This window comes from Chryseobacterium sp. C2(2020) (assembly GCF_014218915.1).
In the GTDB taxonomy this organism is placed as follows: domain Bacteria; phylum Bacteroidota; class Bacteroidia; order Flavobacteriales; family Weeksellaceae; genus Chryseobacterium; species Chryseobacterium mucoviscidosis.
The window spans coordinates 1-115,343 of sequence record NZ_JACLCT010000003.1; the positions used below are offsets into that span (position 1 = coordinate 1).

The 115,343-nt window shown below is 35.6% G+C and carries 100 protein-coding genes and 1 tRNA gene (1 of these 101 running past the window's edge); 43 read left to right on the forward strand and 58 right to left on the reverse strand.

The features are described from left to right. Positions 1–87 precede the first annotated feature (87 nt). The 4 genes from H6W52_RS21425 to H6W52_RS02435 all read right to left on the reverse strand — a co-directional run bounded on the left by H6W52_RS21425 (position 88) and on the right by H6W52_RS02435 (position 2,517). Complete coding sequence (locus tag H6W52_RS21425; RefSeq protein WP_116097031.1) at positions 88–216, reverse strand: winged helix-turn-helix transcriptional regulator; 129 nt, start codon at positions 214–216, stop codon at positions 88–90. Continuing rightward, the gene (locus tag H6W52_RS02425) at positions 189–683 is read right to left on the reverse strand and encodes a hypothetical protein (protein WP_185216446.1); all 495 of its coding nucleotides are present in this window, start codon (positions 681–683) and stop codon (positions 189–191) included. Before H6W52_RS02425 ends, H6W52_RS21425 begins: the two co-directional genes overlap by 28 nt. 235 nt (positions 684–918) lie before the next feature. Continuing rightward, entirely contained in the window at positions 919–1,977 is a 1,059-nt protein-coding gene (locus tag H6W52_RS02430; protein WP_116097035.1) for a hypothetical protein, read from the reverse strand. A gap of 360 nt (positions 1,978–2,337) precedes the next feature. Then, entirely contained in the window at positions 2,338–2,517 is a 180-nt protein-coding gene (locus H6W52_RS02435; protein WP_087707501.1) for a SymE family type I addiction module toxin, read from the reverse strand. A gap of 309 nt (positions 2,518–2,826) precedes the next feature. Here H6W52_RS02435 and H6W52_RS02440 point away from each other — a divergent pair, with 309 nt between their 5' ends. Then, a complete protein-coding gene (locus tag H6W52_RS02440) occupies positions 2,827–3,084 on the forward strand; it encodes a hypothetical protein (protein WP_116097037.1) in 258 nt (85 codons plus the stop codon). A gap of 28 nt (positions 3,085–3,112) precedes the next feature. After that, positions 3,113–3,346, forward strand: coding sequence for a helix-turn-helix domain-containing protein (locus H6W52_RS02445; RefSeq protein WP_228457514.1), 234 nt, complete (start codon positions 3,113–3,115; stop codon positions 3,344–3,346). A gap of 330 nt (positions 3,347–3,676) precedes the next feature. Here H6W52_RS02445 and H6W52_RS02450 read toward each other — a convergent pair whose 3' ends face one another. The 16 genes from H6W52_RS02450 to H6W52_RS02525 form a co-directional block, all read right to left on the reverse strand. After that, entirely contained in the window at positions 3,677–4,939 is a 1,263-nt protein-coding gene (locus H6W52_RS02450; protein WP_116097039.1) for a glycosyltransferase, read from the reverse strand. Continuing rightward, positions 4,936–5,739, reverse strand: coding sequence for an alpha/beta fold hydrolase (locus H6W52_RS02455; protein ID WP_116097041.1), 804 nt, complete (start codon positions 5,737–5,739; stop codon positions 4,936–4,938). The genes H6W52_RS02450 and H6W52_RS02455 overlap by 4 nt, the downstream gene beginning before the upstream one ends. A gap of 185 nt (positions 5,740–5,924) precedes the next feature. After that, positions 5,925–7,004 (reverse strand): serine hydrolase domain-containing protein, encoded by a 1,080-nt coding sequence (locus H6W52_RS02460; RefSeq protein ID WP_116097043.1) that lies wholly within the window; start codon positions 7,002–7,004, stop codon positions 5,925–5,927. A gap of 11 nt (positions 7,005–7,015) precedes the next feature. Further along, positions 7,016–7,798 (reverse strand): hypothetical protein, encoded by a 783-nt coding sequence (locus H6W52_RS02465; RefSeq protein WP_116097045.1) that lies wholly within the window; start codon positions 7,796–7,798, stop codon positions 7,016–7,018. A gap of 174 nt (positions 7,799–7,972) precedes the next feature. After that, positions 7,973–9,094 (reverse strand): ankyrin repeat domain-containing protein, encoded by a 1,122-nt coding sequence (locus H6W52_RS02470; RefSeq protein ID WP_157967236.1) that lies wholly within the window; start codon positions 9,092–9,094, stop codon positions 7,973–7,975. 96 nt (positions 9,095–9,190) lie between these two features. Then, positions 9,191–9,751 (reverse strand): hypothetical protein, encoded by a 561-nt coding sequence (locus H6W52_RS02475; protein WP_116097049.1) that lies wholly within the window; start codon positions 9,749–9,751, stop codon positions 9,191–9,193. Positions 9,752–9,972: 221 nt separating this feature from the next. Next, a complete protein-coding gene (locus H6W52_RS02480) occupies positions 9,973–10,575 on the reverse strand; it encodes a hypothetical protein (protein WP_123891945.1) in 603 nt (200 codons plus the stop codon). Between the two features lie 887 nt (positions 10,576–11,462). Then, positions 11,463–12,065 (reverse strand): hypothetical protein, encoded by a 603-nt coding sequence (locus tag H6W52_RS02485; RefSeq protein ID WP_116097055.1) that lies wholly within the window; start codon positions 12,063–12,065, stop codon positions 11,463–11,465. Positions 12,066–12,267: 202 nt separating this feature from the next. Further along, a complete protein-coding gene (locus tag H6W52_RS02490) occupies positions 12,268–13,401 on the reverse strand; it encodes a leucine-rich repeat domain-containing protein (RefSeq protein WP_116097057.1) in 1,134 nt (377 codons plus the stop codon). A 239-nt stretch (positions 13,402–13,640) separates the two neighbouring features. After that, the gene (groL, locus tag H6W52_RS02495) at positions 13,641–15,266 is read right to left on the reverse strand and encodes a chaperonin GroEL (protein ID WP_116097059.1); all 1,626 of its coding nucleotides are present in this window, start codon (positions 15,264–15,266) and stop codon (positions 13,641–13,643) included. A 74-nt stretch (positions 15,267–15,340) separates the two neighbouring features. Continuing rightward, the gene (locus tag H6W52_RS02500) at positions 15,341–15,697 is read right to left on the reverse strand and encodes a four helix bundle protein (protein WP_116097061.1); all 357 of its coding nucleotides are present in this window, start codon (positions 15,695–15,697) and stop codon (positions 15,341–15,343) included. Positions 15,698–15,744: 47 nt separating this feature from the next. Beyond that, positions 15,745–16,023, reverse strand: coding sequence for a co-chaperone GroES (gene groES, locus H6W52_RS02505; protein WP_029295711.1), 279 nt, complete (start codon positions 16,021–16,023; stop codon positions 15,745–15,747). 147 nt (positions 16,024–16,170) lie between these two features. After that, positions 16,171–17,061: a hypothetical protein gene (locus H6W52_RS02510; RefSeq protein ID WP_116097063.1), complete on the reverse strand. Its 891-nt coding sequence runs from the start codon at positions 17,059–17,061 to the stop codon at positions 16,171–16,173. A 78-nt stretch (positions 17,062–17,139) separates the two neighbouring features. After that, positions 17,140–17,862 carry a hypothetical protein gene (locus H6W52_RS02515; protein WP_116097065.1) on the reverse strand — a complete coding sequence of 241 codons (723 nt, stop codon included), beginning with the start codon at positions 17,860–17,862 and terminating at the stop codon, positions 17,140–17,142. 54 nt (positions 17,863–17,916) lie between these two features. Further along, entirely contained in the window at positions 17,917–20,301 is a 2,385-nt protein-coding gene (locus H6W52_RS02520) for a M1 family metallopeptidase (RefSeq protein ID WP_116097067.1), read from the reverse strand. A gap of 68 nt (positions 20,302–20,369) precedes the next feature. Then, positions 20,370–20,948 carry a HupE/UreJ family protein gene (locus H6W52_RS02525; protein ID WP_116097069.1) on the reverse strand — a complete coding sequence of 193 codons (579 nt, stop codon included), beginning with the start codon at positions 20,946–20,948 and terminating at the stop codon, positions 20,370–20,372. Between the two features lie 69 nt (positions 20,949–21,017). On the opposite strand from H6W52_RS02525, the gene H6W52_RS02530 reads away from it, so the two are divergent. The 4 genes from H6W52_RS02530 to H6W52_RS02545 all read left to right on the forward strand — a co-directional run bounded on the left by H6W52_RS02530 (position 21,018) and on the right by H6W52_RS02545 (position 22,371). Beyond that, positions 21,018–21,269, forward strand: coding sequence for a hypothetical protein (locus H6W52_RS02530; RefSeq protein WP_116097071.1), 252 nt, complete (start codon positions 21,018–21,020; stop codon positions 21,267–21,269). Between the two features lie 84 nt (positions 21,270–21,353). Beyond that, the gene (locus tag H6W52_RS02535) at positions 21,354–21,596 is read left to right on the forward strand and encodes a hypothetical protein (protein ID WP_116097073.1); all 243 of its coding nucleotides are present in this window, start codon (positions 21,354–21,356) and stop codon (positions 21,594–21,596) included. Beyond that, positions 21,572–21,874, forward strand: a complete 303-nt coding sequence (locus H6W52_RS02540) for a hypothetical protein (RefSeq protein ID WP_108409193.1) — start codon at positions 21,572–21,574, stop codon at positions 21,872–21,874. The genes H6W52_RS02535 and H6W52_RS02540 overlap by 25 nt, the downstream gene beginning before the upstream one ends. Beyond that, a complete protein-coding gene (locus tag H6W52_RS02545) occupies positions 21,871–22,371 on the forward strand; it encodes a DUF6702 family protein (RefSeq protein WP_116097075.1) in 501 nt (166 codons plus the stop codon). Before H6W52_RS02540 ends, H6W52_RS02545 begins: the two co-directional genes overlap by 4 nt. Before the next feature lie 3 nt (positions 22,372–22,374). Here H6W52_RS02545 and H6W52_RS02550 read toward each other — a convergent pair whose 3' ends face one another. The 4 genes from H6W52_RS02550 to radA are packed head-to-tail and all read right to left on the reverse strand — an operon-like array spanning position 22,375 to position 25,713. Then, positions 22,375–22,968: an ACP phosphodiesterase gene (locus H6W52_RS02550; RefSeq protein ID WP_116097077.1), complete on the reverse strand. Its 594-nt coding sequence runs from the start codon at positions 22,966–22,968 to the stop codon at positions 22,375–22,377. Further along, complete coding sequence (locus H6W52_RS02555) at positions 22,965–23,672, reverse strand: VanW family protein (RefSeq protein WP_116097079.1); 708 nt, start codon at positions 23,670–23,672, stop codon at positions 22,965–22,967. Before H6W52_RS02555 ends, H6W52_RS02550 begins: the two co-directional genes overlap by 4 nt. After that, positions 23,669–24,337: a class I SAM-dependent methyltransferase gene (locus H6W52_RS02560; protein WP_228457512.1), complete on the reverse strand. Its 669-nt coding sequence runs from the start codon at positions 24,335–24,337 to the stop codon at positions 23,669–23,671. Before H6W52_RS02560 ends, H6W52_RS02555 begins: the two co-directional genes overlap by 4 nt. Before the next feature lie 23 nt (positions 24,338–24,360). Further along, positions 24,361–25,713, reverse strand: coding sequence for a DNA repair protein RadA (radA, locus tag H6W52_RS02565; RefSeq protein ID WP_076390791.1), 1,353 nt, complete (start codon positions 25,711–25,713; stop codon positions 24,361–24,363). A 59-nt stretch (positions 25,714–25,772) separates the two neighbouring features. On the opposite strand from radA, the gene H6W52_RS02570 reads away from it, so the two are divergent. The 4 genes from H6W52_RS02570 (at position 25,773) to yidC (ending at position 30,739) form a co-directional block, all read left to right on the forward strand. Then, positions 25,773–26,192 carry a hypothetical protein gene (locus H6W52_RS02570; RefSeq protein WP_116097083.1) on the forward strand — a complete coding sequence of 140 codons (420 nt, stop codon included), beginning with the start codon at positions 25,773–25,775 and terminating at the stop codon, positions 26,190–26,192. A gap of 55 nt (positions 26,193–26,247) precedes the next feature. After that, positions 26,248–26,817, forward strand: coding sequence for a YceI family protein (locus H6W52_RS02575; protein WP_116097085.1), 570 nt, complete (start codon positions 26,248–26,250; stop codon positions 26,815–26,817). 312 nt (positions 26,818–27,129) lie between these two features. Further along, complete coding sequence (locus H6W52_RS02580; protein ID WP_116097087.1) at positions 27,130–28,737, forward strand: CTP synthase; 1,608 nt, start codon at positions 27,130–27,132, stop codon at positions 28,735–28,737. A 181-nt stretch (positions 28,738–28,918) separates the two neighbouring features. Then, positions 28,919–30,739, forward strand: coding sequence for a membrane protein insertase YidC (gene yidC, locus H6W52_RS02585; RefSeq protein WP_116097089.1), 1,821 nt, complete (start codon positions 28,919–28,921; stop codon positions 30,737–30,739). A gap of 72 nt (positions 30,740–30,811) precedes the next feature. Here the strand turns inward: yidC and H6W52_RS02590 are convergent, their stop codons facing one another. Beyond that, entirely contained in the window at positions 30,812–31,396 is a 585-nt protein-coding gene (locus H6W52_RS02590; RefSeq protein ID WP_116097091.1) for a ribonuclease HII, read from the reverse strand. A 118-nt stretch (positions 31,397–31,514) separates the two neighbouring features. On the opposite strand from H6W52_RS02590, the gene H6W52_RS02595 reads away from it, so the two are divergent. The 5 genes from H6W52_RS02595 to argS all read left to right on the forward strand — a co-directional run bounded on the left by H6W52_RS02595 (position 31,515) and on the right by argS (position 43,140). Beyond that, a complete protein-coding gene (locus H6W52_RS02595; protein WP_116097093.1) occupies positions 31,515–34,496 on the forward strand; it encodes a SusC/RagA family TonB-linked outer membrane protein in 2,982 nt (993 codons plus the stop codon). Positions 34,497–34,508: 12 nt separating this feature from the next. After that, positions 34,509–36,125 carry a SusD/RagB family nutrient-binding outer membrane lipoprotein gene (locus tag H6W52_RS02600; RefSeq protein ID WP_116097095.1) on the forward strand — a complete coding sequence of 539 codons (1,617 nt, stop codon included), beginning with the start codon at positions 34,509–34,511 and terminating at the stop codon, positions 36,123–36,125. Positions 36,126–36,534: 409 nt separating this feature from the next. Next, positions 36,535–39,483 (forward strand): SusC/RagA family TonB-linked outer membrane protein, encoded by a 2,949-nt coding sequence (locus tag H6W52_RS02605; RefSeq protein ID WP_116097097.1) that lies wholly within the window; start codon positions 36,535–36,537, stop codon positions 39,481–39,483. A gap of 9 nt (positions 39,484–39,492) precedes the next feature. Then, a complete protein-coding gene (locus tag H6W52_RS02610) occupies positions 39,493–40,917 on the forward strand; it encodes a SusD/RagB family nutrient-binding outer membrane lipoprotein (protein WP_116097099.1) in 1,425 nt (474 codons plus the stop codon). 108 nt (positions 40,918–41,025) lie between these two features. Next, a complete protein-coding gene (gene argS / locus H6W52_RS02615; protein WP_116097101.1) occupies positions 41,026–43,140 on the forward strand; it encodes an arginine--tRNA ligase in 2,115 nt (704 codons plus the stop codon). A 40-nt stretch (positions 43,141–43,180) separates the two neighbouring features. On the opposite strand, the gene H6W52_RS02620 is transcribed toward argS, so the two are convergent. The 5 genes from H6W52_RS02620 to ccoN form a co-directional block, all read right to left on the reverse strand. Further along, a complete protein-coding gene (locus H6W52_RS02620; RefSeq protein ID WP_087707242.1) occupies positions 43,181–44,116 on the reverse strand; it encodes a YihY/virulence factor BrkB family protein in 936 nt (311 codons plus the stop codon). A gap of 12 nt (positions 44,117–44,128) precedes the next feature. Beyond that, positions 44,129–46,456 (reverse strand): BamA/TamA family outer membrane protein, encoded by a 2,328-nt coding sequence (locus tag H6W52_RS02625; protein WP_116097103.1) that lies wholly within the window; start codon positions 46,454–46,456, stop codon positions 44,129–44,131. Next, the gene (locus H6W52_RS02630) at positions 46,457–51,487 is read right to left on the reverse strand and encodes a translocation/assembly module TamB (protein WP_116097105.1); all 5,031 of its coding nucleotides are present in this window, start codon (positions 51,485–51,487) and stop codon (positions 46,457–46,459) included. 295 nt (positions 51,488–51,782) lie between these two features. Next, positions 51,783–52,670, reverse strand: coding sequence for a cbb3-type cytochrome c oxidase N-terminal domain-containing protein (locus H6W52_RS02635; RefSeq protein ID WP_076390805.1), 888 nt, complete (start codon positions 52,668–52,670; stop codon positions 51,783–51,785). A 16-nt stretch (positions 52,671–52,686) separates the two neighbouring features. Next, entirely contained in the window at positions 52,687–54,966 is a 2,280-nt protein-coding gene (gene ccoN / locus H6W52_RS02640) for a cytochrome-c oxidase, cbb3-type subunit I (RefSeq protein ID WP_116097107.1), read from the reverse strand. 184 nt (positions 54,967–55,150) lie between these two features. Here ccoN and H6W52_RS02645 point away from each other — a divergent pair, with 184 nt between their 5' ends. Next, entirely contained in the window at positions 55,151–55,441 is a 291-nt protein-coding gene (locus tag H6W52_RS02645) for a helix-turn-helix domain-containing protein (RefSeq protein WP_116097109.1), read from the forward strand. Positions 55,442–55,600: 159 nt separating this feature from the next. Here H6W52_RS02645 and H6W52_RS02650 read toward each other — a convergent pair. Beyond that, positions 55,601–55,671: transfer RNA gene (locus H6W52_RS02650), tRNA-Gln, on the reverse strand. A gap of 100 nt (positions 55,672–55,771) precedes the next feature. Here H6W52_RS02650 and H6W52_RS02655 point away from each other — a divergent pair. Beyond that, on the forward strand, positions 55,772–56,806 hold the full coding sequence (locus H6W52_RS02655; RefSeq protein ID WP_116097111.1) for an AMP-binding protein: 1,035 nt from the start codon (positions 55,772–55,774) through the stop codon (positions 56,804–56,806). Positions 56,807–56,809: 3 nt separating this feature from the next. After that, complete coding sequence (arfB, locus tag H6W52_RS02660; RefSeq protein WP_116097113.1) at positions 56,810–57,202, forward strand: alternative ribosome rescue aminoacyl-tRNA hydrolase ArfB; 393 nt, start codon at positions 56,810–56,812, stop codon at positions 57,200–57,202. Between the two features lie 7 nt (positions 57,203–57,209). Here the strand turns inward: arfB and H6W52_RS02665 are convergent, their stop codons facing one another. The 3 genes from H6W52_RS02665 to H6W52_RS02675 are packed head-to-tail and all read right to left on the reverse strand — an operon-like array spanning position 57,210 to position 59,505. Next, the gene (locus H6W52_RS02665; protein ID WP_116097115.1) at positions 57,210–58,013 is read right to left on the reverse strand and encodes a hypothetical protein; all 804 of its coding nucleotides are present in this window, start codon (positions 58,011–58,013) and stop codon (positions 57,210–57,212) included. Between the two features lie 8 nt (positions 58,014–58,021). Continuing rightward, a complete protein-coding gene (locus H6W52_RS02670; protein ID WP_116097117.1) occupies positions 58,022–58,777 on the reverse strand; it encodes a hypothetical protein in 756 nt (251 codons plus the stop codon). A 5-nt stretch (positions 58,778–58,782) separates the two neighbouring features. Then, a complete protein-coding gene (locus H6W52_RS02675; protein ID WP_116097119.1) occupies positions 58,783–59,505 on the reverse strand; it encodes a hypothetical protein in 723 nt (240 codons plus the stop codon). Between the two features lie 391 nt (positions 59,506–59,896). Here H6W52_RS02675 and H6W52_RS02680 point away from each other — a divergent pair, with 391 nt between their 5' ends. From H6W52_RS02680 to H6W52_RS02690, 3 genes are all read left to right on the forward strand, one after another. Continuing rightward, positions 59,897–60,541 carry a hypothetical protein gene (locus H6W52_RS02680; RefSeq protein ID WP_116097121.1) on the forward strand — a complete coding sequence of 215 codons (645 nt, stop codon included), beginning with the start codon at positions 59,897–59,899 and terminating at the stop codon, positions 60,539–60,541. A gap of 27 nt (positions 60,542–60,568) precedes the next feature. Continuing rightward, on the forward strand, positions 60,569–61,543 hold the full coding sequence (locus H6W52_RS02685) for a deoxyhypusine synthase family protein (protein WP_116097123.1): 975 nt from the start codon (positions 60,569–60,571) through the stop codon (positions 61,541–61,543). Between the two features lie 264 nt (positions 61,544–61,807). Next, the gene (locus H6W52_RS02690; RefSeq protein WP_228457511.1) at positions 61,808–62,899 is read left to right on the forward strand and encodes an acyltransferase family protein; all 1,092 of its coding nucleotides are present in this window, start codon (positions 61,808–61,810) and stop codon (positions 62,897–62,899) included. Between the two features lie 12 nt (positions 62,900–62,911). Here H6W52_RS02690 and H6W52_RS02695 read toward each other — a convergent pair whose 3' ends face one another. Further along, positions 62,912–63,058, reverse strand: a complete 147-nt coding sequence (locus tag H6W52_RS02695) for a hypothetical protein (protein WP_185216449.1) — start codon at positions 63,056–63,058, stop codon at positions 62,912–62,914. A 59-nt stretch (positions 63,059–63,117) separates the two neighbouring features. On the opposite strand from H6W52_RS02695, the gene H6W52_RS02700 reads away from it, so the two are divergent. Further along, on the forward strand, positions 63,118–63,414 hold the full coding sequence (locus tag H6W52_RS02700) for an MGMT family protein (protein WP_116097127.1): 297 nt from the start codon (positions 63,118–63,120) through the stop codon (positions 63,412–63,414). 102 nt (positions 63,415–63,516) lie between these two features. Then, entirely contained in the window at positions 63,517–64,320 is an 804-nt protein-coding gene (locus H6W52_RS02705) for an alpha/beta hydrolase (protein ID WP_116097129.1), read from the forward strand. A 93-nt stretch (positions 64,321–64,413) separates the two neighbouring features. Here the strand turns inward: H6W52_RS02705 and htpG are convergent, their stop codons facing one another. Further along, the gene (gene htpG / locus H6W52_RS02710; RefSeq protein ID WP_116097131.1) at positions 64,414–66,306 is read right to left on the reverse strand and encodes a molecular chaperone HtpG; all 1,893 of its coding nucleotides are present in this window, start codon (positions 66,304–66,306) and stop codon (positions 64,414–64,416) included. A gap of 283 nt (positions 66,307–66,589) precedes the next feature. Between htpG and H6W52_RS02715 the strand changes: the two genes are divergently transcribed. After that, positions 66,590–69,487 (forward strand): prolyl oligopeptidase family serine peptidase, encoded by a 2,898-nt coding sequence (locus H6W52_RS02715; RefSeq protein ID WP_116097133.1) that lies wholly within the window; start codon positions 66,590–66,592, stop codon positions 69,485–69,487. A 67-nt stretch (positions 69,488–69,554) separates the two neighbouring features. On the opposite strand, the gene recA is transcribed toward H6W52_RS02715, so the two are convergent. From recA to H6W52_RS02765, 10 genes are all read right to left on the reverse strand, one after another. Then, a complete protein-coding gene (recA, locus tag H6W52_RS02720; protein WP_087712199.1) occupies positions 69,555–70,556 on the reverse strand; it encodes a recombinase RecA in 1,002 nt (333 codons plus the stop codon). A 271-nt stretch (positions 70,557–70,827) separates the two neighbouring features. After that, positions 70,828–72,024 carry an oxygenase MpaB family protein gene (locus H6W52_RS02725; protein ID WP_116097135.1) on the reverse strand — a complete coding sequence of 399 codons (1,197 nt, stop codon included), beginning with the start codon at positions 72,022–72,024 and terminating at the stop codon, positions 70,828–70,830. A gap of 104 nt (positions 72,025–72,128) precedes the next feature. Continuing rightward, complete coding sequence (locus tag H6W52_RS02730; protein ID WP_116097137.1) at positions 72,129–72,905, reverse strand: response regulator transcription factor; 777 nt, start codon at positions 72,903–72,905, stop codon at positions 72,129–72,131. A 315-nt stretch (positions 72,906–73,220) separates the two neighbouring features. Continuing rightward, positions 73,221–73,844, reverse strand: coding sequence for a hypothetical protein (locus H6W52_RS02735; protein WP_116097139.1), 624 nt, complete (start codon positions 73,842–73,844; stop codon positions 73,221–73,223). Between the two features lie 80 nt (positions 73,845–73,924). Next, positions 73,925–74,935: a type I glyceraldehyde-3-phosphate dehydrogenase gene (gene gap, locus H6W52_RS02740; protein ID WP_108411166.1), complete on the reverse strand. Its 1,011-nt coding sequence runs from the start codon at positions 74,933–74,935 to the stop codon at positions 73,925–73,927. Positions 74,936–74,964: 29 nt separating this feature from the next. Beyond that, entirely contained in the window at positions 74,965–75,951 is a 987-nt protein-coding gene (gene pfkA, locus H6W52_RS02745; RefSeq protein ID WP_076390826.1) for a 6-phosphofructokinase, read from the reverse strand. 161 nt (positions 75,952–76,112) lie between these two features. After that, positions 76,113–76,871, reverse strand: a complete 759-nt coding sequence (locus H6W52_RS02750; protein ID WP_116097141.1) for a TIGR03915 family putative DNA repair protein — start codon at positions 76,869–76,871, stop codon at positions 76,113–76,115. Positions 76,872–76,950: 79 nt separating this feature from the next. Continuing rightward, a complete protein-coding gene (locus H6W52_RS02755; protein ID WP_116097143.1) occupies positions 76,951–77,250 on the reverse strand; it encodes a type II toxin-antitoxin system RelE/ParE family toxin in 300 nt (99 codons plus the stop codon). Continuing rightward, entirely contained in the window at positions 77,243–77,479 is a 237-nt protein-coding gene (locus H6W52_RS02760) for a type II toxin-antitoxin system ParD family antitoxin (RefSeq protein ID WP_116097145.1), read from the reverse strand. Before H6W52_RS02760 ends, H6W52_RS02755 begins: the two co-directional genes overlap by 8 nt. A gap of 101 nt (positions 77,480–77,580) precedes the next feature. Then, positions 77,581–78,840, reverse strand: a complete 1,260-nt coding sequence (locus H6W52_RS02765) for a putative DNA modification/repair radical SAM protein (RefSeq protein WP_108408965.1) — start codon at positions 78,838–78,840, stop codon at positions 77,581–77,583. A 311-nt stretch (positions 78,841–79,151) separates the two neighbouring features. Here H6W52_RS02765 and H6W52_RS02770 point away from each other — a divergent pair, with 311 nt between their 5' ends. Continuing rightward, positions 79,152–80,480 (forward strand): hydroxymethylglutaryl-CoA reductase, degradative, encoded by a 1,329-nt coding sequence (locus H6W52_RS02770; RefSeq protein WP_116097147.1) that lies wholly within the window; start codon positions 79,152–79,154, stop codon positions 80,478–80,480. Positions 80,481–80,631: 151 nt separating this feature from the next. Then, positions 80,632–81,018 carry a DUF423 domain-containing protein gene (locus H6W52_RS02775; protein WP_116097149.1) on the forward strand — a complete coding sequence of 129 codons (387 nt, stop codon included), beginning with the start codon at positions 80,632–80,634 and terminating at the stop codon, positions 81,016–81,018. 41 nt (positions 81,019–81,059) lie between these two features. Here H6W52_RS02775 and H6W52_RS02780 read toward each other — a convergent pair whose 3' ends face one another. From H6W52_RS02780 to H6W52_RS02795, 4 genes are all read right to left on the reverse strand, one after another. After that, positions 81,060–82,613 carry a TolC family protein gene (locus tag H6W52_RS02780; protein ID WP_116097151.1) on the reverse strand — a complete coding sequence of 518 codons (1,554 nt, stop codon included), beginning with the start codon at positions 82,611–82,613 and terminating at the stop codon, positions 81,060–81,062. A 383-nt stretch (positions 82,614–82,996) separates the two neighbouring features. Beyond that, on the reverse strand, positions 82,997–84,313 hold the full coding sequence (locus H6W52_RS02785) for an HlyD family secretion protein (RefSeq protein WP_116097153.1): 1,317 nt from the start codon (positions 84,311–84,313) through the stop codon (positions 82,997–82,999). A gap of 5 nt (positions 84,314–84,318) precedes the next feature. Continuing rightward, complete coding sequence (locus tag H6W52_RS02790) at positions 84,319–85,992, reverse strand: peptidase domain-containing ABC transporter (RefSeq protein WP_116097155.1); 1,674 nt, start codon at positions 85,990–85,992, stop codon at positions 84,319–84,321. 10 nt (positions 85,993–86,002) lie between these two features. Then, the gene (locus H6W52_RS02795) at positions 86,003–86,680 is read right to left on the reverse strand and encodes a TetR/AcrR family transcriptional regulator (RefSeq protein WP_087712222.1); all 678 of its coding nucleotides are present in this window, start codon (positions 86,678–86,680) and stop codon (positions 86,003–86,005) included. Between the two features lie 189 nt (positions 86,681–86,869). Here H6W52_RS02795 and H6W52_RS02800 point away from each other — a divergent pair, with 189 nt between their 5' ends. From H6W52_RS02800 to H6W52_RS02835, 8 genes are all read left to right on the forward strand, one after another. Further along, positions 86,870–87,643, forward strand: a complete 774-nt coding sequence (locus H6W52_RS02800; protein WP_087712224.1) for a carbonic anhydrase — start codon at positions 86,870–86,872, stop codon at positions 87,641–87,643. Between the two features lie 110 nt (positions 87,644–87,753). After that, positions 87,754–88,380 (forward strand): leucine-rich repeat domain-containing protein, encoded by a 627-nt coding sequence (locus H6W52_RS02805; RefSeq protein WP_116097159.1) that lies wholly within the window; start codon positions 87,754–87,756, stop codon positions 88,378–88,380. Between the two features lie 81 nt (positions 88,381–88,461). Next, positions 88,462–89,385: an alpha/beta hydrolase gene (locus H6W52_RS02810; RefSeq protein WP_116097161.1), complete on the forward strand. Its 924-nt coding sequence runs from the start codon at positions 88,462–88,464 to the stop codon at positions 89,383–89,385. 90 nt (positions 89,386–89,475) lie between these two features. Then, a complete protein-coding gene (locus H6W52_RS02815) occupies positions 89,476–90,426 on the forward strand; it encodes a hypothetical protein (protein WP_116097163.1) in 951 nt (316 codons plus the stop codon). A 193-nt stretch (positions 90,427–90,619) separates the two neighbouring features. After that, on the forward strand, positions 90,620–91,810 hold the full coding sequence (sucC, locus tag H6W52_RS02820) for an ADP-forming succinate--CoA ligase subunit beta (RefSeq protein ID WP_076390839.1): 1,191 nt from the start codon (positions 90,620–90,622) through the stop codon (positions 91,808–91,810). A gap of 115 nt (positions 91,811–91,925) precedes the next feature. Then, positions 91,926–92,417 carry a hypothetical protein gene (locus tag H6W52_RS02825; RefSeq protein ID WP_116097165.1) on the forward strand — a complete coding sequence of 164 codons (492 nt, stop codon included), beginning with the start codon at positions 91,926–91,928 and terminating at the stop codon, positions 92,415–92,417. Positions 92,418–92,568: 151 nt separating this feature from the next. Continuing rightward, positions 92,569–92,946: a hypothetical protein gene (locus H6W52_RS02830; protein WP_116097167.1), complete on the forward strand. Its 378-nt coding sequence runs from the start codon at positions 92,569–92,571 to the stop codon at positions 92,944–92,946. Positions 92,947–92,963: 17 nt separating this feature from the next. Next, positions 92,964–95,171 (forward strand): reprolysin-like metallopeptidase, encoded by a 2,208-nt coding sequence (locus H6W52_RS02835; protein ID WP_116097169.1) that lies wholly within the window; start codon positions 92,964–92,966, stop codon positions 95,169–95,171. Positions 95,172–95,222: 51 nt separating this feature from the next. Here H6W52_RS02835 and H6W52_RS02840 read toward each other — a convergent pair whose 3' ends face one another. Further along, positions 95,223–96,104 carry a mechanosensitive ion channel family protein gene (locus tag H6W52_RS02840; RefSeq protein ID WP_116097171.1) on the reverse strand — a complete coding sequence of 294 codons (882 nt, stop codon included), beginning with the start codon at positions 96,102–96,104 and terminating at the stop codon, positions 95,223–95,225. A gap of 100 nt (positions 96,105–96,204) precedes the next feature. On the opposite strand from H6W52_RS02840, the gene H6W52_RS02845 reads away from it, so the two are divergent. Then, complete coding sequence (locus tag H6W52_RS02845; RefSeq protein WP_076390844.1) at positions 96,205–96,840, forward strand: peroxiredoxin; 636 nt, start codon at positions 96,205–96,207, stop codon at positions 96,838–96,840. A gap of 112 nt (positions 96,841–96,952) precedes the next feature. Here the strand turns inward: H6W52_RS02845 and H6W52_RS02850 are convergent, their stop codons facing one another. The 3 genes from H6W52_RS02850 to H6W52_RS02860 all read right to left on the reverse strand — a co-directional run bounded on the left by H6W52_RS02850 (position 96,953) and on the right by H6W52_RS02860 (position 100,595). Next, positions 96,953–97,543 carry a hypothetical protein gene (locus H6W52_RS02850; RefSeq protein WP_087712244.1) on the reverse strand — a complete coding sequence of 197 codons (591 nt, stop codon included), beginning with the start codon at positions 97,541–97,543 and terminating at the stop codon, positions 96,953–96,955. Between the two features lie 158 nt (positions 97,544–97,701). Beyond that, positions 97,702–98,217, reverse strand: coding sequence for a hypothetical protein (locus H6W52_RS02855; RefSeq protein ID WP_116097173.1), 516 nt, complete (start codon positions 98,215–98,217; stop codon positions 97,702–97,704). A gap of 89 nt (positions 98,218–98,306) precedes the next feature. After that, entirely contained in the window at positions 98,307–100,595 is a 2,289-nt protein-coding gene (locus H6W52_RS02860; protein ID WP_116097175.1) for a TonB-dependent siderophore receptor, read from the reverse strand. Between the two features lie 180 nt (positions 100,596–100,775). Between H6W52_RS02860 and H6W52_RS02865 the strand changes: the two genes are divergently transcribed. Further along, positions 100,776–101,831 carry a Gfo/Idh/MocA family oxidoreductase gene (locus H6W52_RS02865; RefSeq protein ID WP_116097177.1) on the forward strand — a complete coding sequence of 352 codons (1,056 nt, stop codon included), beginning with the start codon at positions 100,776–100,778 and terminating at the stop codon, positions 101,829–101,831. Between the two features lie 222 nt (positions 101,832–102,053). Here H6W52_RS02865 and H6W52_RS02870 read toward each other — a convergent pair whose 3' ends face one another. Next, complete coding sequence (locus tag H6W52_RS02870) at positions 102,054–103,949, reverse strand: ABC-F family ATP-binding cassette domain-containing protein (RefSeq protein ID WP_116097179.1); 1,896 nt, start codon at positions 103,947–103,949, stop codon at positions 102,054–102,056. A 271-nt stretch (positions 103,950–104,220) separates the two neighbouring features. Here H6W52_RS02870 and H6W52_RS02875 point away from each other — a divergent pair, with 271 nt between their 5' ends. Next, positions 104,221–104,736 carry a DUF1761 domain-containing protein gene (locus tag H6W52_RS02875; RefSeq protein ID WP_308196689.1) on the forward strand — a complete coding sequence of 172 codons (516 nt, stop codon included), beginning with the start codon at positions 104,221–104,223 and terminating at the stop codon, positions 104,734–104,736. A gap of 46 nt (positions 104,737–104,782) precedes the next feature. Then, positions 104,783–105,913 (forward strand): peptidogalycan biosysnthesis protein, encoded by a 1,131-nt coding sequence (locus tag H6W52_RS02880; protein ID WP_116097181.1) that lies wholly within the window; start codon positions 104,783–104,785, stop codon positions 105,911–105,913. Positions 105,914–106,040: 127 nt separating this feature from the next. On the opposite strand, the gene H6W52_RS02885 is transcribed toward H6W52_RS02880, so the two are convergent. Continuing rightward, positions 106,041–106,892 carry a glycoside hydrolase family 25 protein gene (locus H6W52_RS02885; RefSeq protein ID WP_116097183.1) on the reverse strand — a complete coding sequence of 284 codons (852 nt, stop codon included), beginning with the start codon at positions 106,890–106,892 and terminating at the stop codon, positions 106,041–106,043. Between the two features lie 76 nt (positions 106,893–106,968). Between H6W52_RS02885 and H6W52_RS02890 the strand changes: the two genes are divergently transcribed. The 5 genes from H6W52_RS02890 (at position 106,969) to deoC (ending at position 111,458) form a co-directional block, all read left to right on the forward strand. Next, on the forward strand, positions 106,969–108,231 hold the full coding sequence (locus H6W52_RS02890; RefSeq protein WP_116097185.1) for an NAD(P)/FAD-dependent oxidoreductase: 1,263 nt from the start codon (positions 106,969–106,971) through the stop codon (positions 108,229–108,231). Next, positions 108,228–108,899, forward strand: coding sequence for a tRNA (guanosine(37)-N1)-methyltransferase TrmD (trmD, locus tag H6W52_RS02895; RefSeq protein ID WP_116097187.1), 672 nt, complete (start codon positions 108,228–108,230; stop codon positions 108,897–108,899). Before H6W52_RS02890 ends, trmD begins: the two co-directional genes overlap by 4 nt. A gap of 370 nt (positions 108,900–109,269) precedes the next feature. Beyond that, a complete protein-coding gene (locus H6W52_RS02900) occupies positions 109,270–110,205 on the forward strand; it encodes an endonuclease (RefSeq protein WP_116097189.1) in 936 nt (311 codons plus the stop codon). Between the two features lie 32 nt (positions 110,206–110,237). Further along, entirely contained in the window at positions 110,238–110,708 is a 471-nt protein-coding gene (locus H6W52_RS02905; RefSeq protein ID WP_076390855.1) for an Lrp/AsnC ligand binding domain-containing protein, read from the forward strand. A gap of 3 nt (positions 110,709–110,711) precedes the next feature. Next, positions 110,712–111,458: a deoxyribose-phosphate aldolase gene (gene deoC / locus H6W52_RS02910; protein WP_116097191.1), complete on the forward strand. Its 747-nt coding sequence runs from the start codon at positions 110,712–110,714 to the stop codon at positions 111,456–111,458. A gap of 57 nt (positions 111,459–111,515) precedes the next feature. Here deoC and dusB read toward each other — a convergent pair whose 3' ends face one another. Together dusB and H6W52_RS02920 are read right to left on the reverse strand one after the other, a co-directional pair. Continuing rightward, positions 111,516–112,514: a tRNA dihydrouridine synthase DusB gene (dusB, locus tag H6W52_RS02915; RefSeq protein ID WP_076390857.1), complete on the reverse strand. Its 999-nt coding sequence runs from the start codon at positions 112,512–112,514 to the stop codon at positions 111,516–111,518. A 178-nt stretch (positions 112,515–112,692) separates the two neighbouring features. After that, positions 112,693–115,343, reverse strand: the 3' portion of a protein-coding gene (locus tag H6W52_RS02920; RefSeq protein ID WP_241277867.1) for a hypothetical protein. The gene runs 562 nt beyond the window's last position; only the last 2,651 of its 3,213 coding nucleotides appear in the window; its start codon lies off the right edge, out of view — the gene reads right to left on this strand; it ends in the stop codon at positions 112,693–112,695.

Genomic DNA, 115,343 nt, shown 5'->3' on the forward strand with positions numbered 1-115,343 from the left:
AACCAAAAGCTGCCGAAGGTTCCGTTCAACAGGGTTTTCATTGTTCGTGCTGCGCACGCAACGAAAACTTAGCTATTGTAGGTAGTTTTATTTTTCATCGCAATATCCTTTGTTGTCTGTTTTCATATGTTGTTGTCCCCATTGATACATACTGTCAATAATAGGCAACAAGGTTTTTCCATAGTCAGTTATATTATATTCAACTCTTGGTGGGATTTCAGGTAAGGTTTGTCGTCAGTTATAAAACTATCCACGTAATCCAAATAAGGAATCAAATTAATATTGTATTTGCTCACGATGTATTTTATTGTTTTCTCTGTCCAAAAATGAGTTTGGTTATATGCGGGGCATATGGTCTTGTAAGCACAAAAATGAATGGAAAATATGTCATCATCGATATAATGATCACAATAGCCACTATAATAGAAAATTATATTTTTACTTTTTAAATTTTTAAACCCTATATCTTTAATGATTTTCTTATTGAGTTTTGAATAGTCTAAATTTTTAAAATTTGTAATTAACTCATTACTCAATTTCATTTTATTATCATATACAGCTGTTGCTAAAGAATCTCTAATTTTAACTCTATTAATGTCTTGACATTTAAAATTAGATAAAAAAAGCAATAAAAATATTAAATATATTTTTTTCATTCTTTCATTTAAAATATTTTCTCCCAATGTCGAGGATTTGTAATATTTGACTTTAATTTCCATATTGTAAAATCAGGGATTGCAAATCCGTGCTATCGGATTAAACTTTCTAGGGACATAATTTTATATTATTACAGCTAACGGTTTGGGTATTGCCAAAGGCGGGGATTTTTAGCACCAAGGTTCAATAGAATAACGAAAGTTGAAACTTTCACAAATGCCCAATCAAAGCCACTCAGCCTAATACTTTTTAATGACAGTTTTATTCCATTCCTAAATACTCTAATTCTTTATCAATTAATAATTCTATATTGAAATAATATTCTTCATTTATTTGCTTTGAAACTGCTATTTGAAGCTCATATTCATTAGAATTATTCAATTCTAGATAAATTCTATTGTCTAAATAATTAGGCTCGCTATTTTTCCAGTCAAAATTATCTAAAGAAATATGTCCTCCGTTAATTGATGTTAATTCTAAATAATCAGCTGTAAAATTTAAATTCCTGTTTAAATCAATATAGGCATAAATATTAAAATCTAAAAAATCCATCTTACTCAAAATGTTATACATTTCCGTATCATATACAAAGCTGACGCTTCCCTTTATTTTATATTTACTTTTATCAAAAACATTATTTAGTCCCTCATAAAGTTGCTTTGAAGCATTAGCAACACCTCCATTTAATCTTATATAATCTTCATCAAATTTTAAATTAATTCCAGAAGGTCTTATTTGGTTACTACCTTTAGGAACAAAATCAGCACTTGCTGAAAATGTTACTCCATTACTTTTATATGAAAATGTTGCGTTTGGAATAAGGTTCGTATCTATTAAATTATCTACAAGAGTTACCAACTCGTCATTTCTCAGATTAATTAGTCGTTGTGTTTTGATCGTTTCAAAAATCTCAATTAGTTCTTTCTTCATTTGCAAGAAGTCCTCCGTTATTGAAGGTACAACTGTCGCACTTAGTTTGGACTGTTCTATTTTTAACGAGTAGTACAAATAATTTACTCTTTCACTCTTCTCTAATTTATTTGAAAATGAAAACCTTTGTGCACTTGGAGCTATCTCAAACAAATTTAGTAACTTATCATAGTCCGAAAGATAAAAAGTTGAATTGAAGTGGTGAAAGTTAATTTCGAACATTGAATTAAGTTTATCTATAAGCTCAGGCGTTTTCAAAATAAATCTGTAATAAAAAGACTTCTTATCACCCATACATAAAGAATCATTGATTAATTTAATATCTTTAAATAATTGAGAAAGAGGAATGTTTTTTTCTTTGAGTCCATATACCCTGTGTGTAGTTCCCATTTTTTTCTAATTACTGCTAACGTTCCGGTGCTTGCCAAAGTTACTGGCTTCGGAAACGATTATTTTCTGTTAAAGATAAAGTTTCTTGTGTAATGTATACAAGATTTACTACAAAATTCGCAATCTTTCCAAAAGCCTGTTTATATATTACCGAAGGCGGAGATTTTTAGGACAAAAGTCCAATCGAAGTCGTTCGTTCACCCAATGTCTCGGATTTGTAATTTCCATATTATAAAATCACGGTTACAAATCCGCGCTATCGTCATCTCAGTTAGTTATAAACAGGGTTGTTTTACATTCCCTGCAAACGCAGGAAGTCTCGCGCAGTCTGCGGGAAACGAAATGCATTTTCAGATTATACTAGTTCGCAACAGTAATGGTGAGCTTCTTTTTCTTTTGCTGGATGTGTACAGTTTTTCCTTTTCCGAAACCCAGTTCATCAAGCCATTTTCCTCTGAGCCTTATTTCCGGAACGATGATGAGTTGATTGCTGCTTTTCTGAAATCTTGAATGGATTTTTAGTTTTCTTGAATTCATCATGGTGTTTTTGTTATCTGATAAATTTGTTTTTGGTTATTTGTTTTACATTTTCTGGCTGTACAGGAGGAAGTTATAAAAATACCTGAACTTCCTGCCTATACAAACCAAGGTTATATGATAAATTGTGTTTTTTAATCTCTAAATAGGCAATTTATTACGATATTTAATGATTTCATATTTCATCAACCGTGATAAACTTATTCTAATCAATTAATTGTTCGGCAAATGTAGTAAAAATATTTTAATATTACCGAATTCGGTAATGGTAATTTATGCTAATAATTTCAATTTGCATAAAAGAGTGCAATTATGAACGAGTTTAAAACCGATGAAATCAAAAAACTGGTTTCAGAAAAAATAAAAGAAATAAAAGGAGAGGTTCCTTATTCTAAGATTTCTGAAAAATGCAATGTTACAGCGGCAAGAATTAGTGATGTTGCCAATAACAAAATCGATTGTCAGCTCAGTACTTTCATTGAAATTGCTACAGGATTAAGAATACATCCAAAAGAATTATTTGATATTATTTTTGATTTTGAAGAGTATTATTCTGAATTGGATAAATAACTAAATGTAAGGTTCTTTACTATAAAACATGATGTCGCGGATTATGACCAGAGAACAGCTAAAGACAGAATTGGGTAAAAGAATTATTATGCTTCGAGAACAGAAAGGGTGGAGCCAGTCGGATTTTGCCCGTGCCTGTAATAAAGACCGACAGGCAATTGAAAAATTGGAAAACGGAAAAGTTAATCCTACACTTTATACTTTACTGGAATTGGCTGCTGCTTTGGAAGTTTCTTTGTCAGAACTGGTGGATTTAAAATGATGTATTATTTCACACGAATTGTGACATTAGGATCTAAACGTGATGTCGCGGATTTGTAACCGTGATTTTAATTTTTATATTCTGAAAGTATAGATTGCAAATCCGCGACATCTGGAAAATTTAGTAATAAAAATGGTATAAATTTTATGATTTTCATTTTTGCGTTTCGTTGTTTTAAGATTACAGCTAACGATCAGCTCGGCTTTGCGATGTGGCGGAATTTTAGCACAAAAGTTCAATAGAATTACTGCTATTGAACCTTGCACAAATGTTTAATAGAAGCACTTCAGCCGTCATATTGCCAATCCGATGTTATGTGCCGTATTAATTTCATTCGTTAAAGTATTTTTCAATTTCAGTTATAGCATTGTCAAGACCATTTTCGTCTCTGATTTGTTGCCCAACTATTGAAACATTATTTTCTATTTCCTTTATTTGAACTTTTTGAATAGCCGAAATTAGTTTGTCAGCCGATAAAGTTTTTACAGGAATATGTACACCTAATTTTTTTCGTTCAACAATTTTCCCCCAAGTTGGTTGGTCTGTATAAAATGAAACAATGATTACTGGTAAATTGTGCCTTAACATAGTTGCCAAAGTTCCTGCACCACCGTGAAAAACTCCTATTTTGCATTGTGGTAAAATTGTTTCGTGATTTACATACTTCGTTACAAATAAATTTTTGTGTGTTGGCAAATTGTCAAACTGTGACCAGCCTGTACAAAACAAAATTCGTTCATTGGTTTGCTCTAAAACTTGTGTCAAGATTTTAGAAAACTTTGCTGTGTTACCAACTCCATTACTGCCGAAACCAATATAAATGGGTTTGTCGCCATTAGATAACCATTCAGAAAGTTCGCTTGTTGTTTGGTCCAAAAAGTGATTTTCTCGTTTGTGTTTTGGAATATTTATAAAACCAGTTATTTTATGATGGCTTTCCCAGTCTTTTGGTTGTGGAATTAAAGACTGACTTAAACAGTACAAGTCCAATATTTTTTGTTTGTCAAGATATGTAACTAAATTCTCTTTTAGTTCAGGCAAACCAAGTTCTTTTCTATACTCGTTGGTGTCTTGTTTTATGAATTTCCAAAAGAAACCTTGTGCGATTTTATAAGTGAGTTTATTGTACCTAGGAAAATTAAAAAAATCAAAATCACCTAATGGAAATTCAGCCGTTGGAACAACGGGTGGCATAAAATAACTTAATGCAACTTTTTTATTTTGTTTTTCAGCAATAGCACTTACAATTGGAAGTGTCATTGAGTTAGCAATGATAAAATCAACTTTTGAAATTGCTTCATAATAGCTTTTTCTCAAAGGGTCTCTGTTGTCGTGAAGTACTTTGAAATAATACTTCATTAATTTTATTGAGTTCTCTGTCTGCAAAATGCTTTGTCCTTCTTTTGAGTTCATCATTGTTTCGGCATTTCCCCAAAGTGGCTGAAATGCAACACCAAAACCTTCAACAAAGTCTTTAAAGTCTTCCGTTGCAGAAAGGGTTACTTGATGCTCTTTGTCCATAAGTCCAAGAGCCAATGCAACATATGGTTGTAAATCTCCTCTTGTTCCGTAGGTAAATATTCCTATGTTCATTTAGTTTTTTTGTACAGTTTTACTATTTCTTCAATAACAATTGTTGGGTTTCTCTCCCAAACCTTATGGTCAGTATTTTTAGCAATTACAAAATTATGATTTGGCATTGTTCCCAATTCCTTACAACAATTTATCCATTTTTCCTTTTCATCTTCTTTTATCATTGGTTGGATGTTTTCCGCCATAATCATTGTTACAGGTGTTTTTGAACTTAAAAACTTGTCTTGCATAAATTCGGCTGTATTTGAAAAGCTATTTAAAGCATAAAACAAACCGGGTTTATATTGTTTAATCATTTGCCAATCTTCCTCTTTTATTGTTTGGATAAATTCATCCGACCATTTTTTTGTAAAAAAGCAAGGTGTAGCAATTTCTATACAAACAACTCCTTTTACCTTTTTTATATTCCGATGAGTAAATAATGAAGCATAATAACCACCAAAAGAATGGCAAACAATGAATATTTTATTAGAATAACCTAATTTTTTTAAAGCAATTTCTAAGTCTTTTACTTCGTTTTGGAAGCTGATTTTTGTCGTATCAATTTCACTTTTTCCTAACCCAGCTCTGTCATAAGTTATTATTGTAGCTTTTGTTTGCTTATGAATTTCGTTTGTTATTGATTGCCAAACACTACCATCATCGCCATTTCCTGCTTCAAAAAGGATTGGTGTTCCTTTTCCTTTAATAATGTTAAAGTGCAATTTGTGATTTCCAACATTTATAAGTGTGTCAATTGTTTGAGCTTGTCCAAAATTGTAAGTTGTCAAGCAAATAAGTAATAAAATAATTCTGTTCATTTTCTCAAAGTATTATTGTCCCGATGTCGCGGATTTGTAATCCGTGATTTTAATTTTTATATTCTGAAAGTATAGGTTGCAAATTTTTTGCGAAATATGTTCTTGGTAGGTAAATGTAACGGATTAAAAATCCGCGACATCTGAGCTTCAATTGTTGCAAGGCTCTCATCTTCAACAAAAAAATCTTAACTTCCATAATTTTCCTTCAGCTTTCTCATCAAAAGTCTCACGCCTTGTTGAGTATCCGGATTAAAAGAGTTGGTGAAAATGATATATGCTTTGTTCTTTATTCTGTCGATGTGAACAAGGCTGTAATACGTTCCCGCTGTACCGGAATGGGTAGAAAGTTCCTTTCCGTTCTCGTAAATATTAAACCATCCCATCGAATAATTCGGAATTCCTTTGTGGATAAAAGTATACGTTTTGGCTTTCAGGTAATTGTTTTTTCCTTCAAGCCCCTGAATATTGAGCTGAATGAATTTGATGTAATCTTTCAGTTTTATATTGATATCTCCCGAAGGTTCTGTGTAATCCAGATGATAATCAAAAGTGGAAGGAACCGGTTGTAGTTTACCATCTTCCGTAAAATGCCCCCAAGTGTCTTTCTTATCCTGATTTTCCGGCCACGATAATTGTACGTTTAATTTTAAATCTTTGTTAAAGACCTGATCAACCAGTTCTTCCCAGCTTTTACCAGTTACTTTTTCTACCATTAAAGTCGCTAAAGTATATCCTGCATTGGGGTAGAGAAAGGGATGCTGTTCGTCTGTTTTCAGAGGTTCTAACGTCAATACAAACTCTCCGAACTGTTTTCTTCTTTCCTGATGAGTTCCTTTAAAATCCGGAATTTTAGGATCATCTTCTCCCTGAAACGGCTGAATTCCTGCTTTGTGAGAAAGGAGATCCTGCAAGGTAATATTGGCGTATTCGGGTTTGCTTTTCGACTTCCATTTGGGGAAAAGATCGAAAAATTTGGTCGTCCATTTTAATTTTCCGTTTTCCACATATTTGGCAATGATAAATGCAGTCATTGCTTTGGTGTTGGAACCAATGTGGAATCTGTCGTTTAGAGTTGCCGTGTCCTGAAGATCAACTGAATGTTTTCCTAATGCCGCCATTTCCAGTGTAGATTTGCTGTTGATTACGGAGTAGCTGATTTCGGGGATATGAAACGCTTTGCGAATAGAATCAGCAAAATGAACGGTTTTCTGCCCGAAACAGATAATTGACAGTATTATGAAAAGGAGGGAGGTTATTTTTTTCATCGGTTTTTAAACTAGTCATAATTGATTACATATTCCATTCCCAGCTCTTTTACATCTATTTTTAAATTCAATGGTGATGGGATCAGTTTTAAAGTGCTTTCATTCATATTGGTTCCGGAAATTACACCTAGATTATTCTCCAGAGCAATTTCTATAAATGTACAAAAGTCTGAGAAATAATTATCCGTCTTTGCATCCGCAGAATAGATGTTCTCTTTATCCATCCACAAAAGCTGTAAATCTTCATTCGTTACCCAATTGATCAGTCCATTACAATTGGAATAGGAGGAATAAAATATACTTCCCAATTCGTTATTCGTAAAGTTGTCCATAATTTCTTCTGCAGTGGAATTGGGTGTTGCCATTACACAACCCGTAAATATGGTTCTCCCCAATATCAGATGAGGATTAAATGCAGCATATTCAGAAAAAATGATGAGGGTAAGAAGGGAATTGATGATTTCGATAATCTCTCCATTAGCATTCTCAAAATCTCTTTCATCCTGAAAACGTTTTTCAATAAAATCTGTATACGATTCGTTGATGTTTTTTTCTCGGGTCATAATCTCGTACAAGGTTTCATGAAGTTTAAAATCTTTATCTAAAAACCTGCTGAATTTTATTATTTCTGCAATTTCCTTTTCAATTGTATCCTCGCGTCTGTAAAGTATTCTTTTTGCAAATTTGGAATTAAAATATTTATGGAGTAATTGTCCGTCGTTTTTAAGATCGGGCACAATTTCCGAGTAGAATTTTCTGTCGTCGAAATGATGTAAAGTATTCCATGATCCCATATTTTTTTTGATAATTAGATTAATCTTTAAAGTAAGTGGTAAATTCTGCCAAGATCATTTTTTAAGAGAAATTGATCTTTTAATCCAGTTTAATGAACAGATGTTTTCAAAATTCACAGTTAAATTATGACTGCGGAATTGCGGAAAATTAAAATCTGTTGAGGTGAGTGTTTTTCAGCTCAAAAGTTCCGTTATTTCTTTATGTTCGCGGTTTTGCGCCAACAGGAGAGCGGTATAACCTTCTGCAACAATACTTTTATCTGCACCATTTTCCAGAAGTAATGTTACAATTTCCTTATGTCCCATTTCAGATGCTCGGTGTAAAGCGGTAAAACCACGGTCGTCTTTCGTGTTCACATCCGCTCCGAAGTGTAAAAGTATTTTTAAATGTTTTATTTTGTTGGATTGACTGGCATTCATGATGGGAGTTACCCCCTGAATTGTTCTTGCGTTCGGATCTGCACGAAGTTCCAATAACTTCTGTAAAGATTCTGTATTTTCCGGTGCAGTTGCCCAATGCAAAGGCGAAAGTCCGTCGCCGGCTAAAGAATTGATATTTGTCCCATTATTGATCTGAATTTCAATTTCCTGTATGTTGGATTGTGCAACAGCAATATGCAGTAAAGAGTGGGTGCGGAGAATACCTTTTGGAGCGGTAATAAAGTTCTCGTCAAAAGTTCCTACGTATGCTTTGTTTCCATAACTCGAAAATGCCCAAAGTCCTGCCTTGTATGTATTGGATAAGAAGGTTTCAGGCAGAGGAGCCGGAGCAATTTCTTCCAGAACATGGCTTATAAGAAGAAAGTTTAAAAAAGCATTTGTAAAAGCTTCAGTTTCTCCTTCCGTAAATTCCCCGATAATCTGTTCGATGATTAGCTGATTATTCTTTTGCGAAGTTTTAGCAATAACAAAAACCTCTCTGAGCCAGCTTCTAACAAATATCAGATATTCTCCGTCGAAATAAATTGCCCATTTGTGCTCCATTGTTTCTGGTTTAAACAATACTCCCGGAGCCAAAGAACCATCAATTATAAATTTTAAACCTGATTCTACGGTTCTGCTGTTCTTAGGATTTATATTCCAAAAAGTTCTGCCATCCTCCGTACCGTAAGAAATAGCATTAGCAGCCATCTGCTGATTTTGAGAGGTTGAAATCATGGTCTGGCTTAAAGATCTTAAGTCCAGAAGTTTTATATTCCAAGGATTATCGGCAGGTTCTATCCATGGCAGGCTTTCTTCAGAAGGTTGTGGTTCCGGCTGTTGTTTTTTGCCAAGAAGCTTTTTAAAGAATGACATGATCTTATGTTTTAATGAGAATAGTTTGAATTTCCTGTCAACCATTGGTTCATCAAGAGAATTTGAATAAATTTATACAATCTTGAAACAGGAAAGTTATGATTTGTTGAACGAATAATACGTCACATATGTCCAGTAAACAGAAAGGGTCGTGATATCGTTTTTTATCTCCTGAAGCCAGTATATATCTTTAAAATCAAATACATTTTCAGGTTTTTTCTCCAGAATTTCGTCGATGTCTTTAGAGATATTGATGATTTCGTTGTAGAGTGCGTCGTTTTGCTCTTCCAGAGGATACTTATCTCCAATTAGATCATAAACTTCTCCGCCTTCCATAAAAAACAGATCCAGTTCTCTTTCCGGATATTTTTCAAAGAAATCTTTTGTTTCCTGTTTGTATGATTGTATTGCTTCGGCATCAAGGTGAGGCTGTGTCTGAAGGTAATCCAGAAAATCGTACAATTTATTCAGCCCTTTTTGAAAATTTGCTGTAATAACGATAGGTAGCTCAAAGTTCCATATTTTTGAAGTCGAAATTCCGGTTTCGGAACCCAAAATGATTTTATAGAACAGGGGAATTTCATTTGCCCATTCTGAAACATCACGAAATTTGTTTAATTCTTTGTTTGCACTGTATAAGTACGCTCTATTTGCCATTGATTATTAGTTTTTTTTTGATATCCGTATTTTTTCAAAAGTATGTATTACGGAAATATCCTGCAAATAAAGTTTCAGCTATTACTCAATATCGTCTAATTTTAAAGGGGTTAATTCAATCGGTCTTTCCAGAATTTCGGAAAATCCGGACAGGTTTTTTTTAATTAACATTAAGGTTCATGTCGTCAGTAGTACTGTAAATTATTTGATATAATCCATAATTATCTTTTTTGAAAAAAGTTGATGAATTCCTCTGTTAAAGGATTTTTTATCATATATCCAACAGGGTGGTTTTTATTTGAATTATCAAACCATTCTTTTATCTTTTTGTATTTATTTGTTAAATTTTTCTCTCTGGAAATTAAATTTATTTTGTTTACATTATTTTCAAAAAAAGGTAAGTCTTCTACTAGAATATTATTCCATAAATGAGCAATGATAAAATATTTCTTACCTTTTCTTTTGATAAAAAATATATTATAGTACTTTTTATCTTTTTCTATAATATTACTGATTCCGGAGCATTCTTCACCGTTAATATTTTCATAAAAATCATTATTATTGGTTTCAATTTTAACTTTTAGCTTTTTAAAATCCTGATTGTATTTATTTTTTAAAACCGTGAATGTATTTCCAAATTTTATATTATTTTCTACATAAAATTCATTTTGTTGATTATTGCTATACGAAAATTCTGTTGTTTGGGCTATTAGTATAACATCACTGTTCATAACCATTTTGTATAAAGGAAGTTGAGACTGAGCATACATTATATTCCATCCTAAGATTAGAAATGTAACAATGAAAAATTTATATTGTTCCATATTTAATATTTTTTTATATCGCTTTGTGTTATTTTTATTTGATGGCTTAAAAAACATATTCTTGTCTTATTCTAATCCATTAAGTCCCGATTTCTCGGACTACAAATTCTCGACAACAGAAAGTTGCTTTTCACAAACTGATCTTCTGTACCGTTTTATCCAGTCAGGCTTTATTGTAAATGATTTTATAACTTATACATTATCGAAATTATAATACTCATTGTTAAACAACCCAGTGCGGTCATAATGATATCGTCATAGTCAATTGGGCAGCACATAAAATATTGAATTATTTCCCATACGGTAAGTCCTGTAAAAGTAAATAAGGAAGTAAATACTATTTTCTTAGATAATGATGCATTTTTACCATTCTTTAAAAATGAATTATAGTAAATAAATGTAATGGAACAAATTCCTGTTGAAGCAAAAAAATTGGGTAATGTTCCCTGTAAAAAAGTTTCAAAACCTGTAAGATGCCAATGTCTTGGTCTTATGACTCTTTGAATTATAATGATACATAGAAATGAGCATAATGCTGAAGCAGCAATTATTTTTAATTTTCTATCGTTCGGTAAAGATAGATTGATATTACTAATTCTGTCAATCAGTTTCATTATTGGTCTTAGTAAGCTATGTCAAGTTAATTTTAAAATCGGTTTTAAAACGCATTGTTTTTATGTTTATTAGTTTACTCAAATATAATTAAAAAATTAATATGAAGTAAAACCACTCTGATTATCAGAGCGGTTTTGTATATAAACCTGATGTAGCGAATTTGCAATCCGTGACTTTAATTTTCATATTCTAAAAGCATAGATTGAAAATTTTCACGAACGAGGTTCTTTGGTAGTGAATGTCACGGATTATAAATCCGCGACATCTGGAAATTATTTCCATTTAAATATTTTGTTGCTTGATTTTAAGCATTCTTCCACACTTATATCTCTTGGGCAATGATAACATATTTTTTCTTTTTTAGGTAATCCAAAAAAATCAAAAAAAGAAAACTCTTTATTAATTTCTAAGTTATAATTATTTTTACAAACCAAAGTTGAGGATATATAATTAAAGTCTCCTTTGGCTAATTCTATTTTTTTAACACTATTTGAATAAGACAAAGATTTAACGATATATATCTTGTTTTTAATTAAAGAAATATAAAGCCAATTACTGTTTCCATCTGAATCGTTATTAAATTTAATGACATAATTATTTTTGTTTATTTTTTTAATTTCTTTATAATATTGGCTGAAGAAAAAATCCTTAAATCCCATATTAGGAACGTTTTTACTTTCTACAAGAACCGGTTCTTTAATTACAATTTTTTTATTGAAGATATAAACAGTGTCGCTGTAATAACAATTTTCACAATTATAATTTGTTTGTTCTTTTAAGAATCCAACAGCCTTATTACCATCAAAAACAGGAATTTGAGAAAAAGTATGCAGTGAAAATAAATTCAACAAAATAAAAATTACTTGTTTATACATTTTGAATCATATTTAAGATGTTTTTTAGTCCGATTAATGAAGTTAATTCTCTCATGTAACTCGATATCGCGGATTTGCAATCCGTCGTTTAAATTTTTTATATTGCATAAGTGTAGATTGGAAATTTTTACGAACGAGGTTCTTTGTTAGGGAATGTCACGGATTATAAATCCGCGACATCTGGGACTTTGCGGAGCGGGGATTATAGAGAATTTTCTTTATTAAAAATATCATGAATTTGTTTTGTTAGCTTTACAAAATATTCCTCAATTTCATTTTCATTCATTTTTGAAAAAGGATGAGATGGGGTATTTAAAGCTTGGTAATTTTTTAGTTTTGATACTTCAAACATGCAGGGTTTTAATATAATGGATAAGATTAAAGTTCCATTTTTCTCTGCATTTTCTAATATCGGAGGAATTTCTTCTTTATTTATAAACTCTGAAGCTAAGAAATTTGTAGAAACAAGAAAAATTGCAATCCCTGCTTCTTTTAAAGATGTAATAATTTTTTCTTTCCAAACATCTCCAGTCTGAAGTTTATTATCATCCCAAATTTCAAGATCAATTTGGAAATGATTTGTTAATACTTTTAAATGTTGTTGTAATTTTTCAAGCCAAGCTTTATCATTATGTGAGTAGCTAATGAATATTTTATTTCTTTTGATTTTGTTTTCCATATTTGTATTTACTTCATTCTTTGTATTTGTGAGAGATTCGGAAAAATTCAAATATTTTAATGAATTTCCTTTTATTTTTGATAAAATTTTATAATGAGGATGTATATTATCTGAATTATCTGATGTTGAAAAAGTATATAAGCAAATCAATGATTTAGGAAAGTAGCCAACTTTAGGGAATTTGCTTATTGGTAGATTATTTATCCATAATTTCCTTAAGTTTTGAAGAGTCATAATATTGCTGTTTAATTTTTCAATATTATTATTACTTATATCAAGTTCTCTTAATTTCTCAAGATAAAAAACTTCTTTAGGTAGTTCAAAAATTGAGTTATTTGCAAAATGTAAGCTCAACAGATTTGTAAGTTGCTTTATTTGAATGGGAATTGTTTTTATTTTATTATTGTTTAAGTTTAGTATTTTAAGTTTTTTTAAAGTACAAACTTTAGAATAAAAATTATTTATATTATTTCCCGATAAATCTAATGTTTCAAGTTTTTTCAATTTTTCAATCTCCTGAGGAATGACTTTTATTTTATTATTTCTTAAAATTAATTTTTTAAGATTTTTGAATTCAAAAATTTCTTCGGGAATTTTAGTTAGATTTTGATTTGATAAATCAATCTTCGTTGTATTTACATTTAAAATTTGATTCATTAAATTTAATGTTTAAATTTGTAATTCCTTTGGAGGGAAGGATTTAAAAGGGTAATTAAATTAAAAGATTAAATTTAGTTAAACTTTTTGGCTTCGGCAACCTCACTATAATAAACTTAAGTTTATAACCCGAGCCGCTGAATAAGCACTCGGGATTTTTTTATTAATATAACTATAATCAAGCAAAAAACCGCTCAGAAAAATCTGAACGGTTTATATATTTAAAGCATCGGTGATGACTACATCATTCCCGGCATTCCGCCACCCATTGGCATTGCTGGTTCGTCTTTTTTCACTTCTGTGATTACACATTCTGTTGTTAAAAGCATTCCTGAAACAGAAGCTGCATTTTCAAGGGCAACTCTTGTCACTTTTGTAGGGTCGATGATTCCTGCTTCAAGCATATTTACATACTTGTCGGTTTTTGCATTATATCCGAAATCTCCGCTTCCTTCTGCTACTTTAGCAACGATTACAGAACCTTCTCCTCCTGCGTTGGCAACAATTTGTCTCAATGGCTCTTCGATTGCTCTTTTCACGATCTTGATCCCTGTATTTTCGTCTGCATTTGCACCGGAAAGGCTTTCCAGAGAAGCGATTGCTCTTACCAAAGCAACACCACCACCTGCAACAATACCTTCTTCTACAGCAGCTCTTGTTGCGTGAAGCGCATCGTCCACTCTGTCTTTTTTCTCCTTCATTTCCACTTCAGAAGCAGCACCTACGTAAAGTACGGCAACACCTCCTGCTAATTTAGCCAGTCTTTCCTGAAGTTTCTCTCTGTCGTAGTCAGAAGTAGTCGTTTCCATCTGAGCTTTGATCTGTGCAACTCTTCCTTTGATTTTGCTGTCGTCACCACCACCGTTTACAATCGTTGTGTTGTCTTTGTCGATAGAAACTTTTTCAGCAGTTCCCAACATATCTAAAGAAATGTTTTCCATTGTGAAACCTTGTTCTTCAGAAATAACCTGTCCTCCTGTTAAGATTGCGATATCTTCCAACATCGCTTTTCTTCTGTCTCCGAATCCAGGCGCTTTTACCGCGGCAATTTTAAGAGAACCTCTTAATTTGTTTACCACTAAAGTTGCCAAAGCTTCTCCTTCAACTTCTTCAGAGATAATTAATAAAGATTTTCCTCCCTGAGCAATTGGTTCAAGAACAGGAAGTAATTCTTTCATAGAAGAGATTTTTTTCTCTACCAAAAGGATGTATGGATTTTCCAATTCAGCTAACATTTTTTCAGGATTCGTCACGAAATACGGCGACTGATATCCTCTGTCGAACTGCATCCCTTCTACAACGTCTACCGTTGTATCGATTCCTTTAGCTTCTTCTACAGTGATAACTCCTTCTTTACCAACTTTTCCGAACGCTTCAGCGATTAAAGCACCGATAGTTTCGTCGTTGTTAGCAGAAACAGAAGCTACCTGCTTTACTTTATCTGTAGAATCTCCTACTTCCTGAGACTGAGCTTTTAAGTTTTCAACCACTGTTGCAACCGCTTTGTCGATTCCTCTTTTCAAATCCATTGGGTTTGCACCTGCAGCTACGTTTTTAAGACCTTCTCTTACGATAGCCTGTGCCAAAACAGTAGCGGTAGTAGTACCGTCTCCCGCGATATCATTGGTTTTGGAAGCCACTTCTTTTACCATTTGCGCTCCCATGTTTTCTACTCTGTCTTCAAGTTCGATTTCTTTTGCAACTGAAACCCCGTCTTTGGTAACGTGAGGTGCACCGAAAGATTTTTCGATGACCACGTTTCTTCCTTTTGGTCCTAAAGTTACTTTTACTGCATTAGCCAATGCATCAACACCTCTTTTTAAAGCGTCTCTTGATTCGATATCGAATTTTATTTCTTTTGCCATTGTTTTAAGCTTTTGGCGATTTGCTTTTAGCTTTTGGCTTTAGCAATTCGCGGTTTATTTTTTATAATTTGATTTTAATTTCCGTTAAGCCTGTTCCAAAGCGTGACAAGCTTCTTTTTTAGCAGGGTTAATTCTTCTGAAAGATTTTGGTATTCATTTTCATTAATGTATCCTAAATCTCTAGCAAGAATTAATTGGTTTTCTGCTTCGTTGGATGATCCCAGCGCAATATTGATGAAATTAGCAAACTGTTTATCTGAATTTCTTCCGCTTCCTTCCGAAATATTATATCCGATAGAAGCAAATGATCTCCTTATTTGAGAGGTCAACCCAAACATTTCTTCCTTTGGAAAATTTTTGGTTGAGGTATAAATTTTTAAAGTCAATTGATGGCTTAAGTGCCAAACTTCAAATTTTTTGAAATCTCTCATTTACTATTTTCAATGCCGGAAAGCCATCTGCCAGAAGCAAAAAGCTATTAACCGATGATTCCTAGTAAATCTCCTTCTTTTACAATTAAATAATCCTTTCCTTCCAATTTCAATTCAGAACCTGAATATTTCCCGTAAAGAACTTTGTCACCCACTTTTACAGTTGTAGGCTCATCTTTTTTGCCCGGACCAACTGCCACAACAGTACCTTCCTGAGGTTTTTCTTTTGCGGTGTCCGGAATAATAATACCTGAAGCTGTTTTAGTTTCTGCAGCGATCGGCTCGATCAAAACTCTGTCTGCTAATGGTTTAAAGTTTACTGACATAATATATTTAATTTTTTAATTATTTCTGTCTTCAAATTCTCTAATTGTATGCCAACACAGGCAAAAGAAAATTTTGGCAGACTAATTTTTTTTGAACGGAAATTTTGGCAGAAAAAAAGTCACTTCAAAAATGAGGTGACTTGTATTTTATTGATGACAAGAATCTTCGTAATCGTCAATCAGTTTTTTATAGATATCAGTGTATATTGCTGATTTATATTTCATATTTATTTTTGATGCTTCAGCTCCTCTTTTACCTTTAAGTGCTGCTTTTCTTTCGTCATCTGTTGCTCTTTTCTTTTCCTTAAAAGTTTTATTGGAAAAATAATCGTTCTGTCTTGCTTCATCTACTTTTTTCAGAAACTCAGGACAGTCTGCTCCTACCATTTCATAGGCTGTATAGAATTTCTTGTATAATGTTTTAAGATTAAATAAATCTAAGGGACTTAATGAAGGATAATCTACCGGCGCAATGGCAACGGTGTCGTCTGGTTTGCTTAAATAAACCATTACATAAGTTAACTGACAATCGTTTTCGTTTCCATTGGAAGCTGCGGAATAATTATTTCCAAAATCTGCCTTGCACATCATGCTTCTGTAACCATAAAGATTTATCAGTCCTTTTTCCATCAAAGGAAGCATCAGTACTTTTCCTTCGGATTCCAGTTCCTGATCTTTGTTGATTTCTTTTACCAGGCGTTTGTCCAGTTGAAATTGCTCCTGGGTTTCTTCATTTGTATACAATAAACTTTTAATATCAGAAACAGGGATTAATTGTACTTGGGTATCGCTTTTTGAAGATTTAAATTTTACTTCTTTTCTGTCTAAATTGGCATATTTAGGTCCTTTTCCCATGAAACTGAATGTTGCAACATCAGGAAGCATAAAGTCTTGTGCAAATCCTTTTTTCGTACTGCCGTTTTCCATTAGAATTTCTATGGGAAGGAAATCTCTTTTTCCTGTATAAAATTGCAGAGATTGTGCAAAGAAGTTTTGTGCTGAAAGAATAAACACCAATAAAAGGCTGAGTTTTTTCATGGATATTTTAAAGTTTTTTATCAGGTGCAAATCTAAAAAAAGTATCCAGATTCTGAATACTTTTAAAGAATAATCTTTTTATTTTACAGATTCCATAACCATTTTTCTTCCGTCGGAATCTATTTCCTGTTTTAAAACCTTCCTTGTGGAAGAATCAATATAATACGTGACTACAGACTTTCTGTCCTGAATGTCATCCGTTGTTTTTACGATCCAAACTTTCTTACCATTAAGATCTCCTCGGATTACATTTTCCACATAGGCTTTTATAACGCCTTTTTTAGCAGCCGGATTATAATCGAAAATCGGCATTTCTGCGGATATATTTTCTTTTAAAGGCATAAATCTTATGATTGCGGGATAGGCATTACTGTCGAAATATTCAGTAGAAATTTTTTCGTTAATAACATCTTTTTTCTTTGCTTTTTTATCGAAATAATATCCTGTTGCTTTATTTTTTTCAAACTTAATCACCATGTCTCTCATCATATTGTATGAAGAATGATACATCGGCTGAAAATCTGAAATTCTAACCACCGTAGAATCCGTCCATGGTTTGTCCGGAGCCTGATTCATCTTTACCGTAGTTTTAACAAGAAGTCTGTTTTTGTCTAATTTTTTTACTTCAGAGGTTATTTTCCCGATTTCCATTTTCTGGTCGCCTTTTGCGGCGTACCATACTGCATCGGAAATTTCATCTTTAATGTATTGCGATTCCGGTTTTACGTTACTTGGAACAATGGTTTTCTGAGCAAAAAATTGGGCACTGCTCATTATTAAAAGGATCAGAAATAGTCTCATGATTTTTTAATAATAAGTAGTGCCCTTTATGTAAAAGTTACAGTACTTTTCGGCTTATTTTTTCCCTGCAGCCTGCATCGGATTTACTTTTCCGTTAGAAGCACCTCTTGCATTTCCTGCTTCTTTCTGCTTAAAGAGGTCGAATTTGGAAACCTGTGCCGTGCCGCCGTCATTGCTCCAGAAATTGTTGGAAGTATCAATATCGGCAGTTTCTCTCATCGGATCAAGCTGAACAGATTTCAGTTTCTTTTCAAAATAATACGTTTTAGAAACTTTCTGCTCGTTCATTCTCCAGATCTGTGCAGAAGATTTGTCGGTAAGTTTTGTTCCGTCCTCAAAAGTAAATTCTAAAATAATCGGCATTACCAAACCTCCTTTGTTCACGAAATCAATCTGATAAGCGGTAAGATTTTTAAATTTATCTTTTTCTTTCTGTGTTAAAGGTTCGGTTCCCTCGAATTTGAAAGTGTATTCTTTGTTGTTATCCACTTTTTCCTGACCTCTGTCGTATCTGTAATAGAAATCCTGTGCTTCCTTGTCTTTGTCTACGTAGAACGTAATGTTTTTGTCTTCCTTGTTTCTGATTTTTGAAATGTCTTCAAATTCATTCAAGGCAGGTTTATCAACTTTATATTTATTTTCTTTGGCTTCTCTTGGAGCAGTATTCAAATCCGGAGTTGCAATCGTCACTTTATCAATCGCGATATCTACAGGATCTGTTCCGTAGAACCATCCTCTCCAGAACCAGTCCAGATCTTCACCGCTTGCGTCTTCCATCGTTCTGAAAAAATCCGCAGGTTCAGGATGTCTGAAAGCCCATCTTTTCGCATATGTTTTAAAAGCTTTATCAAAAAGTTCTCTTCCCATGATTGTTTCACGAAGAATATTCAATCCGGTTGCCGGTTTGGAATACGCATTCGGACCAAACTGAATAATATTTTCAGAATTGCTCATAATTGGCTCTAGTTGATCTTTCGGAAGTTTCATGTAATCCACGATCGTCCAAGCCGGACCTCTTTTTGACGGGAATTTATTATCCCATTTTTCTTCTGTAAGATATTCCACGAAAGTATTTAAACCTTCGTCCATCCAGCTCCATTGTCTTTCGTCCGAATTAATAATCATCGGGAAGAAGTTATGTCCCACCTCGTGAATCACAACGCCCAACATTCCGTTTTTAATTCCTTCTGAATAGGTTCCGTCTTTTTCCGTTCTTCCGTAATTGAAGCAGATCATCGGATATTCCATTCCGTTTGCCGCTTCTACAGACTGTGCAACAGGATACGGATAAGGAATTGTAAATTCTGAGTAGGTTTTAATGGTATGCGCAACTGCTTTGGTTGAATATTTTCTGTATAATCCATAAGCTTCTTTAGGATAAAAGCTCATCGCCATTACTTTATTGTTGTTTTCAGGAATCGTAACGCCCATTCCGTCCCACACAAATTTTCTTGAAGAAGTCCATGCGAAATCTCTCACGTCATTCGCTTCGAATGTCCATGTTTTTCTCTGCTTTGAATGATTTTTCTCCGCTTTTTTAGCTTCATCCAGAGTCACGATTTCTACAGGTTCCGTAGAAGTTTTAGACTTGTTATATCTTGCCAATTGCTCAGATGTTAAAACCTGATCATAGTTTTTACATTCTCCTGTTCCTCCCACAACATGATCTGCGGGAACATTCATCGAAACTTTAAAATTTCCGAAAACCAAAGCAAATTCGCCTCTTCCTGTAAACTGATGATTCTGCCATCCGTGGAAATCGCTGTATACGCACATTCTCGGATACCATTGCGTCATCGTATAAAGATCGTTTCCTTCTTCAGGGAAGTTTTCGTAACCGCCACGACCGCCCATTTTCATTCGGTTTGGGATGTTGTAGTTCCAGTCTACTTTGAAAACCAGCTTTTCTCCTTTTTTCAGTACTTTAGGAAGATCAATACGCATCATAGTTTTATTGACGGTATATTTCAAAGGATTTCCTGAAGCATCTGTTACTTTTTCAAGATTTACTCCGTAACCATTATCGATTGCCGGAACTTCAGAAGCTTTCAACTGTTGGTCTGTTGTCGCTTTCGGAAGGGTAGAAGAGAAAGGGAAGTCCGCTTTCTTTACTGTCGACTGTTGGTTTTCGTCCAATTGCAGCCAGATATAATCCAGATCGTCCGGAGAATTGTTGTAATATGTAATGGTTTCAGAACCTTTCAGATTCCTTTTGTCTTCGTCCAGATAAGCATTGATCTCGTAATCGGCTCTGTTTTGCCAATAGCCTTGACCGGGAGCTCCGGAAGCGGTTCTGTAGATATTGGGCGTAGGAAGAATGGTTCCTAACTGTTCGAATTTATTTCCGTGGTTGCTTCCAGGGTTGTTCTGGATATTCTGTGCGGTGAAACCTGTATACGCAAATACAGAAAGAGAAAGTATGGCAACTTTTAGTTTCATAACCGAAATTGTTTTAAAGATTTTCAAATATAATAATAAGTAGCTGAAAATTTGAAAATGTTTCAGCGTTAAAAAGGAATTCTTTCTAATGTCATTTTTAAGGATAAAGCAAATACGCCGGAAGAGACAAAAAGAATCCAGTCTTTCTGGTTTACTTTGAATAGTTTAAGCAAAATAAAGAGCAGAATTAAAATCCCGAAAACAATCGCGATCTGTCCCAATTCTAACCCGATATTGAAGCCTAAAAGAGGAACGGCAATACTCTGGCTTTTGGCAATCATCACTCTTGCGGTATTCGCAAAGCCCATTCCGTGGATCAGCCCGAAAATTAAGGCTAAATAATAATTAGCGTTATTCTGAGACTGTTTTTTATTTCGGATGAGAATATTATTCAGCGAAGTTAAAACAATCGTGAGCGGGATAAGAAATTCTACCCAGTTTGAATTGATTCTTATGATATCAAAAGTGCTTAACGCCAAAGTAATCGAATGACCGATGGTGAAAGCGGTGACAAGAATTAAGACTTTCTTTAAGTCGTTAAAAGAATATACCGCAATTAAAGCCAGAACAAAAAGCTGATGATCGAGTGCATCCAAAGAAATAATGTGTTCCCAGCCGAGATTCAGATAGAATAAAAAATCCTGCATTTTTCCAATATTATTTTTGAAACGCGATGATACAAAATTTATTTTAACTTTGTTATAAAATTCAATGGTATGCTTGTTAATATAGAATTAGAAAATGCTGAAGATTTTGTCTTTATCAAACAACTTTTAGAGAAAATAAAAGGTGTAAAATCTGTTTCTGTAAAAGAAGAGGAAGAATTTTATGAAGACGGAACACCGAAATGGTTTATTGATAAACTTGCAGATTACGCAGATCGTCTGGAAGATAAAGACATGGTTTCCGAAGAGGAGTTTTTTTCATATGCAAGAAAAAAAAGGTGCGAATTATATTCTCGAAAGTAGTTCTTCGATATGTAGCAAAATCCACAAAAAATCCTTGAATTGTTACAATAATAATTTATTTTAACTTTGTGTAAAATCAATACAATGAACCTTACCATAGAAATAGATAATAAAGAAGATTATTTTTTCGTTAAGCAGCTTTTAGAAAGACTGAAAGGAGTAAGAATTGTAGAAAATAATTATGAAACGGTTGAAGGTCTGCCTTCTCATATTTTTGAAGAGATTGAAACATATGGGGAATCTCTGAAAGATGAAGACATGATCTCGAAAAAGGATTTCTTTAAGTTTATTGATGAAGAAATATGCAGATTGAATTCTCAGAAATAGCAAAAAAAACTTTAGCCGAAAATATCGAATTTCTTAAGAGAGTCTGGACCAATCGTGAAGTTGTTATTTTCTTAGAAGATGTGAAAAGAATAACAAATGATCTTGAAAATGGAAAATATTCTCAGTTTCAAAGTTCCTTTCACAAGACGAAAAGTGTTTTAATCGGCAAAAAACACGTAAGAATGTTCTTCCGAAAAGAAAGCGAGACTAAAATTAAAGTTCTTCTGTTCTTCGATATGCGACAAGACCCACAAAAAATCCTTGATTTATTACAATGAAAAAACTGTTTTTCTTCTTTTCCGTCTTAATTATATTTTTCTCTTTTACAAAGGCAAAACATCCTTATCATGTAGGTTCTGTAGAAATTAATTACAATCAGAAATCCAAAACGTTTGAAATTACAGGACGTTTTTTTCTGGATGATCTGGAAAACGGACTGAATAATAAATACAGCAAATCACTTCATTTCAACGATGCGAAATTCAAAGCACAGCTCAACGAGTTTCTTAAAAATTATTCCGCGGAATATTTTAAGCTAAAAGGCAATAATAAATTTCTGAACGTTAATTATGTAGGCTACGAAGAAGATCATGAATCGGTAAATATTTACCTTGAATCTGAAAAAATCGACAACCCGAAAAAAGTAGAAGCAGCGGTAAGTTTTTTATACAATCTATTTGACGATCAGATCAATATCGTCCACATCATCGTTAACGGAAACCGGAAAAGCGAAAAATTAACTTATCCGAACCGTTATTTGTTTCAGCAGTTTTAAAAATTAATTTTCGAGCTGTAAAAGTGCATTTATTCCTTTGGCGTGTTCCAATAAATCAGGAAAAAAATCATCATAACATTCCTGAAGAAAATCTTTATTTTTTAAAAAAGCTTCATGAACGGGAATATCAATGTTTAAATATTTTGCTTTGTTCAGAACGTTTCTCATACTGTAACCGATGTTTTTCTCGAAACGGTAATTGTAGAGCCAGTCGCCTTCTTCCATTTTTTCAAGCATGATTCTGAAGTTTTCGGGGAGAAATTTATAATTTTCATTCAAAACACGGTAAACTTTTTGAGAATGATTTTTCCAGCCTTCCAAAGAGTTCAGACTTAAATCATTCGCTACAAAATAATCCATCGCAACATCCACAAAAGCTCCTGCGTATAATCTCACCAATGGGGCAAAGACTTTTTTGGCTTCATGAATGGCGGGATGACCATCTGTAAAAGTATCGATAGCGCGGTGTAAAGTGATCCCGTCCTGAATATCTTTCGGAAAAGAATAGCGGTCTCTGTTTTTAATGAAATCTTCCAAAAACTGACCGACAATCTGTCCGTCTGTAAAAGTAAGAAAGGAATGCGCCAAATAATTCATAAACGAATATAGAAATTTTTAAGCAAAACTTTACCGTTCTGTAAAGTTTCAACCCACACTCCGTTTTCTGTTTCAGAATAATTGAAATTGATTGTATTCAAAACGATTTCTTCCGGTGAAAGAAAACAGACATAAAGTTCTTCATCATTCACAAAACATTGCAACTGAACCGGAAACGAAAGCGTATTCTGAAACTGTAAATCTTTGTAGCCGTAAACCACGGTACAATCTGAACCTAAAGGCGTAAAACGTTCATGATCCTTATAAATGTCTATGGAATGAGGAAATCTTTCAAGGATTTTTAAACCTGACTGTAATGCTAAAAAGTATAAAATTGAAGAAAACTGACAAATTCCGCCTCCAAAATCACTCGAAATATTGTTTTTAATTAAATTTCTTCCTTCTTTAAAATTATTTTTCTCATTCGGTTTTCCGATCAGTTTCCAGAAAGAAAAAACTTCGTTGGGATAAATAATCAGATGGTTGATTTTTTCTCCGACAATTTTCAGATTATGAAGTTTGTTCTCATAAAATTCTCCTTTCCTGATGATTTGCCGGAGCTCAGTTTTATATTCTCCAATATTTTCTGAGCTGTAATATTTCGGATAAGAATATTGGGTTTTGCTTTCGTTAATATACCTTCTCAATAATTTCAATTGTAGTTTAAAACCATGTGGAAGGAGTTTTCGTAATTGCTGTCTCATATCTTTTCTAAAACAACAATGTGATAAGAAGCCCAGTTTTTCAGGAATGTTTTACACAGCAAAATATCCAGCGGAAGAAAATATTTTCTTAGGCTTTTAGGAATTCTATGAATCGGGAACAGTAAAATTCCGGTTGAATTTTTAATTTTCCATCGTTTTCCGGATAATTCAGAAATTTCTTTGGGTGTAAAACTGTTTCCTGCGTGCCAATCTTCCTGTGGAGAAACAACTTTTCGTCTGTTTTTCGTGGGATAATCGAAAATTAAAGTTCCGTTTTTGTTTAATTTCGAAAAGCATTCATCTAAAAAAGCTTCTGTTTCCTTTCTGTTTTGATGCATAATGACGTGGAAACAGAAAATACAGTCAAATTCATCTGCAAAAGGAATTTTTGAGATTTCTCCTTTGGCTAATATTTTTTCAGGATATTTTTTTCGGGCAATATTCAGCATTTCTTCACTGAAATCTGCGCCGTGAGTGGCAAAATTCAGCAATCTTCCTGTTCCGCAACCTAAATCCAGAACTTTTGAATAACTTTTATTTCTAAAAAAGGAATTTAAAAATGCTCTTTCCTGATCATCGATGTATTTTCCGTAGGAATTCCCGAAACGGTTTTCGTCATAGGTTTTTGCAAGATGATTATAGTAATTGAGAATGTTGGTTTTCATCATTTAATATTTTGTGTTTTTAATTAAAATAATCTTTCATGAAAATCCTCAATTTTGCTTACCTCTTCTATTTTAATCCCGAATTTTTTCTTCGGTAATTTGTTCAGATTAGAAATGAAAATCTTTTCGTAGCCCAATTTCTCCGCTTCGGTAATTCTCTGTTCCGCCTGTGCAATCGGACGGATTTCGCCACTTAAACCAATTTCTCCCGCAAAACAATAATGTTCGGAAATGGCAATATCTTCATTGGATGAAAGAATGGAAGCGACAACCGCTAAATCTAAAGCCGGATCATCGGTTTTTATTCCGCCGGTAATATTTAAGAAAACGTCTTTTGCTCCTAACTGAAAACCTGCTCTTTTTTCCAGAACTGCAAGAAGCATATTCAGTCTTTTGGCATCAAAACCGGTGGAACTTCTCTGCGGTGTTCCGTAAACTGCGGTACTTACCAAAGCCTGAATTTCCAACAGCATCGGACGGTTTCCTTCCAGAGTCACGGCTACAGAATTTCCGGAAAGTTCTTCGAATTTTTTGGTGATTAAAATTTCCGATGGATTTTTAATTTCCTTTAAACCCTGAGAAATCATTTCATAAATCCCGATCTCGGAAGTGGATCCGAAACGGTTTTTGTTGGCTCTCAATAATCTGAAAAGATGATTTCTGTCGCCGTCGAAATTCAAAACCACATCCACCATGTGTTCCAGAACTTTCGGTCCTGCAATTTGTCCGTCTTTCGTGATGTGACCGACCAAAAATACAGGAACATTGTTTTCTTTGGCGTATTTAATAATCTCATTGGAGCATTCGCGGATCTGGGAAACCGTTCCCGGCGAACTTTCAATCAGTTGTGACTGCAATGTCTGAATGGAATCGATAATCACAAAGTCGGGCTCCAGTTTTTTAGCTTCATGAAGAATTTTTTCCAGATTAGTTTCTGTGAATAAAAAACAGTTTGGATTTTGGATGTCAGTCAGACGGTCGGCTCTCATTTTAATTTGAGAAGCACTTTCTTCCCCCGAAACATAGAAGACCTTTTTTTTCATTTTCAAAGCCAATTGAAGGAGCAGGGTAGACTTACCGATTCCTGGTTCTCCACCGATCAGCGTAACAGATCCTAAAACAATTCCGCCTCCCAAAACCCGGTTGAGCTCTTCGGAAGGTGTTTTTATTCTCGGTTCTTCATTGGTTTCAACTTCTACGATATTGATGACGTGCTGTTTTGTTTTTGAAAAAGGCGGAGTCTTGTGTGAAGTAGTTTTTTCCACCACTTCTTCCACCAAGGTATTCCATTGTCCGCAGTTTTTGCATTGTCCCATCCATTGGGAATACTGGGTTCCGCAGTTCTGACAGAAATATGCTGTTTTGAGTTTTGCCATACTGCGAAGTTCAAAATTTTTTTTGAATTTTTCTTTCGAATTTTAATTAATTTTCGGCTATGAAAAATATTTTTTTGAGTTTGCTGGTTTTTGTGGTAATGTCACTTTTGCATGCTCAGTTTACAGAATGGACGGTGAGATTTCTAAGTTTGCCCGGTGGAGACTTTGGAATGTATTCTTATTTTATTTTGATCTTTTGTTCTGTAATTACTGCAATCGGTTTGCTGACTGTGATTATTTTTAGAAAAAGTTATCATTCAATTTTTAGGATCGCTATTTTATTTGAAGCTATTTATTTGTTATTTTTAATCATTTCAGGGAATAATCCTTTTGCCTATTTTACCAATTCGAGTAATGAAAATCTTTTGATGATCATGATGTATCTGAATTCTTTTTTTGTTTTACTGATGATGTTTTTAATAGATAGATTATATTCAAAAATAAATTTAGCAAAATCAAAAAATAACATAGATCAATAGTTCGTTGTTATAAGTAACTTACCTTTGTACAACAATTAATTCAAAATATTATACAATGAAAAAATTACTTTTAACCTTTGTATTTACATTACTAAGTGTTTTCAGTTTTGCGCAGACAGACTGGGCGGTAGATCCGATGCATTCTTCTGTTAATTTCAACATCAAACATATGGGAATCAGCTTTGTGCAGGGAAGATTTGATAAGTTTGACGGGAAGGCTTCCACAAAAGGCAATACTTTAGAAAATGCAGACCTGAATTTTACAGTTGAGGTAAACACCATTAATACAGGGGTTGAAATGAGAGATAAGCATTTGAAAAGCGAAGACTTTTTCAGTGCAGAAAAATATCCGACGATGAGTTTTGTAACGACGTCTATGAAAAAGGATAAAAATAATACCTACACTCTAAAAGGGAAATTAACCATAAAAGACGTAACCAGAGATATCTCTGTTCCGGTAACTTTCGGTGGAATAGCGAAAAATCAACAGGGAAAAGAAGTGATGGGTTTCCAGACAAGTTTTACCATAAACCGTTTGGATTACGATATTAAATATGATCCTACTGGAACTGGAGTTGCTAAAGAAGTAGATGTTAATCTGTATTTTGAAATGGTAAAAATATAATTTGTACAATTATAAATATTAATAGAAGGTTTTCAGTTTTGGAAACCTTTTTTATTGGATAATCGCAAAGACGCAAGACTTTATAAACTAAATTGTTTTTATGGCGCAAGAAAATCAAAGATTTTCAATTAAGACTAATGAAAAATATTGACTGTTAAATTTTATCAAAGATAAAATCCTTGCGCCTTGTACATGGTACGCATGTAATAATAAACCTTTGTGGCTTTGCGATTATCCAAAACAAAATTTAAAATTCTAAAATGAAATTGCTTTGTATTTCTTTTTCCCCTAACTTTGCACAAACCTAATCTAATGAGTAAAAAGAATACAAAGTACATCTTTGTGACAGGAGGTGTAACTTCATCTTTGGGAAAGGGAATCGTTTCAGCTTCTCTTGGACTTCTACTAAAATCGCGTGGCTTCAACGTAACTATTCAAAAGCTTGATCCTTATATTAATATTGATCCGGGAACTTTGAATCCTTATGAACACGGAGAATGCTACGTAACCGAAGATGGCGCGGAGACGGATCTGGATTTAGGTCACTATGAGCGTTATCTTGATGCGCCGACTTCCCAAAACAACAACGTTACGACAGGGAAAATTTACCAGACGGTGATCGAAAAGGAAAGAAAAGGAGATTTCCTTGGAAAAACAGTTCAGGTAATTCCTCATATTACGAACGAAATCAAACGCAGAATTAAAATTTTATCCAAACAGAACTACGATATTATCATTACAGAAATCGGCGGAACCGTGGGAGATATAGAATCTTTGCCTTACATTGAAACAGTTCGTCAGTTGAAATGGGAACTGGGTGAGAAAAATTCTATGGTAATTCACCTTACTTTGTTGCCTTATCTGGCTTCCAGCGGAGAATTAAAAACAAAACCTTCTCAACATTCTGTTCGTCAGTTAATGGAGAGCGGAATTATGGCGGATGTTTTGGTTTGCCGTACAGAACATAAGATTCCGAAAGATCAGAGAGCAAAACTGGCTCAGTTCTGTAACGTTCCTTTGGATAACGTGATCGAATGTAAAGATCTTGAAACGATCTATGAAGTTCCGATGTATCTTCAGAAACAAAACTTTGATGATGTGGTTCTTAAAGAATTAGATCTGAAAAGTGATAAAGAAGCGGATCTTAAAGACTGGAAGTCATTCCTTAAAAAATTCCAGAATCCTAAAAAATCTGTTGAAATTGCGTTGGTTGGAAAATACGTTTCTCTTCAGGATTCATATATTTCCATTGCTGAGGCTTTCAAACATGCCGGAGCAGATCTTGAAACGGAAGTGAAGGTGAGATGGGTTTATAGTGGAGATTTAACCTCTGAAAATATTAAAGAAACTTTATCCGGAGTTAGTGGAATTTTGGTTGCACCGGGTTTTGGCGACAGAGGAATTGAAGGAAAAGTTCTTACAGCTCAATATGCAAGAGAAAATAAAATTCCGATGTTGGGAATTTGTTTAGGAATGCAGATTATGACGATTGAATTTGCAAGAAATGTTTTAGGGTACACTAAAGCGAACTCTATGGAATTCGATACTTCTACGGAGCATCCTGTAATTTCTTTAATGGAAGAACAGAAAAATGTAGTAGATAAAGGAGGAACAATGCGTCTTGGAGCATGGAAATGTTCTTTGAAAAACGGTTCTAAATTAAACGAAATCTACGGAGCAAAAAATATTACGGAAAGACACCGTCACAGATATGAATTCAACAGTGATTATATTGGAGAATTTGAGAAAAACGGTTTTTTAGCTACAGGAACAAACCCTGAAACCGGATTGGTGGAAGCGTTGGAAATGCCGGATCATCCTTTTTATGTAGGAGTTCAGTATCACCCGGAATACAAAAGTACGGTTGCAACACCGCATCCTTTATTCAGAGCTTTTATTAAAGCCTGTACTTCAAAATAAAGTAATTTAAAAATTACAAACGTCATAAATAAACTCAGACTGATTATTCTCAGCCTGAGTTTATTATATAGTAATGCATTAAAGAATAGAGTTTTGATAAAAAAACAGTATTTTTGTCGACTCGAAAATGTATAGCGTTTACTATATATTATTTAATAGGTAAAATTTTAATTAAAATAAAATGCAACAGAACAACGGACTCGATAAAAGTCAGATTATTAGTTTTGCGGTTTTATGCTTAGTTCTTTTCGGTTTCATGTTTTATTTCCAAAACAAGCAATCAAAGGAAGATGCAGTAAAAGCTCAGCAGCAGAAAACTGAACAGGCTAAAAATGCCGTAAAACAGACTCAGGCAACCAATATCAATCCAAATGTAACTCCCGGTTCAATTCAGACGGCAACTCTGGCGAATAATGAATTGAAAATTGAATTCAACAGTTTAGGAGGGCAGGTTTCTAAAGTGGAACTTGCAAAATACAAAGCATACGATCATAAAACAGATAATGCAGATCTTCCGCTTTACCTGATCACGAAAAATAACTCCAACTATGGTTTTCAGTTTAAAGATAAAACGGGAAAAATTATCAATACTAAAGATTTAGTTTTTGCTCCTGTTGTCAATGGAAATGTTGCTACGCTAACAGCAAATTATAATGGTGCAACCATTCAGTTTGTATATTCATTAAACAATAATCCAAAAGCAGAACTGAAAGATCAGTATGCTTTAGATTTTAAAGTAAGAACTCAGGGACTTGCTAAAATTACTTCCGACAATAAGGCAGACTTCATTTGGGATTACAGCGTAAGAAACCTTGAAAAGGGTAGAGCGCAGGAACAGTCTCACTCAGAATTCTCATATGCTTTCAATAATTATAAAGATTATGAGTACGATGGAAGAACAACGATGGATGAAGACAAAGAAACGCTTAACTGGATTGGAGTTAAACAGCAGTTCTTCGCTTCTGTAATTGAATCTAAAACAGGTTTTACCCAAAGTAAAGGAAATCAGGAAGCCATTGAAGAAGGAGAGTATCTGAAAAAACTAAACTATGAAGGTTTTGTTCAGATGACCGGAAGCGAACTGAATCAGGATTTCACTTGGTACTTTATGCCTTTGGATTTACCATTATTAAAAACATATGATAAAAACTTTGATGAAATTCTTCCTCTAGGATGGTCTTTCATCGGATGGATGAACCGTTATTTCTTTATGTGGCTTTACAGTATAATTGCTGGTTGGGGATTATCTGCAGGTTGGGTAATTTTCTTAATGACAATTATTGTGAAGTTAATCTTATCGCCAATTATGTACAAACAGCACAAATTAAGCGCGATGATGAGAGTAATCCGTCCGGAAATTGATGAGGTAAATGCTAAATTCAAGGATGCAGATCCGATGAAAAAGCAGCAGGCTACGATGGAGGTTTATCGAAAAGCGGGAGTTAATCAGATGGCCGGATGTTTGCCGGCGTTGGTGCAAATTCCTATTTTCTATGCGTTATTCCGTTTCTTCCCGAACTTTATTGATCTTAGAGGTAAAGGATTCTGGTTTGCAAAAGATTTAACGGCTTATGATGATTTGATAAAATTGCCTTTTAAAGTTCCTTTCCTTGGAGACCATTTAAGTGTTTTCGCTTTGGCTTGTACCGTGGTGATCTTAATTTACACCGTAATGACTTCAGGAAATATGCAGCAGCCACAACAGGAAGGTATGCCAAATATGAAGGTCCTAATGTACATCTTCCCGGTTACCTTCTTATTCTTCCTGAATACTTCAGCATCCGGTCTTTCCTGGTATTATTTCGTATCGAATGCAATTAACATTTTAATAATCCTTGTTATTAAATATGTAATTCTGGATGAGAAAAAGATACATGCGCAGATTCAGGCGAATAAGGAAAAGCCTAAAACGGAAGGGAAGTTCCAGAAGAGAATGAGAGAAATGATGGAGAAAGCTCAGGAGCAGCAAAACGTGCAACAGCAGCAGAGAAAGAAAAAATAAAATTTTCTATAATACGAAAAAAAGAGAGGTAAATTTAATTTTGCCTCTCTTTTTTACTTCAAATATTCAATTTTAGTCATATTTCAACCTGAAAGACTGTCTGTGATATTTAGTCGGTCCGAATTTTATCAGAGCTTCCTGATGTTTTTTAGTGGCATAGCCAAAATTTGTGTTCCAGCCATATTCGGGATGCTCTTCATGAAGTTCGATCATTAATTTGTCTCTGTAATTTTTTGCTAAAATAGAAGCCGCAGCAATAGACAATACTTTAGAATCTCCTTTGATAATACATTCATGAGGAATAAAATTATAAGGATGAAATCTATTCCCATCGACTAAAATCAGTTCCGGTCTCATTGTTAATTTATCTAAAGCCTGATGCATAGCATGGATACTTGCATTCAGTATATTGTGCTGGTCTATAAAAGCAGGAGAAAGTTCTGCAACTGCGTAATCTTTAACATTATCTTTGATGTAGCTGTCAAGATCCATTCTTGTCTTAAAATTTAACTTTTTGGAATCGTTAACCAAATTTTGGTTAAAATTTTCATCCAAAATCACTGCGGCAGCTACTACAGGTCCGGATAAACAGCCACGACCTACTTCATCACACCCTGCTTCAACATAAAAAACCGACCATTTTTTTATTAAATCCATAATTTTCGCTATTTCACCCAAGTAAAATCATGCAATATTAAAGATTTTTAACAAAATATTTGGTTACTTTAAGAAAGTTTTACATATTTGCAAATAATAAAAAATAATCAATTTAAATATGAAGAAATTAACAGCAAGTGTTCTACTTGTAGTTTTATCATCTTCTTTTGCTATGGTAAAAGCGCAAAATGGTGATACTCTAAGAACACAGAAAATTGAAGAAGTAGTTGTTACTGGCGCATTGGGTATTAAAAAGAGAGCAGATGAATTTACTGCTAGTAATAAAGTTGTTGGTTCTGCGGAACTTAATCAAGCAGCTAACCCTAATGCTGCTCAAGCTCTAATTGGTAAAGTTGGTGGTTTACAGATTAATACAACAAATAATTCAGTAGACTCTTCAACTAGAATAGTTTTAAGAGGTCCAAGATCTATAACTGGTAATAATCAAGCTTTAATTGTAATTGATAACGTAATATCAAGTTCAGCAGTATTCCAGCAGTTGCCTCCGGAAATAATTGAAAATGTAAACGTTATAAAAGGTCCAGCAGGATCTGCTTTGTATGGTGAAAAAGGTTCAAATGGGGTGATAATTGTTACCACTAAGCGTGGGGCAAAATCTGAGAAAATTCAGTTTAATATAACATCTTCTGTAGATATTTCTTCTGTATATAAATTACCTATTACACAAAATAGATATGGTAATGGAATTCAAGATGCAACATACGGAAGTCAAGATTATGGAGGAACAAATTATGTTCCGTGGGAAAATACCTCTTGGGGACCTGCATTTTCTTCCTCTTTAGGTGGACAAATGGTTGCTTCCGGACTGCCAAATGCAGATGGTACTTTTGTAATGACTCCTTATCAATATAATAAAGATAACATAGGAAAGTTTTTTAAGAATGGGGTTATTATGCAGAATGGTGTTTCAATGAATGTTGGAGGTCCTGATTCTTATGCGTTCTTATCCATCAACAGAACTGAAAATGATTTCATGGTTGAAGGCGATAAACTTAAAAGAAATTCAATCCTTTTTAAGGGCGGAAAGAAGTTTGGGAAATTACGAATTGATGGGAATTTTAACTTAATTGATCAAAGAACAACACAGACTGATTCTAATTTATACGATGATTTAATTCAAACACCTAATACTGTTAATGTAAGAGATTTTAGGGATAGGGGGCTTGAAGGACATTGGACAGCATATGCACAGAATCCATATTGGACTATAGCGAATGTTAGGGATAACAGACAATCTACTTATTTGAATGCTATCATTGGTGTTGAATATGCATTTACAGATCATATTAGTTTATCATATAATGGTAACCTTAATACTTCAGCTTCTACTGGTACAAGTTATAATAATGGATTTGCTTTTGAAACTATTTATGATAATACTGGCACAGGTATAGACGGTTTAGGATTACATGATTTTGGTCAAACGGATATAAGATCAAATTTTTTCCAAAGTACTAGCAGAACAAGAAATTATTACGGAGACTTAATGTTGAACTTCAATTATGAGTTATCAAGTGATTTTGGTTTAAAGGCTAATTTAGGAAATAATATTCAGGATAACTATAATACATATAATCAGGTTGGAGGATATGATCTTCAGACTCCTGGATTCTATAACATTAATAATGTTTTAACTCCTGAGAAATTTTATAATTTATCGAACGGATTCATTAGAAATAGATCTTTTGCTGTTTTCGCTAACGTGGATTTATCATTCAAAGATTATTTATTTTTAAATGCAACTTACAGATATGAAAAAAGTTCTGTAACTTCAGATTATAAAATTCCAGATAATAACAGAGGATATTCTTATTATTCAGCTGGGCTATCATTCATTGCTACCAAAGCATTCCCATCAATTAAAAATGATATACTTAACTATGCTAAATTGACAGGAGCTTATACAAGAACAGGAAATACATCAAATGTTGCTCCTTACGCAATTGATCAAATAGGAGTTTTCCCTACAGGTTACCCATTTAACTCCTTATCTTCATATATATTTGCAACGTCGAAAACGTCAAGAGATGTAAAACCTGAATATCCTGAAACTTTTGAAGCAGGATTAAATTTAGGTTTATTTAAAGACAGGATCACTATTGAGGCTTCAGCTTATCATACTAAAACAGCTGATCTGATCACATTCGGAAATGTTTCTAATGCGTCTGGTATCGCAAGATTGCAAGATAATGTTGGAGATATGACTAATAGAGGGTTTGATGTTGATTTAGGTTTGATTCCTATTAAAACTTCTGATTTCGAATGGAGATTGGGAGGGTCATTTACCACTTATAAAACAAAAGTTACTGATTTGGGAGAAGGAATTGATGAGGTTAACTTGCTAAGTTATTCATCCCCAGCTGTAGGTATTTTTGCTATAAAAGGACAAGAAAGCCAAATGATTAAAGGTACAAAATATCAAAGAGATCCAAATGGAAATATAATTGTTGGTGCAAATGGAGTACCTTTGACAACTTCTACTTTTGAAGTATTAGGAAAAGTAAATCCTGATTATATTATTGGAATGACTACCTCAATTCGGTATAAAGGCTTTACATTATCTGGTGTAGCTGATTACAGAACTGGTAATAGTTTTGTTTCAATTACAAAAAGATTATTAGGCTTTACTGGTGGATTAGAGAAAACGGCAGAATTTGACAGATCGCAAGGATATATAGTTCCAGGTTCTGTTCAAAACACTGGTACTGCTGCAAACCCTATTTATACACCTAATACTACACCTGTTTTAGGTCTTAATAATTATACTGGAGTTACTAACTATTTTACAGGTGCATATCTTTCAACAGGTGAGGAATTTGTAGTAGATGGAACAGCATTGAAAGTAAGAGAAATTGCACTTAGCTATAAAATTCCTTCTTCAGTGCTAAGTAATACATTTATTAACAGTATGACATTGGGTGTTTACGCAAGAAATCCTTTTGTTATATATGCAAAAGATAATAGAAACTATGCAGATCCAGAAACTTCAAGTACTACAGGAAATGCTGCTGGTGTAGCACTTACAGGACAATATCCGACTGCGAGAAACTTTGGTTTCAACATTAATGTAACTTTTTAAAAAAAATTGAAAATGAAAAAATTTAAGATAATTGTATCCTTATTGTTAATAGGTGCAATGACCACATCTTGTAATGATTACTTAGATGTAAACGAAAACCCTAACCAAATTCACGAAGATGCACTTTCTCCTCAGTTAGTATTTCCAGGAGCTGTTTCACAGATTTACAGAACACAAGCAAACACTATGATGCAATTCGGTAATGTGATGATGAATAGCTGGGCAGGTAATTCTTATGTTTTTGGTAGTCCATTTGCGAAAGAATATACACTGAGTGCTGTTGATAACTCTTTTTACAATGGTATTTGGAATGGAATTTATCTAAATGTTAATAACTTTGTATATATAGAAAACATTGCTAATGCTGATCATAAATATGATAACTATGTAGCTATGGCAAAAATTATGAAAGCTTATTATTTACAAACAATAGTAGATTTATACGGAGATATACCATATTCAGAAGCTTTCAAAGGACAAGATAATCTTACTCCCAAATATGATAATGACGAGACAGTTTATCAAAGTTTATATAAAAATTTAGAAGAAGCTACAACATTAATACAAGCAGGAAACCCTGCAGCTTTGGTGCCTACTTCTGATGATATTGTTTTTCAAGGTAATATGACCAATTGGAATTCATTTGCTAATAGTGTTAAATTAAGAATGTTGCTAAGAATGAGTAAAGTAACAGGCACAATGGCAACATTTAGAGATCAAAAGTTAGCAGCCTTGAGTTCTGCAATTAATTCAGGACAAAGTTTTATATCAGTTGATGTATTGGAGAATCCAGGTTATTCACCTTCTTCAGATGATAATATGAATCCATTTTTCTTAACTTGGAGAATAAATTCAGCGGCAAGTGCTCCTCAAAATTATAGCTTAATTACAGTTTCTGAGCATATGGCTGTATCTTTAAACGGTAATCCAAATTCATTTTCTGAGTCTTATTATCAGAAATTCAATGCTCTTCCAGATCCAAGAAGATCTAGATTATTTACTACCGTTGCTTATACAGGTTTACCAGCGGGATCTTTGAAAGGGGTAAGACAAGGTGCAACACCTGGACAGCCTGGAGCTCCTTCAGATCTTACAACAGTGTCTAGATTAGCGAGTGGTAACTTTTCAGGTGCAGCTGCATTGTCGCTTACTTCTGGTAATAGAGGCGGAGTTATAATGTCTTTAGCTGAGAGTAAATTTTTACAAGCGGAAGCAGCACTTAGATATCCTTCGTTATTTTCTGGTGCTCAAACAGCATTCAATGCAGGAATTAATGCTTCAGCTGTATGGCTAGGTCTTACTGCTACTAATATGACTTCATATATTAATAATGCCAATACAAGACCAGGACTTGGTTGGACTGGTACTGATGCTCAAAAACTTGAAGCCATTATGACACAAAAATGGATAGCTTTAACTAACGTTAATCCTACAGAAATGTTTATTGAGTATAATAGAACAGGTTTCCCAATCACACCATTGGCTACCAGTGCTTCTATGCCGAATAAACCTTACAGATTAATTTATCCTGTTTCTGAATATGTAGGAAATTCAGCAAATGTTCCAAACATTACTAGCGCGGAAGCATTTACTAAAAATTCAAAAACTCCATTCTGGAATCAAAACTAATCTTTTGGTAAGATTATAATACAAAACCGCCTTCGGGCGGTTTTTTTATTTCCAAGTGTTAAAATTTATTTTTTCTGAAAAATAAATATATGTCACGCATTATATTTATTTTTTATTTTAATAGATATTTTTTTTAATTAATATTCTAAATAATTCATTATCAGTTATTAAAGATATTTGTTCATAAAGTTTTTTAGTTTACTTAATATCACTTCTTTTTTTAATAAATAATAAAATTTGATGTAATTATTGTTAATGATATTTGTTAATTTTATTGGTTTTAACTTTTTTTTATTAAATTATTTTGATTTATTAATGAGATTATTTGACTGAATGTTAAATTTAGCTAATTTTATTTTGTACTGAATATAAAATTTCACATATTTGTGATTAGCAAATATAATTTGATATGAAGAAATTAACAGCAGGAATACTAATACTGGTATTATCCTCATCTCTAGCTGTGTCAAATGCTCAGCAAAAGAAGAATGATACCGTAAGAACACAAGAAATTGAAGGTGTGGTCGTAACTGCACTCGGTATTAAAAGAGACAAAAAATCATTAGGTTATTCTACTCAGCAAATCAAAGCTGATGCGATTACCGACGGTGTCAATACAGGTAATATTGCCAATCAGCTAGTTGGTAAAGCAGCAGGTCTGAATGTTTCAACAACAACCAACTTTGGAGGTTCTGCCAATATTGTAATCAGAGGAAATAAATCAATTGTCTCTAATAATCAGGCATTGATCGTTATTGATGGGGTTCCTATTGACAACAGAAATAACTTTAGCGAGAGGTATGACTATGGTAATAACCTTTCCGACATCAATCAGGCAGATATCGAAAGTGTTAACGTTTTGAAAGGTGCTGCAGCTTCGGCACTTTATGGTGAGCGTGCAGGAAATGGAGTTATCTTAATTACAACTAAAAAAGGGCGATCAAGAAACGGAAGAGTAGGAATTACACTTTCTTCTGAAATCCAAGTGGGCGCTATTGATAGAAATACTTTTGCAAAATATCAGGATAAATATGGAGCCGGTTATGGTCAGTATTTTGATGAAGACGCAGCTGGTAATTTATATGCTCCTTTTTATGATGACGCTTCTTTAGGGAACGCATTTAATCCTAATTTGATGGTTTACCAGTGGGATTCCTATGATCCTAATTCTCCTAATTTTGGAAAAGCGTATGCTTGGCAGGCTGCAAAACATACTCCCGCAGATTTTTTTGAAACCGCTACCAATTACGTAAATACAGTAAGTTTAGAATCTGGTAATAATGATTCAAATATCTTGGTGAATTATACAAACTTCCTTTCAAATGGTGTACTTCCGAATTCCGAGCAGAAAAAAAATACTATCTCTGCAAAGTTCAACCATAAATTCAATGATAAATTTGATGTTACTACCTATGCTTCCCTTACATTACAGGATACCAAAGGAAGAAACTCAACAGGATACGGAGATAATATTATCACAGGATTCAGACAATGGTGGCAGAATAACGTAGACATTTACTCTCTAAGAGACGCTTATTCTAACTCAGGAGGACAGAATATTACCTGGAACAGAGTAAGTGCTGATGACGGAAGTCCAAAGTACTGGAATAACCCATATTTTGACAGATACCAGAATTATCAGACAGATAAAAGAAACAGATTCTTTGGATATTTGATGCTGAATTATAAAGTGACTCCTGATTTAACCATTACAGGAAGAATGTCATCAGATACCTATGATCAGAAAAATGAAACAAGAAAGCAATTAGGAAGTATGCCTGAATCCTTCGGATTGTCTGGCAAATCTGTTTCTTCGGGATATGAACTTGAAAATATCCGTTCTTCAGAGATTAACTTTGATGTGTATGGTGCTTATAATAAAAAGTTTGATGATTTAAGTGTAACAGGGTTATTAGGGACTAGTTACAGAAGAAACTACATTGAAGCGGTTAGAAACTCTACAGAAGGAGGATTAATTTTACCAAACGTTTGGGCACTTAACAACACAGCAGAAGCTCCGTTACCTGCACAGGAAGATCTGGCTAAAAATGTAACAATGGGAGCTTATGCACAGGCGTCATTAGGTTATAAAGACACTTATTTTGTAGAAGGTTCTTATCGTGTTGATAAATCTTCCAACCTTGCTCAGAACAGTAATGTGTATGGCTATCCATCGGTATCTGCATCAGTAATACTTTCAAATCTTATTAATCAGGATTGGCTTTCATTCTTAAAGCTTAGAGGAAATTATGCTAAAGTAGGTAAGTCTACAGACAATTACAGATTGTTCGACCAATATACCATCTTAGGCATTTTCGGTAAAATTCCTATGGTAAGTGCAAATACTGTGAAAAATAACCCTAATCTAAAGCCTGAATCCTCAAATGAATATGAATTTGGTTTAGAAGGAAGCTTCCTTAAAAACAGAATAGGTTTTGACGTGGCTTATTACGACACCCGAACAATTAACCAGATTGTTAGAGCAGATGTTTCCAACTCGACAGGGTATGCTTCTCAATGGTTGAATGCAGGAGAAATCCAAAATAAAGGGATCGAAGTATCTTTAAACTTAACACCTTTTAAATCGAAAAATTTCTCTTGGGATATAAATCTGAACTGGTCTAAAAACAAAAGCAGTGTACTTAAGTTAACCGAAGGATTAGATAATTTATTGCTGCAAAGTGTGCAGGGAGAAGTTTCTTATAATGCATTTGTAGGACAGCCTTTCGGAATTATTAAAGGAACAGATTATGTATACCTGAATGGTCAGCCGGTTGTAGAAGACGGAGTATATGCTAGAGCTGAAGATCAGGTTATTGGAAATATTAATCCGGATTGGATTGGTGGTATAAGAAATACAATCAGTTATAAAGGAGTAAGTTTAAGCTTCCTGATCGATGGACAGAAAGGGGGAGATATTTTCTCAACCGACCTTTATTATGGTTTAGGAACGGGAATTTATCCGGAAACCGCTTTTCCGGACAGAAACAATGTTATTTTAGCAGGGGTAAATCCTGACGGAACTCCTAATACAACTCCGATTCCTTTAGCAGATACAGGAGAATTGATGGGAGGAATTTCTGTAATGCCGGCAAAAGCATTCATCTATGATGCTTCTTTCATCAAATTAAGAGAAGCTTCTTTAACCTTCAATTTACCAAAAGACTGGTACAGCGGAACATTTATCAACGATATGAAGTTCTCTATCATCGGAAGAAACCTCTGGATTATTCACAAGAACTTACCTTACGCAGATCCGGAATCAGGATTAAGAGCAGGTTTGCTTTCAAGAGGCTATTCAGTAGGGGCAATGCCTACCGTAAGAACTTTCGGATTTAATTTTACAGCTAAATTTTAAAAAAAATTCATGAAAAAAATATTTTTAATTATAGGAAGCGCTTTGTTGATGTTAACATCTTGTGAAGACATAGAATCCTTAAACGTCGATCCTAAAGCACCCGTCGATAATCCGCCAAGTGGATATCTTTTCTCATCAGGCGTAGTTACTGGACTAAACCAGATGAATACTTTGAATGTTAACAGAAGTATATTCAGACACTTAACGCAACAGCTTGCCGATGTTACCTACAGAGAAGGAACAAGATATTCTTTCAGAAGGAGAGATGTTGCAGATGCGCATTGGAATCAGCTATTTTACGCTTTGAATTCTCTTAATAAATCTAAAGAAATTATTGCCACAGAAACTCTGGATGCTAAAGTGAAAGCAAACAGATTGGCAATGATTGATGCGATGCAGGTTTATTTCTTTCAGATTTTGGTAGACAGCTACGGAAATGTTCCTTATTCTCAGGCTCTACAGATTGAGCAGTTTCTTTCTCCAAAATATGATGACGGAAAAACAATTTATCAGGATCTTATTAAAAGAATCAATGCAGATATCAGCGCATTGGATAACAGTGCCGCAGGATTTGGATCTGATGATGTGGTGTATGGAGGAGATTTGTTTAAATGGAGAAAATTCATGAATTCTCTTAAGCTAAAACTGGGAATGAATTTAGCAGATGTAGATGCATCACTTGCAAAAAGTACGGTAGAATCAGCTTACAGTGCGGGAGTTTTTTCTTCCAATACAGACAGCGCAATCATTCAGTACCAGTCAACAGGATTGTTTACCTCTCCTTTATATGAAGATCTTGTACTTTCCGGAAGGGTAGATTTCTGTGCAACAAACCTTATTGTCAACTATCTGAAAACCAATAATGATCCGAGAATTTCCAAGTATTTTACAACTGCTTTAAGCGGACCAAATGCCGGACAATATGTAGGAGGAACTTTTGGATTAAATCCTTCTGCGGCTCAGACTTTATCTTTAATTAATCCGTCAATATCTGTTGCCAACGGATTGGGGTATCTAGCAGATTATGTAGAAATAGAATTTTTATTGGCTGAAGCAGCAGCAAGAGGATATTCTGTAGGTTCAATAGCAACTCACTTTGATGCCGGAATCGGAGCATCTATGGATCACTGGAAAGTTAGCGCTACAGATAAAGCAGCATATTTAGCCACACACAATTATGCAGTACAGTCAACAACAGGTAATCCTTGGAAAAAAATTATCGGGGATGAAGCTTGGATTGCAATGTACAACAGAGGATTTGAAGCGTGGACGTTCAACAGAAGATTAGACAACAGAACTTATACGCCGACTCCGCCTGTAAGAGTTTTATACCCAATCAAAGAATACTCAATCAACAGTTCAAATGTAGCAGCTGCTTCCACAGCAATTGGTGGAGACGAGCAGACGACCAAAATATTTTGGGATGTAAATTAATACTCAAAATAGTTAATCATTCATATTTATTCCGCCTTCGGGCGGTTTTTTTATTTCCGTATATTTGCAGAGCAGAAAAAGACTCATTCGTTTTTTAAATAACAGACAATGAATATTAAAAATATAATAGAAGAAAAACTTTCGGAGGTTATTTTAAATGTGTTTCAGTTGAAAGACATTACTCTGGAAGTTCAGGAAAATAAAACAGAATTTGAAGGAGATTTTACGATTGTTACTTTCCCTTTGGTAAAGCAATTGAAGAAAAATCCGGAAAGTATCGGCGTAGAATTGGGAGAAGCTTTAACAGAAAAGACCGATTTACTGGAAAGTTTTAATGTGGTAAAAGGCTTCCTTAATATTAAAATCAGAAATCAGTTTTTCGTAGACAATTTTACATCTGTTTATAATGGTTTCGACATTATAGAAAAGAAAAATGCGACGGTTATGGTAGAATATTCTTCTCCAAATACCAATAAGCCCCTTCACTTAGGACACGTAAGAAATAACTTATTAGGTTTTTCCGTTGCTCAGATCTTGAAAGAAGCGGGATATGATGTCATTAAAACGCAGATCATCAACGACAGAGGAATTCATATCTGTAAATCCATGCTGGCTTGGGAGAAATTCGGGAAGAACGAAACTCCGGAATCTACCAATACAAAAGGAGATCATTTCGTCGGAAAATATTATGTGGAGTTTGATAAGGAATTGAAAAATCAGACCAATACGATCTTCAATGATTTCAGAATAAATAAATTTGATCAGTTTGACACTCCTAAAAAAGAGGAAGTTAAAGCATTAAACGAAAAAATAAATACTCTTGAAACTAAGAAAAAAGAATTGCTTCAGACAGTAGATATTTCTGAACTTTCTGCATTGCATGAAAAGTTCGAAGAAAAGTTCAAAGAAGCTTTAAATAATGATTCTTTGATTTCTGCTGTTCCTAAAAAACTTGAGGAAATCATTTCCAAAAAGAATAAGGAAGAAAATATTTCTGACGAAAAAGAACTGGAAACCATTAAATCTCAGACCAAAGTTTTTCAGAGTATTTTTAAAGAAGTATTGGAAGCTGAAGGCAAGCTCGAAGCTGAAAAGTCCAATCTGAAAGAGATCTGTAAACCGGTAACTGAAATCATGAAAGAAGCGCAACAGATGCTTCTGGACTGGGAAAACGGTGACGAAAAAGTAAGAAACCTATGGAACGAGATGAACTCTTGGGTTTACAAAGGATTCAACGAAACATACAACAGATTGGGCGTAGATTTCGATCAGGTTCAGTATGAAAGCAACACGTATATTTTAGGAAAAGATTTGATTCAGGAAGGTCTGGAGAAAGGAGTGCTGTATCAGAAAGAAGACGGCTCTGTATGGTGCGATCTTACCGATGAAGGTCTGGATCAGAAATTACTGCTTCGTTCGGATGGAACTTCCGTGTATATGACACAGGATTTGGGAACTGCGGTAGAACGTTTTAAGCAGAATGATATTCAGAAACTGATTTATACCGTTGGAAACGAGCAGGATTACCATTTCCAGGTTTTGTTTAAAATTTTAGGAAAATTAGGATATTCCTGGGCAGACCAGTTGTATCATTTGTCTTACGGAATGGTTGAACTTCCGAACGGAAAAATGAAATCGCGTGAAGGAACCGTAGTGGATGCAGATGATTTAATGCAGGAAATGTATAAGGAAGCAAAAGCAATTACCACTGAATTAGGAAAACTGGAAGGTCTTACCGACGAAGAAAAAGAAGCCTCTTACGAAATTATCGGGCAGGCTGCATTAAAATATTTCATGCTGAAAGTTGATCCTAAGAAAAAAATGCTGTTCAATCCGGATGAAAGTGTAGAATTTGCAGGAAATACAGGACCTTTCGTTTTATATACTTATGCGCGTATTCAATCGGTATTATCTAAAGCTAATTTTGAATTTAAAGCGACTTCAGATCTGGCTTTGAATGAATATGAAAAAGAACTTATTATGCTTTTGTCCAATTACAAAGGTACGGTAGAGAAAGCAGCAGAATTATTAAGTCCGGCATTCTTAGCCAATTATGTATATGATTTGGTAAAAGCTTACAATTCATTCTATCAGAGCAATCCGATTATCAGTCAGGAAGACGAAAATCTGAAACAGTTCCGATTGAATTTGTCAGATCTTACGGCAAAAACCATAAAAAAATCATTAGGCTTACTCGGAATAAAAACCGTAAACAGAATGTAAAAATAAAACCTTCAGAACGCTGCTCTGAAGGTTTTTTATTTTAAGCTTTTTCAGCATTCATTTTCTCTTTTAAACTGTCTTCATACAATTTCGCATCGCTCCATTTTGCGTGTTTCGATGGTAAAATGGTATATCCTTTTTTATAGGCGTAAACTTTCGTGTATTCCGCGCCAAAGAAAATCAGCATACAGGAATAATTAATCCACATCATGATCAGGATCACGGTTCCTGCAGCTCCGAAAGCGGAAGTAGGTTTCGTGGTCCCGAAATAAAGACTCAGTAAAAATTTACCCAGAGTAAATAATATCGCCGTTAGAAAAGCTCCGTTCCAAACGGGTTTCCAACGCATTCTTACATCAGGAAGAATTTTAAACATCAATGCAAAAAGCAACATGACAATGGCAAAACCGATTCCGAAATTCACAAGCTGAACAATAAGATAAGTTTCCAGTCCAAAATAATTCGTAATCCAGTTATTCAGAATGCTGATCATTGAAGAAAGCACCATTGTAATCATCAGTAAAAAACCAATAATCAGAATCATTCCCAAAGAGTTGGCTCTGTCCATTAAAAATTTCACGAATGCTTTCTTAGGAGTTGCCTGAACATCCCACAAATTATTAAGCGAGTGCTGAAGCTGAAAGAACAGGGTAGTGGAACCAAAAACCAAGGAACCGACTCCCACAGCTTTCATAAAAATATTTTCTTTGTCAATTAAAGCTCCTGCAATCATATCCTGAATGCTTTTTGCAACATCATTTCCCATGATTCCGCTGATCTGATTGGTAATTTCTCCGCGAATAGCTTCCTCTCCAAAGAAATACCCTGCAATCCAGATGATGATAATTAAAAGCCCGGGAATTGAAAAAATAGCGTAATAGGCAAGACTTGCGGCATCACTTGAAGCCGAAGAATTATTCCATTGTCTGAATGATTCTTTTAATGTTTCCCAGAAAAATTTTAATTGTTCGATCATTGATGGTTTGGTTTAGAAAGGATATCCGATGGCGATATTCAGGATAAGATTATCTTTTCTCCAGCTCGAATCTCCGAAATTAATTTTATCAAATGTCCATCTTTCGCCCTTTTCATAATAAGGAACGCGCAATGGCATGGCTAGATCCAGTCTCAGGATCAGGATAGAGAAATCAAGTCTCAGACCAAAACCTGCGCCTACAGCCATTTCGCTTAAAAATTCTTTAGAAAATTTAGCTCCCGGTCTTTGGGAATCTTCATTAATCAGCCATACATTTCCGGCATCGGCAAACAAGGCAACATTTAAAAATTTATAGAGATTGGCTCTGTATTCCGCATTCAGTTCAAGTTTTACATCTCCCGACTGATCAAAATAATAGCCGGGTTTAATGGTTCTCGGATCAAAACTTCCCGGTCCTAAAGTTCTTGCGCGGAAGGCTCTCACACTGTTGCTTCCTCCCGAGAAAAACTGTCTGGAAAAAGGAATATATTCCGAATTTCCGTAAGGATAGGCAACTCCCGCAATAGCTCTTGTCGCCAAAGACGTTTTTTCATTGAATTTATGATAAAACCTGAAATCATTCTCAATTTTGGCAAACTGACTGAACGGAACACCGAAAATTTTTCTTTCTTTATCTTTTTCAACATTCGCTCCTGTAATTAAACCGGTTAAATTTCCTGCAAGATCCAAAGTTCCTTTATAATAAAAAGTATTTGGTTTCTGGAGCATCGTGTTGGTATACGTATAGGAATAAATCGGTCCGAATATCAACTGAGGTTTTACCACTCTTTCTAAAGCATCGTTATTTTGAGAAACCTCTCGATAAGCATCTGTAATATTTGCCGGAGAAACATACGTGATGTCAAAAATCTTCAGATCATGTTCTTTTCGTGCGTTTTCTTTCCAATTGTACCCAAAAGATCCCGTAAAAGTATTGAGGGAATAATCTTCTGTTCTGTTCTGGAATTCGTAGCCTACCGAAATATTGGTTCTCGGAACAAATGCGCTTGAAGAATTAAATCTGAAAGGTGCAACAATCCTCGGAATCGAAAGTTGCGCATTGGCTCCCGTTCTGAAAATATTTTTCGCATTTTCAGGACCTCCGATCTGGAAATCAAAAGCACCGTAAACAGAAGCTTTAAACTGTTCGGCGCCGCGGAAAAAATTACGGTGAGTCCAGTTAAGATTCACTTCACTTCCGGCGTAGTTTGCAGAATTGGTTCTTCCCAAAGCTTCCAGACGAAGCGACTGCAATTCTCTCGGAGTCAGAAGATAATACGTGTCAAATTTATGCTGTAAAGAATCTGAAACAATGAATTCATTTTTCACAAATTTGAAAACACCAAGACTGATGAGCCTATTCAGCGTAAGATTATGATTGGTTCTATTGTACAGATCTCCTTTTTTAAAATATAATGCTCTGTCGAATATTTTCGGTTTAAATTTATTCTGAGGATCGATAACGTAGATATCGCCGTGTTCATATTTCTGAAGCGAATCTGTGTTCATTGGAATCGAATATTTCCCCTGTTTCACATCCTGAATACTGTAATTCGGGAAAACAATTACTTTATCAATGCTGAATTGTTGCGTAGACAGATCCGGCGTATTATCCTTCAGCTTCACATTCAGTTCCACCTTGTGATTTTTGCTTACTGTACTGTCTGCCTGAACAATGAGATTGTCGGGATGGAAATAATAAAACCCTCTTTCTTTCAGTCGGTTATCTATTCTTTCTCTTTCAGATTTTATCACATCCAGATCGAAAGGATTTCCCTGCTTCAAAAGCGTGTTGTCTTTCAGATTCTGGATTTCCTGATTTACCAGTGAAGAATCTTTCTGGAATTTTACATTGCTGATCAGATATCTTGCTCCCGGTTTTAAAGTGTAAATTACCTTAGCTTTTTTATTTTTGGCAACCGTATCATAGGTAGCTCTTGCATTGAAATATCCTTTGTTTTCAGAATAATTAACAATGATATCTTTATTGAATTCGCGGTCTACATCACCCAGCAAAACAGGTTTTTCTCCCACTTTATATTTCAGCCAGTAGTTGAAGCCTTTTTCTTTTTTCGGCTCTTTGGCAATATTATAAAAATACAGTTTAGGTCTTAATCCTAAAAATGAAGAGTTCGGTTTAGGAGTCAGCTTATCCTGAAGCGCGCTTTGAAGATCTTTCTTTTCCTTTTTCGGCAAAGTGTCGTTTTCAATCTTCACTTCCGCACCTGTGTAAAGCATCTGTCCTTCCTTCAGAAATCTTGTATTGCTGCAGGAAAGGGTTGCAGAAGCCATTCCGCAGGTGATTAAAAATTTAAAATAGGTCTGATAACTTTTTTTCATTTACTTAAATTCTACAACTTGGTTTTGTTGGTTTTTTCTGGATTCCTTCTGCTTTCTGTTTTTAGATTTCTGGAAAATATCGCGGAACTTGTCATAGTCCAAAGTGATGATAAATCCTACGCCTGTTTCTACGATCTGCCCCTGAAGCGCAACCTGATATTCGTTCTTACGGTATGCGCGAAGCATATATCTTCCGTCTCTGGAAAGGCTGTAATCCACCGTTACGTCTCCTGCGATATTCGTCATGTTTTCATTTTGCCGCGCTTCTCCTTCCAGTGCAAAATTACTTCCTACAGAAACTTTCAGACGGTCGTTCAGTAATTTTTTACTTAACCCTACATTCAGGTCTGTTCTCGTATTTTTAGATCCTGTAGAATAATCTTCAGAAGATTCAAGATCAAAATTAAGATCCACTCCTTTAATGAGATCCGAGGCAAGATTATTTAACTGTTGGGAAAGAATTTTACTCACACTCTGTCTTGCCAGCATTTCTCCCGAAAGTCCCGCTCCGGATTCAAAAGGATTTTCCCCTATAAATCTGTTGAGAAGAAGCAGTGCGAAAACCTGTTTGTTCATTTCAGATTCCTGAGTTCTCAACTGGGCAAGTTTCTGATCTACAATATCTGTAACCGTGGAAGAAACCGCGTTATTTTTTTCGTCTGTCGTAATATCAAAAGTAATTACAGGTTTCAGCAGTTCGCCTTTCATTTTCAGTAACGTGCTGAAAGGAATTCTCTGCTTAAACTGATTGAGTGTGGAAGCCTGTTCTCCGCTGATCTGCTGTTCCACAAGATCAATTGGGGCGGCTTCGGTTTTATAGACGGCGGTAATATCCAGATTTGCCGTTGTCGGTTCTCCGGTCCATGTAATGGTACTTCCTTTCTGAATATCAAATTTACGTTTCAGAACACTTACCGTCATTTCATAACTTCCGGATTCCACTTCATAAACTCCGACAAGCGTGGTTTTTCCCGATGGATCGACGCCGCCCGTTAATTCCGCTTCCCCCTGAAGTTTCACAAAATCTCCGTTGGCTTTATCAATCAGTAAAGACATTTTTGCTTTCTTACTGATTTCGATGTTCACACTCACGTCCATTCCCTTAATTTTACTCTGGGAATTTAAAGAATCTGCCTTCACGGTTTTGTTTAAAACAACCTGATCCTGATCGATAAATTCTACAATTCCGTCTCTTTCCTGAAGCGTAGGAGAAGACTGCGGAAGCACAAAAGTAAAGTCGGTGTTGTCTGCAACAGCCAGTCTTCCGTCCACCTTCGGCAAATCTAAGTCTCCGCGGATGTGTAATCCTGCATCAATAGAGAGAACGCCGTACATAATGGCATCGTTGGATTTTTCAGAATTCACTACTTTGAAATTCTGTGCATCTACATCAAGATTAAAGGCAAAATCTCTGTATGTCTGCGTAAGAACCTGTCCGTCCACTTTAAGCGCGTTTCCGTCTTTATCTTTAATTTTAAAATTATCAAACTCAATTCCGCGGTTGGTAAAGCTGATTTCGTCATTCAGTTTTCTGAAATCACTTCCTGTTTTTGCTATTTCCAAACCTACATCATTGAATTTTACTTTACCTAAAATATTCGGTTTGGATGCTGTTCCTGTAATCTTCAGGTTTCCTGAAAGATAACCTTCCGTATTGTTTATCGCATTCATCGAGAATCCCTGTACAGATTTCATTTGAAGCTGATTGATCGCCATATTCATATCAAATGTGCTGGAAGAAGTATTGTAATCTCCCAGAATTTTCACATCGTTGTTATTTCCGGAAAGTGCAATATCCGCATTCAGAAGATTCGGAGCATTATTATTGACTTTTATGGCAAGATTTCCTACCGGATTTCCATAGACAATCAGATCAGATACATTAAGATCCGAAGTGAAGGTCATATTTTTCGTAATATTTTTAAGCTGAGCCGTTCCGTTGATGGTTCCTCTTGCCAAAACCGTATCTTTTTTAATTAATTCGGTGATGGTTTCAATCTTAAAATCCTTCAGAGAAACATTCAGCGGAGCATTCGGAGCCTGGCTTTCAGATTGTAAGGCAATTTCGCTTCCTGCGTTGGAAAGTCTGAAATTATCTGCGAGAATTCCGTTATTGCCGATCTGTATTTTATTTCCTTCGGAAACCGTCCAGTCAGAATAATTTAATTTTAAACCATTCGGATTTAAAGAAATTTCCGTGATGTCGTTCAGTGATTTTGCATTTCCGGCAATCAGGAATTGGGTAACCTCTTTCTGGTCTTTCGTGGTGATGTTATAATTGATGATATTATTGGCAACATCTCCTGTAATTCCTACTTTATTCAGTGCGAAACTGGAGCTTTTTAATCCTGCAACATAAAGATTGTATTGTAAAGCATTATTTTCGTTCGTTACTTTTATGGTAGCGTCTTCAATGGAATTTTCACCGTAAAGAACCTGCGGAATCTGTCCGTCGATCTCAATTTTCTGAGAATCTGCATCGTAATTTCCATTTAAATTAATGGTTTCAAAACTTTTCAGTTCCGGAACAAATTTTCTGATCAGATTATCATTTTTAATTTTTGCATTGAAGGTGAAAAACTGTCCTGCCTGAATTTTCTGTGCTTTTCCTGGCTTTTGAAACTGATAATATTGGTTAATTGTGTTTGACAAAGCACCGAAAATCTGTGTCAGCTTATATTTTCCTTTTAATTCGACATCTGCAATCTGGGAATTGAAAATAATATTCGTAGAATCTGCGGTTGAAGACGCTTTTAAATTCACTTCCTGAATCGGGTACACTTCTTTGGTATCCGAAAAAGCAAAGTCTTTTAAATTCAGATAACCGTTCAGATTGTCGGGATCAAGATTAGAAAAATCTCCGTCTATTTTTCCGGCAAGAATCATCGGATCTTTATAGAATCCCAGTTTGTTGAGGTCTAATTTTATTACTTCTCCGTTTACTTTTACCGTTGGATTTTTTTCGTTGTACACTCCGGAAGCGGTTAACATCAGGTTCGCATTCGGATCTTTTGAATTTAAAACAACGTTATACACTCCGCGGCGGATTTTTCCGGTAAGATTCATGTTCTGATAACGGTATCCTTTGTAAACAGCCGAAGCAACATGACCTTTAAGATCTGCATTGGCATTTTTAAAATCGAAACTTTCTCCTTTCGCGTAAATCTGTGCAGAAATGGCTCCGATCTCTTTATTCTGGATGATTTTCCCCAACTGAAGTCCCTGAAGATTGGCTTTTACATCATACAGTTCCCTGTTTTTTCTGCGCATATCCACATTTGCCTTAACGGAAGCATTTCCAAGCGTAGAGTAGAGGTTAAGGTCTGTTGCAACCACTTTCGTAGTTCCTTTTGCGATTGCTTTGATGCTGAAATTGGAAGGCAGCGAAATATTTTTCGGAATTGTATTTTTGGGAACCAGATTGTAGATGGTTTTTGCTGATGAAGATAATTCCGCAATTTTCAGATCGTAATACAACTGATCCGGATTCATTGCATTTTTCACTCTTCCTGATGCGGCAACTCTTAGCTGATCGATACCTGAAATTTTCAGATTATTAATCAATAAATCATTGACACTTCCTTTTACATTGGCATTAACATTTAAAACCGCATTGGGATATTTGTTGAAAGGCGTGGTATTTCTTAAGGTCGGAACAATATTCAGAATATCCGAAAATCCGATCTTTGAATCTTTGATGTTGGCTGAAATCTGTACGGCTCCTAAATTTGAGCTTAACTGTTCTATTGAATTGTAATTTAATACGACCTCATCGCGAAGAATGGTTCTCGGTGTCTGCAAATAAAGATCTTTTAAATAAGCCTGTTTATCATTATACACAAAATCTGTATTGAATTTCTGAATATCCAGTCCTCTTGCTTCCTGAATTTCTGCGGAATTTACGTTTCCTGCAAAAGTATTGTCCTGCATTTTGAAACTTCTGACTTCAAGATTGAGTTTGGAAAAATTCAGATGATTGAAATCCATTCCCTGTTTGGCAGGAGCAATTGCGGTATTGTTGTAGGCGACTTTTACATCATTTAAAACAAATTTTCCTAAAAGAAGACTGAGTGCTTTTTCTTTTTCCGAAGGTTTTGAAGCTTCCGGCTCCGTTTTCGGATTGGCATTTTTCGCAGGAAGATATAAATTGGCGTTAATATCGGCTCCGGAAAGGAATACATTATCCACATTGTAGGCATTGTTTTCCAGATCGAGTTTATTCACTTTCGTGCTTAGTTCTTTAAATAAAACTTTAGCGAAAGTTTTGGTATTGTCATCTCCGTAATCAATGTTGAAATTGGTGAGTTTAATTCCTCTTAAGCTAATCTGCATGGGCTTTTTGTTATTAAGAGAATCGACTTTTTTCTCTACTTTTTTGGAAACTTCTTCTACAAGATCCTGCTTCAGTTTCAGTTTTAAGCCGTCTAAATTGATGTCGTTTACGGCGTAAGAATTCTTTTGAAGATCAAATGTTTTTACCCTTGTATCAAAAGATTTAAAGTAAAGCTGAATATCATTTCTGGATTGCTGATCGTTAAAGGTAACACCGATGTCTTTCAGATTGATTTTATCTAAAGAAATAATGAACGGTTTGGAGGCACTTTCTTCCTTATCGCTTGTTGCAAAAGCATCCAGAATATAATCGAAGTTAAATTTTCCGTCGGGTTTTCTTACTACATTGGCTCTTGCTCCTTCCAGATCTACGGACGTAATATCCGCGGTGGAGTTGATGAGTTTCAGCATATTTAAACCTACATCCAGTTTTTTTACCGCCAAAAGAGTGTCGATATCCTGACCTTTCAGATAAAGGTTTTCCATTACAAGACTGTTGGGAAAGCCGACGTAGACTCTTTCGAGACTAACTTTTGTTTTGATTTTTTTCTCCAGATAAACAACCAGTTTGTCTTTGATAAAGTTCTGAACAACAGGAAGTCTTAAACTAAGTACTAATAACGAAAAAAATACCAGTATGGATATAATGGTAATTGCAAAACGCTTTAAGAGTTTTCTTTTATTGATTTTCAGTTTCAAAAGTGATCGGGTTTATAACAAATATAACAATACTTACCGTACTGTTACTATGTTGTGGTACACTTTTTCTTAATACAAAAACCCTGCCTCGACTGCCAATTATGGAATTTAGTTTAGTTTATTGTCAAGTGAATAGTTGAAAATGGCAGTCAAGGCTCGGGTTTGAATTGTTTAAAAAGCCCCCTTCGTAATCATTTTTCTGTTGAAAAGGTTTAGCAAAAATGAAAATTCAAAATGTTTAGTTAGTGTATGGATAGGGGGCTTGGCATGGTTTAAGTGTTGAGATAATTATTTTTTATTCGTTTCCGTTCTCCCATTTTACCTGTTCTCCTTGTGGGGCAGCACCGCCCTGAGCCGGAGTAATAGGAGGGGTTTCCTGATTGATATGGTAAATATAGGCTGCAATTTTTTCGGCATCTCTTCCTGTAATGGTTCCTTCTTTAATCAGAGGTCTCATCGTAGGATTGTTGGGAGAGCCGTTTTCCAGCATCCAGATTACGTTTTTAAACAGGCTTTTCTGTTGTACATTAATCCAGTGTGTGTCTGTAAGATTAGGGCCAATTCCGCCTTTTCCGTTTTCTCCGTGGCAGGTTACGCAGTTTGTTTTAAATAATTCCTGACCTTCCGCAATATTGTCTGCACTGTATTTTGCAGTTTCCAGTGTTACCTGGGGGGCGGTTTTTTCAAACTCGGCAATAGAAGCAAGCATTGTTTTGGTTTCTGCATTCAGTTCTGCATCCGGATGCGCATAATCTGTAAAGGTAAAAGCAATTAGATATACCGCACAGAAAATACACCCGAAGTAGAATAAACCGATCCACCATTTCGGAAGAGAATTGTCCAGCTCCGTAATTCCGTCGAATCCGTGATCGATAAGAATATCTTTTTCCTCTGTTGCAGACTGCTTTTTGAATGCCGAATTCCAGAGTTTCTGAAAGTAAGGCGTATTTTTATCTTTAATATAGGCTGCTTTTTCTTCGTCTGATAATTTCTTAAAATTTTCACCTTCAATTAAATCTCCGATGGAATTCATGATGAGAAGAAGAATAATGGCGATAAGCATTAATCCCCAGAAAAAAGGTGAAGAAAAATATCCTGAATCGTGCGCGAACATTTCGAACGCCATAATCGTTAAACCTACTGTTACGAGAATGTAGATTGAAATCGGGGTTCTTGTTTTCATGTCAATTTAATTTAAATTATTCTGCACTTGCAGTTTGAATCTGAGTGGTTTTGATATCTGTTCCTAATCTTTGCAGATAAGCAATCATGGCTACGATTTCTCTTTTTTCCAGTGGAACGAATGAAGCTCCTTTTGCAACACGGTCTTTTTCCACCTGATCTTTCACGTCTTTCGCTTCAGAATAAATTCTTTTCACAATACCATTTGCCTGATTGTCTGCCCACTGATTGGCGGAATCTATTTCAGCTTTTGAATAAGGAACGTCAAAGTAATTTTTCATTAATTTCATCTTGTCTACCGTCTTTGTTCTGTCCAGTGTATTGCTGATCAGCCAAGGGAAACGCGGCATGATAGAACCCGCTGAGGTAATTCTTGGATTATACATGTGTTTGAAATGCCATGAATCCGGGTTTCTTCCACCTTCTCTCTGCAGATCCGGTCCTGTTCTTTTCGATCCCCAAAGGAATGGTCTGTCGTAAACAAATTCTCCTGCTTTGGAATACTGTCCGTTTTTGCCTTCAAATCTTACAATCTCATCACGGAAAGGGCGGATCATCTGAGAGTGACAGGCGTTACAGCCTTCGCGGATGTATAAATCTCTTCCTTCCAGTTCCAACGGTGAGTAAGGTTTTACTGCGGTAATGGTAGGAACACTCTGTTTTAAGGTTAATGTCGGGATAATTTCTACCAAACCTCCGATGGCTACTGTAATGAAAGCCAATATTGCCATAATTTTCGGGGTTCTTTCGATCCATAAGTGAATTCCTTCGCCTTCTTTTCTTGCAGATCCGATGTTTGCCAGTGCCGGAGCTTCTGCCGGAACGTTTTTCTGGAAAGATCCTGCTCTGACGGTTTTGATAACATTCACCACCATTAAAATGGCTCCTGAAATATAGAACAGACCTCCTAAGAATCTCATTTTATAGTAAGGAATAATTGCAGTTACGGTATCCAGCCAGTTTTTCCAAACTAAAGTTCCGTCCGGATTGAACTGTTTCCACATTAATCCCTGAGTAAATCCTGAAATATACATCGGAACGGCGTAGAAAATAATTCCTAAAGTTCCCAGCCAGAAATGCAAGTTGGCTAATTTTCTGGACCAAAGCTGTGTTCTCCACATCACCGGAATCAGATAATAAACGATACCGAAAGCCATGAAACCATTCCATCCTAATGCTCCGATGTGTACGTGTCCGATTACCCAGTCTGTATAGTGACCAATTTTATTTAAAGATTTTGTTGCTAAAAGCGGGCCTTCAAAGGTTGCCATACCATAGCATGTTACCGCAACGACGAAGAATTTTAAGATAGGATTTTCTCTTACTTTGTCCCAAGCTCCTCTCAAAGTCAGCAATCCGTTCAGCATTCCTCCCCAGGATGGAGCGATCAGCATGATGGAGAAACCTGTTCCCACCGCCTGCGCCCAAGCCGGAAGCGCAGTATATTGTAAATGGTGTGGTCCTGCCCAAAGGTAAACGAAGATCAGAGACCAGAAGTGGATAATTGATAATTTGTATGAAAATACAGGTCGGTCTGCCGCTTTCGGTAAGAAATAATACATTAAACCAAGAACCGGAGTTGTGAGTACGAACGCCACTGCATTATGACCGTACCACCACTGAACCAAAGCATCTTTAGCTCCTGCGTAGATGGAATAAGATTTCCATGTAGTGAAAGACAACGGAACTTCAAGATTATTGAAGATATGAAGCATCGCTACGGCAAGCCACGTTCCCATGTAAAACCAGATGGCTACATAAAGGTGTCGCACCCTTCTTTTGGCAATGGTTCCGAACATATTGATCCCGAAAATAACCCATGAAATGGTAATTAAAATATCAATCGGCCATTCGTGTTCTGCGTATTCTTTTGAGGTGTTGATTCCCATAAGGAAAGTAATAACCACAGAAACAATCATGATCTGCCATGTCCAAAAATGAATCCATGATAAAGTGTCGCTGTACATTCTTGTTTTAAGAAGTCTCTGCATACTGTAATATGCACCGCAGAAAAAGGAATTACAGACGAAAGCGAAAATTACAGCACTCGTATGCAGCATTCTGATTCTCCCGAAACCTAAAGCTCCCTGAGTATTAATAAGTCCCTGAATATTTCCAGATACTAAACTTTTAATCGTTGTATCATCGGTTCCGAATAAAAATTCCGGAAGCTCAGGATAAAAAAGCATCAGCGCAGCAGTAAGCCCAAGTAAAAAACCCACCAAACCGAATGCGATTGTAGCATAGAGGAATGCTCTGACAATATTATTGTCATAATTAAATTTTTGCGTCTCCATAATTCCTATTGTGTTGTACTGAGGTTGATATTTTTCTATTAAAGCCTAATTCTACAAACAAATTTTAAGGTAATATTAAATATCATGTAGTGTAATAATGTTTTGACAAAGGTATTTACTAACTTTGTGTAAGTCTAATAGATATACTTCTAAAATATACCGAAAACTACTAAAACCAAGAGAGATGAAAATATGTGGACAAAACATCAGGAAAATAAGACGGAGTAAGGATTTTACTCAGGAATATATGGCTTTTGAGATGGGGATTTCTCAGAAAGCCTATTCTGATATCGAAAATTCCAAAGTGAAGATTAATCTGGAAATCTTAACTAAAATTTCGGATATTTTAGAAATTAAACCTTCTGATGTATGCAGTATTTCTGATAAATGCGGGAACGGTTTTGAAGATAAGTATAATGATCTGGTAGAATACATGAAAAAGAACGGAATTGAAGTTCCTAAAGAGTATTTATAAATATTGTTAGATATAAAATCGGAAAGGCTGCTTCTTTTGGGGCAGTCTTTTATTTTTAGTGAATTAAAAACGAAGAAAATTTAAAATTTATTAAAAAGTAAATCTGTAATTCTGAGAAAGCAGAAACAAAAAACCATCCTTAAAAAAGGATGGTTTTTGTAGACTCACAGGGATTCGAACCCCAGATGACTGAACCAAAATCAGTAGTGTTACCGCTACACCATGAGTCTCTGTTTGTTTTAGTGGTGCAAATTTACAGCTTTTTTTATTACATACAAGAAAATATTAAACTTTTTTTTAAATTTACTGTATATTTTATTCTCGGAAATGATGCAGATAGACTTCAAGAATCTCAATATTAATCAATTATCCTTTAAAACAGAATTCGAAATCAAGGTGAAGAATTTTCTGGAAGAATGGTTCTCGGATTCTGATACGGTAAAAGTACAGACTTCCGGTTCTACCGGAACTCCCAAAGTTTTTGATATTGAAAAAAGCAGAATGATGAATTCCGCAGAGATGACCTGCGATTTTTTGGGATTGAAAGAAGGAGATACATCGTTAATCTGTCTTCCAGTCGAATATATTTCAGGGAAAATGATGGTCGTTCGTTCGATGATGAGGAAATTAAAATTAATTGTTACTGATCCTTCTGTAAAACCTGTAGAAACGTTAGACCAGAAAATCGATTTCTGCGCCATGACTCCGCTTCAGGTTGAAAATTCTTTAGATAAACTGTACCTGATTAAAAATCTCATCATTGGCGGAGCTGCCGTTTCTGAAGATCTGAAAAAGAAAATGAAGGAAGCTCTTAAAACTTCAGACTCTGAAACCTTTATTTTCGAAACCTACGGAATGTCTGAAACCCTTTCTCACATTGGATTAAAACAAATTTTGCCAAACTCTGAAGAATATTTTACGGTTTTTGAAAATGTAGAAATATCTTTGGACGAAAGAAATTGTCTGAAAATCTTTGCTCCAAAATTAAATCCCGAAATTCTTCAAACGAATGATTTAGTTGAAATTAAAAATGGAAAGCAGTTTAAATTTTTAGGAAGAATTGACAATGTAATCAATTCAGGCGGTGCAAAAATATTTCCTGAACAGTTGGAAGCTCTGGTAAAAAAAGAAATTCCGAATGAAGTGGTTTTCTTAGGAATTGATGATGTAAGTCTCGGTCAAAAATTGATTGCAGTAATTGAAGGCGAAAAATCGGACGATTTAATTACAAAAATAAAAGAAATTCAGTTTGAAAAAAGTTTTCACAAGCCGAAAGAAATTGTTTTTGTTGAAAAAATTCCGAGAACGCCCAATGGAAAAATTAATAGAATTGAACTGAAAAAACTTTTAAACAACACCATTTAGAAAATGAAAGATTTTACCAAAGAACTAAGCTTTAAAACTTCCCGCAGCAGCGGAGCAGGAGGACAGAATGTGAATAAGGTGGAAACTTCCGTAACGGTTCTTTGGAATGTTCAGGAATCCGGATTTTTTAATGAATTTCAGAAAAATCTTATTCAGGAAAAACTCAGGAACAGGATTAATGCGGAAGGATTTTTATTTTTAACCGTTTCAGAAAGCAGAACGCAGCTTGCCAATAAAAATAAAGCGACGGATAAGATCCTTGAAATCGTGAATAAAGCTTTGGTTGTACCTAAAAAGCGTCTTGCCACAAAACCTTCAAAAGCTCAGAAGCAAAAAAGATTAGACACGAAAAAGAAATTATCAGATAAAAAAGAGAATCGGAAGTTTAAATATTAATTCAGTTCTAAAAATTTCCCATATATCGTAAAGTAACATTGGATTTCGTATTCTGATCCGGAATAATCACCAGATTCCCTGTCTGATCGGTGTCTCTGTACGTTCTGATGATTTTCATTGATAAACGGTCGTTCGCATTCAGTTTCAAAACACCGGTAGCATTTATCGCAATGGAATATAATCCAATCGGAAAGCTTTTTGTTCCTTCAAGATCAAAATTTATGGGATTATTGGCGGATGCAGTTACTCCGTTTACATAGATTTTCATATCAAGCTGTTCTCTTTTAAGATCGTTTCCATTGTTCTTTTTGATGAAAGAAGCTGCCTGTATATGGTAATATCCCGCTTTTTTTACCACAAGTTCTCCGGAAGTGTTGATCTCAAAATTAGAAGCATCATTGGTGGTGAAATCTTCAAAATCTAAAGTTCTGTCGTTGGAAGAACCCAACTCGGTCATATTTCCTTCTTTGAAGGTATTTTTTGTTGTGGCATACAAAATAGATTTGTTGCTGGAAACCCTGCTTAAAGACAAAAATCGTTTCCATTCTGTTCCGTTCCACCAGTAAAATCCTTTTTGGGCAGCGTCGGCAGAATTCAGAAAAACCATAAGACCTTTTTCTTTAATATCCGTTGTATTTAAAGCATTTACTCTCGGGATAATAACACCGGAAATACCCGAAGGATTTGCCTGATTGTCGGGCTTAACATCCAGTGTGGATTTGGGAGCCGGATTATTGATTCCTATCTGAGCCGTTACTTTACCTGTACATAAAAATGCAAGGGCGAAAAAAAATATGGAGAGCTTATTCATGGTGCTGCTTAGTTTAAATTAATGATGGTTAAAGTATATGGAGTATCAACACTTACAGTATTGGCGGCAGTTGTAGTTCTTGTTGTTTTTACAGTTAAAATATCATCCTTATTTAAAGAAAAGATGGTTGCAATATAAAAAGTAGAAGATCTTCCAACGGTATCTCCTCCCGGAGCTGTATTGGTTGAGGTAAGCTGCGTATTTGAAACTCCGTTAATTAAAATCTCTGTGATGTATTCATTCACATTATTTACGGCATCTTTATAAACTCCTCCTGTAAGAAAAATATAATAAGTTGCCGTTTTCCCGATTTTCAGACCTCCGTTGCTAAGGCTGAAACTGGGATCCAGACTGTTGATTGTGGTCAGAGGAATTGTTCTGGACTGTACACCGTTTCCGCTCATATTATTCGGAGAAAAAGAACTTCCGGAAGCAATGGTTTTGGAAACATCCAGTCCGGCAGCTTTAAGATCCATGATATATTCCCAATTGCTTTTCGCATGATCCCAATAATAAAATCCTTCCAAATTAGAATCTGTAGTATTTCTAAGATAGATTAACATTCCGTCCTGATTGGAGGAAGGCGATGTTGTGGGAAACTTATCCACTACCGGAACTCCCAAACCAACGGTAGACTCTGGTAATATTTTATTTTTAGCATCAAGATGTAAACTGGCTTTAGGATTGGTGTTATTGATTCCTATCTGAGATTTTATCAATATTCCGGCAAGAAGAAAAAGAGATTGAAGCAGTATTTTTTTCATGATTCTTAGTTTTGTATAAAAAATAAAGTCAGATTATTAATTCCGAATGCCTGATAATTATTGGGACCTTCGTTCGACTTTGTTACGGTGGCTGTTAAATTATCCCCCACATTTAATCTTCTTAAAAATGAAAAAGCGGTACTTACGGAAGCGGTGGATTCTGCAGCCATCGAAGTCTGAACAGAAGACGCCTGAACTCCGTTTACCAGAACTGAAAAAGTAAAATTGGCATGCTCTTCCGCTCCGGAAGGTTTCTTACTGTTTCCTGTAAAAGAAATAAGATACAATCCCGCTTTTCCCACTGTAATCGTATTGTTGTTTAATGTAAACCCGTCTGTAGTGGCTTTTATATACCTCGAAAAATTAATATTTCTTGATAATGCCGTTCCTGTATAGCCTTGTCCGTCAAAAGAATATATGGTATTGTCTGCGTTTCTGTCGATGGATTCCGGAAATGAAACCCAACTGGAACCATCCCAGTAATAAAATCCGTCGGCAAGAGTAGCATTATTTTCTAAAAAAATAAATTGTCCCAGTCTTGAAGGATTTACGGAAGGAAGATTTTGTACTTTGGGTACTATAATTCCGTCTTTGCCTGTAGGACTTACTGAAGAAGAAGGTTCTATATGCAGTGTGGCTGCAGGATTTTTTGTATTGATGCCTACTTGCGCATAGAACGGCAAAGAAAAAAACAAGGCAACACATCCTGAAAGTATGTTTTTTTTCATTCTTATTAGTTTTTAAAATTTTATACAAAATTTCAAATGGTAACGGATAACGGTATTAAATAATTTTAGTTCGCTGTTAATTGAACCGTTCAAAATTAAGTTAAAAAATTGATAATAATGATTATTTTATTGAAAAATTGTTAAATAATTTTTTATGATAGATAATTTATTTTGTTTTTTCAATTATTGTAGAAATATTCATAATTCTGGTAATCGCACAGTGGCATTGGTTTTTTGCAAAGTTTTTAATATTCAATGCATAGAATTAAAAAGAAAGATATTCCATTTTATAACCTTTCAGGTTTATGGTTTTCTTTATATATTGCGGCGAATTTTCAGAAAGTAATTTAGAGATCTCCAATTCTTAAATATTAAATAAATTTTTAAACTAATGATCAAAAAACTATTCGCATTGGGATTATTCTCAATCTCAGTATTTTCTTTTGCGCAAAAAGTTTCTATTTCTCCATCGGTAGGTTATGCGTGGAGACTGGCAAAAACTCCGGACAATATTCCGAGAGATCAGAAAGAATACATCAAAGGAATTAAAAGCGGTCTTAATTTCGATGTTGCATTGCGCTACGAAGTAAAAAAAGGACTTCTTATCGGGTTCAAATATTCCAACTACAGTGCTTCTACAAGCGGAAGATTAAGTGTTGCAGACAATATGGGAAATATTGTTTCGGCAAATGTAAGTACAAAAGACCAGATTAATTTTTACGGTCCGGAACTTACGTTAACTAATGATGCTCACGAAACAAAGCACAAACTGTTTATGGATGTGGCTTTAGGAGCAATGACCTACACCACAAAAACAGGAACGGTAAAAGGAAAAGGAACAACATTCGGAGCGGAACTGGATTTTGCCTATCAGTATGAAGTAAGCAAGAACTTTTTAATCGGTCCGAAAATCGGACTTTCCGGAGGAACCCTTAGCAAAATGAGCTTTAACGGACAGTCGGTAGAATTCGGAGAAGACCAAAAAGAAGGTTTAACGAGACTTTCTTTAAGTGCAGCCGCTACATTCCGTTTTTAAGTTTTATCTTTGCAAAAATTATAAAAAATGAGCAAACCGATAACTGAGTTCATAGAAAAGTACTACCTGCACTTCAACGCAGCTGCATTGGTGGATGCTTCTAAGGGATATGTTGCACATCTTAAGGATGGCGGAAAAATGATGATTACTCTTGCCGGAGCAATGTCTACTGCGGAGTTGGGGAAAATTCTTGCAGAGATGATCCGTCAGGATAAAGTAGATTTCATTTCTTGTACAGGGGCAAACCTTGAAGAAGATTTAATGAATCTTGTAGCACATTCTCACTATGAAAGAGTTCCTCACTACAGAGATCTTACGCCACAGGAAGAATGGGATCTTTTGGAAAGAGGTCTGAACAGGGTTACAGATACGTGTATTCCTGAAGAAGAAGCTTTCAGAAGATTACAGAAACATATCTATGAAATCTGGAAAGATGCAGATGATAAAGGAGAAAGATATTTTCCGCACGAATATATGTACAAAATGATCCTTTCCGGAGTTTTGGAACAGTATTATGAAATTCCGAGAGAAAACTCATGGATGATCGCTGCTGCGGAGAAAAATTTACCAATCGTTGTTCCGGGATGGGAAGATTCTACAATGGGTAATATTTTCGCATCTTACTGCATCAAAGGAGAACTTAAATTCTCTACGATGAAATCAGGGATCGAGTATATGGCTTATTTAGCAGATTGGTACACTAAAAATTCATCAGGAAAAGGAGTTGGTTTCTTCCAGATTGGTGGAGGTATTGCCGGAGATTTCCCGATATGTGTGGTTCCGATGCTGTATCAGGATATGGAAATGCATGACATTCCGTTCTGGTCTTATTTCTGTCAGATTTCAGATTCTACGACTTCTTACGGTTCTTATTCCGGAGCAGTTCCGAACGAGAAAATTACCTGGGGTAAGCTGGATATCACAACACCGAAATTCATCGTTGAAAGTGATGCAACCATTTGTGCACCATTAATGTTCTCTTATATTTTAGAAAATTCTTAATCAGAATAATATAAATTTACATAAAAGGCTTATTTTGTAAGCCTTTTATTTTTTTAAGTAAACATAACTCATAATTTTTTTAGAAATACATTTTTAAAGTTCACAGAAACACTCTTCTATTAAGACCGCAAAGTGTGTTTTAAGATCTTTTCATCTTTTTATAAGCGAAGCGGCTTTGTGAAACAAAAATAGTTATAGATAAAAATAAAAACTCTGTGAACTTCGTGTTCAGAAAATCGATACACTAAAATATTTTTATTCTAATTGGAAGCTTTTCAAAAAAATAAATTCGATGCTTTAACAGGAATGCGCGCTGTTGCAGCGATTATGGTATTTGTATATCATAACCGTAAATATTGGCGTAATGATCTGCCGTTTGAAATCATGCGTTTCATCAGCGAATGGCATATCGGAGTAACGGTTTTCTTTGTCCTGAGCGGATTTTTACTCGCTTACCGATACGAAGAAAAACCTCTGGAGTCCAAAAAATCTTATTTAAAATACATTTTACTGCGGATCGCCAGAATTTTTCCCCTGTACTGGATTTTGCTGAGCGCTTTTTTTCTGGATGTAAAATATTCCAAAGATGTAGATACCTATTGTTTACAGTATTCGCTTTTTTACTCTTTATTTGAAAAGTACTCTGTCTCAGGAATCGTTCAGGCTTGGTCGCTTACGGTAGAATTTTTCTTTTATCTTCTCGCTCCGTTTTTATTTCTTTTGCTTAAAAAAAACTGGAGCTACTGTATTCTTTTTTTAGCTGGATTTTTTCTTGTAGGTTGGGGAATCGGTTATGGTCTGCATGAATATAATGGAAATCCAGAAGGCTTTTTATATCCTCTGAAATTCATGACAGGAAGCACGTTTTTCGGAAGAAGTTCTGAGTTTTTCTTCGGAATGTTGCTGGCTTATTTAATGAAGAAAGAGAAAGGTATTCAGTTTTTAAAAAAATTAAAACGGTCTACTTTAATGGGCGGTGTTTCAATTATTCTGTTAATCATTGCCATTGCATTTTTTGCCCGGAATAACTTTGTTCACGGAGTAGAGCGATGGGAAGGAAGACTGATTCACGAATTTTTGCTTCCAATCGCGATCATTATTTTCTTTTGGGGACTGATGTCTGAAAAAACATGGATTTCAAAGGTTCTTTCTTCAAAACTATTGATTCTTCTGGGAAATGCCTCATTTGTTTTTTACCTGATCCATTTGAGTTATTTCAATATGAAACTTAAATCCTACATTTATCTTCCCGATAAAAATTTTGTACTGTTGTGGATTTGTTCAATCATTATTTATCTGCTCATCGAAAAACCTCTGTATGAAAAATGCAGAAAATTAATTGCTAAAATTAAATAAACTTTTCTCAGTCTAATCCATCGAATTTATCAGGACAAAATAACGGTAGGCAAGAATTCCTTTCTGAATTTTTGTCAGTTTGCTTGGGTCTTTATCACTTAATTTGGGTAAAATTACCTTATTTATTGTATTCAAAAAGCGGAAAAACGATTTTTTCATAACTTTATATTTTACAGATTGAATTTCAATGGTCAATTCAAAAATAATGCAAAACAAAAATGGACGAAATATTTAAAAAGCAGGTTTGGGAAATCACTAAGTTAGTTCCGAAAGGCAGAGTAACGAGTTACGGAGCAATTGCCAAAGCAGTGGGCTATCCCAATCATTCCCGCCACGTTGGAAAAGCAATGGGAGGTTGTCCTAAAGATGTTCCTGCGCATCGCGTAATTTCAAGTTCAGGAACTTTATCGGTTCCGGAATTTCAGGAAAGACTGGAAGCAGAAGGGATTACTGTGGAAAATTTCAGGATTAAAAATTTCAAAAACCTGTTCTGGGATCCGCTAGAAGAGCTGTAAGAAGAGAATAATTACTATTCAGCAGAGAAAAATTACGGCTGAGTCTGTTTTTTTAGGGTAAAATATGTTTAACGTTTAGTTTTGCTTCATAAAAATTAAACAATGAAAACAAAAATTTTACTTTCCGCACTTTTCTTATTAACAGTTTGCTTTTCCAAAGCGCAGATGGATGATAATTTTTATCAGCTAAGTAAGGTACTTCGCCCTGTAGAAGAGCTCACATATGAAAATTTTTCTCTTCCTGTAAAAAACGATACGATTACAGGAATTATTTTAAAACCAAAATCGGGAAAAGCAAAAGGGACGGTTTTATTCTTTCACGGAGCAGGAGGAAATGTTACGACCTATTTATTCATGACGAAACCTTTGGTTGAAAATAATTTTCAGGTAGTAATGATCGATTTTCGCGGTTATGGAAAGTCAACTGGAAAACCAACACATCTTAACATCGCATCAGACGGACAGATTTTCTTTGATAAAATGATGCAAAGACCTGAAATTGCTAATACAAAAATTATTCTGTATGGAGCTTCCATGGGATCGCAGATTGCGGCTCATTTAGCGAAAAATAATAAGACCAAAATTGCAGGACTGGTAATGGACGGAAGTCTTTCTTCTTTCACAGATATTGCGATGTATTACAAACCTGAACTTAAGGAAGTGATTTCCCAATACGTTGTTTCGCCGTATTCTGCCAAAGAAGATTTGCAGGATACAGAAGGTCTTTCCAAACTTTTTATCCACAGTAAAGAAGATAAAGAGGTTCCTTATTCGGAAGGATTTGAGAATTATACCAAGGCTTCTTTGCCAAAAGAGTTTTTGGAATATTCCGGAAATCATCTGGAAGCCATGAATACTCAGGCTGAAAAAATTGTTTCGGCTATTGATAAGATGCTCAATAAATAAGAGTTTTCGGTTTCGGCGGCTTCGCCGCCGAAACCAAAACAAAAAAATCCGGCGGAGCAAAGCTCCGCCGGATTCCATATAAAAATAGTCAACTTACTTTTCCAGTTGCTTATAACTTCTCTGGATGAAGTCTGTAAGCTCTTTTCCTTTCAATAGATTCTGCGAAAGTTTAGCAAGATCCAGAGCATATTTAATCAAATCTGATTTCGCTTCTGTACTTTCCGTTTTTAAAATCTGACCTGCCAGTTCGCTGTTGGAATTTACCACCAGATTATACATTTCCGGGAATCCTCCCATTCCGAACATTCCGCCGCCTCCTGTTGCCTGCATATCTTTCATTCTTCTCATAAATTCAGGCTGGGTAATGGTGAAAGGCGCATCATTGCTGTCTAAATCTTCAAGCTGAACGGTAAATTTGGTATCATTGATTGATTCTTCAACGTTTTTCTTTAAAGATTCCTTTTCAGTCTCTGTTAATTTTGAAATAACAGGTTCATCTTTTTTAATCAGATTGTTGATGTGATCTGCATCTACTCTTGCAAAAGAAATTTTATCTTTGGATGTTTCCAATTTTTGGATAACGTGAGGAATAATCGGAGAATCTAAAAGAAGAACTTCGTATCCTTTATCTTTTGCAGACTGGATGTAAGAGTGCTGTTCATCAGCATTAGAAGCATAAAGAACGACCAGTTTTCCATCTTTATCCGTTTGATTAGGCTTGATCTTTTCTTCCAGTTCATTCCAAAGGAAAAATTTTCCGTCAGTGGTTGGATAAAGAGTGAATTTATCAGCTTTTTCTGCAAATTTTTCTTCGGTAACGATTCCGTATTCGATCACCACTTTAATGTCATTCCATTTTTTCTCATAATCTTCACGGTTTTCGTTAATTAAAGATGCCATTTTGTCGGCAACTTTTTTCGTGATGTATGATGAAATTTTCTTCACGGCTCCATCTGCCTGAAGATAAGAACGGGAAACATTCAATGGAATATCCGGAGAATCGATCACACCGCGAAGAAGCATTAAGAAATCAGGTACAATTCCTTTCACTTCATCGGTTACAAAAACCTGATTCTGATACAACTGAATCTTATCTTTTTCGATATTTAAATTATTGTTCAGTTTCGGGAAAAATAAAATCCCCGTTAAATTGAACGGATAATCTACATTCAGGTGAATATTAAACAAAGGTTCCTCAAACTGCATGGGATACAATTCGTGGTAGAACTTCATATAATCTTCATTTGTCAGTTCGCTCGGTGCGATAGTCCATGCCGGAGTCGGATTGTTGATAATATTGTCAACTTCTTCCGTTTCTGCAACCGCATCTTCAGGAGCATCTTCCGGTAAAGGAAGCGTATGTGTTTTTGTTCCGAATTTAATAGGAACAGGCATAAATTTGTTATACTTCAACAGCAGTTCACGGATTTTTCCTTCTTCCAGAAACTCTGTAGAATCTTCTGCAATGTGAAGAATAATTTCAGTTCCTCTGTCTGTTTTATCCGTAGTTTCTTCTAAAGTAAATTCAGGGCTTCCGTCGCAGATCCAACGAACTGCAGGTTCATCTTTGTAAGATTTTGTAAGAATTTCTACTTTTTCTGCAACCATAAAGGCAGAGTAAAAGCCAAGTCCGAAATGTCCGATAATTCCTGAATCTTTTGCCGTGTCTTTGTATTTTTCCAGAAATTCTTCAGCACCCGAAAAAGCAACCTGATTGATGTATTTTTCAACTTCTTCACCCGTCATCCCGATTCCCTGATCGATGATGTGAAGTTTTTTGTTTTCTTTATCTACTTTTACTTCAATCTTCGGATTTCCGTATTCCACTTTTGCTTCACCGATGCCTGTTAAATGTTTTAGCTTTAACGTAGCATCCGTTGCGTTGGAAATTAACTCTCTTAAGAATATTTCGTGGTCACTGTAAAGAAATTTTTTAATAAGCGGGAAAATATTTTCCACAGATACATTAATATTTCCTTTAGTCATAATAATTTTGGTTTTTTAATTTTCTATACTTTCTCAAAAAAAATACCGTTTCCAGGAAAATGACATTTTGGCATTTTTTTCAGAATTTCTTTTAAGTGAATTTAAATTCAACTACAAAAATCATAAAGACAATTGTAAAGCATTTATTGGAATATTTAGACTTTTAAGCAGAACAGATAGAATCTTTTGCCATTTTGTGGTTAAATAGTTTATCCTGAAAATACCTTTATAATGCAGATTTATCCGAGAAAAGCCTTATTTTTAGTTCTTAAAATATTTAATAATGAATTTGAAAAGTGCAGTTTTGCTTCTGCTTCTCATGGCTTCGTATGTCTATGGGCAGAAAAAACCGTTGGATCATTCGGTTTACGATAATTGGCAGAATATCGGAGCCAGAAAAATATCCAATGACGGAAAATGGGTAGGATATTCAGTAGATGTGCAGGAAGGAAATCCTGATCTTTACTTACATTCTGCAAAAAATAAAAGCACAAAGAAATTTCCGAGAGCCACAAAAATGGAATTTACCAGCGATTCCAGATTTGCCGTTTTCCATATCCGTCCTTTTTACAAAGACATAAAAGCGGTAAAAGATAAAAAATTAAAACAGAATAAACTTACCAAAGATACCCTCGCTGTTTTTGATTTCTCTAAAGGAACGACAGAGAAAATTCCTAATGTAAAAGGATTTAAAATTCCGGAAAAGGGAGGTTCTTTCGTAGCTTATCTGTTAGAAAATATGAAAGACAAATCTTCCGACAGTGCTTCAGACAAAGATGATGACGACGAAAACAAAGATGATGATACAAAGGCAAAACCATTACAGTTGGTGATCAGAAATCTTTTGGACGGAAAAAGCACAACCTATGACAATGTGGTTCGCTATCAGTTTAGCAAAAATGGGAAGCAGCTTGTTTTCGTTACAAAAAAACCGGAAGAAAAACCTAAAAAAGGGAAGGAAGAGAAAAAAGATTCATTGGAAGATAAATCTCTGGCTAAAAAAGATACGGATAAATCCAAACCTAAGAAATATACGCTTCAGACCGTTCAGGTTGTTGATCTTAAAACCGGAAACGTCAATAAAATCTCAGAAATGGAAGGGGATTTCTCACAGCTTGCATTTGATGAAGAAGGAAATCAGTTAGCTTTTGTTGGAACTTCTTCTGCACAGAATGATTTGGTGAAACTTTACCAATTGTATTATTTTAATTTTAAAGGAAATAAAAATAAAACCGTTACCAACGATCATTCTCAGATGAAGAAAAACTGGGTAATTTCTGAAAACCGTTTACCGATATTCAGTAAAAACGGAAAACAGTTGTATTTCGGGGTGGCTCCGAAACCTGTTGCAAAAGACACTACATTGATTGCAAACGATCATGCTGTGGTCGATATCTGGAATTATAAGGATGATTATCTGCAAACGGTTCAGTTGAAAGAATTGAGAAATGATCTTAAAAAATCTTACGCTGCTGTAATGCAGACCGACAAACCGGAACTTTTCACAAACATTGACGGCGAAGATCTCGATACTTTGCGACTGGTGAATGAAGGTAATGCAGAGTTTGTATTGGGAATTACCAGTGTAAACAACCGCATTCCGTCACAATGGGAAGGTTCTTCAAAGAAAACGTATTTTATTATCGACAATAAAACAGGTGAAAGAACAGAAATGATAAGAAACCTGAATGGCTCAGTTGCAGTTTCTCCGTTGGGGAAATTTGTCGTGATTTTCGACAGGGAAAAAGGACAATGGCTGAGTTATAATGTAAAAACAAAACAGACAGTACCGCTCAATAAAGATTTGTCCGTTTCTTTTGTAGATGAAGAGTTCGACATGCCGGATTTTCCTAACGCATACGGAATTGCATCTTGGACGGATAATGATGAATCCGTTATAATCAAAGACCGATACGATCTTTGGGAGTTTTTTCCGGACGGCTCTAAAAAGCCCAGAAACATCACCAACGGATTCGGGCGCAAAAACAAGATTACTTTTGATACGTATGATTTAGACAAAGACATTAGAAGTGTAAACCGGAAGAATTCTATTTATTTATCAGCGTTTGATAATGTCTCCAAAGCCAATGGGATTTTTAAAACAACCGTTCAGTCCGGTTCTGATCCTGTAAAAATTCAGATGGAAAATGTTTGGGGATACCGCAGTATTCAGAAAGCAAAAAATGCAGAAGATTATATTTTAGTAAAAGAATCCTACACCGATTCTCCGAATATTTTCACCACTTCCGATTTTAAAAATCAGGAAAAACTAAGCAACACCAATCCTCAGCAAAGTCTTTACAATTGGGGAACGAGTGAACTGGTTAACTGGAAAACTCCGAAAGGAAATTCATCGACAGGCGTTCTCTATAAACCTGAAAATTTCGATCCGAACAAAAAATATCCGATGATTGTTTATTTCTACGAAAAACTATCGGATAATCTGAACCGTTACGTAGCACCGTCTCCGACTCCTTCAAGATTAAATATCTCTTATTTTGTAAGCAACGGATATCTCGTTTTTACACCCGATATTTCGTATGTAGATGGTTTTCCGGGAGAATCGGCAATGGAATATATCAATTCCGGTGTTGAAAAACTAAAAGAAAATTCATGGGTGAATGGCTCAAAAATAGGAATTCAGGGACAAAGCTGGGGCGGTTATCAGGTTGCGTATCTCATTGCACATACCGATATGTACGCCGCAGCATGGAGTGGGGCTCCTGTCGTAAACATGACTTCTGCATATGGCGGAATAAGATGGTCTTCAGGAATGAACCGACAGTTTCAGTACGAAAAATCACAAAGCAGATTAGGAAAAAATCTTTGGGAAGCACCAGAACTGTATATTAAAAATTCACCGCTTTTTACCATCGATCAAGTGAAAACTCCGGTGGTGATTATGAGTAACGACAAAGACGGAGCTGTTCCGTGGTATCAGGGAATTGAAATGTTTACCGCACTGCGCCGTTTAGGAAAACAAGCTTGGTTGTTGAATTATAATGGTGACGACCATAATCTCATAAAACGCCAGAACCGAAAAGATATTCAGATCCGCGAACAGCAGTTTTTCGATTACTATCTTAAAGATGCGAAAGCGCCGGTCTGGATGACGAAAGGGATTCCTGCAACCCAAAAGGGAAAAGACTGGGGATTTGAGTTAACCGATGAAAAGCCTTAATGTATAAACAACAAATCGGCGGAGCTGAAAGCTCCGCCGAGGTTTTTTATCGCGTTATCAAAAAAACTTATTTATTCTTAAGTTCCTCTTTAATTTTATTTTCCAGTTCTTCTGCAAGTTCAGGATTATCTTTTAAGACATCTTTTACTGCATCACGACCTTGTCCAAGCTTCGTTTCTTCGTAGCTGAACCATGAACCGCTTTTCTTTACAATTCCCTGTTCTACAGCCTGATCCAGAATTTCTCCTGTTTTGGAAACCCCTTCACCGTACATGATGTCGAATTCTGCCTGTTTGAAAGGCGGGGCAACTTTATTCTTAACAATTTTCACTTTCACACGGCTTCCGATCGCTTCATCTCCCTGTTTGATAGGTGCACTTGCCTTTCTGATGTCAACTCTTACCGAAGCATAGAATTTCAAAGCGTTACCACCCGTTGTCGTTTCAGGATTTCCGAACATTACTCCGATTTTCTCTCTCAACTGGTTGATGAAAATAACCGTACATTTTGTTCTTGAAATGGTTGCCGTTAATTTTCTTAAAGCCTGAGACATTAATCTCGCATGAAGACCCATTTTAGAATCTCCCATTTCCCCTTCAATCTCTGCTTTTGGCGTAAGCGCAGCAACCGAGTCAATTACCACGATATCAATCGCTCCCGAACGGATCAGGTTATCAGCAATTTCCAATGCCTGTTCTCCGTTGTCCGGCTGAGAAATAATAAGGTTTTCAAGATCGATTCCCAATTTAGCAGCATAAGTTCTGTCGAAAGCGTGCTCTGCATCAATAAACGCTGCAATACCCCCTGCTTTCTGAGCTTCTGCAATCGCGTGAAGCGTTAAAGTTGTTTTACCTGAAGATTCCGGACCGTAGATCTCAATGATTCTTCCTCTCGGATAACCACCCACTCCAAGAGCGATGTCCAATCCCAAAGATCCTGAAGGAATCACCTCAATTGTACTGTCTACGGAATTTTCTCCCAAGGTCATTACCGTTCCCTTTCCGTATGTTTTATCTAGTTTGTCCAGCACCAAAGCCAGTGCTTTTTTCTTATCGTCTATATTACTCATCTGATGTTTAAATAATTTATCAAAAATACAAAAATTTACGCTCAAAAACTAATCTTTCCTACCACTAAAAGTTGTTTTTATAGTTAAAAAAACATAAAATTCAGATGCATATCAAAAACTAAAACAGAATCTTTAAAACTTTTGTTTTATGCTTTATCAGGAGCTTTTTCGCGCTTTCCGCTGCAATCTTTTTTTTTCAAAAAAGGATTTTCGCTGCAATCGCGGCTAGGGTAGAAGCCATCAAATAAATTGCAGTCTTTGCAGTAGATTTTTAATGGAAATTAGAATTTTGGGTAATGCTGAGATAATCGCTCAAGACTTTCATCTGATCTTTATTCCCTTTTTTTATTCTGGCTTTACGGCTTACGAGTCGGTCAACAATTTTGGTAATCATTCTTTTCGTAACCGGAAAAGCCTTTCTGTTGGAAACTTCCGGAATCTTCAGTCTTTTGCACACTTCATCATCCAGTAAAAACCATATACAGCAGATGTGGAGATAACGAAGATTTTTTCTCTGGAAACTGTATTTCAGGATCGGGTTTTCAAGCGATTCATTCAGAAGAGAATGAGCCAGCAAAACAGAATCTTCATCCGCAGAAGGCTGAACCGAAGTCCACAGATAGAAATACTGCGTTGCCTGTACTTTATCATTCGGTAAAAGATCTTCCGGAATTCCCAGAAGATAACCTACATATTTCCAAAGGTGGAAAAGCCCTTTTTCTTCCTCTTCAGAAAACGTGTTTCCCAGTTTGTGCAGACTGTGCATAAAAACGAGACTGAAACAAATATACGTTGCCATCATATCCCACGAATTAATGGGTTCTCCCCAGTTTTCCATGTCCCATTCTTTATAATATTTTTTAATGGAAACTCTTGCGTAAGAATGGATCAGGCGGGTTTTTATGGCAAACTCATATCCTTTTTTATGAACTTCCAAAGCATCATATCGGGTAACATTTACCCAGAAATCAAGCGTTTCAGAAAGTCTTTTTACAGCACCTTTCTTTAAGGCTTCCGTTGCAATAAGGGGTTTGTTGAGGTAAGCATAATCATAACCTCCGATCAGGCAGTAATCGCGAAGAGAGATCAGAGAATCTACATTGCTTCTCATGCAGAGTTCTGCACCGCTTTTAATCAGATCATAATCCAGCCAGTCAGGAATTTTCTGAGTCTGCAGGAAAAGCTGTTTTACACTTTCCGGAACATCATCGTTCTCCGAAACGCCATTTCGGATGTAGTTTTCAATTTCTCTCGAAGCTTCATGAAATTTTTGAGTCAGATAAACATCTTTTACAACCTGATCGCCAACTTCATCCACATCATAAAAATAAGATGAAAATTTTTCAAAAACTTTAAAACTGACCTCTGCTCCTGAAAAATCAAGAAGCTGTTTTCCGTTGCCTTTTGTCCAGAAATCTTTAAAATGCTGCGAATCTTTAAAGCGTGGCTGTAAAATTGTTTTCTCCATCGAAGGCTAAAGGTACAAGTTTTGCTCCGCAATTGCAGAGTGAGATTTATCAGGAAAATTCAATTCACAGTTTACAATTCTTCATTCACTATTCACTTTTGGCATTATATCAATCCCCATTCGAACGCTTTTGTTAACAGTTCTTTGCTGTTTCTGGAGTTTGTTTTGGCTAAGATATTCTTTCTGTGAGTACGGACCGTGTGTTCTGATAAAATCAGCATTTTCGAAATTTCCGGTCCGGAATATCCTTTGGCAATAAGCGAAAGAATTTCAGTTTCTCTTTTGGTTAAATTAATTTCCTGATCTTTTTTTGAAGAAGAATTTTCAATTTTAATCTGAATGAAATCGCTCCGGTGACCAATTCCTGTAATCAGTACAGTATGCGGATTCTGTTTTGTAATATGATGGATATTGGTATGAATATTAATAGACTGAACCAGATTTTTATCCTCATCTTCCCACGTAAGTACCGCCTGATGATGAAAAAGCTCGTAATTTCCTGAAGCGGTTTTCATTCTGAAGCAGTAACTGGATTTAAGAAAAAGCTGATGTTCTTTCCCTGTTTTCATCAATATTTCCACCACTTTCTGTTCGGCTTTCATAATGAATTCTATATCATCGGGGTGAACGAGATCAATCACATCTTTTAAATTCTGCGGATATTCCTTTAGACCATGAATCTTGAGGATATCAGGATGATGATTGGAAATTGTACTGTTGGTGAGATTTAGCACATAATAATAAAATTCTCCAATAGCGAACATTTCTCCGATGATGCGTTCAACAGGAGGGATATTAGAAATGTGTTTTTCTTTTCTTTCTACATCAGAATAAGAGTTCCAAACTTCTACCAAAGGATGTTTTTTCTCCAGATTATCCATAAAAAAGATTTATAACTAAAAATAGTTAAAGTTTTCTTAAAAATACCGCAAAAGGGGGATTTTTTTACATCAATAAAATTTTAAAATTTGTATAAGCCAATAATCATGAAAACTCATTCTAAATATTTTTCCGTTTTTTCGGATTATGTTTTCATATTTTCTATTAAAAAACAAAATTTACATAATATCATTAATATGTCAGAAATAGTTTAGAATTTTCTGTTAGCTGTTTGAAAATGATAAACTGGAATCCCCTGCAATTTTGCAGGGGATTCATTATTATAGAAGCTTACTTTAAAAATTAATTTATTGAGTTTAACTTTCCGGTCCACGATAGCCGAATATTTGATAAATATAGAAACCCAGAATGAGAGCATAAAATACCGAAATTACCGTAAGAATAAGAACAACAATGTTATTTTTACTTTGCTTGGTAAAAAATTTAATAAATCCATACGATATTATTACCAAACCGATCGCGAAAAGATAAAATATATGTCCGGAATAGATAAGCTGCAATCCCCATAAAACTCCCCCAATAGTTCCGCCAAGAATTCCCCCGAGAATACTTCCGATGTATGTACTTGTTTTTATTTCTACGTCTTTTTTCTCAGCTTCTATTCTGCTGCTCACAAGGTCTGTAATTTCCTGAATTTCTTCTGTGGACAGCATTTCAGAATGTATAATTGAATTAATATCATTTTTAGTATTCCCTTTTTTATAAAGCTGGTTGGCTTTACGATGAAGTCTTCTCTTTTCTTCTTCTTTTTTTATGAGTTCATTATATCTTTCTTTCAGAGTATTGAAGCCGCCTTTATTTTCTATAACTATTTCAAGCGCTTTCCTCGCATCTTCGGTATATCCGCTTTTATTTTTATAGACATTCATAAGCTCAGAATCGGAGTATTTAGAATATCTTTCAATAAGTTCATCCAGCATGTTTACTAATTTTAAGCGGTTAATTTAAACAAAAAAACCTTCCCATTAGGAAGGTTTTCATATTTTAAGCTGATACTTTATTAGTTAGATAAAGAAGCAGCGTGGATCAGCATATCTACTAACTTGTTAGAATATCCCATTTCGTTGTCATACCAAGAAACAAGTTTTACGAAGTTTGGAGAAAGCATAATTCCTGCATCTTTATCGAAGATTGAAGTTCTCTTATCTCCTACGAAATCCTGAGAAACTACAGCATCTTCAGTGTATCCAAGAATACCTTTCAATTCACCTTCAGAAGCAGCTTTAATGGCAGCACAGATCTCATCGTAAGAAGTAGCTTTTTCTAATCTTACTGTAAGGTCAACTACAGAAACGTCAACAGTGGGTACTCTGAAAGACATCCCTGTTAATTTTCCGTTCAAAGAAGGGATAACTTTTCCTACCGCTTTTGCAGCACCTGTAGAAGAAGGGATGATGTTGTTTAAAGCAGCTCTACCACCTCTCCAGTCTTTCATTGAAGGACCGTCAACAGTTTTCTGAGTAGCCGTTGTAGCGTGTACCGTAGTCATTAAACCTTCTACGATTCCAAAGTTATCGTGGATCACTTTTGCTAATGGAGCCAGACAGTTGGTTGTACAAGAAGCATTTGATAAGATTTTGATATCGTCTGTAAGTTCTGTGTGGTTTACACCCATTACAAACATTGGCGTATCATCTTTAGAAGGAGCAGAAAGAATTACTTTCTTTGCACCTGCAGCAATGTGTTTTGCAGCACTGTCTTTATCTAAAAATAAACCTGTAGATTCTACAACGTAATCTGCACCTACTTCGTTCCATTTCAAATTGCTTGGATCTTTCTCAGCAGTTACTCTGATTCTTTTTCCGTTTACTACAAGGTCATTACCTTCTACAGAAACCTCACCCGGAAAAATTCCGTGTACAGAATCATATTTAAGCATATAAGCCATGTATGTAGCATCGATAAGGTCGTTGATTCCTACTACTTCGATGTTATCTCTTTCAGTCATTGCTCTGAAAACAAGACGTCCAATTCTACCAAACCCGTTGATACCTACTTTAATTGTTGACATAATAGTTTGTTTTAAATTATATTAAAATATTAGATTGCTAAAATTTCTGAAATCAGTAAAAGGTCTTTATTGATTTCGTTGTGTTTTTTAATGGCTTCTTCAATCGGAGTGTATACCAAATCATTAGAACGCATTCCTGCCATTACGTTGGTTTGTCCTTCCATTAATCCTGTTACGGCTCCAAAGCCCAGTCTGCTTGCTAACACTCTGTCTGCACAACTTGGAGAACCACCTCTTTGCATGTGACCTAAAATTGCGACACGAATATCGTAGTCCGGGAATTCCTTCTTTGTTTTTTCTGCAAGTTCATATACGTTGGCTAATTTTTCGCCTTCTGCTACAACAACTATGCTTGAAGCTTTTCCTGTTTTTTCTGCGCTTCTGAAATTGGCAAAAAGTTCATCGATGCTGTCTTTTTTCTCGGGAATCAAAATATCCAGAGCACCGGTTGCCAGTCCACTGTTCAAAGCGATAAAACCTGCATCACGACCCATTACTTCCACAAAGAAAACCCTGTTGTGGGAAGTTGCCGTATCACGGATTTTATCAATCGCTTCCATTGCAGTATTCAAAGCCGTGTCATAACCAATGGTGTTATCCGTCCCGAAAATATCATTATCAATCGTTCCCGGAACACCAATTACACGAATGCCGAATTCTTCGTTGAAGATTTTTGCTCCTGTGAAAGTTCCGTCTCCACCAATACAAACCAAACCGTCAATGCCATATTTCACACAATTGTCATAGGCTTTTTGACGACCTTCTTTGGTTCTAAATTCCTGGGATCTGGCAGATTTCAGAATAGTTCCGCCCTGGTTGATTATATTTTTTACAGAACGAGGTCCCATTTTAAGGAAATCATCGTTGATCAAGCCATTATAACCTTCTCTTACTCCGTAACATTCTATTTTATAATAATTTGCGGTTCTTACTACCGCCCTTAATGCTGCATTCATACCCGGAGAATCTCCTCCCGAAGTAAGAACTGCAATTTTTTTTACAGCACTCTCTTTCATCTAGTAAAAAATTTCGAACACAAATTTACAAAAACAAGTTCAGATAATCGTAGTAACTTAAGAAGAGTTTTGCATATAAATGATTAAACCTGAATAAAATTTATCGGTTTACAAAAAAATATCAATGTTTTTGGATGAAAATTATCGAGATGAAAATTAATTTAATGCTTTTCGGTAAGATATTTCCAGTATCTCCTCGGAACGTGCTGAATATGAAGCTTCATATTTTTTCTCTCCACAATATTGGTTTTTGTGAAATACCTTTGCCAAAGCGTCTGGTAATTTTTTTCTTCATCGTGAAACTTTTGCTGATATCTGTTCAAGTCTATTTTTTCATCGGGATAGAAAAAATCGCAGGTTTCCAAGTCGTACAGAATTCCGTAATTTCTTCTCAAATCATAAATCATCCATTTCTGATCCTGATAACGGTCTTTGAAATGTTTCCGGATTAAAGGCAGTACATTGAAATCCGGATCTATTTTGGCGAAAAAAACACCGTCCTGCATTTTTTCAAACCGGACAAAAGCCGTCATTCTGTGTCTTTCCCGACTGACGGATTTACAGATTTTAGAAATCTTCAGAATGTCATTGTCTGCATAATTTTTCAGAATATTTTCATCGGGATGTTTTATAGATTGCTTTACAGCGGATAAAATAAGCTGTTCCAGTTCCGGATCTTCAGATAAGAAAACTTTTAACAGTTCATGAATTCCGGCTTTTCCGATATTCTGCTCTAATTTGTTTAAAACCCTTTCAGATTTATCATTTTGAGTAATAACCTCATGAATTTCCGCAAAGATATTTTCCTGATGAAATCTTTCCCTGCTTACAATTTCCACATCTTTATATTTATACTCGAAAACTTCGAATACAGCGGTTAAAAGTCCGTCGAAACTGCCATCGTAGAGTAGGGTAGTCATCTGAGTTGGAAGGGAGTGTTTTAGAGTTTGTAATCTTGTGTTATTATGTTGATGTTATTTCAGTATTTATAATATTTTGCTACAGGAAAAATTTCGGAATGTCTCTGCTTCCGTGCAAAACTCTCACAATTCTGATATGATGATCTAAAATCCTGTAAAAAATAACGTGATTGTCTTTCGGAAAGCTATATAAACCTTTTTTTATTTCATCTCGTTTTTTGCCTAAATGTGGATTTAAAAATAAATTTTGAAAAATTTCTTCAATTTCCAAAAGATATGTTTCTGCTTGATTAAATCCAAATTCATTCCAAGTATAATCAAAAATATCTTCCAGATCTTTATCAGCAATTTCCGATAAGATATAGGTTTTCTTAGACATTACTGATTCTATTCTTTTTAGCCTGAATAATATCCTTTACAGAACGAGAGCTTTCAACATCATTCCAACCTTTTTCTATTTCAGCTTTTAAATCCTGAATCACACGGTGCCGATAAACTTCATGAAGCCGCAATGCATCACGCACAACTTCACTGGCATTCTGAAAATCACCGGATTCTATTTGCTTTGAAATATATTCTTCCTGCTTTTTTGTGAAACTGACATTCATAATAAATTCTTTCTTCGAAGTTATAAATTATATCCAAATTTAGCAAATATGGATATTGAAAATTATTTTCTCCATTTTAAGATAAGATCAAAGGATTGAATTTAAAACAACGTCAATTGCTGCGAAAACTGATTATGAAACTTCGAAGAACTTCCGCCAATAAGCAGTTTTTTCAGATTTTGATTCGTCAGATATTTTAAAAAGGCATTTCCTGCGTTAAAATCAATGAAATATTTAGCGCGGTTCACTGCAGCTCCCAACTTTTTCAGATGATCCATATTCAGAACCTGAAAACGTCTTGCGCTTACAATTTTCTGTGCTGTTTTTACTCCAATTCCCGGAATTCTCAAAATCATCTGATAATCCGCAGTTTGAAGATTGACAGGAAACTGATCCAAATGTCGCAAAGCCCAGCTTAATTTGGGATCGACTTCAAGATCTAAAAATGGCATATTCGGATCCAGTATTTCTTCAGCTTTAAAACCATAAAAACGCATCAGCCAATCCGACTGATACAAACGGTTTTCACGAAGCATCGGAACTTCAGTCGTAAGCGCAGGTAATCTTTTATCTTCCAAAACCGGAACATATCCGGAATAATAGACTCTTTTCAGACTGAAATTTTTATAAAAATGATCGGCAACTTTAATGATCTGTAAATCATTTTCATTCGTAGCACCTACAATCATTTGCGTAGATTGTCCTGCAGGAGCAAATTTTGGTGTTTTCCGGAACAGTTTTTTCTCGTCTTTGTATTGCGCAATCCCGTTCTGGATATACTTCATCGGATTAAGCATATCCTGCCTGTTTTTTTCAGGAGCCAGTAATTTCAGCCCGCTTTCGGTTGGGATTTCAAGGTTGACGGATAAACGGTCGGCGTACAAAGCGGCTTCCTGCATCAGTTCATCACTTGCTCCCGGAATTGATTTTAAATGAATGTAACCGTTGAAATTTTCTTCCAGACGTAATTTTTTCGCCACACGAACCAGACGTTCCATGGTCGTATCCGCATTTTTAAAAATTCCTGAGCTTAAGAACAAGCCTTCAATATAATTTCTGCGGTAAAAATTGATCGTTAAATCTACCACTTCCTCCACAGTAAAAGCAGCTCTTTTAATATCATTTGAACTTCTGGAAACACAGTAAGCGCAATCGTAAATGCAATGATTGGTCAATAGAATTTTGAGAAGAGAAACACATCGTCCGTCTTCCGTATAGGTATGGCAGATTCCGCTTGCGGAACTGTCTCCCAAAGCCCCTTTTTTGTTCTTTCTGGAACCACCGCTTGATGAGCAGGAAACATCATATTTCGCTGCATCGGCAAGGATTTCAAGTTTTTCTTTCAGGCGGTCAAAATTCATTTTTATTCTTTTTTTACCATTTTTTTATTAACACATAAGTTACATCAGCTTCCAACAAAATACTTTGAAAATATTTAGATCTCATAAGAAAGAAAATCAAAGATTTTAAAAACTAAAGTGTTCTTATTTTTGAATTATTTAATTCTAATGTGACTTAAGCGTTTAAAAAAATAAACTTAATTAGATTTAAAATTTTATATTTTCCGTTCAAATTTAATTCCAAAATTGATAAATGTCAATCTTTTTTGATAGAAGTTATCAACAGTTTAAAGTGACAAATTTAGTATATTTACGCTCATTAAATTTATGTTATGAATCATAAACCCGTTGAAGGTTTTTCCAAATTAACAAAACAGGGGAAAATCGACTGGCTCGTAAACGAGTATCTTGAAGGAAACGAAGAATATCAAAATATATTAAACCAATACTGGAACGAAAATGCTGATTTGCAGAAGCTTCACGACGAATTTTCTGAAAACACCATTTCCAATTTCTATATGCCTTACGGAATTGCTCCGAATTTTCTCATCGACGGAAAACTGTTTGCGCTTCCGATGGCAGTGGAAGAAAGTTCTGTAGTGGCAGCAGCTTCCAAGGCAGCAAAATTCTGGATCGATAAAGGTGGTTTTAAAACAACGATCATCAACAACGAAAAACTGGGACATACCCACTTTATTTTTAATGTTGAATCTCATAAGCTGCTTCATTTTTTTAATTTTAAACTGAAGAAAAAATTACTGGAGGCTACGGAAGACATCACGGCGAATATGAGAAAACGCGGTGGTGGAATTTTAGACATCAAATTGGTTGATAAAACGTCTGAAATGGCGAATTATTATCAGTTGAAAGCAAGTTTCGACACCGTAGATTCGATGGGAGCCAACTTTATCAATTCCTGTCTGGAACAGTTCGGAAAAACATTGAAGCAGGAAGTGGCTACAAGCGAGGATTTTTCTCAGGAAGAAAAGAATTCTTTACAGATCGTGATGAATATTCTGTCCAATTTTACTCCGGACTGTATCGTAAGAGCTGAAGTTTCCTGTAAAATTGAAGATCTGAAAGACGACAGTGGAATTTCCAACGAAGAATTTGCATGGAAATTCAAACAGGCGGTAACGATTGCTGAAATTGAGCCTTTCCGTGCGACCACTCACAATAAAGGAATTATGAATGGAGTAGATGCGGTTGTAATTGCTACCGGAAACGATTTCCGTGCAACAGAAGCCTGTGCTCACGCCTACGCAGCGAGAAACGGAAAATATTCTTCTCTCACACATTGTACAACAGACAACGGAATTTTCAGATTCTGGATCGATCTTCCGATTTCGGTAGGGGTTGTTGGCGGTTTAACGAATCTTCATCCTTTGGTAAAATTCTCTTTGGCACTTCTTGGAAAACCTTCTGCTCAGGAACTGATGAGTATTTTGGCGGTTTCCGGACTGGCTCAGAATTTTGGAGCGTTACGATCTTTGGTGACGACTGGAATTCAGAAAGGGCATATGAAAATGCATTTGCTGAATATTTTGAACCAATTGGGCGCAACAGAAGAAGAAAAACAACATTTTGTGACGTATTTCAAAGATAAAACGGTGAGTCATCACGAAGTGATCAATGAGTTTAACCGAATGAGAGGACAATAATGTTTGGAATTATTGTAGCTGCTTTTATGTTGGGTTTTGGAATTTTTCTGAAACTGACCAAAAATCCGGGGTTCGCTCAGAATAAAAAATTCGCATGGATTTTTATCGGAATCGGACTCGTATCATTAATATTCAAGATTTTAAATTATAAATGAAAACAATAACATTAATTTTCGGTGCTGTTTACGGGATGCTTTCCGTTATTCTGGGAGCTTTCGGAGCGCACGCTTTGAAGAAAATATTGTCTGTGGAAAGACTTGAAAGTTTTGAAACGGGAGTGAGATATCAAATGTATGCTGCATTTTTTCTTTTAATTGCAGGCTACATTTTAAAATTTGAAACCAAAACAGAGAACTGGATTTCGTGGTTTATGATTTTCGGAACGATGCTTTTCTCATTCAGTATTTACGGATTGAGTATGCAGGATTATTTCGGGATGAACCTGAAATTTCTCGGACCGATTACTCCGCTTGGAGGATTACTGATGATCCTGAGCTGGACTCTGTTGATTTTCTATTTCGTAAAGATGAAAGGTTAATCAAAATAAAAAGGAATTCTGCGGTCAGAATTCCTTTTTTATTACCTCAAAAAATTTTCATTCAGCCATTTCAGCTTATTGTAGCTTTTCAGGAATTTGGCTTTCAGTTCAATATTTTTTTCCCGTGCATCCAATAATTTATTTTCTCTGGAATTGATCAGGAATAATGAACTTTCCCCATTGCTGAACCTCGTTTCTTCAGCATTCAGAAGCCTTTGGTAATTATTCAGATTTTTGGTGGAAATATCAATCTGGGTGAAATAATTATTCACTTCATTTTTATAGGTTTCAATTTTCGTACTCAGTTCACGGGTTTTAAGCTGAGAATCCTGTTGGTTTTGAGAAATCTTCAGCTTGGCAATTTCATAATCTGCTCTTGCCTGTCTCTGAAATATGGGAATCTCCAGTTTCAGTCCGTACTGAAAGTTGTTATCAAACAAAGGAAGAAAATCGGCACGGTAATTTTCTTTATTGAAAAAATTATATGTGAAATCCAGTTTTGGAAGGAAGCTTTGCCATTTTAGCCTTTTTTCACTTTCGAGGATATTCTGCTTCTGAAAATAATATTCCAGTGAAGCGTGATTCTGAAGCTGTTTCGATTCTAAATTTTGCACCAGAAATTCATAATCCGTATATCCGGAATGCTCATCAAGACCCGAAGATGGAAAAATAAGCTTTGAAATTTCATAAAACTCCTGATTTTCTTTCCAAAGATACATCTGAAGTTCCTGCGTACTTTTCACAAAACTTAAATAAGCGTCTCTTTCCTGAAGCTCAAAACTCTGCAATTGCGAAGAGGCTTCTACTGTATCAATTGCCGGTCTTTCCCCGAATTCATACGTTTTTTTGGTAAGATTAAGTCTTTTTCGGTTAATTTCTACCGCAGATTTCTGCAATTTGTAGATTTCATAGTTTTTAACCCATTCCCAATACGTATTTTCAGCATCCAGGAGAAGCTCGTTGGTAAGAACAGTCTGTTCGGCTTCCGTCATTTTCAATCCGAACTTTGCCTGATCCAGCATGGCTCTTCTTTTATCGTACAGAAGATTTTTTGCCAAAGGAATCGTAACTCCGAATTGGTATAAACCTCCTTTTGTTTCGCTGCTGTTGAGTTTTTCGCCATCCAGATAATTGTAACTTCCGGTAATATCGATTCCGTACCACGTCGGAATGCCGAGTTCTACATTTCGCTGTTCGTAATATTTTGTTCCGTCAATATTTTTCTCCCCCAGTTTTCCTGCAAGTACCGGATCAAAATTTCCTCTTGCTTTGGTAATTTCTGCATTGGCAATTTTATTCTGAAGCTGATATCTGAAAGCCAGCGGATGATAATTCTTTACAATATTCAGAAATTCCTGATGCGAAATTTTCAGAGAATCCTGCGCAAAAGAAAACTGAACACCAAACAGAATGAGAAGTATGGTAACTATTTTTTTAGCATAAGCAACATTCATATTTTTATTTATTTGGGCAGCTATTCCGCCCTCCGTTCCCGCTTTTTGCTCGTCGTTCCTCCTCACAAAAGAGCTCCACTCAGGTCGGGCTGCACCAGTATAGTGGGAAAAATACTCAAAAATAAATTGTAAGTAATTCATAAACAAAGTTTTATTATGAGTTTTGCGTTGTTTTTTAATTTTATTTTTAATAAAAAAGGCTTTCCTTCGTCAGGCTTAGGATAAACTAAGCTCATCCTGACAGTATTTAAATAAATCAGTTAGTATCAGAAATGTCATCCTGAGCTTGTCGAAGGATCTATGAACTAAACTGCCTCTACTGTTAGAGTTAATATAAATTAGTAAAATTTAAAATGATCAATAGGATTGGGCTTTAGCCCATTCACAAATAGAACGATTTAGTTGGCTTTAGCCAAAGCCTGTGTAAAACGCCCCTGTTGATATCGGGCTAAAGCCCGACGCTATTGATAAAAAATAAACTCCATTTATTGATTTCTGAATATTGCCTGTAACGATAAGTCAGATTATTTTTTAGACTTTTCATCTTTTGCAGATTTTTCGGTTTTTACTTCATAATAATCCGGCGGGAATCCGTTGATGTTTCGCCACAATTCGTACCAGATCGGAACGTCATTAAGAATCGCAATTCCCTGAACTCCGGTTCCCATTTTAATTTTCGGAGGCCATTGTTTTTCATTTTTATCCTGAATTACCAAGGCTTTGAACATTCCGTTGGCGCTTATGTTGTTTTCTACCGCAATTACCTTTCCTGCAAAAGTTCCGTAGCTGGAATTCGGCCAACCAGAAAAGACAATTGCCGGAAAACCATCGAAAATACACATTACACGTTGTCCTTCTTTTACCAGAGGCAAATCGACAGGTTTAATGTAAATTTCTACGGCATAATCTACTTTTTCCGGAACAATGATTCCGATGCTTTCACCGTCTTTCAGGATTTCGCCAATTCCGGCTTTATTGATCTGCACAACCTGTCCGTCCTGAGAAGCGATCACAAAATACAAACCCTGTCTTGCGCGGTAATTGGCAACCTGATTTTCGAGTTTGGCAATATCGCCGTCGCTTCCTTCGATCTGTCCCATACTTTGGAAACGTTCTCCTTCCGTTTTGCTCAGTTTTTCATTATAATCCTGAATGGTAGCATTCTGTTCGATGCTTACATTCACAATTTCCTGTCGTGTTTGCGCCAGTTTATTTTCGGTTGCCGTTTTTTTGGCTAAAGCATTCTGATAAGAAACACTTCTCTGCTGGAATTGGGTGAGCGAAACCAAACCTTCATCATACATTTTCTTCTGTCTTTCGTATTGGTCGGAACTCATTCTCAGCTCGTTTTTTGCTGCTTCCAGTTCTGCTTCTTCTCCGGCTAATTTATTATTGAGCTGGCTGATTTTTACTTTAAGCTGACTCAATTTTAAATCTCTGGCGGAATTTAAAGCCTGCAACTGACTATTGGTGGTTCCTACTTTGGCTTCGTAATAGTCTCTAACGCCTTTTTTGGCTTCTACCTGCATTTCGGTTCTTTTCACCAAAAGCGGATCCAGATAATCTTCTTTTACTTCTGAAAGTTGAAGCAAAGTATCGCCTTTTTTTACATAATCTCCGTTTTTCACGTACCATTTGATAATTCTTCCGGGAATCGGCGAATTTAGTTGTTGTGGTCGCTGTTCCTGATAAAGGGTACTCACATTTCCCATTACCTTAATATTTTGTGTCCACGGTAAAAACAGAGTGATAATTCCGCCAATCAGGATGAAAAGAAACCATCTTTTAACCCTTGATTTTTTGTGGATGTGGTATATTTTATTGACTGACTGCAGTTCCATCTCTTTTAGTTTTTGTTAAATAATTTTTTCACATTTCCGTCTTCTACCTGAAGATGCTGATCGGCTTCCAATATTAGATTTTTGTTTTCCGAAACGATGATAATGGTTGTTTTTTCTTTCAGTTTTAAAAGATACTCCATCATTTTTGTTTTGAATTCATCGTTCATTCCGTCTAAAGGATCTTCAAGGATTAAAAGTCTTCTTTCGCCTACCAAAGCTCTCAGAAGAAGAATTTTCTTTTTAGAGCTGAAGGATATTTCCGTATCGGTTTCGCTAATGTTGGTAAAGAATCCGTTGCTGAACTGGCTGGAGAAATCTTCGATGCCTATTTCTTCGGCAATTTCCAGAATCTGTTCTGCGGAGGTTTCATGCTGCCCGAGAATAATATTTTCGTAAACCGTTCCTTTAATTATCGTCATGTCTTCCAGGTACATCCCGATCTGGCTTCTTAGCGATACTTTATCAATATTTTTTAAAGGAATTTTATCAAATAAAATACTTCCGGAAGTGGGATCATAAAATCCGGTCATCATATTCAGCAGTAAAGATTTTCCTGCGCCGAGCTGCCCTGAAATGACAGTTAAACTATTTTCAGGAATCTTAAAATTGATGTTTTCCAGAATCTTGTGATGATCGTTGAACGCAAAATTTACGTCTTTAAATTCAACTTCAAAACCGTCATTATTCTGATCGAAGGTAATTTCCCCGAATTTTTCTTCCTGAAGCGTGGTTACTTTATTCAGTTTTGCCAAAGCTGCAATCACGTCATAGTAACTTTCCAGACTGATGATAAGCTTTTCCACAGCCGCCATAATGCTCAGAACAACGATTTCCGTTGCGATAAACGCTCCGATGTTAAGCTGCTGATTCACCAAAAGGTAAGTTCCGATAACGAGCATCACCAAAGTAATGATGACTTTAAAGGCAATAATGGTTTTATACTGGAAAACCAGAACGCGGAAGTGTGAGGTTCGGTCGTCGAGATATTTTACCACTCTTTCATCGGTTCCTGAAAGATGTGCTCCTGTTTTTGAATTCAGCTTAAATGTTTTGATAGATGCGGCAATATCTTCAATCCAGGAAGCTACTTCGTATTTTTTGTCGCTTTCTTCGATGCTGGATTTAATTCCGCTTTCCATCGTGAATCTGAAAATAATGACCACACAGATCACCACCAAAGCTCCGAACACCAAAAACCACGGATGGTAAAAGGAAAGAAGCAGGATTCCGAATAAAATCTGGATGAGCGCGGTTGGAATTTCCAGTAAGATTTTAGAAATACCTTTCTGAAGATTCTGGGTATCGAAAAAACGATTAACCAGTTCGGGAAGATAATATTTTCGTGTCGCTGAAAGATTCACTTTCGGAAGTTTTTCGGCAAAAGCAAGGGAAAATTCAACAAAAATTTTCTGCTGAATCTTTTCTATGATCTGCATTACTTTCAGCCTGAAATAGCCGACAAGCCAGGTTCCCAGAACTACAAAAGCGATCAGAATATAAATAGAAGTTGCCATGGTTGCCCCCATTACAAAACTGACGATAGACTGTATTCCCAGCGGAACGCTTAACTGAACAAGACCATTCAGGATGGCGTAAAAATAAATGTTGGTAACATCTTTCTTTTCCTTGGTGACGTATTTGAAAAGGTTGTAACCGTGCTGTTTAGGAGAAGTTTCCATTTGTGTTTTATTATTTTATTAGGTTAAAGGTGATAAAACGCAGATAATCCAAAACATATTTTTTATGATCTATTCTGTCAATATGATTGTCGGTAAGTTTCGGAAGATGTTCGCTGAAAAACTGCTGATCGTGAGCGGTTTCCAGTAAGGTACTCGCAAGTGATTTCGGATAAGGAAAATCTGTTTTTGCTTCTGCAATGATTTCTCCGATAAATGCACAGAGACTTTTTAACGGGCTGAAAACCATTTCTTTATTGATTTCGTCCACTTCTTTTACCAGATAAGCTTTGCTGCTTTCTGCAATAACGATGTTGTGAAGTTTTGTAAGATCATAATCTTCTATTTTATCATCGGTTTCATCGTTATGCGTTATGATTTCGAGGATTTTTTCCATTTTTTGCTGAGGTTCTTTAATTTCCTGAAGCCTCAGTTTGGAAATGAATTCAATGTAAGACCAATACCAGTTGAGAATATAGGTAAGAAGTTTATGCTTTGAAGAAAAATATCTGTAAACCGTTGCCTCTGTTGAATTGATCTTTTGGGCTAATTTTTTAAAAGTAAAACTTTCAAAACCGGTCTCGTAGATCAGTTCTATTGAATTTTTTACAATGGCACGTCCGATCTCGCTGTTTTCGGGATCTTTAAGATATAAGTATTCGTTGACTTTAAATTTTACCTGAAATTCCATTTTTCATTTTTAGTATTACAAATTTACAACTATTGTTTTTTGAAGCAAAACCCATACCATAAATATTTACATTATTATTGGTGATAGTAATACTATTATTTGGTATAGTTTTTGTTGTATTTATGAAAACATGAAAGACGGAAAAGCCGAACACCGTATTAAAAAGTAGGCAATTAAATAATTGAAAAAATGAAACGAATTTTTTTATTACTCTTTGCTTTTTTTGCACTCCCAACCTTTTCATTCGCGCAGGTAACAAAACCGCAGAAAAATAAAAAAACAACGGCAAAAGTTGTGGATTCTGTGAAGTGGCGTGCAGAACATTATATTGTTAATCGTGATTCTGCTTATGCAGATCCAAGACTGGGTCTTAAAAAACTGCAAGGCGGAAACAAGAGATTTATTGAAGGGAAAAGTATAAAACCCCGACAAAACTATGAGACTATTAAAAAGCTGGAAAATGGTCAGGCTCCCTTTGCTATAATTGTAGGCTGTTCAGATAGCAGAGTACCCAATGAGATGATCTTCGATCAAGGTTTAGGGGATTTATTTATCATCAGAACGGCAGGTCAGGTTTCGGCTGCGGCATCTTACGGAAGTATGGAGTTTGCGGTGTTGAAGCTAAAAACCAAACTAATCGTTGTATTGGGACACACAGAATGCGGTGCTGTTGCAGCCGCGGTGGAAAGACCGGAAAATGTTCCGGGACATATTGTTACTTTGATAAATGACATAAAACCTGCAGCCGTTAAAAGTTCTCATATGCACGGTGATCCGGTAAATAATGCAGTCCGTCAGAATGTAATAGATCAGGTAAATTCTTTACGGGACTTAGATCCTATTCTGCACAAAAAATATGTAGACGGAGAAATACTAATTGTGGGAGCTGTATATGATATCCATACAGGAAAAGTAGAGTTTTTACCTGAAACGCTTGTGAATCTTCCCAAAGCTAAAAAATAAATAACTGAAAACATTGTATGCGGGCTGAATTTTTCTTTCATATTTAATTTTGATTCATATACTTTTACTTTTATCTACAGCCCGCATTTGTTTAACTAAAACTTATCAAAATGAAGATTTTAAAAAAACTGACATTTGTTTTCCTGCTCATAGGAATAATGATTAATTCTCAGGAGAGGTATGAGTTTAAAAATATTAAAGAAGCCAATGAAAATCCTGAGAAAGTATTGAGACTTAATCTGAATCTGGCAACAGAAAATATAGAAGATGTCGACTGGAAAAAATTTAAGAATCTGGAATATCTAAGTCTGAAAGATCTCCACCTCAAAAAAATTCCGGATGAGATCGGCTTTTTATCTAAATTAAAGGTTTTGGATGTGAGTGGTAATGATTTCAGGGTGCTGCCTTCCAATTTTATTCAGCTCAAAAATCTTGAAGAATTGTTTCTGAATGACGAAAAAAATATTGATCTCTCTAAAAATATTGATCTGATCAGCAATATGAAAAATCTGAAAGTATTGCATATAGAAAACGACGGATTAAAGAAACTTCCTGCTAATTTTTGGAAACTGAACTATTTAGAATCAGTTTATCTGAACGATAATCAACTTAAGGATTTTAATCTTCCCAAGAGTAAAATGAAGAACCTTAAAAATATCTATCTCAATGATAACTTGTTTGTGCCAAGTGATATTGACAGGCTTAATTCTCAGTATGGAACACTTTTAATATTTTAAAAACAAAACGCCTTATATCAGAATAAAAGATAAAAAATAATCATCTCTTACAATAATTATCTTTGTGATAAATAATATAAGATGTACAGATTTTTGCTAGTTGTTGTGGTTGCTCTATTCTCCGTAGTTGAGGCGCAGATTCCGAAAGTGAGCAGCGGAAAGATTGAAAGAATATCGGATTTTAAATCTCAGTTTGTAACACCGAGAAACATCGATGTATGGCTTCCTGAAAATTATTCAGTATCTAAAAAATATGCTGTTCTGTATATGCAGGACGGACAAATGCTTTACGACTCTGATCTCACTTGGAACAAGCAATCGTGGAACGTGGATGAAGCTGTTGCGAAACTGATTAAATCTAAAAAAATACAGAATACCATTGTCGTAGGAATCTGGAACGACTCCAAGATGAGGCATTTTGATTATTTTCCGCAGAAACCTTTTGAAACTTTATCCGCAGTGGAAAAAGATACCGTTAATCATCAATTGAAAAAAGCAGGAAGAGCCAATGAAAAGTTTTCTCCCAATTCAGACAATTATTTAAAGTTTTTGGTGAAGGAACTGAAGCCTTTGATTGATAAAAAATATTCAACCTTTAAAGACAGATCTCATACTTTTATTGCAGGAAGCAGCATGGGCGGACTGATCTCCATTTATGCCATTTGCGAATATCCTCAGGTTTTTGGCGGAGCAGCCTGTCTTTCTACGCACTGGACCGGAACTTTTACCAATGAAAACAATCCTTTTCCGGAGTCTGTCTTACGCTATTTAGATAAAAATTTACCCGATCCGAAAACTCACAAAATCTATTTTGACTGCGGAGATCAGACTCTGGATGCGCTGTATCCTGAAATTCAGAAAAAAGCGGATGCAATCATCAGAAAACATGGATATTCTGAAAAGAACTGGAAAACGTTATACTTTCCCGGTGAAAATCACAGCGAGGAAGCATGGGCAAAAAGACTTTCGAAGCCTTTGGAGTTTCTTCTTGAAAGAGAATTTTAGATAAGCAGTATTTTCAATAATCAGTATTCTTGAATTTTGATTGTTAATAAAATCAATGCATCTTTGAGATTTAAATGAAATTAATAACACATGAGTTACAGAACATACAATATTATTATTAAAATTAATGAGGAATCTGAGAAAGAAGATCTGAAAAATAGGTTGACTGAAAATTTTAAGTTTTACAATATCAGGGAATTTTTTACACCTTTCACAGGAATTGTCTGTCAGGCGAATAACAAATTTAAGGAATATTCTTTTGAACAGTTTCCAGATCAGTTTTTCAGGAATCAGGATGAGGTTGAAGATTATTATTCTGAATCTGAAAATCATGCGGTTGAATTTTCTAAGAAAAATGAAAATCTGGAAGTGGTGTATATTGAAGTAGACTGTTTCGGAGGAAGATGTGCTTCAAATGGTTTTGTGATACAGAACGGTGTGAAAACCAAAAATGAAGATGTTTTTCATTCCGCACACATGAAACTGCTCCATGCGATTGATCCTCAATATGATTCTTGGCATTTTTATCCTTTCACAAGAACTTTTTTTACTGATAAAGGCGGCATCAACGGTGAAATCCTCAATTTTACTTTTCTGGCGCTTCTGATGGCTTTTAATATGGAAGTAGAACACAACCCGGACTTTGAATTTAACGCGGCAGAAAATGAAATGCAGATTCTTCTTAAAGATAAGTTTGAACTTTACCTGATGAATCTGGGAAGGGAAAGAATTAAAGTTTTGGGAAGATTATTCGATAACAGAGCAGAAACGATTAATGAAGTAAAAAACCTTTTAAACGAAGCATTGCAGGCATTGGAGTATTATATAGAAATAGATAATTTTGAAAACGGAGAGAAAGATTCGGTTTCCAGTATTTCCAGAGAAAAGTTTCAAAGTGTTGCCAGAGTGAGTTACAGAGCGCAGATTTTTAATGAAATAAAAATTGATTTTTCGCCTGATGAAAAAGAACCTGTTAAGAATGCCGCAACAGAGAAGGACGGTTTTTTCGGTAAAATTTTTAAAAATATTTTTGGAAAATAAGTACAGTTGCCTTTGGCTACAACATTTTAGGAAAGGCAAAATTACAATATAATTTTGGGGTAATTTAGATTTTATTAAACTGATAAAAAGCATCCTTACAGACATTGCTTTCTTTAAAATAAAAGTTGATAATTCATCTGTTTTTATTAAATTTGTCAACCTTTAACTATTAAAATAAAATAATAAAAATAATATGAATCTTCACGAGTATCAATCAAAAGAGATTTTATCAAAGTATGGAGTAGCTATCCAACGTGGTTTCGTTGCAAACAACGTAGATGAAGCTGTAGCTGCTGCTGAAAAACTAACTGCTGAAACAGGCGCACAGGGATGGGTTGTAAAAGCTCAGATCCACGCAGGTGGCCGTGGTAAAGGGGGTGGTGTAAAGTTCTCTCCAAACATGGATAAACTTAAAGAAAACGCTCAGAACATCATCGGAATGCAGTTGGTAACTCCACAAACTTCTGCTGAAGGTAAAAAAGTAAATTCTGTTTTGGTTGCAGAGGATGTATATTATCCGGGAGAAACGGAAACTAAAGAATTTTATGTTTCTATTCTTTTAGACAGAGCTGAAGGTAAAAATACAATCGTATATTCTACTGAAGGAGGGATGGATATTGAGCATGTTGCTGAAGTAACACCTCATTTGATCCACAAAGAAATCATTGATCCTGCTTTGGGACTTCAAGGTTTTCAGGCTAGAAAAATTGCTTTCAACTTAGGTCTTGAAGGGAATGCTTTCAAAGAATTCGTAAAATTCATCGGTTCTTTGTACAATGCGTATACAGGAATTGATGCATCTCTTTTCGAAATCAACCCTGTATTGAAAACTTCTGATAACAAAATTATTGCAGTAGATGCTAAAGTAACTTTAGATGACAACTCATTGTTCCGTCACAAAGATTTAGCTGAGCTTAGAGATACAAGAGAAGAAGATCCGATGGATGTAGAAGCTGGTGAAGCGGGTCTTAACTTCGTAAAACTAGACGGTAACGTTGCTTGTATGGTAAACGGAGCAGGTCTTGCAATGGCAACAATGGATATCATCAAATTATCAGGTGGTAACCCTGCAAACTTCCTTGACGTTGGTGGAACTGCAGATGCACAGAGAGTACAGACGGCTTTCGGAATCATCTTGAGAGATCCGAATGTAAAAGCAATCTTAATCAACATTTTCGGAGGTATCGTAAGATGCGACAGAGTTGCGCAGGGAGTTGTAGACGCTTACAAAGCAATGGGTAGCCTTCCGGTTCCATTGATCGTAAGATTACAGGGAACTAACGCAGTTGAAGCTAAAAAATTAATTGATGAGTCTGGTCTTCCGGTTCACTCTGCAATTACTTTGGAAGAAGCAGCAAACAAAGTAAAAGAAGTTTTAGCATAAGACTGAAATTTTTAAAATACATTAAAACCGTTTCATTTTTTTTGGAACGGTTTTTTCTTTTTTTCATCAAATTAAATATCTTTTGTAATTTGTAGCTGAAAAAACTTAATATACCATGAAAAACATACACATTCCGAATCCGTGTTCAGAAAACTGGGAGATGATGTCTCCGCAGGAAAAAGGACGATTCTGTTCTGTCTGCAATAAATGTGTAATTGATTTTACACAGAAACAATCCAACGAAATTCTACAAATCTTTGATGAAAAACAGGATGATGAAATCTGCGGAAGATTTTATGATCATCAGTTAAATACCGATAATAAATCTGAAAAGGTAAGAACTCGATTCTTTAAATATATTCCTGTTCACTTTCAAAATATCAGAATTGTATTAACCGTTCTTTCTATTATTTTATTTTTAACCGGCTGCTCAAAACCGAAGGAAGAATCTTTTGCAACCACAGGTCTTGTGATGATTGAAGAAGATTCTATCCCTGAAAATAAAAATTACGTCATCGGCGAGGCTAAAATAAATGAAAGCGATTCCTGTGTAAAAATCTCTGAAAAAGACAGTATCATTACCAAAGATGCAGGTTCAAAAAAATAAACAATTTAATGTAAAGAAAGTGTGATAATTAAATAAGTTATTCATTATAAAATCATTATCTTTACAAGAAAGGTTTAAAATGAGATTGTATTTATTCTTTTTTCTCTTTTTATTTCTTACTTGTCAATCTCAAATTGCCAGCAATAAAGTAATGTCTCCAAGAAAAGAAATTCAGTTTGAAGACAAAAATCATTATCCATTTACTTTAATCCGTAAAGATTTTCTCCTTATCGATTCTCAGCAAAAGATGGATGAAATTTTTAAAATCATTCATCAAAAAAATAAAGGAAACAGATTTTCTCCAATTCCTGCTCTTACAGAAAACGAAACATATATTGTCGTAAAACCCCGCCTGAAAAACTCTAATGATGTTTCAATTGAGGCGATTACTTTCGATAAAAATACACTTTATATAAAAGTCAAAGAATTCAACAATCCGGATTTTAATGAGAAAAGCAGAATTCCACCCGATATTTTATTAAAACTCAATGAAAATTTGCTTATTAAAAAAGTAACCATTCAATACTAATATATAAAATTACTGTTATGAAAACTAAAACCTTTATCGTCTCGTGCCTGTTGATTGTATCGGCACAGGTTTTTGGTCAGCAGAACTACTGGTCAAAACTAAAAGAAACAAAGATAGAACGGGAAAACCTGAACCCGAGATGGACGACTCCCAATAATTTTTCTTTATATCAGGCTGATCTGGAAAAAATTAAAGCTGATCTTAAAAAGGCACCACAACGTTTTTCGGGAGATGAAAGCCTTGTTGTTAAATTTCCGGATTCTGATGGGAAAATAAGAGATTACATCGTTCAGGAAGCTTCTGTAATGGAGCCGCAATTACAGGCAAAATTCCCTGAAATCCGTTCCTACATCGGTTGGCAGAAAAGTCATCCGGAAAATTCAATCCGTTTCAGTGTGACTCCTTCTACCGGAATCAGTGTGATGTATTTTGATAACTGGGAAGTCAGCTATCTCGACAGTTATACAAAAGACAACTCGGCATTTATCTTATACAAAAGAAAAGACCTCCCGAAAAACGACCGACTTTTTGAATGCCATGTCGAAAGCGAACTGGATAACTTAAAAAATAACGGTACGACGAATAAAGCCCCTTTGGTTTCGGACGGACAGTTCCGAACCTACAGACTGGCTCTTTCTGCGACAGGAGAATATACTTCTTTTCATGGCGGAACACTTTCTTTGGCAATGGCAGCAATGGCGACAACGATGACCAGAGTAAACGGAATTTATGAAAAAACAATTTCCACAACCATGGTTATGATTGCCAATAATAATCTGTTGGTTTATACCAACGCAACAACAGATCCTTTTACCAATGGCAATCCAAGCAGCATGATTAACGAAAACCAGACCAATACAACGGCGGTTATCGGATCTGCAAACTACGATATCGGTCACGTTTTCGGAACAAACAGTGGCGGTTTGGCAGGATTGGGAGTAGTTTGTGTTTCCAGCAGTAAAGCAAGAGGTGTTACAGGTTCGGGAGCTCCGATTGGAGATCCTTTTGATATCGATTATGTTGCGCACGAAATAGGGCATCAGTTTGGAGCCAACCACACCTTCAGAGCGGCAACTTCTTCATGCGCCGGGAACTTCAATAACGCAACAGCTTACGAACCGGGAAGCGGATCTACGATTATGGCTTATGCGGGAATTTGCGGAGCTACCAATAATGTGCAGAATAACAGTGATCCCTACTTTCATGCAGCAAGTGTAATTGAAATGTATGCTGTTTTGCAGAGAGGGACAGATTGTGCTGCCAAAATTAACAACAATAACGGAGTTCCTACCGCAGATGCAGGAGCCGATTACAATATTCCGAAAAGTACCGCTTTTGTTTTAACGGGAACGGGAACAGATCCGAATGGAGATGCTTTAACATATCTTTGGGAACAATATGATAATACAAGCAATACACAGCCTCCGGTTTCTACCGGAACAGTGGGACCGGTTTACCGTTCTTTAACTCCAACGGTTTCTCCGTCCAGATATTTTCCGGTGCTGAGTTCCGTTGTGGCGAATAATTTGATTCCGAAATGGGAAGTTACCCCAAGTGTTGCCCGAACTTTGAATTTTTCTCTTTTGGTGAATGATAATAAGGCAACAGGAAATCAGGCAGCAAGAGATGTAATGGTGGTAACGGTTACCAACGACGGACCTTTCACGGTAACTTCACAGGCAACAACAGGAACAAATTATAACGGAAATACCTCCGTTCCGGTTACATGGAATGTTGCAGGAACCAATACAGGAACCATCAACACTCAGAATGTATCTATTTTGCTGTCTAAAGACGGAGGATTAACGTTCCCTACTGTGTTGGCAGCAAGTGTTCCGAACAATGGTTCAGCTAATGTTACGCTGCCTAATGAAAATGTTTCGTCTGCAAGAATTATGGTGAAAGCGGTAGGAAATATTTACTATGCACTTAATACAACAAGTTTCTCAATTACTCAGGTTGTTCTCGCAACGGCAGAAGCCAATGTGAAAAACTTCTCGATTTATCCGAATCCTTCTCATGATGTAGTTAATATCAGACTTAAAAATTCTTCTCAGAAAGCAGAGTATACTCTTTACGATGCATCAGGAAGATTAATTAAAGAAGGCAGTTTCAAAGGTGAAACTCAAGTAAAAGTTAATGATCTGATGAATGGAAATTATCTGATCTCTCTGGTTTTGGAAAATGGAGAAAAAATCACAGAAAAATTAATCATCAAAAAATAAATTACTGATTCATAAAAACAGAAAAGCAACCATTAATTGGTTGCTTTTTATTTAGTCCTGATTTTCGTTGATTAAATGATCTCCGTTCGTAATATTGATGCTTGTAGGCGTTACAAGCTGAACTCCGTCCTTGTCAAGGCGCTGTTTGATCTTCAAATAAGCCTCACTTTTAAGCTGAACCATATTCGCACCCACTTTCATCCAGAATTTAGCCTGAATATTAAAAACGCCCTGTTTCAGATCTGTAAAAATAACTTCTGCAGTATCGAGTTTATCTACATTTTCGAGATTTTTGATGATGTCGAGCATACCTTTCTGTGCTTTTGAAATATCTTCATCGGCAGGAATTTCGAAATTCAAAATAATTCTTCGCTGAGGGGATGCGGTAATATTGTAAAACGGAGCATTAAAAACCACCTGATTCGGGATGTAAGCTTTCTTACCGTCGTCCGTTATAATTTTCGTTGTTAAAAAACCAATTTCCTGTACCGTTCCGGAGTGTGTTCCTATCGTAATATAATCTCCTACTTTAAAGGCTTTATCAATTCCGATCAGCATTCCAGAGAATATACTGGAAACCAGATCCTTCAGGGCAACCCCTGCAATAACCCCTGCAACACCCAAACTACCGATGAATTTCCAAAGGAAACCGCTGAAACCCATAATTTCCAGCGCAATAAATGTTCCCATTACCATAATCAGGAATCTGAAAACGCTGATTAGCGTAACCAGTGAGCTTTCTTTTTTGCTTTTGGGGAAAAATTTATGGAAAAGTTTTACAGCACCCTGACTGAGATATTTACTGGTGAATAAGAAGAAAGAAAATACAAGAATCCCTACAATAAGTTTTGGAGTAATTTCTGCAAATTTTACATACCAGTTCTGTATTACATTATATACAACATCAATATAGCCTAAACCACTTTTCTCCATGAATTAAAATTTTTTTTGATTAAAGATATAATTTTTAAACAAAAATTTTGCCAGTTCCAAAAACTCTACTAAATTTGTAGACTAATAAGAGCAAAATATTATGTCAATTAAACTAGGAGACACCGCACCCGATTTTCAGGCAGAAACTTCTGCCGGAGATATTAATTTTTACGAATATTTAGGAAATTCCTGGGGAATCTTGTTTTCGCATCCCGCAGATTATACTCCGGTTTGCACCACAGAACTTGGGTATACTTCAAAACTGAAGGAAGAATTTGATAAAAGAGGAACCAAAGTAATTGCCCTGAGTGTGGATGGAGTAGAAGATCACCAAAACTGGATTAAAGATATTAATGAAACACAGAATACGGAAGTTCAGTTCCCGATTATCGCAGACAAAGACAGAAAAATTTCTGAATTGTATGATTTTATTCATCCGAACGCTTCTGCAACGGCAACCGTTCGTTCTTTACTGATTATCGATCCGGAAAAGAAAGTAAGGCTTATTATTACTTATCCTGCTTCTACCGGAAGAAATTTTAATGAAATTCTGAGGGTTCTGGATTCTCTTCAGTTGGTAGATTCTCATAAAATTGCTACTCCTGTTAACTGGAAAGACGGAGATGATGTAATTGTTCCGCCTTCAATTTCTACGGAAGATGCCAGAAAAATTTTCCCGAAAGGAGTAACAGAAATAAAGCCGTATCTGAGATATACGCCACAACCGAATACATGATTTATTTGATTTTTTATAGTTTAGTTTTAATTTGTACGAAAATCGCCTCGAAAACTTCGAGGCGATTTCAATTGTAGTGTATATGTGAATGTGAAGTGATTGGATCGTAATCTTACTTTACATCATTTGCGATTTGTTTTGCTTTAGATGTAGGAAGGTAGATGCTGAAACCTAAATTGAATGTAATATTCGAATTTAAACCTTCGCTACCAAATCCTGCTCTTCCTCTGTATTTTACTAAACCTTCAAGACCAATGTTTGGGGTAATGAAGTAAGAATAACCAGGACCTACTCCGAAATCGAAACCTGTTGTAGAGTCTGCATTTTCTACAGATCTTCCTCCGATCCCTGCATTTCCTTCTAAGAACCAACGTCCGTGGTTTAGTAAGTTATCTACACCTTTTTCTCCCGGAGAAAGAAAATAACGTCCTAAAGCACCCACTCCATACGTAAATTCTGTAGGAGAACCGTTAGTTACCTTATTGAATCCTAAATCTACATAACCACCGACAGCTACGTTGTCTTCAATGAAGTATGCTCCTTTAGGCTGAATAGCAATGTTATAACCACCACCAGTATTTAAACCGAAATTACTGGATATTAAGCTACTACCTACCAACCAGTTTCCTTTCTGGATCTGTGCATTCATTGTTCCCGCCAAGCCGGCTACTGCCATTATTCCTGTAAAAATTAACTTTTTCATAATTTATTATTTTAATATTTTAATGTTATATCATTTGTGATTTCAGAAAATCAATAAATGTGCCATTCTAATCAATAGGTAGTGAAATCATGATAATAACAAATAAGGTATAACTCTTATGAAATGCCGATGGAAAGGAGCTTTTTTTAGCTTTAAAATTATACTAAAAGCAAAATAATCGATACTACAAGACCTGCAACGGTGAAAACCATTCCTCTTTTGAAAGCTTTGCTTTTAGGATTAAACATCCAGAAACTTGAGATTACAAAAAAGAATAAAGAAAATCCGAAAAAAGCATTTAAAGGAGAAAGCCTGTCTTTAGACTGCGATTTATGAAGTTTCGTCATTTTATCCAGTACAAATGGCAGTTCTTTCTTCGTGTATTTTGCCTGTCCTGTTGCAGCATCATAAGTTCCCTGTTTAAATTTTAAAACTGTTCCTTCTGTTTTTTCAACCTCAAGACCTTTAATTCTCAATTCTTTTCCTAATGCTTTTTCATCAAGATTTTTTTCTACGACTTTATCGTACTTTTTTTCTTTTTTCAGAAAATCGGTGTCTCTGTAAATTAACAAAACACCACTTACTGCGTAAACAGCCATTATTCCGGCAAGGAAATAGCCCAGATAACGGTGCGTGATTCTCATAAAACTTCTTGTGTCTTTAATCTTATCCATATATATTGTTTTTGTTTTTAAAATTTCAAAAGTGGAAACTGCAAAATTGCAATTCCCACTTTACATGAAGAAATTATTGTGATTCTTTTTTACAGCTTATACGTTAATGTAACATAGTAGTTTCTCGGCGTAATCGGGTTCACGGAATAATTTTCGTGAACGGTGTAATTCTCTACATCAAACAGGTTTCCGACTTTCCCCTGAATAGAGAATTTCTTCCAGTCGTAGCCAACTGATAAAGAAACCGTTGTGTAATCTTTTAATTCGAAAATTCTGCTTACCCCGTTTCTCTGCTGCAGACTGTTGGCTCCTGTTTTGGTATCATTCCATCCGGCAAGTCTGTCTCCGATGTAGTATACTCCGGCTCCCACTTTCAAGCCCGGAACGAATTTTGTGAATTTATAAAATACCGAAGCATTCGCAGTAGTTGCAGGAGTTCTTACCAGTCTTTGGTTTTCTACATATCCGAAAGCTTCCGGAGTATCCAGATATACAGAATTGTTATAAGAGAAACCTCCGATAATGGATAAATTTTCTGTTGGATTTCCTGTAATATCAAGCTCAACTCCGCGACTTCTCATTTTTCCTGCAAAATCTTTGGTAAGTCCTGTCGGATCTACAGGATTTCCTTTATCATCCAATGCATTCTGATAATAATTTCTGTATAAAATCTGGTAAACCGTTAGATTAACCGCTAAAGCATTGTTCCAGAAATTCTTTTTGGCACCCACTTCATACTGATCGATGTTGGTTGGCGTTAAAGCTTCTCCGTCTCTTAATCTTCCCACATTGGCAACAAAAGAGTTTGTATAGGTTGCAAATGCTGAAAAATTATCATTCGGCATATAAACAAAACCTAATTTCGGAGATATTGCCTGATCGGATGACGATGAATTATTAACCAGCGATTTTCCCGTCGTGGAATTCAGATTCACTAAACCGCTTGTAACCGTTTTAAATTTTGTGTTGATCGTGGGCATATTTTCAATGTAAGACCAACGCAACCCTGCAATAACTTTAAATTCTTTGGTTAAACTAATGAAGTCCTGAGCATACACTCCGATTCTTCTCGTATTAATTCTGTTTTTCTCTAACCTTTCAGCAGCAGGAGCACTTCCGTTTGCCCAGGAATCAGGATTGTCCAGATAAAGAATACCATTGCTGTTTCCGTTGGTTCCATACAGATAGCTGTTTCCGTAAGCCAGTCTGTTGGTTGGATTATAGTAAGTATAAGAATCTCCAACTCCATAATCTGCATCTGACCCGAATAACACTTTATGGTTTATTTTTCCTGTATTGAATTCACCATTTAAATTTACCTGTGCCGAAGTATAATTCTGTTCGTTATACGTTCTGTTCAAAGGTCTTTTCCAGAAAAGCCTGTCGGTTGATTTTTCGTATCCCCACTGTACTCTTTCCGTAGAAAAATAATCTTTCGTGTAATTCTGGTAAGATGCCGTAGCGTTTAAAGACCATCTTTCATTAAACTGATGATTGAAGGTAACATTGGTAGTAACCTGCTCTATATTCTGATATTGCCAATCTGTTCCTAAAAAAGCATTTCTCGGAAGAAGATTATTCATCTGGTAAGTATATCCGTCACGCTGCGTGATGGAACCAATTCCGAAATCCGGAGTAAAATCATTTTTAAGATAATCTGCCTCAACGATGATCTGTGATCTGTCGCTTAAATTAAATAAAAATGAAGGATTGAAATAATACTTTTCAGATTGTACCACATCTCTGAAACTTTCTGCATATTCATACGCTCCGTTCACACGGAAAGCAATATTTTTTGAAAGCGGACCATAAAGATCTACTGTCGGTTTATAAGAATTCCAGCTTCCCGCATTCATCCCCACGCTTCCGCCAAAGTTGAATTTAGGCTTTTTAGTAATCATATTAATAACACCACCTGCAGCCGTATTTCCGTACAGCATTGCATTCGCACCTTTAAGAACTTCCACTCTTTCCAGTCCGCTGACTTCCGGGAAAACACCGCTGTTAACTCTGGAACCGTTCTTGAAAATATTGTCATTTCCCAGAATGAAACCACGTCCTCCGAAACTGTCCTGAGAATTTCCTCTGGAAGAAGTTACATAGATTCCGTTAACGTTCTGCAGAACATCACTCAGTTGTTTTGCCTGTTGCTGCTCAATAATTTCGTGAGTAACGATGGCAATCGGCTGAGGAGTTTCCATCATCGTAAGATTAGACTTGGTAGATAATGGTCTTGCCTTGTTGGGATTTCCGGTTTTATGAAGATTAACGTCTTCAATAGTCTGGATTCTAATGGTATCAGCTTCAACGTATTTCATCTGCGCGTCCAAAGAAAGGGCTGCGAATACTAATCCTATTGTGGCTAGCTGCTTTTTCATGATAGTCTATTATTATTTAGAGTGGTTTTAAATAAAGTGCAAATGTATATTATTATTTAGAATTAATAAAAATTATAAACTGATTTTTATCATTAATCTTTAATTTAGAAATTGTGTTTTCCCTTATTTTAGTAGGGATGAGAACTTTAGATTAAATATCTTTGTTAAAAAAATAAATCTATGCAGTTAGTAAAAGTCGGACTTTGTGCGTTCGGAATGAGCGGAAAAGTTTTTCATGCCCCGTTTTTGAAAGAACATCCGGGATTTTTTATTTCCGCGATCGTGGAAAGAAATAAGGAAGAATCTAAAGAAAAATATCCTGAAGCAGAAATTTACCGTTCCGTAGAAGAAATGCTGGAAAATGCCGATATCGAACTCGTGGTTGTGAATACTCCGGTACAGACACATTTTGAATATGCAAAAATGGCACTGGAAGCGGGAAAAAATGTAGTGGTTGAAAAACCTTTCACTGTAAATGTTGCAGAAGCAGAAGAACTGGCAAAACTTGCGGAAGAGAAAAAATTATTTGTAAGCGTTTATCAGAACAGAAGATTCGACCGCGATTATCTTCAGGTGCAGAAAATCATCAACGAAGGAAAACTTGGAAATATCAAGGAGGTGGAAATCCGTTTCGATAGGTTCAGAACTGAGCCGAGTGGAAAAGCGCATAAAGAAAATCCTGAAGCCATAGGTTCGGGTTCGCTGCATGATTTAGGATCGCATCTGGTGGATCAGGCAGTTCAGTATTTTGGGTTTCCCGAAAAACTGTTTGCCGATGTTTTTTCTATGAAAGGAAAAGAATTTGCTAACGATTATTTTGAAATTATTTTATTTTATCCAAATGATTTAAGAGTAAGGCTGAAATCTTCTGTATTCACCAAAGAAGCGCATTTTGCTTATGCCGTTCACGGAGAAAAAGGAAGCTTTTTGCAGGAAAGAACCGATTACCAGGAAAATGAACTCGTGGCAGGAGCTGTTCCGGAATATGGCGACGAATGGACAAAGCCTTTAACAGAAACCGACGGGATTCTGAATTATCTAAATGAAAATAAAGAAACTGAAAGAATTCTCACTTCAAGCGAACCTGGAAATTACATGAATTACTATCAGCAGATTTATGAATTTATCGTTTTCGGATACGCATTGCCTTCACCTGCGGAAGAAATCATCAAAAATATGAAAATTATCGATGCGGCAGCGGAAAGTTCCAAACAGGAGAAAGTGATTTACTTGTAGAGTCTTTAAGGTGAGAGAGTTTTAGAGTCTTAGAGTTTTAGGTTTTGGGAGTTTTATTGCAGTTTAGAGTTATGACTCTTAAAGCAGGATTTTTAGAGTAAAAAAATTACATCAATAAAATATAACGCTTCCACACTCTAAAACACTCTCACACTCTAAAACACTCTCACCCTTAAACACTCTCACCCTAAAACTTTCAAACTCTCACACCCTCAAACCCAACTACGCTTCACCCAAGATCTCCTGAAGTTCAAGCCATCTCATCTCATGGTTTTCCAAAGTTTCAGAGATCGATTCCAGATCGGCAGAAAGTTTGGATATTTTCTCGTAATCCGCTTCATTATTAAGCTGATCTAATATTTTCGCTCGTTTTTCCTCTAATTCAGGCATTTCTTTCTCGATGGTTTCGAGTTCACGCTGTTCTTTAAAGGAAAGTCTTTTCTTTTTTGCGTTTGTATTGTTTACAGCAGGAACTGTTTCTTTTACAGGTTCAGATTTTACGGAAACAGACTTTTCTAAAGCATCCTCCTTGCTTTTCGCTTCGCGGTATTCGGAGAAATTACCTGTAAAATCACGGATTTTCCCTTCTCCTTCAAAAGCAAGAATATGATCTACGATTCTGTCCATAAAATACCTGTCGTGCGACACAATGATTAATGAACCCTGAAACTGCTGTAAAAAGTTTTCAAGAACCGTTAAAGTCGGAAGATCCAGATCATTCGTAGGCTCATCAAAAATTAAAAAGTTCGGATTCTGGTATAAAATATACATCAGATGAAGTCTTCTTTTTTCACCACCCGAAAGTTTGGAAATAGGGGAGTACTGCGTCTGATCGTCAAATAAAAACAATCTTAAAAACTGGGAGGCAGAAAGACTTTTTCCGTTGGCTAAAGGGTAAAATTCAGCAACTTCTTTAATGAAGTCAATTACTCTTTCATCTTCTTTATAAGTAAGACCCTTTTGCGAGAAATATCCGAAATGGATGGTTTCTCCGGTTTCAATCTCTCCTTTATCAGCTTTTTCAAACCCCTGAATAATATTTAATAAAGTAGATTTTCCCGCTCCGTTTTTCCCTACAATTCCTACTTTTTCACCTCTCTGGAAAGAATAGCTGAAATCTTTCAGCAACAATTTACTTCCAAAACTTTTGTCAATATTTTTAAGCTCAAGAATTTTATTTCCAAGCCTTTTCATTTCAAAATCAAGCTCTAAACCTTGTTTTCTCGTGTCTGTTTTGGCTACTTTTTCCGTTTCGTAGAAAGCATCAATTCTGGATTTGGATTTTGTAGTTCTTGCTTTCGGCTGTCTTCTCATCCATTCAAGTTCCTTTCTATAAAGGTTGTTGGCTTTATCAATTGTAGCATTCGTGTTGTCCTCGCGAATCATCTTATTTTCAAGATATGTGGCGTAAGAACCGTTATGAACGTAAAGATTCCTGTCTTCCATTTCCCAGATCGTATCGCATACACTGTCGAGGAAATACCGGTCGTGCGTTACCAGTAATAAAGTAATTTTTGCCTTACTCAGATAACTTTCCAGCCATTCCACCATTTCAACATCGAGGTGGTTGGTCGGCTCATCCATAATTAATAAAGTATGACGGTGCTCGGCTCTGGTTTCCGTTAACAATTTTGCCAAAGCAACACGCTTGATCTGTCCACCGGAAAGTGTTCCCATTTTAGCTTCCAGATCGGTGATTTTTAGCTGCGAAAGAATCTGCTTCATTTCATTTTCCAGATCCCACGCTTTATGTGCTTCCATTTCAAGAAGAGCTTTTTCAATAAAATCATTATCTGTGGAATGCAGAGACTGATGATAATTTTTCAGAGCCATAATCGGAGCCGAATCCAGAGTCATCATAAACTCATCAATCGTAATGGTCGGTTCAAAATCTATTTCCTGATCAAACAACACTACCTGAATATCTTTATTGATGATTACCGTTCCACTGTCTGCAATTTCTTTTCCCATCAGGATTTTCAGAAGGGTAGATTTTCCGCTTCCGTTTTTGGCAACAATGGCAATTTTATCTCCTTCGTTTACATGAAAAGTAATATTTTCAAATAAAACTTTTATTCCGTAGGATTTGGTAAGATTTTCGGCAGAAACGTAATTCATTATAGTTTGATGGTTAGATTTTGAAACTTAAACTGAGCCGCAAAAGTACGAAAATGTATCAGAAAAAGCAGAAATACAATCCCGAAGCCTTATATACGTTTTTTTCAATATTAAAACAATAATGAATTGTCTTATGTATTGAATTGTATTTGCCTTTGGTTTTATTTAATTATAAAATTTTAGTTAAAATTAAATATTTGTTAAATTTAATGTATTGTTTAATAGATTTTTGATGTAGATTTATATTCCTAACATTATTAAAATTAAAACTATGATGCAAATCAACTACTGGGCTGTTTTTGCAGCCGCACTTGTCCCTTTAATAATGGGATTTATCTGGTATCATCCTAAAGTTTTCGGAAAAGCATGGATGAAAGAAGTCGGTTTAACCGAAGATAAGATGAAGGGTTCCATGATCGGAGTTTTTATTTTTTCCATCATGTTATCAGCATTAATGGCTTTGTTCTTACAATTTGTAACCATTCATCAGTTTGGCGCGCTCGGAATGGTCGGAGGAGATGAAATGAATGCCAATCCGTCTTATCATGCCTTCATGAAAGACTACGGAATGGCTTACAGATCCTTTGGTCACGGCGCACTGCATTCTTCCATGACGGGATTTTTATTCGTGCTTCCCATGATTGCCATCAATGCGATGTTCGAAAGAAAATCGTGGAAATATACATTAATTAACGCTGCTTTTTGGACGGTCTGCATTACCATTATGGGCGGAATTATCTGCGGTTGGTATGCTCCGGACGGTTTTCACTGGGCAACACAAAAATAAATGTAATGTTTTAAAAAGTTAAGGCTACTTTTGCGTAGCCTTTTTTATGTCATATATTTTAAAAATTTATCACTCAGCTACCGATTTGCCGGAAGAATGGAATGTTGTGATCGGAAATCACAATATCCTGCTTTCTGGAGAATATTTTCGTGCATTAGAAAATTCCAGACCGCAAAACATGGAATGCTTCTTTGTCGGTTTTTTCAAAGAAAATGAACTGATTGGCGGTGCTTTGTTTCAGTATCTAAATTTTATTCAGCATAAAACTTTCCAGAAAAATGAGGTGTTTTGCAGCATCAGGAATTTTATGGCAAGACAATTCGGTAAAGATGTGATGATTCTGGGAAATAATATGCTTACTGGACAGAACGGATTTTATTTTGATGCTTCAAAAATTACTTCCGAAGAAGTGATTCCGCTTCTGGAAGAAGCCGTTTATAAAATGCAGAAGGAAATAAGAACAACATCCTTAATTATATATAAAGATTACCAGTCGAATTTTGTGAAATACTTTGAAGGAGAAAAGCATCGGAAATATTTCAGATTTTCCGTTCAGCCGAACATGATTCTTCGGATAAGAGAAAACTGGAATAATTTTGATGATTATATCAATGATTTTTCGAAGAAATACAGAGCAAGAGCCAAAACTGCCAAAAAGAAACTGCAAGGAATCATTAAAAAAGAACTCCAATTAGACATGATCAGAAAATATCAGTCTGAAATGAATGTTCTTTATCAGAATGTCGCAGAAAATGCCCCTTTCAATACCTTTTTTCTCAGAGAAAATCATTTTGAAAGCATGAAAGAAAATCTTGGAGACAATTTCAGGCTTTTCGGATATTTTTCGAATGAAAAACTAATTGGTTTTTATACCATGATCCTCAATAATAAAGATATTGATACGTACTTTTTAGGCTACGAAAAAGACTGTCAGAAACAAAAGCAGATCTATCTCAATATGCTTTTCGATATGGTGGAATTTGGAATTCATCATCGTTTTGAAAGAATTATTTTCGGAAGAACAGCTTTAGAGATCAAATCAACGATCGGAGCGGAACCAGTTGAAATATTTGGCTTAATTAAGCACAATAATTTTATCATTAATCCTTTCATGAAAACTATTTTTCCTTCTATTTCTCCCAAAACTGAATGGATTCAAAGGAAGCCGTTTAAATAGTTTTTGTGTGTCAATTTATGTTCTCATCAGTAGAAACGGGCTTTAGCCCGTTAACAATATAAGGTTTTTCGATTGGCTTCAGCCAAAGTCTCAGATGTTTAAAATTTGCAAAATCACCGGAAAAAAATCAATCCAAAGTCAACCTCTTCAAAGACCACAAACTTCCGTTGTAAATATCCAGATCTACTTTTGTATTAATTCCGTGCACGATTCCGTTTTCTGTAAACTGCCAGAAATCCCACTCTGCATCGGGTGACGGAGCCGGAACATCATTGTAATTAGCTAGCCAGAGCGGATAATCATCAAATTCGCCCTTCAGGAAATCTTTGTAATAATGATAATACGTATAAATAATGGGTTTTTCGCCGTAAGTTTCCTCTACAATTTTGCACCACACTTTAAGGTCTTCAACCAGTTTTTTATTCGTTTTGCGCTTCGGGATTTTCTCAATATCCAAAATCGGCGGAAGATCACCGCTTTCGAGCTTTACATTTTCCAGAAAATTATTCGCTTGAATGACAGGGTCTTCATCTGCTCTGTAAAAATGATACGCTCCGCGGATTAAATTCTGTTTTTTTGCCTGTTCCCAGAAATCAGAAAAATGTTTGTCGGCATTTCGGTTTCCCATCGTTGCACGCATCACCACAAACTCCAGCGGAATGGTTTTGTTTCCGATCGTAAGGCTGTCCCATTTGATGTCTTCTTTATTCTGATAATGCGAAATATCAAACCCGTAAGTTTTATCTAAATTATTGGAAAGGATTTTTTGAATTCTCAGTGCTTCTGTTTCACTGTTGTGAAGCTTTCTGTGAGTGAATTTATTGAAATACAGAGCGTAATAATAACTTATGGACTGCCTTAAATACAATCCTGTTCCGATAAGAGCAATAATTAAAATTCCCAGCACAATTTTTCTGCGGAAAAGATATTTTTTCCGACGGTTCTGATGGATCTTTTTGGCGGTTTTTTTGCTGTACATCGTTTGTGAATAAAGATTTACAAAACTAACTTTTTTCACTTCTAAATGCTAAATAAAATCAGTAAATTTGTGTACTATGGAAACACGCGAAAAGATCATCATCATAGGAGGAGGTTTTGCGGGGCTGCAGCTTGCGAAAACGTTGAATAACAAGAACAAAAAGGTTATTGTTCTGGATCGGGTAAACCATCATATGTTTCAGCCGCTTTTCTATCAGGTCGCATGCGGAAGGATTGAGCCTTCCAATATCTCTTTTCCTTTCAGAAAAATTTTTCAGCGTTCCAGAAATACCCAGTTTCGTTTAACGGAGGTTAAGGAAATCGATACCGCAAATAATAAAGTCATCACCGACGAAGCGGAATTTACCTACGATAAACTCATCATCGCAACAGGATGCAAAACCAATTTTTTTGGCAATAATGATCTGGCAGGAAAAGCTTTCGGGATGAAAAATACTCAGGAAGCGATCAGCATCCGAAACCATGTTTTAATGACTTTCGAAAAACTGATTCTTGAAAAAAGCCGAAGCGACGACGGAAACTGGAACATCGTAATCGTAGGAAGCGGACCGACCGGAGTAGAATTAGCCGGAGCGTTTTCGGAGATGAAAAAAGAAATTCTTCCGCGCGATTATCCTTACATGAATTTTGACCATCTGAAGATTATTCTGGTAAGTTCTACAGAGAAGCCTTTGGCGGTAATGAGTCCGGAAGCTCAGCAAAAATCTGAAGAATATTTAAAAGATTTAGGCGTTACATTTTTAAGCCAGGAATACGTTACGGATTATGACGGCGATAAAGTGTATATGAAAAGCGGAAAAACCATTCCGTCCAATAATGTAATCTGGGCAGCCGGAGTTACAGGAAATGTTGTAGATGGTTTTCCTGCCGAAAAATTAATAAAAAACAGATACATTACAGACCGATACAATAAAATAAAAGGCTACGATAATGTCTTTGCAATCGGAGATATTGCGTATATGGAAACTCCGAAATATCCGCAGGGTCATCCACAGGTGGCAAACGTAGCAATTAATCAGGCAAAAAATTTAGGAAGGAATCTCTTAAAGAAAAATGTAAATGAATGGGTAGAGTATGAGTACGACGATAAAGGCTCTTTGGCAACCATCGGAAAACACAGAGCGGTTGTAGATTTACCATTCATTAAATTTCAGGGATTTCTGGCGTGGTATTTCTGGATGTTTTTACATTTAATGCTTATTTTGAGTGTAAGAAACAAGCTTGCTGTGTTCTTCAACTGGATGTGGAGCTATTTTAACAAAGATTCTTCTTTAAGATTGATAATTTTGCCAAATAAGAAAAACGAAACAGTACAATGAGAATTGATATAATAAGCGTACTTCCGGAACTGATGGAAAGTCCGTTTAAAACTTCTATTTTAAGAAGAGCGATTGATAAAGGTTTGGCAGAAGTTCATTTCCATCATTTAAGAGAGTGGGGAATCAACAAAAAAAAACAGATTGATGATGAACCTTACGGCGGCGGCGCAGGAATGGTGATGATGGTAGAGCCTTTAGACAACTGTATTTCAGAATTAAAATCCCAGAGAGAATACGATGAGGTGATTTATCTTACACCGGATGGAGTTACTCTGAACCAAAAAATTGCCAACACACTTTCCATTAAAAATAACCTGATCTTCTTATGCGGTCATTATAAAGGAATCGACCAGCGTGTGAGAGATCTGCATATTACCAGAGAAATTTCGATCGGAGATTATGTTCTTACCGGCGGAGAATTGGCAGCCTGCGTTCTTGCAGACTCTGTAATCCGTCTGCTTCCGGGTGTTCTGAACGACGAGCAAAGTGCTTTAACGGACAGTTTTCAGGACGATCTTTTATCTCCTCCGATCTATACAAGGCCGGAAGTTTACAAAGGTTTAGAAGTTCCTAAAGTCTTACTGAGCGGAAATTTTGCCAAAATTGAAGAATGGAGACATGATGAAGCGGTAAGAATTACCACGGAAAAACGTCCCGATCTGCTTTAAAATAGACAAAAACAATCGTTTTTTAGAAAACGCCAAATTTTTTAAATTTTTACAACGATAATTGATAGCCGTTGCGAAGAAATGGTTGAAAATTTTTCATTTACCTAACTGTTCATAGAATTTTTTCTACCAAAAAATTTAATTTTAAAAACAGTTTTTATTTAGACTTAAAAGTGAATTTTGTGTTATGGGTAATGTTTTTAATTAAAATTGCTTATTTGGTTTAAAATATTCTTTTAATTGTCTATATTTGAATGATAAAATTAATTGTTGAAATTTGTTAAAATTATTAACGATATATTAAATAAAATAATAAATTTACATAATCAATTTTATAAAAGGAATTGTTTGAAATCTGAAAAGTGTGGTAATGGAGCTGTTTAGTTTTTACAACGTTGAAAATCTGTTTTTACCGGATCCGAAGCCGATGCATAAATTAGATCCTACAATATCAGGACTTAGAAATTGGGATGAAAGCAGATACAAGAATAAACTTTCCAAGATTGCACATGTTTTCAGGCTGATGAAGGAGGAAAACGGTGTTTTACCTTTTATGATTGGTCTTTCTGAGGTTTCCGGAAGGAAAGTTCTGGAAGATCTTGTGGAGATGGAACCTTTCAATTCGCAATACGGAATTGTGCACTACAATTCTATGGACGAGAGAAGGGTAGATGTAGCCTTATTATATGATAAAAATAAAGTGGAAGTAATAGACTCAGAAACCATTACTTTCTTTTTTGAAATTATAAACAGAAACACAGGAAATTACGATACAACAAGAGACATTCTTTACTCGAAAGTAAGATATAAAGACAAAATTATTAATGTTTTTATCGCGCATCTTCCCTCTAAACGCGAAAAAGACGTTAATAAACCGAAAAGAGACTTTATCCTTTCCGAGATTCGGGAGAGAATTCTTAAGATTGTACAGAATGATAAAGAAAACGTATTGCTGTGTGGTGATTTTAATGAAAACCCAGATGATGAAAATTTAGTAAAAATTCTTTTTGATGATGCAGGAAAAAAAGTATTGGAAAATCCTTTCCAGCGTCTGTTTTCCACAAGAAATTATTCTACTTTTCATTATAAATCGGGATTGCTGTATGACCAGATCATTTTATCGAAGTCTTTCTTTGATGATGACCGTGGTCTGAAATTTCAGGAGGCGAGAATATTCAATTCTGAAAAACTCAGCAGCCGCGACAGAAAATTTGCAGGCAGACCCTACAGGACCTACGCAGGAACGAGGTATTTGGGTGGTTATAGCGATCATTTTCCGGTTTTTATAAAATTCAGGAATTTGTAACAGACGTAAAAAACATAAATAAAGTAGAAAGAATGAAAAATTCAAACAACACGAGTTATCAGTTAGATTCAATCGATAAAGAAATTATCTATATGTTAATGGATAATGCAAAATCCTCGTTAGCTCATATTTCAAAAAATGTAGGAATATCTACAACAGCAGTTCATCAAAGGATTAAAAAACTTGAACAGGCAGGGGTTATTGAAAATTCAATTTCTTTTTTAAATCCTAAGAAAATCGGCTATAAAGTTATTTCTTACATCGGCGTATTTCTGGATCAGCCAAGTCATTATCCCGACATGGTAAAATCTCTTAAAGACATTAATGAAGTGGTGGAAGCCCATTACACAACAGGAAATTATACCATTTTCCTGAAAGTTCTTTGTAAAGATAACGACCATCTTATGCAGATTCTGAGTAAGCTTCAGCAACTGAAAGGGGTGATAAGAACAGAAACTTTCATATCTTTGGAACAGGGTATTTACAGACAACTGAAAGTATAATAAATTATGAATATTGCACAATATCTGGATTCAACATATTTGAAAACACCTGCACAGTCGGGGCTGTCACAGGAAGAAACTTTACAGAAAGATATAGAACTCACGCAGGAAGCGATAGATTATGGTATTTTTGCCGTAATGATCCGTCCCGATTATGTTTCTGAAATTAAAAAGTATATTCAGGAAAAGAATTCGGATGTTGTGGTAGGAACAGTCATCGGTTTTCACGAAGGAACCTATTCTGTAGAGGAAAAACTTGCGGAAGCCGAAAAAGCAATTGCAGACGGAGCAGATGAACTGGATTTTGTAATCAATTACAGTGCTTATACTAAAGGTGATCTTGAGCTTGTAAAGAATGAATTTGTACAGTGTACAAAGCTTTGTCTGGAACACCATAAAATTGCAAAATGGATCATCGAAATCGCTGCTTTAACTGATGAGCAGATTGCTGATCTTACCAAAAATATTTCCGCTTGGGCAGAAGAAAACTTTTCTGAAAACGATTTGTCTAAAATTTTCGTAAAATCTTCCACTGGTTTCTATGAGACAGAAGGAGGAAAACCTAACGGAGCAACCTTTGAAGGAATTAAAATCATGCTGGAAAATGCCGGAAAGCTTCCTGTAAAAGCCGCAGGCGGAGTAAGAACTCCGGAAGATGCCGAAAAAATGATCAGTCTTGGAGTACAAAGAATAGGCACTTCATCTGCATTGGCGTTAATTAAAAACCAATCGGCTTCGGAAGGATATTAAATAAAACTAAACAGTGAAAATAAAAAACCATCAACTTACTATTGATGGTTTCATTTTTTATGCCTGTTGCGCCAAATATTCTGTATAAAACTCCTGTGTTTCTTTAATCAGCGCATCCATTTCTGCTAAAGTAAACACTTCTAAAAATTTCTTTCTGAAATCTTTAAAATGAGGAACTCCACGGAAATAATTGCTGTAATGCTGTCTCATTTCCACCAGTCCTAATCTTTCGCCTTTCCATTCTGCGCTCCATTCTGCATGCTGACGAACAGCCAGTAATCGGTCTTCGATTGTAGGAGCCGGCAAATGTTCTCCGGTTTTAAAGAAATGCTTGATTTCGTTAAAAATCCATGGATAACCAATCGCTGCACGACCGATCATAATACCGTCGCACGCATATTTTTGTTTGTACTCCAACGCTTTTTCAGGAGAATCGATATCACCGTTCCCGAAAATCGGAATTTCTATATTAGGATTTTGCTTAATTCTTGAAATATGTTCCCAGTCAGCTTCCCCTTTGTACATCTGCGCACGGGTTCTCGCGTGAATGGTTAATGCTTTGATGCCTGTTTCCTGAAGACGTTCTGCCACTTCATCAATATTAATGGAAGTACTGTCCCAACCCAAACGCGTTTTTACCGTTACAGGAAGACTTGTAGAACGCACTACGGCTTTGGTAAGACGAACCATAAGATCAATATCCTTCAAAACTCCAGCTCCTGCACCTTTACAGACCACTTTTTTTACAGGACATCCGAAATTGATATCAACCAGATCCGGATTTACCGTTTCCACAATTCTTGCAGACATAGCCATCGCTTCTTCGTCACCTCCAAAAATCTGAATTCCGACAGGTCTTTCGTAATCGAAAATATCAAGCTTTTTACGGCTCTTGATGGCATCACGAATTAACCCTTCCGAAGAGATAAACTCCGAATACATTAAATCTGCTCCGTGCATTTTGCAAAGTCTTCTGAACGGCGGATCACTCACATCTTCCATCGGTGCAAGCAAAAGCGGAAATTCCGGCAGTTCTATATTGCCAATTTTTATCATGGTGCAAATTTACGAATTTCTGAGCATTTCAGAATTTGATAATTTCTATTAATGTAATTGCTGTAAAATAAGCAGTGTAAAAAACGAAAATCTCAGGTAAATTATAATACTAAGCAAGAAATCTAAAACCCTCAAACCCTCCAACTCAAAAACTCTCCAACTCAAAACCCCTCCGACTCTAAAAACTCGCCTTTACCTGCATACTTCCGATATGAATCGTTCGGTCTCCGGAGTTTCTGCCTTCGTAGTTTAAATTTAGCTGAAGGAAAGAATTGATCGCCTGCTGAATGAAAACACTCCAAACCTGATTTTTCCCCGGTTTTAAACCATCCAACATCTGGTTTCCGACAATACTGAAATTATTGCCGTTAAAATTATTATTGATGAATGAGAAATTTCCTCTGATAGAAGTTTTTCTGCGTTCCCACTGAATGGTTCCCGTAACATCAAACGCTTTTAGTAATTCTTCTCCATCCACTCTTTGTTTCTGGCGGAATGCCGAAGAAAGTTCAGCCTGAATGGCATCGGTAAACTTATAGGTTGCTTTTGGTTTCGTTTCAAAATTATTCAGACGGTAATCTCTTGTAGAAAATAACTGAGAGGAATTTTGAATATCATGAACCGAATTTTCCCAGTCGATCCGGAATTCTTTATTAAACCAATAGCCGATATTCAGGAAGTGCGAAACCTGTTCCCGCTCTTCATTACTGAAATTCGCATTGATGAGGTTATCATTGGAGATGAAACGGTAATTTCCGTTCCAGCCGGATTTGTCGGTCGGACTGAACTGTGCGGAAGCCAAAATATTCTGATTTTTAAGAATAATGTCATCACTCTTCTCAAAAGGATTCAAAACCAGAACTTTATCTTTTTTGAAGAATGAATTTTGTGAGTTTAATGAAATATTGAAATTCCAGCGTTTTAAAAATTTATTTTCAGAATTAAAAACAATTGAAGGATTTACAAATAACGCGAGCTGAATTTTATTTTTGTTGGAAGGAATATACCGTACAGAGTTGGTGTAAATTCTGATGTATTGCGCCAAATCGGAATATTCGGCAATTTCAAATTCATCAAGCTGCTGAACACCGTCTCCGTTGTAATCTGTCCATTTATAAATTCCCTGTCCGTCCGTCACTTTGATATACTGAAACTCTCTTTGGGCTTCCTGTCCGTTCCCAAGTTCATAGAACGCCTGCAAACGCATTCCGTTCTTGAAAAGCTGCTGATTATAAAGAATATTTCCGACAACGAAGTCATTGTTTCTCGAAAGATCAACATCCTGATTCTGATAAAAGAACTTTCTGTAGTGAAGTAGGGCATTCAGCGTTGTTTTTTCTGTTTTAATGATCTGGCTTTCTGCCATCACTCCCAAAATATTATTCATATTCTGAAGTCGGTTGTCCCGCACAGAATCATTATCACGCATATAAACCTTTGCCAAAAGTTTGGTTCTTGTACTGTCTCCGATTTTTTTCTGAACAAAAATTTCTTTCCAGCTAAAACTGGTAACGTCCATCAGTTGCGTATCATTGTACTTCTTTTCGTTGTGTTCCATGCTTCCGCCAATCGCCCAGCTTCCTTTTTTACCGGTAAACTCAGTGGAAACCCCGCCTCTGATGAATTTGGTATCCTGAAGTACAGCATTGGTATTCAGATAGGATAAATTTCCTTTTGTGAAAAATTTACCGCTGATCCACCCAAAATCCAGATCATTCTTTATTCCTTTATATGTTTCCTGCTCATCAAGATAATTGATTCTGTAATTTAATGTTGATTTATTGTTCCATTTGTTCAAAAAGCTGAAAATAAATCTGTTCTGCGTTCTTCCGCTGAATTCCTGCGCAAGGTTGAAATCTCTGGAGAATTCCACATCATTAATTCGGTCTAAAATATGAAACTGCTTGTCTATATATTGATATTCGAAATTCGGAGTTCCTTTCCAGTTATTTTTGGTGAAGGTTTTGTTTCCGAAAACTCTCCATGCATATCCTATATTCTGCTGAGAATCTTTTGATGAAAATAAATTGACATCATAATTGCTCAAAGAAATATCCGCTCCTATTTTTCCGTCTTTTAATAAATATTCTGAGTTTACAGAATACACCTGAGATTTTTCCGGAGAAGGAAGTTTCCTTACGGCACGATAATCTCCCATGTTGGGACCAACGTAAGCGAAAACACGCCCGTTGTTGGTTGTCTGCGTAATTTTGTAATCTCCTAAATTAGCCCCGAAATACGTGTAAGAAACGCTGTACAATGTTTGTGTGGCATCGGTTGAAAATTCATAATAATTTCCTCCCGAACTTTGAACCAGTTTATATAAGATTTTATTGACATCATATTCTGTAACCACACCTGATGGAGCATACATTAAATTCGGATTGTTTCCGGCTTCTGCAAGAATCTGCTGATCTTCCTGTGAAAGATTTAAAGAAAGCGGTGCATTTTTATTGTCGTTTTCCATAAACCAGTTCAGTCCGAGCTTCAGTTTTTCCCTTTTATGCTCAACTTTTCCGGTAAATAAATATCTGGAATAATTTCTGTTGGTATAATTATAAGATATCGTAATGAAATTCTGCTGGAAGATCGGTCGGAAACTGGTAAAAGTAACTTCTCCGGTATTGTAATTGATGATATAATCCTGATTTTCACCGCGCTTCATCAAGATTCCGTCGATGAAAACCTGCTCAGAACCTGAAATTAAAGTGATAAACTGTTCGCCGTTTTTTCCTGTCAATCGATAAGGTCCCTGATTTCCTTCCACTCCCTGAAAACGGATTCTGTGAAATTCACTTCGTGCAACCCCCATCGAAACATCCACAAAGG

Excerpts from the sequence above, each read along its gene's own strand:
- H6W52_RS02430 (WP_116097035.1), bottom strand. The coding sequence starts at position 1,977 with ATGGGAACTACACACAGGGTATATGGACTCAAAGAAAAAAACATTCCT.
- H6W52_RS02435 (WP_087707501.1), bottom strand. The coding sequence starts at position 2,517 with ATGATGAATTCAAGAAAACTAAAAATCCATTCAAGATTTCAGAAAAGC.
- H6W52_RS02440 (WP_116097037.1), top strand. The coding sequence starts at position 2,827 with ATGAACGAGTTTAAAACCGATGAAATCAAAAAACTGGTTTCAGAAAAA.
- H6W52_RS02445 (WP_228457514.1), top strand. The coding sequence starts at position 3,113 with ATGATGTCGCGGATTATGACCAGAGAACAGCTAAAGACAGAATTGGGT.
- H6W52_RS02450 (WP_116097039.1), bottom strand. The coding sequence starts at position 4,939 with ATGAACATAGGAATATTTACCTACGGAACAAGAGGAGATTTACAACCA.
- H6W52_RS02455 (WP_116097041.1), bottom strand. The coding sequence starts at position 5,739 with ATGAACAGAATTATTTTATTACTTATTTGCTTGACAACTTACAATTTT.
- H6W52_RS02460 (WP_116097043.1), bottom strand. The coding sequence starts at position 7,004 with ATGAAAAAAATAACCTCCCTCCTTTTCATAATACTGTCAATTATCTGT.
- H6W52_RS02465 (WP_116097045.1), bottom strand. The coding sequence starts at position 7,798 with ATGGGATCATGGAATACTTTACATCATTTCGACGACAGAAAATTCTAC.
- H6W52_RS02470 (WP_157967236.1), bottom strand. The coding sequence starts at position 9,094 with ATGTCATTCTTTAAAAAGCTTCTTGGCAAAAAACAACAGCCGGAACCA.
- H6W52_RS02475 (WP_116097049.1), bottom strand. The coding sequence starts at position 9,751 with ATGGCAAATAGAGCGTACTTATACAGTGCAAACAAAGAATTAAACAAA.
- H6W52_RS02480 (WP_123891945.1), bottom strand. The coding sequence starts at position 10,575 with ATGGAACAATATAAATTTTTCATTGTTACATTTCTAATCTTAGGATGG.
- H6W52_RS02485 (WP_116097055.1), bottom strand. The coding sequence starts at position 12,065 with ATGTATAAACAAGTAATTTTTATTTTGTTGAATTTATTTTCACTGCAT.
- H6W52_RS02490 (WP_116097057.1), bottom strand. The coding sequence starts at position 13,401 with ATGAATCAAATTTTAAATGTAAATACAACGAAGATTGATTTATCAAAT.
- groL (WP_116097059.1), bottom strand. The coding sequence starts at position 15,266 with ATGGCAAAAGAAATAAAATTCGATATCGAATCAAGAGACGCTTTAAAA.
- H6W52_RS02500 (WP_116097061.1), bottom strand. The coding sequence starts at position 15,697 with ATGAGAGATTTCAAAAAATTTGAAGTTTGGCACTTAAGCCATCAATTG.
- groES (WP_029295711.1), bottom strand. The coding sequence starts at position 16,023 with ATGTCAGTAAACTTTAAACCATTAGCAGACAGAGTTTTGATCGAGCCG.
- H6W52_RS02510 (WP_116097063.1), bottom strand. The coding sequence starts at position 17,061 with ATGAAAAAACTCAGCCTTTTATTGGTGTTTATTCTTTCAGCACAAAAC.
- H6W52_RS02515 (WP_116097065.1), bottom strand. The coding sequence starts at position 17,862 with ATGAGACTATTTCTGATCCTTTTAATAATGAGCAGTGCCCAATTTTTT.
- H6W52_RS02520 (WP_116097067.1), bottom strand. The coding sequence starts at position 20,301 with ATGAAACTAAAAGTTGCCATACTTTCTCTTTCTGTATTTGCGTATACA.
- H6W52_RS02525 (WP_116097069.1), bottom strand. The coding sequence starts at position 20,948 with ATGCAGGATTTTTTATTCTATCTGAATCTCGGCTGGGAACACATTATT.
- H6W52_RS02530 (WP_116097071.1), top strand. The coding sequence starts at position 21,018 with ATGCTTGTTAATATAGAATTAGAAAATGCTGAAGATTTTGTCTTTATC.
- H6W52_RS02535 (WP_116097073.1), top strand. The coding sequence starts at position 21,354 with ATGAACCTTACCATAGAAATAGATAATAAAGAAGATTATTTTTTCGTT.
- H6W52_RS02540 (WP_108409193.1), top strand. The coding sequence starts at position 21,572 with ATGCAGATTGAATTCTCAGAAATAGCAAAAAAAACTTTAGCCGAAAAT.
- H6W52_RS02545 (WP_116097075.1), top strand. The coding sequence starts at position 21,871 with ATGAAAAAACTGTTTTTCTTCTTTTCCGTCTTAATTATATTTTTCTCT.
- H6W52_RS02550 (WP_116097077.1), bottom strand. The coding sequence starts at position 22,968 with ATGAATTATTTGGCGCATTCCTTTCTTACTTTTACAGACGGACAGATT.
- H6W52_RS02555 (WP_116097079.1), bottom strand. The coding sequence starts at position 23,672 with ATGAGACAGCAATTACGAAAACTCCTTCCACATGGTTTTAAACTACAA.
- H6W52_RS02560 (WP_228457512.1), bottom strand. The coding sequence starts at position 24,337 with ATGAAAACCAACATTCTCAATTACTATAATCATCTTGCAAAAACCTAT.
- radA (WP_076390791.1), bottom strand. The coding sequence starts at position 25,713 with ATGGCAAAACTCAAAACAGCATATTTCTGTCAGAACTGCGGAACCCAG.
- H6W52_RS02570 (WP_116097083.1), top strand. The coding sequence starts at position 25,773 with ATGAAAAATATTTTTTTGAGTTTGCTGGTTTTTGTGGTAATGTCACTT.
- H6W52_RS02575 (WP_116097085.1), top strand. The coding sequence starts at position 26,248 with ATGAAAAAATTACTTTTAACCTTTGTATTTACATTACTAAGTGTTTTC.
- H6W52_RS02580 (WP_116097087.1), top strand. The coding sequence starts at position 27,130 with ATGAGTAAAAAGAATACAAAGTACATCTTTGTGACAGGAGGTGTAACT.
- yidC (WP_116097089.1), top strand. The coding sequence starts at position 28,919 with ATGCAACAGAACAACGGACTCGATAAAAGTCAGATTATTAGTTTTGCG.
- H6W52_RS02590 (WP_116097091.1), bottom strand. The coding sequence starts at position 31,396 with ATGGATTTAATAAAAAAATGGTCGGTTTTTTATGTTGAAGCAGGGTGT.
- H6W52_RS02595 (WP_116097093.1), top strand. The coding sequence starts at position 31,515 with ATGAAGAAATTAACAGCAAGTGTTCTACTTGTAGTTTTATCATCTTCT.
- H6W52_RS02600 (WP_116097095.1), top strand. The coding sequence starts at position 34,509 with ATGAAAAAATTTAAGATAATTGTATCCTTATTGTTAATAGGTGCAATG.
- H6W52_RS02605 (WP_116097097.1), top strand. The coding sequence starts at position 36,535 with ATGAAGAAATTAACAGCAGGAATACTAATACTGGTATTATCCTCATCT.
- H6W52_RS02610 (WP_116097099.1), top strand. The coding sequence starts at position 39,493 with ATGAAAAAAATATTTTTAATTATAGGAAGCGCTTTGTTGATGTTAACA.
- argS (WP_116097101.1), top strand. The coding sequence starts at position 41,026 with ATGAATATTAAAAATATAATAGAAGAAAAACTTTCGGAGGTTATTTTA.
- H6W52_RS02620 (WP_087707242.1), bottom strand. The coding sequence starts at position 44,116 with ATGATCGAACAATTAAAATTTTTCTGGGAAACATTAAAAGAATCATTC.
- H6W52_RS02625 (WP_116097103.1), bottom strand. The coding sequence starts at position 46,456 with ATGAAAAAAAGTTATCAGACCTATTTTAAATTTTTAATCACCTGCGGA.
- H6W52_RS02635 (WP_076390805.1), bottom strand. The coding sequence starts at position 52,670 with ATGAAAACAAGAACCCCGATTTCAATCTACATTCTCGTAACAGTAGGT.
- ccoN (WP_116097107.1), bottom strand. The coding sequence starts at position 54,966 with ATGGAGACGCAAAAATTTAATTATGACAATAATATTGTCAGAGCATTC.
- H6W52_RS02645 (WP_116097109.1), top strand. The coding sequence starts at position 55,151 with ATGAAAATATGTGGACAAAACATCAGGAAAATAAGACGGAGTAAGGAT.
- H6W52_RS02655 (WP_116097111.1), top strand. The coding sequence starts at position 55,772 with ATGCAGATAGACTTCAAGAATCTCAATATTAATCAATTATCCTTTAAA.
- arfB (WP_116097113.1), top strand. The coding sequence starts at position 56,810 with ATGAAAGATTTTACCAAAGAACTAAGCTTTAAAACTTCCCGCAGCAGC.
- H6W52_RS02665 (WP_116097115.1), bottom strand. The coding sequence starts at position 58,013 with ATGAATAAGCTCTCCATATTTTTTTTCGCCCTTGCATTTTTATGTACA.
- H6W52_RS02670 (WP_116097117.1), bottom strand. The coding sequence starts at position 58,777 with ATGAAAAAAATACTGCTTCAATCTCTTTTTCTTCTTGCCGGAATATTG.
- H6W52_RS02675 (WP_116097119.1), bottom strand. The coding sequence starts at position 59,505 with ATGAAAAAAAACATACTTTCAGGATGTGTTGCCTTGTTTTTTTCTTTG.
- H6W52_RS02680 (WP_116097121.1), top strand. The coding sequence starts at position 59,897 with ATGATCAAAAAACTATTCGCATTGGGATTATTCTCAATCTCAGTATTT.
- H6W52_RS02685 (WP_116097123.1), top strand. The coding sequence starts at position 60,569 with ATGAGCAAACCGATAACTGAGTTCATAGAAAAGTACTACCTGCACTTC.
- H6W52_RS02695 (WP_185216449.1), bottom strand. The coding sequence starts at position 63,058 with ATGAAAAAATCGTTTTTCCGCTTTTTGAATACAATAAATAAGGTAATT.
- H6W52_RS02700 (WP_116097127.1), top strand. The coding sequence starts at position 63,118 with ATGGACGAAATATTTAAAAAGCAGGTTTGGGAAATCACTAAGTTAGTT.
- H6W52_RS02705 (WP_116097129.1), top strand. The coding sequence starts at position 63,517 with ATGAAAACAAAAATTTTACTTTCCGCACTTTTCTTATTAACAGTTTGC.
- htpG (WP_116097131.1), bottom strand. The coding sequence starts at position 66,306 with ATGACTAAAGGAAATATTAATGTATCTGTGGAAAATATTTTCCCGCTT.
- H6W52_RS02715 (WP_116097133.1), top strand. The coding sequence starts at position 66,590 with ATGAATTTGAAAAGTGCAGTTTTGCTTCTGCTTCTCATGGCTTCGTAT.
- recA (WP_087712199.1), bottom strand. The coding sequence starts at position 70,556 with ATGAGTAATATAGACGATAAGAAAAAAGCACTGGCTTTGGTGCTGGAC.
- H6W52_RS02725 (WP_116097135.1), bottom strand. The coding sequence starts at position 72,024 with ATGGAGAAAACAATTTTACAGCCACGCTTTAAAGATTCGCAGCATTTT.
- H6W52_RS02730 (WP_116097137.1), bottom strand. The coding sequence starts at position 72,905 with ATGGATAATCTGGAGAAAAAACATCCTTTGGTAGAAGTTTGGAACTCT.
- H6W52_RS02735 (WP_116097139.1), bottom strand. The coding sequence starts at position 73,844 with ATGCTGGATGAACTTATTGAAAGATATTCTAAATACTCCGATTCTGAG.
- gap (WP_108411166.1), bottom strand. The coding sequence starts at position 74,935 with ATGTCAACAATTAAAGTAGGTATCAACGGGTTTGGTAGAATTGGACGT.
- pfkA (WP_076390826.1), bottom strand. The coding sequence starts at position 75,951 with ATGAAAGAGAGTGCTGTAAAAAAAATTGCAGTTCTTACTTCGGGAGGA.
- H6W52_RS02750 (WP_116097141.1), bottom strand. The coding sequence starts at position 76,871 with ATGACTACCCTACTCTACGATGGCAGTTTCGACGGACTTTTAACCGCT.
- H6W52_RS02755 (WP_116097143.1), bottom strand. The coding sequence starts at position 77,250 with ATGTCTAAGAAAACCTATATCTTATCGGAAATTGCTGATAAAGATCTG.
- H6W52_RS02760 (WP_116097145.1), bottom strand. The coding sequence starts at position 77,479 with ATGAATGTCAGTTTCACAAAAAAGCAGGAAGAATATATTTCAAAGCAA.
- H6W52_RS02765 (WP_108408965.1), bottom strand. The coding sequence starts at position 78,840 with ATGAATTTTGACCGCCTGAAAGAAAAACTTGAAATCCTTGCCGATGCA.
- H6W52_RS02770 (WP_116097147.1), top strand. The coding sequence starts at position 79,152 with ATGAATCATAAACCCGTTGAAGGTTTTTCCAAATTAACAAAACAGGGG.
- H6W52_RS02775 (WP_116097149.1), top strand. The coding sequence starts at position 80,632 with ATGAAAACAATAACATTAATTTTCGGTGCTGTTTACGGGATGCTTTCC.
- H6W52_RS02780 (WP_116097151.1), bottom strand. The coding sequence starts at position 82,613 with ATGAATTACTTACAATTTATTTTTGAGTATTTTTCCCACTATACTGGT.
- H6W52_RS02785 (WP_116097153.1), bottom strand. The coding sequence starts at position 84,313 with ATGGAACTGCAGTCAGTCAATAAAATATACCACATCCACAAAAAATCA.
- H6W52_RS02790 (WP_116097155.1), bottom strand. The coding sequence starts at position 85,992 with ATGGAAACTTCTCCTAAACAGCACGGTTACAACCTTTTCAAATACGTC.
- H6W52_RS02795 (WP_087712222.1), bottom strand. The coding sequence starts at position 86,680 with ATGGAATTTCAGGTAAAATTTAAAGTCAACGAATACTTATATCTTAAA.
- H6W52_RS02800 (WP_087712224.1), top strand. The coding sequence starts at position 86,870 with ATGAAACGAATTTTTTTATTACTCTTTGCTTTTTTTGCACTCCCAACC.
- H6W52_RS02805 (WP_116097159.1), top strand. The coding sequence starts at position 87,754 with ATGAAGATTTTAAAAAAACTGACATTTGTTTTCCTGCTCATAGGAATA.
- H6W52_RS02810 (WP_116097161.1), top strand. The coding sequence starts at position 88,462 with ATGTACAGATTTTTGCTAGTTGTTGTGGTTGCTCTATTCTCCGTAGTT.
- H6W52_RS02815 (WP_116097163.1), top strand. The coding sequence starts at position 89,476 with ATGAGTTACAGAACATACAATATTATTATTAAAATTAATGAGGAATCT.
- sucC (WP_076390839.1), top strand. The coding sequence starts at position 90,620 with ATGAATCTTCACGAGTATCAATCAAAAGAGATTTTATCAAAGTATGGA.
- H6W52_RS02825 (WP_116097165.1), top strand. The coding sequence starts at position 91,926 with ATGAAAAACATACACATTCCGAATCCGTGTTCAGAAAACTGGGAGATG.
- H6W52_RS02830 (WP_116097167.1), top strand. The coding sequence starts at position 92,569 with ATGTCTCCAAGAAAAGAAATTCAGTTTGAAGACAAAAATCATTATCCA.
- H6W52_RS02835 (WP_116097169.1), top strand. The coding sequence starts at position 92,964 with ATGAAAACTAAAACCTTTATCGTCTCGTGCCTGTTGATTGTATCGGCA.
- H6W52_RS02840 (WP_116097171.1), bottom strand. The coding sequence starts at position 96,104 with ATGGAGAAAAGTGGTTTAGGCTATATTGATGTTGTATATAATGTAATA.
- H6W52_RS02845 (WP_076390844.1), top strand. The coding sequence starts at position 96,205 with ATGTCAATTAAACTAGGAGACACCGCACCCGATTTTCAGGCAGAAACT.
- H6W52_RS02850 (WP_087712244.1), bottom strand. The coding sequence starts at position 97,543 with ATGAAAAAGTTAATTTTTACAGGAATAATGGCAGTAGCCGGCTTGGCG.
- H6W52_RS02855 (WP_116097173.1), bottom strand. The coding sequence starts at position 98,217 with ATGGATAAGATTAAAGACACAAGAAGTTTTATGAGAATCACGCACCGT.
- H6W52_RS02860 (WP_116097175.1), bottom strand. The coding sequence starts at position 100,595 with ATGAAAAAGCAGCTAGCCACAATAGGATTAGTATTCGCAGCCCTTTCT.
- H6W52_RS02865 (WP_116097177.1), top strand. The coding sequence starts at position 100,776 with ATGCAGTTAGTAAAAGTCGGACTTTGTGCGTTCGGAATGAGCGGAAAA.
- H6W52_RS02870 (WP_116097179.1), bottom strand. The coding sequence starts at position 103,949 with ATGAATTACGTTTCTGCCGAAAATCTTACCAAATCCTACGGAATAAAA.
- H6W52_RS02875 (WP_308196689.1), top strand. The coding sequence starts at position 104,221 with ATGATGCAAATCAACTACTGGGCTGTTTTTGCAGCCGCACTTGTCCCT.
- H6W52_RS02880 (WP_116097181.1), top strand. The coding sequence starts at position 104,783 with ATGTCATATATTTTAAAAATTTATCACTCAGCTACCGATTTGCCGGAA.
- H6W52_RS02885 (WP_116097183.1), bottom strand. The coding sequence starts at position 106,892 with ATGTACAGCAAAAAAACCGCCAAAAAGATCCATCAGAACCGTCGGAAA.
- H6W52_RS02890 (WP_116097185.1), top strand. The coding sequence starts at position 106,969 with ATGGAAACACGCGAAAAGATCATCATCATAGGAGGAGGTTTTGCGGGG.
- trmD (WP_116097187.1), top strand. The coding sequence starts at position 108,228 with ATGAGAATTGATATAATAAGCGTACTTCCGGAACTGATGGAAAGTCCG.
- H6W52_RS02900 (WP_116097189.1), top strand. The coding sequence starts at position 109,270 with ATGGAGCTGTTTAGTTTTTACAACGTTGAAAATCTGTTTTTACCGGAT.
- H6W52_RS02905 (WP_076390855.1), top strand. The coding sequence starts at position 110,238 with ATGAAAAATTCAAACAACACGAGTTATCAGTTAGATTCAATCGATAAA.
- dusB (WP_076390857.1), bottom strand. The coding sequence starts at position 112,514 with ATGATAAAAATTGGCAATATAGAACTGCCGGAATTTCCGCTTTTGCTT.